The organism is Streptomyces sp. NPDC033966, from assembly GCF_055575955.1.
Window position 1 is genome coordinate 202,521 of sequence record NZ_JBVIRQ010000006.1, and the last position, 113,831, is coordinate 316,351.

94 protein-coding genes, 3 tRNA genes and 1 pseudogene (1 of these 98 only partly in view) are annotated in these 113,831 nt (G+C 72.7%); 44 read left to right on the top strand and 54 right to left on the bottom strand.

Annotated features, from left to right (window positions below):
• From ACZ518_RS19130 to folC, 13 genes and pseudogenes are all read right to left on the bottom strand, one after another.
• Nucleotides 1-553, bottom strand: a pseudogene (locus tag ACZ518_RS19130) (hypothetical protein); the annotation flags it as partial.
• 235 nt (nt 554-788) lie between these two features.
• Nucleotides 789-1,568, bottom strand: coding sequence for a TIGR03936 family radical SAM-associated protein (locus ACZ518_RS19135; RefSeq protein ID WP_469114165.1), 780 nt, complete (start codon nt 1,566-1,568; stop codon nt 789-791).
• 109 nt (nt 1,569-1,677) lie between these two features.
• Complete coding sequence (locus tag ACZ518_RS19140; RefSeq protein ID WP_469114166.1) at nt 1,678-2,730, bottom strand: hypothetical protein; 1,053 nt, start codon at nt 2,728-2,730, stop codon at nt 1,678-1,680.
• Between the two features lie 157 nt (nt 2,731-2,887).
• Nucleotides 2,888-4,813, bottom strand: coding sequence for a TIGR03960 family B12-binding radical SAM protein (locus tag ACZ518_RS19145; RefSeq protein WP_469114167.1), 1,926 nt, complete (start codon nt 4,811-4,813; stop codon nt 2,888-2,890).
• 127 nt (nt 4,814-4,940) lie between these two features.
• Nucleotides 4,941-6,467 carry a CYTH and CHAD domain-containing protein gene (locus ACZ518_RS19150; RefSeq protein WP_469114168.1) on the bottom strand — a complete coding sequence of 509 codons (1,527 nt, stop codon included), beginning with the start codon at nt 6,465-6,467 and terminating at the stop codon, nt 4,941-4,943.
• Between the two features lie 113 nt (nt 6,468-6,580).
• Nucleotides 6,581-7,780: a rod shape-determining protein RodA gene (gene rodA / locus ACZ518_RS19155; protein WP_469114448.1), complete on the bottom strand. Its 1,200-nt coding sequence runs from the start codon at nt 7,778-7,780 to the stop codon at nt 6,581-6,583.
• A gap of 9 nt (nt 7,781-7,789) precedes the next feature.
• A complete protein-coding gene (gene mrdA / locus ACZ518_RS19160; RefSeq protein ID WP_469114169.1) occupies nt 7,790-9,952 on the bottom strand; it encodes a penicillin-binding protein 2 in 2,163 nt (720 codons plus the stop codon).
• Between the two features lie 16 nt (nt 9,953-9,968).
• Nucleotides 9,969-10,664, bottom strand: coding sequence for a rod shape-determining protein MreD (gene mreD / locus ACZ518_RS19165; RefSeq protein WP_469114170.1), 696 nt, complete (start codon nt 10,662-10,664; stop codon nt 9,969-9,971).
• A 3-nt stretch (nt 10,665-10,667) separates the two neighbouring features.
• Nucleotides 10,668-11,618, bottom strand: coding sequence for a rod shape-determining protein MreC (mreC, locus tag ACZ518_RS19170; protein ID WP_469114171.1), 951 nt, complete (start codon nt 11,616-11,618; stop codon nt 10,668-10,670).
• 167 nt (nt 11,619-11,785) lie between these two features.
• The gene (locus tag ACZ518_RS19175; protein WP_030008578.1) at nt 11,786-12,805 is read right to left on the bottom strand and encodes a rod shape-determining protein; all 1,020 of its coding nucleotides are present in this window, start codon (nt 12,803-12,805) and stop codon (nt 11,786-11,788) included.
• Nucleotides 12,806-13,121: 316 nt separating this feature from the next.
• A complete protein-coding gene (gene ndk, locus ACZ518_RS19180) occupies nt 13,122-13,532 on the bottom strand; it encodes a nucleoside-diphosphate kinase (protein WP_405980701.1) in 411 nt (136 codons plus the stop codon).
• 64 nt (nt 13,533-13,596) lie between these two features.
• Entirely contained in the window at nt 13,597-13,956 is a 360-nt protein-coding gene (locus ACZ518_RS19185) for a DUF4233 domain-containing protein (RefSeq protein WP_469114172.1), read from the bottom strand.
• A gap of 7 nt (nt 13,957-13,963) precedes the next feature.
• Nucleotides 13,964-15,490, bottom strand: a complete 1,527-nt coding sequence (gene folC, locus ACZ518_RS19190; protein WP_469114173.1) for a bifunctional tetrahydrofolate synthase/dihydrofolate synthase — start codon at nt 15,488-15,490, stop codon at nt 13,964-13,966.
• Nucleotides 15,491-15,607: 117 nt separating this feature from the next.
• Here folC and ACZ518_RS19195 point away from each other — a divergent pair, with 117 nt between their 5' ends.
• Nucleotides 15,608-16,657, top strand: coding sequence for a rod shape-determining protein (locus ACZ518_RS19195; RefSeq protein WP_469114174.1), 1,050 nt, complete (start codon nt 15,608-15,610; stop codon nt 16,655-16,657).
• Between the two features lie 21 nt (nt 16,658-16,678).
• On the opposite strand, the gene ACZ518_RS19200 is transcribed toward ACZ518_RS19195, so the two are convergent.
• Nucleotides 16,679-17,827 (bottom strand): sensor histidine kinase, encoded by a 1,149-nt coding sequence (locus ACZ518_RS19200; protein ID WP_469114175.1) that lies wholly within the window; start codon nt 17,825-17,827, stop codon nt 16,679-16,681.
• Nucleotides 17,828-18,040: 213 nt separating this feature from the next.
• A complete protein-coding gene (locus ACZ518_RS19205; RefSeq protein WP_469114176.1) occupies nt 18,041-20,662 on the bottom strand; it encodes a valine--tRNA ligase in 2,622 nt (873 codons plus the stop codon).
• Between the two features lie 299 nt (nt 20,663-20,961).
• On the opposite strand from ACZ518_RS19205, the gene ACZ518_RS19210 reads away from it, so the two are divergent.
• A complete protein-coding gene (locus ACZ518_RS19210) occupies nt 20,962-21,969 on the top strand; it encodes a hypothetical protein (RefSeq protein WP_469114177.1) in 1,008 nt (335 codons plus the stop codon).
• Between the two features lie 81 nt (nt 21,970-22,050).
• Here ACZ518_RS19210 and clpX read toward each other — a convergent pair whose 3' ends face one another.
• The 5 genes from clpX to ACZ518_RS19235 all read right to left on the bottom strand — a co-directional run bounded on the left by clpX (nt 22,051) and on the right by ACZ518_RS19235 (nt 26,794).
• Nucleotides 22,051-23,337: an ATP-dependent Clp protease ATP-binding subunit ClpX gene (gene clpX, locus ACZ518_RS19215; RefSeq protein WP_007264060.1), complete on the bottom strand. Its 1,287-nt coding sequence runs from the start codon at nt 23,335-23,337 to the stop codon at nt 22,051-22,053.
• A 154-nt stretch (nt 23,338-23,491) separates the two neighbouring features.
• A complete protein-coding gene (locus ACZ518_RS19220; RefSeq protein ID WP_469114449.1) occupies nt 23,492-24,145 on the bottom strand; it encodes an ATP-dependent Clp protease proteolytic subunit in 654 nt (217 codons plus the stop codon).
• A 101-nt stretch (nt 24,146-24,246) separates the two neighbouring features.
• A complete protein-coding gene (locus ACZ518_RS19225; protein WP_361601682.1) occupies nt 24,247-24,864 on the bottom strand; it encodes an ATP-dependent Clp protease proteolytic subunit in 618 nt (205 codons plus the stop codon).
• Nucleotides 24,865-25,149: 285 nt separating this feature from the next.
• Nucleotides 25,150-26,529, bottom strand: coding sequence for a trigger factor (gene tig, locus ACZ518_RS19230; protein WP_469114178.1), 1,380 nt, complete (start codon nt 26,527-26,529; stop codon nt 25,150-25,152).
• Nucleotides 26,530-26,717: 188 nt separating this feature from the next.
• A tRNA-Pro gene (locus tag ACZ518_RS19235) sits at nt 26,718-26,794 on the bottom strand.
• 177 nt (nt 26,795-26,971) lie between these two features.
• Between ACZ518_RS19235 and ACZ518_RS19240 the strand changes: the two genes are divergently transcribed.
• A tRNA-Gly gene (locus ACZ518_RS19240) sits at nt 26,972-27,042 on the top strand.
• 96 nt (nt 27,043-27,138) lie between these two features.
• On the opposite strand, the gene ACZ518_RS19245 is transcribed toward ACZ518_RS19240, so the two are convergent.
• The 5 genes from ACZ518_RS19245 to ACZ518_RS19265 form a co-directional block, all read right to left on the bottom strand.
• The gene (locus ACZ518_RS19245; protein WP_385761390.1) at nt 27,139-27,333 is read right to left on the bottom strand and encodes a hypothetical protein; all 195 of its coding nucleotides are present in this window, start codon (nt 27,331-27,333) and stop codon (nt 27,139-27,141) included.
• A gap of 164 nt (nt 27,334-27,497) precedes the next feature.
• Nucleotides 27,498-27,953 carry an HD domain-containing protein gene (locus tag ACZ518_RS19250; RefSeq protein ID WP_469114179.1) on the bottom strand — a complete coding sequence of 152 codons (456 nt, stop codon included), beginning with the start codon at nt 27,951-27,953 and terminating at the stop codon, nt 27,498-27,500.
• Nucleotides 27,950-29,335, bottom strand: a complete 1,386-nt coding sequence (locus ACZ518_RS19255) for a pyridoxal phosphate-dependent decarboxylase family protein (RefSeq protein WP_469114180.1) — start codon at nt 29,333-29,335, stop codon at nt 27,950-27,952. Before ACZ518_RS19255 ends, ACZ518_RS19250 begins: the two co-directional genes overlap by 4 nt.
• A 76-nt stretch (nt 29,336-29,411) precedes the next feature.
• A complete protein-coding gene (locus ACZ518_RS19260) occupies nt 29,412-30,200 on the bottom strand; it encodes an ABC transporter ATP-binding protein (RefSeq protein ID WP_469114181.1) in 789 nt (262 codons plus the stop codon).
• A gap of 117 nt (nt 30,201-30,317) precedes the next feature.
• On the bottom strand, nt 30,318-31,460 hold the full coding sequence (locus tag ACZ518_RS19265) for a SpoIIE family protein phosphatase (RefSeq protein WP_469114182.1): 1,143 nt from the start codon (nt 31,458-31,460) through the stop codon (nt 30,318-30,320).
• Between the two features lie 117 nt (nt 31,461-31,577).
• Here ACZ518_RS19265 and ACZ518_RS19270 point away from each other — a divergent pair, with 117 nt between their 5' ends.
• Entirely contained in the window at nt 31,578-32,813 is a 1,236-nt protein-coding gene (locus ACZ518_RS19270; protein WP_469114183.1) for a GNAT family N-acetyltransferase, read from the top strand.
• Between the two features lie 239 nt (nt 32,814-33,052).
• Here ACZ518_RS19270 and ACZ518_RS19275 read toward each other — a convergent pair whose 3' ends face one another.
• Both ACZ518_RS19275 and ACZ518_RS19280 read right to left on the bottom strand, forming a co-directional pair.
• Nucleotides 33,053-33,859, bottom strand: a complete 807-nt coding sequence (locus ACZ518_RS19275) for an Fpg/Nei family DNA glycosylase (RefSeq protein ID WP_469114184.1) — start codon at nt 33,857-33,859, stop codon at nt 33,053-33,055.
• Nucleotides 33,860-33,920: 61 nt separating this feature from the next.
• Entirely contained in the window at nt 33,921-34,409 is a 489-nt protein-coding gene (locus ACZ518_RS19280) for a ribose-5-phosphate isomerase (protein ID WP_007264071.1), read from the bottom strand.
• Nucleotides 34,410-34,628: 219 nt separating this feature from the next.
• Between ACZ518_RS19280 and ACZ518_RS19285 the strand changes: the two genes are divergently transcribed.
• Complete coding sequence (locus tag ACZ518_RS19285) at nt 34,629-36,095, top strand: amino acid permease (RefSeq protein ID WP_469114185.1); 1,467 nt, start codon at nt 34,629-34,631, stop codon at nt 36,093-36,095.
• A gap of 86 nt (nt 36,096-36,181) precedes the next feature.
• Here the strand turns inward: ACZ518_RS19285 and ACZ518_RS19290 are convergent, their stop codons facing one another.
• Nucleotides 36,182-36,766: a biotin transporter BioY gene (locus ACZ518_RS19290; RefSeq protein ID WP_469114186.1), complete on the bottom strand. Its 585-nt coding sequence runs from the start codon at nt 36,764-36,766 to the stop codon at nt 36,182-36,184.
• 283 nt (nt 36,767-37,049) lie between these two features.
• Between ACZ518_RS19290 and ACZ518_RS19295 the strand changes: the two genes are divergently transcribed.
• The 3 genes from ACZ518_RS19295 (at nt 37,050) to ACZ518_RS19305 (ending at nt 40,829) form a co-directional block, all read left to right on the top strand.
• On the top strand, nt 37,050-38,438 hold the full coding sequence (locus tag ACZ518_RS19295; RefSeq protein WP_469114187.1) for an amino acid permease: 1,389 nt from the start codon (nt 37,050-37,052) through the stop codon (nt 38,436-38,438).
• A gap of 145 nt (nt 38,439-38,583) precedes the next feature.
• On the top strand, nt 38,584-40,002 hold the full coding sequence (locus ACZ518_RS19300) for an amino acid permease (RefSeq protein ID WP_469114188.1): 1,419 nt from the start codon (nt 38,584-38,586) through the stop codon (nt 40,000-40,002).
• A gap of 170 nt (nt 40,003-40,172) precedes the next feature.
• On the top strand, nt 40,173-40,829 hold the full coding sequence (locus ACZ518_RS19305; protein WP_469114189.1) for a superoxide dismutase: 657 nt from the start codon (nt 40,173-40,175) through the stop codon (nt 40,827-40,829).
• Nucleotides 40,830-40,964: 135 nt separating this feature from the next.
• Here ACZ518_RS19305 and ACZ518_RS19310 read toward each other — a convergent pair whose 3' ends face one another.
• Nucleotides 40,965-41,612, bottom strand: coding sequence for a mycothiol-dependent nitroreductase Rv2466c family protein (locus ACZ518_RS19310; RefSeq protein ID WP_469114190.1), 648 nt, complete (start codon nt 41,610-41,612; stop codon nt 40,965-40,967).
• 125 nt (nt 41,613-41,737) lie between these two features.
• Here ACZ518_RS19310 and pepN (ACZ518_RS19315) point away from each other — a divergent pair, with 125 nt between their 5' ends.
• Together pepN (ACZ518_RS19315) and ACZ518_RS19320 are read left to right on the top strand one after the other, a co-directional pair.
• Nucleotides 41,738-44,323 carry an aminopeptidase N gene (gene pepN / locus ACZ518_RS19315; RefSeq protein WP_469114191.1) on the top strand — a complete coding sequence of 862 codons (2,586 nt, stop codon included), beginning with the start codon at nt 41,738-41,740 and terminating at the stop codon, nt 44,321-44,323.
• A gap of 298 nt (nt 44,324-44,621) precedes the next feature.
• On the top strand, nt 44,622-45,584 hold the full coding sequence (locus ACZ518_RS19320) for a hypothetical protein (protein WP_469114192.1): 963 nt from the start codon (nt 44,622-44,624) through the stop codon (nt 45,582-45,584).
• Here ACZ518_RS19320 and ACZ518_RS19325 read toward each other — a convergent pair.
• Together ACZ518_RS19325 and ACZ518_RS19330 are read right to left on the bottom strand one after the other, a co-directional pair.
• Nucleotides 45,560-46,456 (bottom strand): pyridoxamine 5'-phosphate oxidase family protein, encoded by an 897-nt coding sequence (locus ACZ518_RS19325; protein WP_469114193.1) that lies wholly within the window; start codon nt 46,454-46,456, stop codon nt 45,560-45,562. The genes ACZ518_RS19320 and ACZ518_RS19325 overlap by 25 nt on opposite strands.
• A 23-nt stretch (nt 46,457-46,479) precedes the next feature.
• Nucleotides 46,480-46,938, bottom strand: a complete 459-nt coding sequence (locus tag ACZ518_RS19330; RefSeq protein ID WP_469114194.1) for a VOC family protein — start codon at nt 46,936-46,938, stop codon at nt 46,480-46,482.
• Nucleotides 46,939-47,049: 111 nt separating this feature from the next.
• Between ACZ518_RS19330 and ACZ518_RS19335 the strand changes: the two genes are divergently transcribed.
• Nucleotides 47,050-47,616 (top strand): CGNR zinc finger domain-containing protein, encoded by a 567-nt coding sequence (locus tag ACZ518_RS19335; protein WP_469114195.1) that lies wholly within the window; start codon nt 47,050-47,052, stop codon nt 47,614-47,616.
• A 274-nt stretch (nt 47,617-47,890) separates the two neighbouring features.
• The gene (locus ACZ518_RS19340; RefSeq protein ID WP_469114196.1) at nt 47,891-51,229 is read left to right on the top strand and encodes a S8 family serine peptidase; all 3,339 of its coding nucleotides are present in this window, start codon (nt 47,891-47,893) and stop codon (nt 51,227-51,229) included.
• A 79-nt stretch (nt 51,230-51,308) separates the two neighbouring features.
• On the opposite strand, the gene ACZ518_RS19345 is transcribed toward ACZ518_RS19340, so the two are convergent.
• On the bottom strand, nt 51,309-52,790 hold the full coding sequence (locus ACZ518_RS19345) for a M28 family metallopeptidase (protein WP_469114197.1): 1,482 nt from the start codon (nt 52,788-52,790) through the stop codon (nt 51,309-51,311).
• A gap of 263 nt (nt 52,791-53,053) precedes the next feature.
• On the opposite strand from ACZ518_RS19345, the gene ACZ518_RS19350 reads away from it, so the two are divergent.
• Nucleotides 53,054-54,082, top strand: a complete 1,029-nt coding sequence (locus ACZ518_RS19350; protein ID WP_469114198.1) for an aspartate-semialdehyde dehydrogenase — start codon at nt 53,054-53,056, stop codon at nt 54,080-54,082.
• Nucleotides 54,083-54,137: 55 nt separating this feature from the next.
• Here the strand turns inward: ACZ518_RS19350 and ACZ518_RS19355 are convergent, their stop codons facing one another.
• Nucleotides 54,138-54,641, bottom strand: a complete 504-nt coding sequence (locus tag ACZ518_RS19355) for a DUF1203 domain-containing protein (protein WP_469114199.1) — start codon at nt 54,639-54,641, stop codon at nt 54,138-54,140.
• A 138-nt stretch (nt 54,642-54,779) separates the two neighbouring features.
• On the opposite strand from ACZ518_RS19355, the gene pepN (ACZ518_RS19360) reads away from it, so the two are divergent.
• Nucleotides 54,780-57,353, top strand: coding sequence for an aminopeptidase N (gene pepN / locus ACZ518_RS19360; protein ID WP_469114200.1), 2,574 nt, complete (start codon nt 54,780-54,782; stop codon nt 57,351-57,353).
• 620 nt (nt 57,354-57,973) lie between these two features.
• On the opposite strand, the gene ACZ518_RS19365 is transcribed toward pepN (ACZ518_RS19360), so the two are convergent.
• Nucleotides 57,974-58,228 (bottom strand): hypothetical protein, encoded by a 255-nt coding sequence (locus tag ACZ518_RS19365; RefSeq protein WP_469114201.1) that lies wholly within the window; start codon nt 58,226-58,228, stop codon nt 57,974-57,976.
• The gene (locus ACZ518_RS19370; protein WP_469114202.1) at nt 58,221-58,394 is read right to left on the bottom strand and encodes a hypothetical protein; all 174 of its coding nucleotides are present in this window, start codon (nt 58,392-58,394) and stop codon (nt 58,221-58,223) included. Before ACZ518_RS19370 ends, ACZ518_RS19365 begins: the two co-directional genes overlap by 8 nt.
• Nucleotides 58,395-58,538: 144 nt before the next feature.
• Here ACZ518_RS19370 and ACZ518_RS19375 point away from each other — a divergent pair, with 144 nt between their 5' ends.
• Both ACZ518_RS19375 and ACZ518_RS19380 read left to right on the top strand, forming a co-directional pair.
• Nucleotides 58,539-59,882 (top strand): hypothetical protein, encoded by a 1,344-nt coding sequence (locus ACZ518_RS19375; protein ID WP_469114203.1) that lies wholly within the window; start codon nt 58,539-58,541, stop codon nt 59,880-59,882.
• A gap of 54 nt (nt 59,883-59,936) precedes the next feature.
• Nucleotides 59,937-60,404, top strand: coding sequence for an NUDIX hydrolase (locus ACZ518_RS19380; protein WP_469114204.1), 468 nt, complete (start codon nt 59,937-59,939; stop codon nt 60,402-60,404).
• 453 nt (nt 60,405-60,857) lie between these two features.
• Here ACZ518_RS19380 and ACZ518_RS19385 read toward each other — a convergent pair whose 3' ends face one another.
• The 3 genes from ACZ518_RS19385 to ACZ518_RS19395 are packed head-to-tail and all read right to left on the bottom strand — an operon-like array spanning nt 60,858 to nt 63,717.
• Nucleotides 60,858-61,760, bottom strand: coding sequence for a LysR family transcriptional regulator (locus ACZ518_RS19385; RefSeq protein ID WP_469114205.1), 903 nt, complete (start codon nt 61,758-61,760; stop codon nt 60,858-60,860).
• Between the two features lie 10 nt (nt 61,761-61,770).
• Nucleotides 61,771-62,730 (bottom strand): DMT family transporter, encoded by a 960-nt coding sequence (locus tag ACZ518_RS19390; protein ID WP_469114206.1) that lies wholly within the window; start codon nt 62,728-62,730, stop codon nt 61,771-61,773.
• 45 nt (nt 62,731-62,775) lie between these two features.
• On the bottom strand, nt 62,776-63,717 hold the full coding sequence (locus tag ACZ518_RS19395) for an EamA family transporter (protein WP_469114207.1): 942 nt from the start codon (nt 63,715-63,717) through the stop codon (nt 62,776-62,778).
• Between the two features lie 169 nt (nt 63,718-63,886).
• On the opposite strand from ACZ518_RS19395, the gene ACZ518_RS19400 reads away from it, so the two are divergent.
• Nucleotides 63,887-64,396 (top strand): MarR family winged helix-turn-helix transcriptional regulator, encoded by a 510-nt coding sequence (locus ACZ518_RS19400; RefSeq protein ID WP_469114208.1) that lies wholly within the window; start codon nt 63,887-63,889, stop codon nt 64,394-64,396.
• Nucleotides 64,397-64,543: 147 nt separating this feature from the next.
• Here ACZ518_RS19400 and ACZ518_RS19405 read toward each other — a convergent pair whose 3' ends face one another.
• The 3 genes from ACZ518_RS19405 to ACZ518_RS19415 are packed head-to-tail and all read right to left on the bottom strand — an operon-like array spanning nt 64,544 to nt 67,027.
• Entirely contained in the window at nt 64,544-64,777 is a 234-nt protein-coding gene (locus ACZ518_RS19405; RefSeq protein ID WP_469114209.1) for a hypothetical protein, read from the bottom strand.
• Nucleotides 64,778-64,797: 20 nt separating this feature from the next.
• Nucleotides 64,798-66,798: a 4-alpha-glucanotransferase gene (locus tag ACZ518_RS19410; RefSeq protein WP_469114210.1), complete on the bottom strand. Its 2,001-nt coding sequence runs from the start codon at nt 66,796-66,798 to the stop codon at nt 64,798-64,800.
• A gap of 19 nt (nt 66,799-66,817) precedes the next feature.
• The gene (locus ACZ518_RS19415) at nt 66,818-67,027 is read right to left on the bottom strand and encodes a hypothetical protein (RefSeq protein ID WP_469114211.1); all 210 of its coding nucleotides are present in this window, start codon (nt 67,025-67,027) and stop codon (nt 66,818-66,820) included.
• A 238-nt stretch (nt 67,028-67,265) separates the two neighbouring features.
• Between ACZ518_RS19415 and ACZ518_RS19420 the strand changes: the two genes are divergently transcribed.
• A complete protein-coding gene (locus ACZ518_RS19420; RefSeq protein ID WP_469114212.1) occupies nt 67,266-70,259 on the top strand; it encodes a beta-N-acetylglucosaminidase domain-containing protein in 2,994 nt (997 codons plus the stop codon).
• A 60-nt stretch (nt 70,260-70,319) separates the two neighbouring features.
• On the opposite strand, the gene ACZ518_RS19425 is transcribed toward ACZ518_RS19420, so the two are convergent.
• A complete protein-coding gene (locus ACZ518_RS19425) occupies nt 70,320-70,868 on the bottom strand; it encodes an HNH endonuclease (RefSeq protein WP_469114213.1) in 549 nt (182 codons plus the stop codon).
• A gap of 277 nt (nt 70,869-71,145) precedes the next feature.
• On the opposite strand from ACZ518_RS19425, the gene ACZ518_RS19430 reads away from it, so the two are divergent.
• The 14 genes from ACZ518_RS19430 to ACZ518_RS19495 all read left to right on the top strand — a co-directional run bounded on the left by ACZ518_RS19430 (nt 71,146) and on the right by ACZ518_RS19495 (nt 89,883).
• The gene (locus ACZ518_RS19430; protein ID WP_469114214.1) at nt 71,146-72,228 is read left to right on the top strand and encodes a mechanosensitive ion channel family protein; all 1,083 of its coding nucleotides are present in this window, start codon (nt 71,146-71,148) and stop codon (nt 72,226-72,228) included.
• 143 nt (nt 72,229-72,371) lie between these two features.
• Nucleotides 72,372-73,592 carry an ROK family transcriptional regulator gene (locus tag ACZ518_RS19435; RefSeq protein ID WP_469114215.1) on the top strand — a complete coding sequence of 407 codons (1,221 nt, stop codon included), beginning with the start codon at nt 72,372-72,374 and terminating at the stop codon, nt 73,590-73,592.
• A 78-nt stretch (nt 73,593-73,670) separates the two neighbouring features.
• Nucleotides 73,671-75,005, top strand: a complete 1,335-nt coding sequence (locus ACZ518_RS19440) for an ABC transporter substrate-binding protein (RefSeq protein ID WP_469114216.1) — start codon at nt 73,671-73,673, stop codon at nt 75,003-75,005.
• 6 nt (nt 75,006-75,011) lie between these two features.
• Nucleotides 75,012-75,977 carry a carbohydrate ABC transporter permease gene (locus ACZ518_RS19445; protein ID WP_469114217.1) on the top strand — a complete coding sequence of 322 codons (966 nt, stop codon included), beginning with the start codon at nt 75,012-75,014 and terminating at the stop codon, nt 75,975-75,977.
• A complete protein-coding gene (locus ACZ518_RS19450; RefSeq protein WP_469114218.1) occupies nt 75,974-76,822 on the top strand; it encodes a carbohydrate ABC transporter permease in 849 nt (282 codons plus the stop codon). Before ACZ518_RS19445 ends, ACZ518_RS19450 begins: the two co-directional genes overlap by 4 nt.
• 5 nt (nt 76,823-76,827) lie before the next feature.
• A complete protein-coding gene (locus ACZ518_RS19455; protein WP_469114219.1) occupies nt 76,828-78,093 on the top strand; it encodes a 6-phospho-beta-glucosidase in 1,266 nt (421 codons plus the stop codon).
• Complete coding sequence (locus ACZ518_RS19460) at nt 78,084-79,073, top strand: N-acetylglucosamine kinase (RefSeq protein ID WP_469114220.1); 990 nt, start codon at nt 78,084-78,086, stop codon at nt 79,071-79,073. The genes ACZ518_RS19455 and ACZ518_RS19460 overlap by 10 nt, the downstream gene beginning before the upstream one ends.
• A gap of 214 nt (nt 79,074-79,287) precedes the next feature.
• Entirely contained in the window at nt 79,288-80,694 is a 1,407-nt protein-coding gene (locus ACZ518_RS19465) for a hypothetical protein (RefSeq protein WP_469114221.1), read from the top strand.
• A gap of 155 nt (nt 80,695-80,849) precedes the next feature.
• A complete protein-coding gene (locus tag ACZ518_RS19470) occupies nt 80,850-81,782 on the top strand; it encodes a glutamate ABC transporter substrate-binding protein (RefSeq protein WP_469114450.1) in 933 nt (310 codons plus the stop codon).
• A gap of 110 nt (nt 81,783-81,892) precedes the next feature.
• Nucleotides 81,893-83,152 carry a hypothetical protein gene (locus tag ACZ518_RS19475; protein WP_469114451.1) on the top strand — a complete coding sequence of 420 codons (1,260 nt, stop codon included), beginning with the start codon at nt 81,893-81,895 and terminating at the stop codon, nt 83,150-83,152.
• Nucleotides 83,153-83,157: 5 nt separating this feature from the next.
• Entirely contained in the window at nt 83,158-85,971 is a 2,814-nt protein-coding gene (locus ACZ518_RS19480) for a serine/threonine-protein kinase (RefSeq protein ID WP_469114452.1), read from the top strand.
• A 3-nt stretch (nt 85,972-85,974) separates the two neighbouring features.
• Entirely contained in the window at nt 85,975-87,495 is a 1,521-nt protein-coding gene (locus tag ACZ518_RS19485) for a protein phosphatase 2C domain-containing protein (protein ID WP_469114222.1), read from the top strand.
• A gap of 41 nt (nt 87,496-87,536) precedes the next feature.
• Nucleotides 87,537-88,865, top strand: coding sequence for a VWA domain-containing protein (locus ACZ518_RS19490; protein WP_469114223.1), 1,329 nt, complete (start codon nt 87,537-87,539; stop codon nt 88,863-88,865).
• 16 nt (nt 88,866-88,881) lie between these two features.
• Nucleotides 88,882-89,883 (top strand): FHA domain-containing protein, encoded by a 1,002-nt coding sequence (locus ACZ518_RS19495; RefSeq protein ID WP_469114224.1) that lies wholly within the window; start codon nt 88,882-88,884, stop codon nt 89,881-89,883.
• On the opposite strand, the gene ACZ518_RS19500 is transcribed toward ACZ518_RS19495, so the two are convergent.
• Nucleotides 89,880-90,890, bottom strand: a complete 1,011-nt coding sequence (locus ACZ518_RS19500) for a methyltransferase domain-containing protein (RefSeq protein WP_469114225.1) — start codon at nt 90,888-90,890, stop codon at nt 89,880-89,882. The genes ACZ518_RS19495 and ACZ518_RS19500 overlap by 4 nt on opposite strands.
• Nucleotides 90,891-91,002: 112 nt before the next feature.
• On the opposite strand from ACZ518_RS19500, the gene ACZ518_RS19505 reads away from it, so the two are divergent.
• From ACZ518_RS19505 to ACZ518_RS19515, 3 genes are all read left to right on the top strand, one after another.
• Nucleotides 91,003-91,407 (top strand): globin, encoded by a 405-nt coding sequence (locus ACZ518_RS19505; protein ID WP_469114226.1) that lies wholly within the window; start codon nt 91,003-91,005, stop codon nt 91,405-91,407.
• A 159-nt stretch (nt 91,408-91,566) separates the two neighbouring features.
• The gene (locus ACZ518_RS19510) at nt 91,567-91,770 is read left to right on the top strand and encodes a hypothetical protein (RefSeq protein WP_469114227.1); all 204 of its coding nucleotides are present in this window, start codon (nt 91,567-91,569) and stop codon (nt 91,768-91,770) included.
• A 10-nt stretch (nt 91,771-91,780) separates the two neighbouring features.
• Nucleotides 91,781-92,128: a DUF1036 domain-containing protein gene (locus ACZ518_RS19515; RefSeq protein WP_469114228.1), complete on the top strand. Its 348-nt coding sequence runs from the start codon at nt 91,781-91,783 to the stop codon at nt 92,126-92,128.
• A gap of 89 nt (nt 92,129-92,217) precedes the next feature.
• On the opposite strand, the gene ACZ518_RS19520 is transcribed toward ACZ518_RS19515, so the two are convergent.
• Genes ACZ518_RS19520 through ettA form a run of 3 tightly spaced genes read right to left on the bottom strand, consistent with a single transcriptional unit; the run spans nt 92,218 to nt 95,114 of the window.
• Entirely contained in the window at nt 92,218-92,976 is a 759-nt protein-coding gene (locus tag ACZ518_RS19520) for a DUF8010 domain-containing protein (protein ID WP_469114229.1), read from the bottom strand.
• Nucleotides 92,973-93,440, bottom strand: a complete 468-nt coding sequence (locus tag ACZ518_RS19525; protein ID WP_469114230.1) for an acyl-CoA thioesterase — start codon at nt 93,438-93,440, stop codon at nt 92,973-92,975. Before ACZ518_RS19525 ends, ACZ518_RS19520 begins: the two co-directional genes overlap by 4 nt.
• Before the next feature lie 9 nt (nt 93,441-93,449).
• Nucleotides 93,450-95,114, bottom strand: coding sequence for an energy-dependent translational throttle protein EttA (ettA, locus tag ACZ518_RS19530; RefSeq protein ID WP_469114231.1), 1,665 nt, complete (start codon nt 95,112-95,114; stop codon nt 93,450-93,452).
• 199 nt (nt 95,115-95,313) lie between these two features.
• Here ettA and ACZ518_RS19535 point away from each other — a divergent pair, with 199 nt between their 5' ends.
• Nucleotides 95,314-95,895, top strand: a complete 582-nt coding sequence (locus ACZ518_RS19535) for a hypothetical protein (RefSeq protein WP_469114232.1) — start codon at nt 95,314-95,316, stop codon at nt 95,893-95,895.
• Here the strand turns inward: ACZ518_RS19535 and ACZ518_RS19540 are convergent.
• From ACZ518_RS19540 to ACZ518_RS19560, 5 genes are all read right to left on the bottom strand, one after another.
• Nucleotides 95,880-97,364, bottom strand: a complete 1,485-nt coding sequence (locus tag ACZ518_RS19540) for a phosphatase PAP2 family protein (protein WP_469114233.1) — start codon at nt 97,362-97,364, stop codon at nt 95,880-95,882. The two genes, ACZ518_RS19535 and ACZ518_RS19540, sit on opposite strands and share 16 nt — an antisense overlap.
• Nucleotides 97,365-97,396: 32 nt before the next feature.
• Nucleotides 97,397-98,770 carry a TQXA domain-containing protein gene (locus ACZ518_RS19545; RefSeq protein ID WP_469114234.1) on the bottom strand — a complete coding sequence of 458 codons (1,374 nt, stop codon included), beginning with the start codon at nt 98,768-98,770 and terminating at the stop codon, nt 97,397-97,399.
• 68 nt (nt 98,771-98,838) lie between these two features.
• A complete protein-coding gene (locus ACZ518_RS19550) occupies nt 98,839-99,246 on the bottom strand; it encodes a single-stranded DNA-binding protein (protein ID WP_469114235.1) in 408 nt (135 codons plus the stop codon).
• 99 nt (nt 99,247-99,345) lie between these two features.
• Nucleotides 99,346-101,310, bottom strand: coding sequence for a GTPase (locus tag ACZ518_RS19555; protein WP_469114236.1), 1,965 nt, complete (start codon nt 101,308-101,310; stop codon nt 99,346-99,348).
• Between the two features lie 4 nt (nt 101,311-101,314).
• Nucleotides 101,315-102,937, bottom strand: a complete 1,623-nt coding sequence (locus tag ACZ518_RS19560; protein ID WP_469114237.1) for a dynamin family protein — start codon at nt 102,935-102,937, stop codon at nt 101,315-101,317.
• A gap of 323 nt (nt 102,938-103,260) precedes the next feature.
• On the opposite strand from ACZ518_RS19560, the gene ACZ518_RS19565 reads away from it, so the two are divergent.
• Nucleotides 103,261-103,333 (top strand) — tRNA-Arg (locus ACZ518_RS19565).
• 268 nt (nt 103,334-103,601) lie between these two features.
• On the opposite strand, the gene ACZ518_RS19570 is transcribed toward ACZ518_RS19565, so the two are convergent.
• Nucleotides 103,602-104,111: a phospholipase gene (locus ACZ518_RS19570; RefSeq protein WP_469114238.1), complete on the bottom strand. Its 510-nt coding sequence runs from the start codon at nt 104,109-104,111 to the stop codon at nt 103,602-103,604.
• Nucleotides 104,112-104,378: 267 nt separating this feature from the next.
• On the opposite strand from ACZ518_RS19570, the gene ACZ518_RS19575 reads away from it, so the two are divergent.
• Nucleotides 104,379-104,933: a hypothetical protein gene (locus ACZ518_RS19575; protein WP_469114239.1), complete on the top strand. Its 555-nt coding sequence runs from the start codon at nt 104,379-104,381 to the stop codon at nt 104,931-104,933.
• Between the two features lie 10 nt (nt 104,934-104,943).
• On the opposite strand, the gene ACZ518_RS19580 is transcribed toward ACZ518_RS19575, so the two are convergent.
• Nucleotides 104,944-105,720, bottom strand: a complete 777-nt coding sequence (locus ACZ518_RS19580; RefSeq protein WP_469114240.1) for an alpha/beta fold hydrolase — start codon at nt 105,718-105,720, stop codon at nt 104,944-104,946.
• Nucleotides 105,721-105,802: 82 nt separating this feature from the next.
• On the opposite strand from ACZ518_RS19580, the gene ACZ518_RS19585 reads away from it, so the two are divergent.
• The 6 genes from ACZ518_RS19585 (at nt 105,803) to ACZ518_RS19610 (ending at nt 112,644) form a co-directional block, all read left to right on the top strand.
• Nucleotides 105,803-106,504 carry a 4'-phosphopantetheinyl transferase family protein gene (locus tag ACZ518_RS19585; RefSeq protein ID WP_469114241.1) on the top strand — a complete coding sequence of 234 codons (702 nt, stop codon included), beginning with the start codon at nt 105,803-105,805 and terminating at the stop codon, nt 106,502-106,504.
• 203 nt (nt 106,505-106,707) lie between these two features.
• On the top strand, nt 106,708-107,124 hold the full coding sequence (locus ACZ518_RS19590; RefSeq protein WP_469114242.1) for a GNAT family N-acetyltransferase: 417 nt from the start codon (nt 106,708-106,710) through the stop codon (nt 107,122-107,124).
• Nucleotides 107,125-107,383: 259 nt separating this feature from the next.
• Nucleotides 107,384-108,712: a S8 family peptidase gene (locus ACZ518_RS19595; RefSeq protein WP_469114243.1), complete on the top strand. Its 1,329-nt coding sequence runs from the start codon at nt 107,384-107,386 to the stop codon at nt 108,710-108,712.
• A gap of 202 nt (nt 108,713-108,914) precedes the next feature.
• Nucleotides 108,915-110,210 (top strand): hypothetical protein, encoded by a 1,296-nt coding sequence (locus ACZ518_RS19600; protein WP_469114244.1) that lies wholly within the window; start codon nt 108,915-108,917, stop codon nt 110,208-110,210.
• Nucleotides 110,211-110,359: 149 nt separating this feature from the next.
• The gene (locus ACZ518_RS19605; protein WP_469114245.1) at nt 110,360-111,388 is read left to right on the top strand and encodes a WxL protein peptidoglycan domain-containing protein; all 1,029 of its coding nucleotides are present in this window, start codon (nt 110,360-110,362) and stop codon (nt 111,386-111,388) included.
• 65 nt (nt 111,389-111,453) lie between these two features.
• Nucleotides 111,454-112,644, top strand: coding sequence for a hypothetical protein (locus ACZ518_RS19610; protein WP_469114246.1), 1,191 nt, complete (start codon nt 111,454-111,456; stop codon nt 112,642-112,644).
• A gap of 170 nt (nt 112,645-112,814) precedes the next feature.
• On the opposite strand, the gene ACZ518_RS19615 is transcribed toward ACZ518_RS19610, so the two are convergent.
• A protein-coding gene (locus ACZ518_RS19615) for a CoA-acylating methylmalonate-semialdehyde dehydrogenase (RefSeq protein ID WP_469114247.1) crosses the window boundary here: on the bottom strand, nt 112,815-113,831 show its 3' portion. The gene runs 483 nt beyond the window's last position; only the last 1,017 of its 1,500 coding nucleotides appear in the window; the start codon falls outside the window, past its right edge; it ends in the stop codon at nt 112,815-112,817.

Genomic DNA, 113,831 nt, shown 5'->3' on the forward strand with positions numbered 1-113,831 from the left:
CCGGAGCCTCCTCCACGGCCGGCGCCGGAGCGGGCGCGGCCTCCACCACGACCTCGGCGGCCTCGGCCACAGCGGCCGGAGCGGCGACGGCACGGGTCGCGCGACGACGGGCACGCGGCGCGGAAGCGGCCGGAGCCTCCTCCTCCACCACGGGAGCCGGAGCGGCCTCGACAGCGGCCTCGGCGGCCGGCGCGGCAACGGCACGGGTGGCACGGCGACGGGCACGCGGCGCCGGAGCGGCCGGAGCCTCCTCCACGGCCGGCGCCGGAGCGGGCGCGGCCTCCACCACGACCTCGGCGGCCTCGGCCACAGCGGCCGGAGCGGCGACGGCACGGGTGGCGCGACGACGGGCACGCGGCGCCGGAGCGCCCGGAGCCTCCTCCACGGCCGGCGCCGGAGCGGGCGCGGCCTCTACGGGCGCCTCGGCGGCGGCGACGCCGCCGGGCGGGCCGGCCGGCCGGGAAGCCGCGCGGCGACGCCTGCGCGGAGGCAGGTTGTCGCTGGGGCTGCCACTGTCGGCGGCGGGGGTGTTCTCGTTTTCGTTGTTGAGCATGCGGGCGGTTCTCCCGTCACGCTCCCGGGCGCCGCGGCTGACATCCGGTCCGGCACGGCTCCGCGCGATGGGGCGCGGAACCGGCCTCCGGGGCGCGTTCGCCACACGGGAGCTGTAGTCCATGGCCGCCGGTTCCGTACGTCTTGTCCGTACGGCCTGGCGGAAGTCTTCAGGTCAGTGCGCTGCCCGACCCAGGTGGCTCCCGAGTTCCAGGGCGGCGCGACGACGACGGTCCTTACGCGGCGGGACCTTCCGGCGCCTTCGCGTCGGCGTTCACGGCGGCCGTGGGTGGGGCGGCCGTGACAGCCTCGCGGTCGGGCGCGAGCGGGTCGGTCACCGTGCCGGACTCCTCGTCGAAGAGCCCCTGCGCCAGCCTGGTCACCGCTGCGGGGACCGGCGGCGCCAGGTCGGCCACAGCTTGGAGACCGGACAGGACGTCGTCGGGTCGCACGGCAGGTGTCAAATGCCGAACAACCAGCCGCAGTATCGCACAGGCATTGTCCAGCGGCCTATCAGCCTGGGCAGGAAGGGCTTCGAGACTGACGACGGCGCCGCGGGTGTCGAAGGTCCGCATGCCGTTCTTGGTCCGGCGCTGCACCTCGACCGCCTCGGCGGCGAGGAAGACCTCCACCGCCCGCGCGGCGTCGGCGGGCTCCACGCCCTCCAGGCGCAGCTCCCAGACGGAGGCCGTCAGACGGTCCGCGAGCCCGGAGGTCCGGGCCTCGACGGCATCGATGATGTCGAGGCCGACCGGCATGGACTCGTCGAGCAGCTCGCGGAGCTTCTCGGGGTCACGGGTCTGGGCGAGGCCGATCTCCAGGTACTCGGCCTCGCTGCCGGTCCCGGTGGGAGCGGCGTTCGCGTACGAGACGCGGGGGTGCGGTGTGAAGCCCGCCGAGTACGCCATGGGCACCTCGGCGCGGCGCAGGGCGCGCTCGAACGCGCGCTGGAAGTCTCGGTGGCTGGTGAACCGGAGGCGGCCACGCTTGGTGTAGCGCAGTCGGATGCGCTGCACCACCGGTGCGGGAGGCGGGCCTTCGGGCTGTCGCTTGCCCAGTGGTTCTTCTCCTTGTGCGGGGCGGCGCGGCTCGCGCGCCGCCCAGAGGTCTGTCGACCCGTCCGGCTCACCCCCGCCGTTCGGGTGGGGAGATCTCGGGAGCGGGTGCCGCGTCGGCGGCTGTCGTACTACCCAGAGTACGCGCCCGTGACCTCGACGGTTCCCCCGGCGGCCCTCCGAACAGCGCGCGACGCACCTCGGCCCGCGCCTCGCGCACCGCGGCGCGGGAGGTACGCCACACCTCGCGCACGGCGTGCCCGACGGGTGTGGCCACCTGCCGGTACACCCACGCGGCGGGCCGGGCGACGCAGGCGAGCCACAGCAGGCGCAGCCCGCGGCCGAGGGCGCGGGTGATGCGGCCGGCGATGTGCCAGGCCCCGACGAGGAGCGCCCCGAGCGGCAGGAGCAGGTACCGCCACAGCAGGGAGAGCGGCAGCAGCACCACGTACCGCCCCACCCAGACGAGCCCGTACCCGACCGGCACCACCGTGTGCCGCCACACCCAGACCAGCCCGTACCCGACCGGCACCACCGTGTGCCGCCACACCCAGACGAGACCCTGCCCGACCGGCACGACCACGTACCGCCACAGGCCGACCCAGGGCCACACGAACACGAGCATGCACAGCCCGCGCACCAGCCACCGCAGCCCGTGCCCGACGGGCGTCAGCACCTCCCGGTACAGCCACCCCGTCGGCACCACCACCAGGTGCCGCAGCACCCGGGCGGTCCCGGTCCAGAGGGGCACCAGCACGTACCGCCCGAAGGCCACGCACAGCCAGGCCGTGCCCAGCCCGAGGGGCCGCAGTACATACCTGTAGCCCACTCCGCCGACGGGCACGACGACGTAGCGCCACAGCCCGGCCCAGGGCCAATAGAAGACCCCGAGCAGCAGCGGCCGGAGCAGGTACCGCCACAACCGCTCCAGAACCCACCCGGCGGCGTTCCCGAGCGGCGCCAGCACGTGCCGCCGCGCGGCCCGCGCCGCCACCACGAGCAGGTCCCACAGGGCCCGCACCGGCAGCACCACCAGCACGGCGACGACCTTCACGGGCACCCGGACCACCCCGGTCAGACACCCTTCCCCACCAGGCGCGGCCTGTGCCTTCTCCATCTGCATGCCGCTAAGGACACCAGAACCCCGGTTTCCGTTGCGCCGGGGCCCAGGCCGGTCAGTGCGTACTGAGCGGCCGATCGAGCGCACCGCCCGAACGAATGTGCCCCCACCGTCAGAGACGGTGGGGGCACATCACGCAAGGCTCAGCCGGTGGCCGAGGTCACTTCACGACGGACAGCGGCAGCAGCTTCTGGCCCGTCGGTCCGATCTGAATGCTGGTCTGCATCTGAGGACACACGCCGCAGTCGAAGCACGGGGTCCAGCGGCAGTCCTCGACCTCGGTCTCGTCGAGGGCGTCCTGCCAGTCCTCCCAGAGCCAGTCCTTGTCCAGGCCCGAGTCCAGGTGGTCCCAGGGCAGGACCTCCTCGTACGTGCGCTCGCGGGTCGTGTACCAGGCCACGTCCACGCCGTACGCCGGCAGGGTCTTCTCCGCCGCCTGCATCCAGCGGTCGTACGAGAAGTGCTCGCGCCAGCCGTCGAAGCGGCCGCCGGACTCGTAGACCGCGCGGATGACGTCGCCGATGCGGCGGTCACCGCGCGAGAGCAGGCCCTCGACGATGCCCGGCTTGCCGTCGTGGTAGCGGAAGCCGATGGAGCGGCCGTACTTCTTGTCGCCGCGGATCTTGTCGCGGAGCTTGCCGAGGCGGGCGTCCGTCTCCTCGGCCGAGAGCTGCGGGGCCCACTGGAAGGGGGTGTGCGGCTTCGGGACGAACCCGCCGATCGACACCGTGCAGCGGATGTCGTTCTGGCCGGAGACCTCGCGACCCTTGGCGATGACGTTGACCGCCATGTCGCCGATCTGGAGGACGTCCTCGTCGGTCTCGGTCGGCAGGCCGCACATGAAGTACAGCTTCACCTGGCGCCAGCCGTTGCCGTACGCGGTGGCGACGGTACGGATCAGGTCCTCTTCCGAGACCATCTTGTTGATGACCTTGCGCATGCGCTCGGAGCCGCCCTCGGGGGCGAAGGTCAGACCGGAACGGCGGCCGTTGCGGGTCAGCTCGTTCGCCAGGTCCACGTTGAACGCGTCCACGCGGGTGGAGGGCAGCGACAGGCCGACCTTGTCGTCGCTGTAGCGGTCCGCGAGGCCCTTGGCGATGTCGGCGATCTCCGTGTGGTCCGCGGAGGACAGGGAGAGAAGGCCGACCTCCTCGAAGCCCGTCGCCTTGAGGCCCTTCTCGACCATTTCGCCGATGCCGGTGATGCTTCGCTCCCGCACGGGGCGCGTGATCATGCCGGCCTGGCAGAAACGGCATCCGCGGGTGCAGCCGCGGAAGATCTCCACGGACATGCGCTCGTGGACGGTCTCGGCGAGCGGGACCAGGGGCTGCTTGGGGTAGGGCCACTCGTCGAGGTCCATGACGGTGTGCTTGGAGACGCGCCACGGAACGCCGGAGCGGTTCGGGACGACGCGGCCGATGCGGCCGTCCTCCAGGTACTCCACGTCGTAGAAGCCCGGCACGTAGACGTTGCCGGTCTTCGCGAGGCGCAGCAGGACCTCTTCGCGTCCGCCCGGGCGGCCCTCGGCCTTCCAGGTGCGGATGATCTCGGTCATGTCGAGGACGGCCTGCTCGCCGTCGCCGATGACCGCGCAGTCGATGAACTCCGCGATCGGCTCGGGGTTGAAGGCCGCGTGGCCGCCCGCGAGGACGATGGGGTGGTCGACCGTACGGTTCTTCGCCTCCAGCGGGATGCCCGCGAGGTCCAGCGCCGTGAGCATGTTGGTGTAGCCCAGCTCGGTGGAGAAGGACAGGCCGAACACGTCGAAGGCGGAGACGGGGCGGTGGCTGTCGACGGTGAACTGGGGCACCTGGTGCTCGCGCATCAGGGCTTCCAGGTCCGGCCACACCGAGTACGTGCGCTCGGCGAGGACGCCCTCGCGCTCGTTGAGCACCTCGTAGAGGATCATGACGCCCTGGTTGGGCAGGCCCACCTCGTAGGCGTCCGGGTACATGAGCGCCCAGCGGACGTCGCACGCGTCCCAGTCCTTGACGGTGGAGTTCAGCTCACCGCCGACGTACTGGATCGGCTTCTGAACGTGCGGAAGCAGGGCCTCGAGCTGAGGAAAGACTGACTCGGCGGGCATAGCAACCTTCGTGAGCAGGCAGGGGGGCGACTATCAAGCGTAACCCGCTCGGAGCCGCCCCCCGAATCCCCGCGGTCCGCGGGGGATCCGAGGCGCTCGGCCGTACAACGATGCGGCTGTCCCGCGGTCACACCTTCAGGGCGGCCCGCAGCCCGGGGTCGGCGGCCTTCGCCCAGGTGGCCGGGAGGTCGCGTTCGCTGCGTTCCGCCCGCGCCTCCTCGCGGCCGTGGAGCAGGCCCCAGGTGAAGGAGGGTTCGCCGGCGCCGTGGGCCTGGTGGGCCAGGTCGCGCAGGGCGGTGCGGGCGACCACGCTGTCCTGGTGCTCGCCGAGCAGGTTCTGGACGGCCTTCATGGCCTTGGCGAACTTCCTGGCGGGTTTCCCGAGGGCGGCTTCGGCGGCCTCTCCGGCGTAGCGGGCTCGTTTGGCGGCCTTGCGGGCCTGGTGCAGCGCGTGGTCGGTCTGCTCCCCCGGGTCCAGGGAGAGGGCGTGGTCCACGCGGGAGGCGAGCCTGCCGTAGTCGCGGAGCAGGGCCTTCGGGAGGGCCTTGCCGGCGGGTTTCCCGGCGCCGGGCAGCAGCGGCGGGTCGGTGAGCAGGCCTTCCAGGGTGTCGAGGAGGGCGAGGTGGCGCGGGCTGTCGAGGGCGCCGAGGGCGCGGCGGCGCGACGCGGAGCGGCGGGTGGTGTTCCAGGTGCGCAGGCGTTTGCGGACGGGTCCGGCGAGGAGGGGGCGGGGGAGGTCGGCGACGGCGGTCCGGAAGTGTTCGTGGAGGACTTCCCGGTCTCGGTCGACGCCGAGTTCCGTGCCGAGCCAGCGCAGTTCTTCGCCGATGGGGTCGGTGACCTGCCGGTCGAGGACCTTGCGGTAGGTCTTGAAGGCGCTGCGCAGGCGGCGGGAGGCCACGCGCATCTGGTGGACGGAGTCGGGCTGGTCGCGCCGCACGGCGGGGTCGTAGGTGATCAGGGCGTCGACCTGCTCGCGCAGGTACGCCAGGACGTGCGCGCCGGCGGTTCCCTCGGCGGCCGGGTCGGGCCCGGGGCGGGCAGGGGGTTCGTTGCCGGTCTCGGCGAGGGCGCGGGCGAGTTTGGAGGGGGCGTCGGAGACCTTGAGTCCGGCCTTCTTGAAGACCTTCTCCACGGCGTCGAGGAGGCCGGGGTCGGTGCCGTCGGCGAGTTCGACCTCGACCTCGGTCCAGGTGGCGGTGGCGTCCTCGTGTTCGGCGGTGACCGCGTCGGTGCTGAGTTCGGCGAGGAGGGCGCCGTCGGCGTCGAGGAGGTGGCTGATCCGGCGGGAGGAGAGCAGCCGGACCTGGGGCTGGAGGCGGGCGTCGCGGACGCGGGAGCGGACGAGGGCGGCGAGCGGGCCGGGCACGGTGTCCCCGAGGGCGGCGGTGACCTCGTCGCGGACGCCGGGGGCGACGGGGAGTTTGAGGTGCCAGCCGGCGTCGTGGCCGCCGGTGCGGCGGCGCAGGGTGAGGCCGTCGGCGGCGAGCCGCTGGTCGGGGGTGTCGTAGTAGACGGCGTCGAGGTCGGCGACGCCCCGGTCGACCACGGCGGCGATGCCTGCCGTGCCGGTGAGGTCGGGGACTCCGCGTCGCTCCGCCTTGGGCTTCGTGAACTCGAATTTCCGCTCGATTTCACGCTTCGTGTCCGCCATGGATCGAATCTAGTCCTGAACGCTGCACGGCGTACGGGTCGGCCGCGGATTCGGCCGGGTTCGGTCCGGCTCCGGCCCCCGGTGCCGCCGCCTCGGCGGCACCGGGGCCGGGGTTACGCCGACAGGGGACGTTGGACCTTGATCGACTGGAGTAGTCCGATGGCCACCCAGACGGCGAACATCGACGATCCTCCGTAGGAGACGAAGGGCAGGGGCAGGCCGGCCACGGGCATGATGCCGAGGTTCATCCCGATGTTCTCGAAGGCCTGGAAGGCGAACCAGGCGATGATTCCGGCGGCCACGATGGTGCCGTACAGCTCGGTGGTGGCGCGGGCGATCATGCAGGCGCGCCACAGGACGACGCCGAGGAGGCCGAGGATCAGGATGCCGCCGACGAAGCCGAGCTCCTCGCCCGCGACGGTGAAGACGAAGTCGGTCTGCTGTTCGGGGACGAACTGTCCGGTGGTCTGCGGGCCCTTGAACAGGCCGGAGCCGGTCAGGCCGCCGCCGCCGATGGCGATGCGGGCCTGGTTGGTGTTGTAGCCGGCGCCGGAGGGGTCGAGCTCGGGGTTGGCGAAGGCGGCGAAGCGGTTGATCTGGTACTGGTCGAGGACGCCCAGCTGCCAGATGAGGATGGCTCCGGCCGTGCCGGTGCCGATCAGGCCGAGCACCCATCGGTTGGAGGCGCCGGAGGCCAGCAGCACGCCGAGCACGATGACGACCATCACCATGACGGATCCGAGGTCGGGCATCAGCATGACGATGCCCATGGGCGCGGCGGCCAGGCACAGGGCCTTGACCACGGTGCGGTGTTCGGGATGTTCGAGGTCGCCGGCGTCGACCCGGGCCGCCAGCAGCATCGCGGTCACCAGGATGATCGTGACCTTCACGAACTCCGAGGGCTGGAGCGAGAAGCCGCCGCCGATGACGATCCAGGCGTGGGCGCCGTTGATGGTGGCGCCGAGCGGGGTGAGCACGGCCGTGACGAGGACGAGCGAGAGGCCGTAGAGGACCGGGACGGCGCCGCGCAGGTTGCGGTGGCCGAGGAGGACCGTCCCGATCATCAGTACGAGGCCGATGCCGGTGTTGAGCAGGTGGCGCCAGAGGAAGTACTGCGGGTCGCCCTGGTTGAGGGTGTCCCGGTGGCGGGTCGCGGACCAGACGAGCAGGGCGCCGATGAGGGACAGGGCGAGCGCCGACAGCAGTATCGGCCAGTCGAGCCGGCGCAGGACCGAGTCGCGGGCCGTCAGCCGGGCGAGCGTGCCCTTCTGGGGTGCGTACCGGGATACGGAGAAGTTGTTGGCGGTCTGCATCATCACGTCTCAGTCATGCCGCAGGGGCGGTGGGCCGGCGAGCGCGGGCGGCGCCAGCTCCTCCGGGGACGGGGGCACGTACGGCTTGATCTCGGGGGAGTCGATGGTGCCGTCGGGGTGGACGGTGGGCAGCTGCGCCTGCGGCTTGGGCAGGAGGGCCTTGCCGGTCTCCTTGCCGTCCATGGTGAGCCCGTACATCGCGTTGTAGATGTTGCGGACGGCGGGGCCGGAGGCGCCGGAGCCGGTGCCGCCCTGGGAGATCGTCATCACGATGGTGAAGTCGTCGGTGTAGGTGGCGAGCCACGAGGTGGTCTGCTTGCCGTAGACCTGGGCGGTGCCGGTCTTGGCGCGCAGCGGGATCTTGTCCAGGGGCCAGCCGATGAACCGCCAGGCGGCGGTGCCGCCGGGTTCGACGACCATGCGCAGGCCCTTGTCGAGGTCGGCGATGGTCTTGGCGTCGATGGGGAGCTTGCCGTGGGCCTGGGGCTTGATCTCCTCGGCCTTGCCCTGGGGGCTGATCACGGCCTTGCCGACGGTGGGGTTGTAGAGGGTGCCGCCGTTGCTGATGGCGGCGTAGGCGGTGGCCATCTGGATGGGGGTGACGAGGACGTCGCCCTGGCCGATGGCGAAGTTGATGCTGTCGTAGGCCTTGAGCTGGTTGCCTTCGAGGCAGCTCTCGTAGGCGATCTGCTCGACGTAAGTGCCGCCCTTCTTGCCCTGCTTGCACCAGGAGTCCTTGTTGGCCTCCCAGAAGCTCTGCTTCCAGTGGCGGTCGGGGATGCGGCCGGTGACCTCGTTGGGCAGGTCGATGTGGGTCTCGGAGCCGAGTCCGAACTCGCGGGCGGTCTTGTAGAACCAGTCGTGGGGGCTCTTGGGTTCGAGGCCGCCGTCGCGCTGCCATTCCTTGTGGCCGAGCGCGTAGAAGACGGTGTTGCAGGAGAACTTGAGGGCTTCGCCGAGGGTGATGGGGCCGTGGCCCTTGGACTCGAAGTTCGCGAAGCTGCGGCCGCCCATGTTGTAGGAGGCGCTGCAGTTGTACTTGTCGTCGAAGGCGTAGCCGGCGCGGACGGCGGCGCTGGCGGAGACCACCTTGAAGATGGAGCCGGCGGGGGCCTGGCCCTGGATGGCGCGGTTGAGCAGGGGGTAGTTGGAGTCCTTGCTGGTGAACTTCGCGTAGTCCTGGCCGGAGATCCCGCCGACCCAGACGTTGGGGTCGTAGTCGGGCTGGGAGGCCATGGCGACGACGCGGCCGGTCTTGGTCTCCATGACGACGACGGCCCCGGAGTCGGCCTCGTACTTGCGGCCGGTGATGTTGTCGGTCTCGTTGCGGACGACCTTCATCGCCTCGGCGAGCTCGAACTCGGCGACGGCCTGGACGCGGGCGTCGATGCTGGTGACGAGGGTGGATCCGGCGATGCCGGGGTCGGACTTGGTCTCGCCCATGACCCGGCCGAGGTTGTCGACCTCGTACGAGGTGACCTGGGCCTTGCCGCGCAGCTCCTTGTCGTACGTGCGCTCGATGCCGGAGCGGCCGACCTGGTCGGAGCGCAGGTGCGGCGAGTCGGTGTCCTTGGCCTTCTGGATCTCGTCGTCGGTGACGGGCGAGAGGTAGCCGAGGACCTGCGCGGCGCGGCCCCCGCCGACCGCCGGGTAGCGGCGTACGGCGGTGGGTTCGGCGGTGATGCCGGGGAAGTCCTCGGGGCGTTCGCGGATCTGGAGGGCCTGCTGGGTGGTGGCCTCCATGGTGACCGGGATCGGCTGGTAGGGGGAGCCGTTCCAGCAGGGCTTGGGGGTCTGGGAGTCGCAGAGCCGGATCTTGTCCATGACGTCCTGCGGCTTCATGTCGAGCACCCCGGCGAGGCGGGTCAGGACGGCCTTGCCCCGGTCCTTTATCCGCATCAGCTCGGTGCGGGACGCGGAGACGACGAGACGGGTCTCGTTGTCGGCGAGGGGGACGCCGCGGGCGTCGAGGATGTCGCCGCGCACGGCGGGCTGCACCACGCGCTGGACGTGGTTGCTGCGGGCCTCGTCGGCGTACTCGTGGCCGTTGCGGATCTGGAGGTACCAGAGGCGGCCGCCGAGGGTGAAGAGCAGGGAGAAGACGAGGATCTGGATGATGACGAGCCGGATCTGCACCCGGGGGGTGCGGCCGGTCTCGGGAATGTTGGTCATGCCTGGTGCTCCCCCGTCACAGCTTCTTGACGTTCTTCACGCCTTTGACGCCCTTTATCCGGCCGGCCCGGTTGGCGCGGCCGCGGGCCGTGCGCAGTCTCAGGCCGCCGCGCTGGCTGCCGATCCTGAGGCCGGTGCCGCCGGCGAGCCAGCCGGTGGACACGTCGGCTCCCTGCGGCGGGCCGCCGTTGGCTTCGACGGCCATGGGGTCGTTCTCGGCGCGGCGGGCCAGGGCCATGATCCACGGCACGGTGAAGGGGGCGAGCAGGAGGTCGTAGAGGACTGCGGTGAACAGCAGGCCGCCGAGGCCCACGTGGCGTTCGGCGGTGTCGCCGACCAGGGCGCCGACCCCGACGTAGAGCATGATCGAGCCGGCGGCGGCGGCGAGGACGGTGAGCATGGGGCCCCAGGCGGAGCGGAACCGGCCGTTGTCGGGGCGGGCCAGGCCCACGAGGTAGCCGATGATGCACAGGACCAGGGCGTAGCGGCCGGCCGCGTGGTCGGCGGGCGGGGCCAGGTCGGCGAGGAGTCCGGCGCCGAAGCCGAGGAGGGCGCCGGAGGTGGACCCGTACACCAGGGACAGGGCGACGACCGTGAGCAGCATCAGGTCGGGGACGGCGCCGGGGAGCTGGAGCCTTCCCAGGATGGTGACCTGGATGACGAGGGCGACCACGACGAGGGTGACGGAGAGCAGGATCCGGTTGAAGCGCATGGCTCAGCGTTCCTCCTCGTCCGCGGGCCGGCCGGAGACGCCCGGGGTGGGCGTGACCGTGACGGTGACCGTGGGTGTGGGCTTGGGGGGTTCGGGCTTGGGGGGCAGGACGGCGTCGCGGGGGTCGTCGCGGGGCGGCATGACGACCACGCCGACGATGTCGAGGCGGGAGAAGCCGACGAAGGGGCGGACGTGGATGGTGCGGGTGAGTCCGCCGTTGGAGGGGTCGACGCGGACGACCTCGCCGAGCGGGACGCCGGGCACGAAGGGCTTGTTGGCGCGGGAGCCGAAGGTGACCAGGCGGTCGCCGGGGCTGACCCTGGCGCGGCCGTTGAGCATCTGGACGGACAGGGGGCGGTCGCCCTGTCCGGTGGCGAAGCCGAGTTCGCCGCTCTGCTCCAGTCGGGTGCCGACGGTGAAGTCGGGGTCGTTGGCGAGGAGCACGGTGGAGGTGTCGGGGCCGACGGTGGTGACGCGGCCGACGAGTCCGTCGCCGTTGAGGACGGTCATGTCGCGTTCGATGCCGTCCTTGCTGCCGGCGTCGATGGTGACGGTCCAGGAGAAGCCCTGGGCCGCTCCTATGGCGATGACCTCGGCGCCCTTGATGCCGTACTGTCCGGCGCCGGCCCGCTTGAGCATCTCGTCGAGTTCGCGGATGCGGCTCTTGGCGCGTTCGTCGCTGCCCATCCTGGTCTTCAGGAGGGTGTTCTCGCGCTCCAGCCGGGTGATGCGGTTGTGGCGCTCGTCGGAGTCGCGTACGGCCCCTATGGCGTTGGCGACCGGGTCCACGGCGGTCGCGACGCCCTTCTCGACCGGGCCGAAGACCGCTGCGGCGGCCTTGCGGGCACCGTCGACCGGTGACTCCTCGCCCGCTCTGATGTCCACCGTGATCAATGCGAACGCGATGGCGATCAGCAGCACCAGGAGCAGCCGGCTCTCTCGTGTGTCCCTCACGTGCGGCGGCCGTGCCTTCCTCGTAGAAAACCCGTGCGGCGGAGCCGCTCCGGCGGAGCCGGGGCTGCACCGGACTGTGCCTGTATATCAACGATCCGCCGCACGGGCGCGGTAGCACCCGTACGGCGGATCCTTGTGTTCCGCATGCCCCGTTGGAGGGGGTTTGATCACCGCCGGGGCTGGGCGTCCAGGACCTGCTGGAGGGCTTCGAACTCCTCGACGCACTTGCCGGAGCCGAGGGCCACGGAGTCGAGGGGGTCCTCGGCGATGTGGATCGGCATGCCCGTCTCGCGGCGCAGCCGCTCGTCGAGGCCGCGCAGGAGGGCGCCGCCGCCGGTGAGGACGATGCCGCGGTCCATGATGTCGCCGGAGAGCTCCGGCGGGCACTTGTCGAGGGTGGTCTTGACGGCGTCGACGATGGAGTTGACCGGCTCCTCGATGGCCTTGCGCACCTCGGCGGCGGAGATGACGACGGTCTTCGGGAGGCCGGAGACCAGGTCGCGGCCGCGGATCTCGGTGTGCTCGTCCTTGTCGAGGTCGTACGCCGAACCGATGGTGATCTTGATCTGCTCGGCGGTGCGCTCGCCGAGGAGGAGCGAGTACTCCTTCTTGATGTGCTGGATGATCGCGTTGTCCAGCTCGTCACCGGCCACCCGGATGGACTGTGCCGTGACGATTCCGCCGAGGGAGATGACGGCGACCTCGGTGGTGCCGCCGCCGATGTCCACGACCATGTTGCCGGTGGCCTCGTGGACGGGCAGGCCCGAGCCGATGGCGGCGGCCATGGGCTCCTCGATGATGTGCACCTGACGGGCGCCGGCCTGCGTGGACGCCTCGATGACGGCGCGCCGCTCCACTCCGGTGATGCCGGAGGGCACGCAGACCACGACGCGCGGGCGCGCCAGGTAGCGACGCTTGTGGATCTTGAGGATGAAGTACCGGAGCATGCGCTCGGTGATCTCGAAGTCGGCGATCACGCCGTCCTTGAGGGGCCGTACGGCGACGATGTTGCCGGGCGTGCGCCCGATCATCTTCTTCGCCTCCGAGCCGACCGCCAGGATTCCACCGGTGTTCGTGTTGATGGCGACCACGGACGGCTCGTTCAGGACGATTCCCCGGCCCCTCACGTACACCAGCGTGTTGGCGGTCCCGAGGTCGATCGCCATGTCACGGCCGATGAACGACATGTTGTTCCCCTTGTTCCCCATGAGGAGCGTCTGGCCTTCCAGTTGATAGCGGCTGCTGTCAGGTCGGCGAGGTGGGTGTGTGGGTGGAGGCCCCATCGTAGTGCCGCGAGTACCGGTACCGCGCGACGGGACTCCGGCGATGGCGCCGGACGGGCAACCCGCCCCCTTAGTGGTGACGTCGTGTCCTTGCCATGCGTTCCCGGATGGTTCCGGCAATACCGAAGGGCGACCGAAATTACTTCGGTCGCCCCAGGTCATGAGCGCTATTTGGCTGATGTCTCGTCAGGAAAGCGCGTTCGGAAATGCTCCGCTACGCTCAGAGAGCCGGGAAGAAGAGCTTCAGCTCGCGCTCCGCGGACTCCTCGGAATCCGAGGCGTGGATCAGGTTCTCGCGCACGATGGTGCCGAAGTCCCCCCGGATGGAGCCGGGCGCCGCGGCGATCGGGTCGGTGGGTCCGGCCAGCTGGCGGACGCCCTCGATCGCGCGTTCCCCTTCCACGACCAGGACGACGACGGGACCGCTCGCCATGAAGCCCATCAGGGGCTCGTAGAAGGGCTTGCCCTTGTGCTCACCGTAGTGCGCCTCCAGGGTCTCCGCGTCCAGCGTGCGCAGCTCCAGCGCGGGGATGGTCCAGCCGGCCTTCCGCTCGATGCGGCCGATGATCTCGCCGACCAGCCCGCGACGGACGGCGTCGGGCTTGAGGATGACGAGCGTGCGCTGGGTCATGTGATGGCTCCTTGCGGCAAACGGGTGCGGTGCGACGAATCTACAGGGCCGAAACGGTGAACCGTCACGCAGCGTCAGGAGCGGCGGCTTCCGCCTGACGGGCCGCCCAGCTGGCCTTGATCGCGTCGATCTTGCGGCCGTAGTGCACCGAGCACCACCACAGGCCCGCGAAGACCGCGCCCAGGAAGAACATCATCGGGACCACGAAGCCGCTCGCGATCAGTCCGACCTGCAGCGCCCAGCCGATCTGCACCGCGCCGGGACGCGACAGCATCCCGCACAGCAGCACCGACACCAGCATCGTCACACCGCAGACCGTCCACACCTGGGCCTGGGTCAGGTCCGGGTTCTTCATGGCCACCAGGCCCGCGAAGCCGACGATGAAGAATTCACCGATCAGCGTGCTCGCGCAGAGCGTGCGCATCGATCCCTCAGCCCTTCTTGAACAGCAGGCGGGCCTCGCCCACCGTGATCACGGAACCGGTCACCAGGACGCCGGCCCCTCCGTATTCGGCCTCTTCCTCCGCAAGGGTGACGGCCGCCTCCAGGGCGTCGTCCAGGCGGGGCTCCACCTGCACCCGGTCCGGGCCGAAGACCTCGACCGCGATCGCCGCAAGCTCGTCGGCGCCCATGGCCCGGTGGCTGGTGTTCTCGGTGACCACGACCTCCGCGAAGATCGGCTCGAAGGCCTCGAAGACGCCCTTGACGTCCTTGCCCTCGCTCGCGGCCACGACACCGATCAGCCGGCTGAACCCGAAGGCCTCGGTGACCGCCTCCGCGGTGACCCGTGCCCCCGCCGGGTTGTGCGCGGCGTCCAGGATCACCGTCGGGCTGCGGCGCACGACCTCCATGCGGCCCGGAGAGGTCACCGAGGCGAACGCCTGCCGCACCGTGTCCGCGTCCAGCTCCCGCGCGTGCTCCCCGCCGACGCCGAAGAAGGCCTCGACGGCCGCCAGCGCGACGGCCGCGTTGTGCGCCATGTGGGCGCCGTACAGCGGCAGGAAGATGCCTTCGTACTCGCCGCCCATCCCGCGCAGGGTCAGCATCTGGCCGCCGACCGCCACCTCGCGGGAGACGACGCCGAACTCCATGCCCTCGCGGGCCACCGTCGCGTCGACCTCGACGGCCTTCTTCAGCAGCACCTGCGCCGCGTCCACCGGCTGCTGCGCCAGGATCACGGTGGCGCCCTGCTTGATGACGCCGCCCTTCTCCTGGGCGATCTCGCCGGGCGTGGAGCCGAGCCGGTCCGTGTGGTCCAGGCTGATCGGGGTGATCACCGCGACCGTCCCGTCGATCACGTTGGTGGCGTCCCAGCTGCCGCCCATGCCGACCTCGACGACGGCGACGTCGACCGGCGCGTCCGCGAAGGCCGCGTACGCCATGCCGGTGAGCACCTCGAAGAACGACAGCCGGTACTCCTCGGCCGCGTCGACCATCTCCACGTACGGCTTCACGTCGTGGTAGGTCTCGACGAAGCGCTCGGCGCTGATCGGCGCCCCGTCCAGGCTGATCCGCTCGGTCACCGACTGCACGTGCGGGCTGGTGTAGCGGCCCGTGCGCAGGTCGAAGGCGTTCAGCAGGGCCTCGATCATGCGGGCCGTGCTGGTCTTGCCGTTGGTGCCGGTGACGTGGATGGACGGGTACGCGTGCTGCGGCTCGCCCAGTACGTCCATCAGCGCGGCGATCCGGCTGACGGACGGCTCCAGCTTGGTCTCGCCCCAGCGGGTGGCGAGCTCCTGCTCCACCTCCAGCAGCGCCTTCGCCACCTCCGGGTCCTCGGGGCGGGCCGGCACGGGGTCGCCCGAGGGCGGACCGGCCTGGGCGCGCAGGGTACGGCTGCCGGCCTCGATCACCGCCAGGTCGGGGTCGCGGTCGGACTGTTCCGCCACGATCTGGTCGAACTCGTCGAAGGGACGGTCGCGGTCACGGTCGTGGCTCTCGGGCTGCTGCTCACTCACGGGTCCAGTCTACGGACGGGGCCCCGCAGGACTTTCGGCCCGGCCGCTTCAGGACCTTCGGCCGCGAAAGCGACCTGATCGTTATGCAAGCCTTGCGGGCAGGAGATAGGGGAACAAATGCCGCAGGCCAGCACCACCACGACCGCTTCCAGCCGCGACATAGGGATAGACCTGGGGACCGCGAACACCCTCGTCTACGCCCGCGGCCACGGGATCGTCCTCAATGAGCCGTCCGTGGTGGCGGTCAAGGCCGGCACCACCACCGCCCTGGCCGTCGGGACCGAGGCCAAGGAGACCATCGGCCGCACCCCGGGCTCCATCACCGCCATCCGCCCCCTCAAGGACGGGGTGATCTGCGACTACGAGGCCGCCGAGGAGATGATCCGGCACTTCGTGCGCAAGGCGGTGCCCGGCCGCCGCCCCCGCACCCGGATGGTGGTCTGCGTGCCGTCCGGCGTGACCCCCGTCGAGCGGCGGGCCATCATCCACGCCTCCACCCGGGCCGGCGCCAGGACCGTCCACCTCATCGAGGAGCCGATGGCCGCCGCGATCGGCGCCGGCCTGCCGGTGTCCGAAGCGCGCGGCTCCATGGTGGTGGACATCGGCGGCGGCACCTCGGAGGTCGCCGTCATCTCCCTCGGCGGGATCGTCACCTCGCAGTCCCTGCGGGTCGGCGGGGACCGGCTGGACGCCGCCATCACGGACTACGTGCGCAAGGAGCACGCACTGCTCATCGGCGAGCGCACCGCCGAGGACGTCAAGGTCGCCATCGGCTCCGCCTGGCCCGTCCCGGACCGGCCGGAGCTGGAGACCCGGACCTTCACCGTGCGCGGCCGCGAGAAGGTCGGCGGCATGCCCAAGACCCTGGAGCTGACCGCGCCCGACGTCCGGGCCGCCCTCGACGAGCCCGTCGAGGCGATCATCGCCGCCGTCCGCACCACCCTGGAGGACTGCCCGCCCGAGCTCTCCGGCGACGTCATGGAGCACGGCATCGTCCTCACCGGCGGCGGCGCCCTGCTGCCCGGCCTGGACCTGCGCATCGCCTCGGCCACCGGCATCCCGGTCTTCGTCGCGGACGCCCCGCTGGACTGCGTGGCCCTCGGCTCCGGCCGCTGCGTCGAGGACCTCGACACCCTGAACGGCCTGCTCGCCCCCGCGAAGGCCTGACCGGGGGCACCGGCGGCCCGGTCAGCCGCGCGGCAGCACCGCCACCACCTCGTACGAGTCCGGCGTCCGCGTCGCCGTCAGGGTGCCCCCCAGGCTGCGGACCCGCTCGGCCATGCTCGCCGTGCCCGAGCCCGCCGAGACCGGGGCCCGGCCCGGGGCGCCGCCCGGCAGGCCGTTGCTGACGGCGATCCGCACGTGCGGGCCGTCCGTCCGGACCGACACCTCGATGGTCTCGCCGCGCGCGTGCTTGGCCGCGTTGGTCAGGCACTCCTGCACCACCCGGTACACCGCCGCCTGCCGCAGCGGCGACAGCGCGTGCGCCTGCTGGTCCATCGCCAGCCGGACCGGCGAACCGGCCCGCCCGCTCTCCTCCGCCAGCGCCGCCAGCCCGTCGACACCGGGCGTGGCGGCCCGCTCCCCGCGCTGCACGATGATCTCGTTGAGCACCAGGTGCGCCCTCCGGGCGGTGTCGGACAGCTCCTCGAAGTCCTTCGCGTACGGGGTGTCGCGCGCCCGCATCGACAGCACCTCCGAGCGCACCGTCAGCAGGGTCAGCTCCCGCCCCACGAAGTCGTGGACGTCCCGGGCGACGGAGGTCCGCTCCTCCTGCACGGCGTTCAGCACCGCCGACTCGGCCCGCCCGGCCTCCAGCTCGCGCACCAGGTCGTGCCGGTATGCGGCGATCCCGACGGCCGAGGCGAGCACCCCGATGGGCACCACCAGGCCGAGGAAGGCGCTGAGCGTCGCGGCCTTCGGCTCGGGCCAGCCCGGCACGCAGAACACCGAGACCGCGAAGGCCAGGTACCCGAGGGTGGCCAGGACGGCGGCGCGCCGGCCCCGGTAGCGGCCGACGGAGTACAGCGCGAACTGGATCAGGGTCAGCTCGTGCAGCCAGCCGAGGAACAGCAGGGCGGTGAGGTACGCCGCCCACGGCATCCGGCGCCGCAGCAGCAGCGTCGAGCAGCCCACGGTGAGCACGACGGCGGCCCCGGCCCCGCTGAGGGAGTTGTCGGCGGCGGCCAGCCCGGGCAGGTCCAGCGCCATCAGGGCCAGGCAGCTCAGTGCCGCGAGGACGTCCTGCGCCCGCGGGGAGGCGCCCCGGCCCTCGGCCGGCCGGAGGCCCGAGGCCACGAGCCGGTGGAACGCCGACAGGGCGGGCTTGACGTGCATCTCCCCATCATCCGTGGTCCGCGCCCGGGATCGGATCGGCGGGTGGGACATATCAAGTGATATGCGGCACTCCGCTTGTCTCGTGGCAGCGGTCGCCGCGCTCGTCGTGACCCGCTTCGGGACCGGTCTCCTCTGAGCCCGCGCGAAGGCCCCCGCACCGTCCGGAGACGGTACGGGGGCCTTCGTACGTCGTACGCGGCTACGCGGACGCGGCTACGCGGCGGGCAGACCGGCCAGCTGCGCCTGGATCCGGGCGATGTCCGTCTCGGCCTTGGCGAGACGGCCCTTGATCTTGTCCACGACGTTGTCGGGGGCCTTGGCGATGAACGCCTCGTTCCCCAGCTTCGCCTCGGCCTGCTGCTTCTCCTTCTCGGCGGCGCCCAGGTCCTTCGTCAGGCGCTTGCGCTCGGCCTCGACGTCGATGGTGCCCGACAGGTCGAGGGCGACCGTCGCGCCGGCGACCGGGAGGGTCGCGGAGGCGCTGAAGGCGTCGCCCTCCGGCTGGAGGCGCAGCACCTGGCGGATGGCCGCCTCGTGCGCGGCGAGCGCCGTACCGGACAGGTCGAGGCGGGCCGGAACCTTCTGCTTGTCGTCGAGGCCCTGCTCCTTGCGGAAGCGGCGGACCTCACGGACGAGGTTCTGGACGTTGTCGATCTCGGTCTCGGCGGCCTCGTCGCGGAAGCCACTGTCCTTGGGCCAGTCGGCGATGACGAGGGACTCGCCGCCGGTCAGCGTGGTCCACAGGGTCTCGGTGACGAACGGGACCACCGGGTGCAGCAGCCGCAGCATGACGTCGATGACCTCGCCGAGGACCCGGCTGGAGACCTTCGCCTGCTCGCCGCCCGCGAAGAAGGTCGTCTTCGACAGCTCGACGTACCAGTCGAAGACCTCGTCCCACGCGAAGTGGTAGAGCGACTCGCTGAGCTTGGAGAACTGGAAGTCCTCGTAGTAGCCGTCGACCTGCGCGACCGTCTTGTTCAGGCGGGACAGGATCCAGCGGTCGGTGGCCGACAGCTGCTCGGCCGGCGGCAGCTCGCCCTCGATCGTGGCGCCGTTCATCAGCGCGAAGCGCGTGGCGTTCCAGATCTTGTTGGCGAACTTGCTGGAGGCCTGGACCCAGTCCTCGCCGATCGGCACGTCGGTGCCGGGGTTGGCGCCCTTGGCCAGGGTGAAGCGGACGGCGTCGGAGCCGTACTTGTCCATCCAGTCGAGCGGGTCGACGACGTTGCCGAAGGACTTCGACATCTTCTTGCCGCGCTCGTCGCGGACCAGGCCGGTCAGCGCGATCGTCTTGAAGGGGACCTCGCCGTCCATGGCGTACAGGCCGAACATCATCATCCGGGCGACCCAGAAGAAGATGATGTCGTGGCCGGTGACCAGGACGTCGGTGGAGTAGAACTTCGCCAGGTCCGGGGTCTTCTCCGGCCAGCCCAGCGTGGAGAACGGCCACAGGCCGGAGGAGAACCAGGTGTCCAGGACGTCGGTGTCCTGGGTCCAGCCCTCGCCCGTGGGGGCTTCCTCGTCGGGGCCGACGCAGACGACCTCGCCGTCGGGGCCGTACCAGACCGGGATGCGGTGGCCCCACCACAGCTGGCGCGAGATGCACCAGTCGTTGAGGTTGTCGACCCAGTCGAAGTACCGCTTCTCCATCTCCTTCGGGTGGATCTTGACCCGGTCGTCGCGGACCGCGTCGCCCGCGGCCTTGGCGAGGGTCTCGACCTTGACCCACCACTGGAGGGACAGGCGGGGCTCGACGGTCGTGCTGCAGCGCGAGCAGTGTCCGACGGAGTGCAGGTAGGGGCGCTTCTCCGCGACGATCCGGCCCTGCTGGCGCAGCGCGCCGACGACCGCGGAGCGGGCCTCGAACCGGTCCAGGCCGAGGAAGGGGCCGTGGACGGTGATGACGCCGTGCTCGTCCATGATCGTCATGTTGGGCAGGTTGTGGCGCTGCCCGATGGCGAAGTCGTTCGGGTCGTGCGCCGGGGTCACCTTGACGCAGCCGGTGCCGAACTCGGGGTCGACGTGCGTGTCCGCGACGACCGGGATGGAACGGTCGGTGAGCGGCAGCTTGATGAGCTTGCCGACCAGGTGCTTGTAGCGCTCGTCGTCGGGGTGGACGGCGATGGCCGTGTCACCGAGCATCGTCTCGGCGCGGGTGGTGGCGACGACGAGGGTGTCCTCGCCCTCCCCGTACGTGATGGAGACGAGCTCGCCCGCGTCCTCCTGGTACTCCACCTCGATGTCGGAGATGGCCGTCAGACAGCGGGGGCACCAGTTGATGATGCGCTCGGCGCGGTAGATCAGCTCGTCGTCGTAGAGCTTCTTGAAGATGGTCTGGACGGCCTTCGAGAGGCCCTCGTCCATGGTGAAGCGCTCACGGCTCCAGTCGACGCCGTCGCCGAGGCGGCGCATCTGGCCGAGGATCTTGCCGCCGTACTCTTCCTTCCACTGCCAGACGCGCTCGACGAACTCCTCGCGGCCCAGGTCGTGGCGGGACTTGCCCTCCTCGGCGAGCTGCTGCTCCACCTTGTTCTGGGTGGCGATGCCGGCGTGGTCCATGCCGGGCAGCCACAGGGACTCGAAGCCCTGCATGCGCTTGCGGCGGGTCAGGGCGTCCATGAGGGTGTGCTGGAAGGCGTGGCCCAGGTGGAGCGAGCCGGTGACGTTCGGCGGCGGGATGACGATCGTGTACGCGGGCTTCTCGCTCGCGGCGTCGGCCGTGAAGTAGCCACGCTCTACCCAGCGCTCGTAGAGCTTCCCCTCTACCTCGGCCGGCGCGTACTGGGTCGGCAGTTCGGAGTTGGGGGCACTGGGTGTCTGCGTGTTCTCGGTCACGGGGCACAGGATACGGCGGGTGCCGCCCGCGTCACGAATCCATTCCACCGCGGGCACTCCCGTTGACCTCCCCGGTTCGCGGCCCTTCTCGTCCGGCCCGGGTGACGGTCACCGTCCCCGTCGAGAGCGGCCCGGCCGCGATCGAGGCCCTGGCGGAACGGACCCGTGCCCTGCGGGCCGCGAGGGAAGTACCGGCGCGGTCGTAGTTCGGTAACGGCCGGGACCCCGCCGCCCCCGGCGCCCGGGCCTTCCGCCAGGATGTGTGAAACGGATAAGCAAACCTCACAGGGGGACTCGGGATGAGTTTCAACCAGCCAGGGCCGTACGGCCAGCAGCCGCAGCAGCCCGGTCCCTACGGGCAGCAGCCCCCGCAGCAGCCCCCGAACCCGTACGGCCAGCAGCCGCAGCAGCCCGGCTACGGCTACCCCCAGCAGCCCCCGGCCCCGGCCTACCCGCAGCAGCCTGCGGCTCCCTCGTACCCCCAGCAGCCCGCGGCTCCCTCGTACCCCCAGCAGGGCGGCTACCAGAGCCCGCCGCCCCCGCCGCCGCAGCCGCAGCCGCAGCCGGCGTACGGCTACCAGCAGCCGCAGCAGGCCCCGCAGCCCGCGTACGTCCCCCCGCCGCCGGCGCCCCCGAAGAAGTCCAAGGCCGGCCCGGTCATCGCTGTGGTCGTGGCCGTCGCCGTGATCGCGGGCGGCGCCTGGTGGTTCCTGGGCTCGGGCGGATCGGTCTCCGACGAGACGAAGGGCTACAAGCTGGTCGCCCCGGAGTCGGTGGGCGAGTTCCAGAAGGACCCGAAGTACCAGCCCAAGCAGCTCAGCGACGCGGACAAGCCGCAGATCGAGGCCGCGGGGATCAAGAACCCCACCCAGGTGGGCATGGACTACTTCACCGGCGACCCGAAGAACCCGCTCACGTTGAAGGGCATCAGCTTCACCGGCTACTACGGCGACATCGCCGAGCCCGAGAAGACCGCCGACGGGTACTTCGCCATAGTCCAGCTGAAGCTCACCAAGGACGGCAAGTCGGACGCTCAGCTCGTCGGCAGCCCGAAGGAGATCACGCCCGACGGGTTCGAGGGCGCCGTCATGAAGTGCCAGGAAATCAAGGTCACTTCGAAGGACCCGAACACCAAGGGACCCAAGGAGGCGACGCTCCCGGTGTGCATCTGGGCCGACTACAGCACCCTGGCCACGGTCACCGCCAGTGACGCCGCCGCCCTCCTCGCGAGCAAGCCGGGCTACACCCTGGAGCAGGACGCGGACCTCGCCGCGAAGCTCTACAAGACCGCCCGCGTCAAGAAGTAACCGCACGCCAGGCATACGAGAAGGGGCGCTCCCGGTCGGGAGCGCCCCTTCTCGTATGCCCTTGCTCGTATGCCCTTGCCGCTACGCCGACTTCTCGTGCGGGCCCTGGTCCTTCGGGACGATGCGGGGGACCAGCGTCGGGTTGACGTTGGAGCGGACCACGTCGGCGGTGATGACCACGCGGGCCACGTCCTTGCGGGACGGGACCTCGTACATCACCGACATCAGGACCTCTTCCATGATGGCGCGCAGGCCGCGCGCGCCCGTCTGGCGGAGGATCGCCTGGTCCGCGATGGCTTCGAGGGCCTCGCGCTCGAAGTCCAGCTCGACGCCGTCCAGTTCGAACAGGCGCTGGTACTGCTTCACCAGGGCGTTGCGCGGCTCCACCAGGATCTGGAGGAGCGCCTCGCGGTCCAGGTTGTGCACCGAGGTGATGACGGGCAGGCGGCCGATGAACTCCGGGATCATCCCGAACTTCACCAGGTCCTCCGGCATGACCTCCTGGAACTGGTCGCTCGCCTCGATCTCGCGCTTCGAGCGGATCGTCGCCCCGAAGCCGATGCCCTTGGCGCCCGCACGCGACTCGATGATCTTCTCGAGGCCGGCGAAGGCGCCGCCCACGATGAAGAGCACGTTCGTCGTGTCGATCTGGATGAACTCCTGGTGCGGGTGCTTGCGGCCGCCCTGCGGGGGGACCGAGGCCGTCGTGCCCTCCAGGATCTTGAGGAGGGCCTGCTGCACGCCCTCGCCCGAGACGTCGCGCGTGATCGACGGGTTCTCGCTCTTGCGGGCGACCTTGTCGATCTCGTCGATGTAGATGATCCCGGTCTCGGCCTTCTTGACGTCGTAGTCGGCCGCCTGGATCAGCTTGAGCAGGATGTTCTCGACGTCCTCGCCCACGTACCCCGCCTCCGTCAGCGCCGTCGCGTCGGCGATGGCGAACGGGACGTTGAGCATGCGGGCCAGGGTCTGGGCCAGCAGGGTCTTGCCGGAGCCCGTGGGGCCCAGCAGGAGGATGTTGGACTTCGCGAGCTCGATCGCGTCGTCACGGCCCTGCGCGCCGCCGTTCTCGCCGGCCTGAACGCGCTTGTAGTGGTTGTAGACCGCTACCGAGAGCGCCTTCTTCGCCGGCTCCTGGCCGACGACGTAGCTCTCCAGGAACTCGTAGATCTCACGGGGCTTGGGGAGTTCTTCCCACCGGACCTCGGAGGTCTCCGCGAGTTCCTCTTCGATGATCTCGTTGCAGAGGTCGATGCACTCGTCGCAGATGTACACACCGGGTCCTGCGATGAGCTTCTTCACCTGCTTCTGGCTCTTTCCGCAGAACGAGCACTTGAGCAGGTCGCCGCCGTCACCGATGCGTGCCACGAGGTGCTTCCCCTTCGCCTGGGAGACGCTTTGGTTCAGCGCTCCTGGTGCCTCATATCCGACGGTACCTTGCCGGGGGCCCCGTTCGGGGCCCCCTTGACGCGGTTCACATCGCGGAATCCCGCGGTGCGGCCGCGCCGACTGGCGGCAAGGATCAGACCGCGTTCATCTTGCGGGTCGAGACGATCTGGTCGATCAGCCCGTACGCCAGCGCGTCCTCGGCCGTGAGGATCTTGTCGCGCTCGATGTCCTCGCGGATCTTCTCGATCGGCGTGGACGAGTGCTTGGCCAGCATGCTCTCCAGCTGGTCGCGCATGCGCAGGATCTCGTTGGCCGCGATCTCCAGGTCCGAGAGCTGCTCGCGCCCGGTGCCACCGGAGGGCTGGTGGATCAGCACGCGGGCGTTCGGGAGGGCCATGCGCTTGCCGGGGGTACCGGCGGCGAGCAGGACCGCGGCGGCGGAGGCCGCCTGGCCCATGCAGACCGTCTGGATGTCCGGCTTCACGAACTGCATCGTGTCGTAGATGGCCGTCAGCGCGGTGAAGGAGCCGCCGGGGCTGTTGATGTAGATCGAGATGTCGCGGTCCGGGTCCATCGACTCCAGGCACAGCAGCTGCGCCATGACGTCGTTGGCCGAGGCGTCGTCGATCTGCACACCGAGGAAGATCACGCGCTCCTCGAAGAGCTTCGCGTACGGGTCGTACTCGCGCACGCCCTGCGAGGTGCGCTCGACGAAGCGCGGGATGACGTAGCGGTTGTCGACCTGGGGGCCGGAGTAGAGGCCGCTCGCGGAGAAGTTGTTCTGCATCTGGGTGTTCACCGTCCTGGTGGCGTTCTGCGGGCTGTGGGTGCCTGGCACGGGCGGGCGGGCGCAGGGGCCTCGTACGGGACCCCGTGCGCCGGCCGGGGTCAGGCCCCGGTGCCGCCGCCGCCCGGGACCAGCGACGCGGCGGAGATGATCTCGTCGATGAGGCCGTACTCCTTGGCCTCCTCCGCCGTGAACCAGCGGTCGCGGTCGCCGTCGCGGATGATCGCCTCCACGGTCTGGCCCGAGTGGTGCGCGGTGATCTCGGCCATGCGCTGCTTGGTGCGCAGCAGGTACTGGGCCTGGATCTTGATGTCCGAGGCGGTGCCGCCGATGCCGGCGGAGCCCTGGTGCATCAGGATGTCGGTGTTCGGGAGCGCGAAGCGCTTGCCGGTCGCGCCGCCGGTGAGGAGGAACTGGCCCATGGAGGCCGCCATTCCCATGCCGATGGTGACGACGTCGTTCGGGATGTACTGCATGGTGTCGTAGACCGCCATGCCCGCCGTCACGGAGCCACCGGGGCTGTTGATGTACAGGTAGATGTCCTTCTCCGGCTCCGCGGCCAGGAGGAGGAGCTGCGCCGTGATCTTGTTCGCGATGTCGTCGTCGACCTGCTGCCCGAGGAAGATGATGCGTTCGCCGAGCAGCCGGTTGTAGACATGGTCGCCGAGGCCGCCACCGATGGACGGCTCACCCGCGGCGTAAGGCTTCAGATTCGTCACGTATCCACCTGCTCGTCTCCGACGGCCACATGCCGTCTCAGCGTCTCGTTCTGGGGCGCGGACCTACCGGGGGGCGATGCCGCCGGCTTCGGGTACTCCCGTGCCCTCGTATTCATGGACCCTAACGCGCAGGTAGGACAACGCCATCCCGCTTCCCGAACTGTTCGCTCGGAGCGCAAGCTCCCGAGCGGCCCGCGAGGGCACGCGGAAGGGCCCGGACGCGGCTGCGTCCGGGCCCTTCGGGGCACTTCTCAGGGGGCTCCGCGAGGGCGCCTCCCGGAGGTGTTACTTGGCCTCGGCGTCACCCTCGACGGCGGCCTCGACGACCTCGGCGGCCGTCTCGGTCTCGTCCTCGTCGTCGGAGAGGTCGACGACCTCACCGTTGGTGTCGACGACCTTGGCGGCCTCGACGACGACCGCGAGGGCCTTGCCGCGGGCGACCTCGCCGACCAGCATCGGGACCTGGCCGCCCTCGACGACGGCCTGGGCGAACTGGTCGGGGGACATGCCGGAGGACTGCGCGCGGCGCATGAGGTGCTCGGTGAGCTCCTCCTGGTTGACGCCCAGCTTCTCCTTGTTGACCAGCGCGTCGAGGACGAACTGGGTCTTGATGCCCTTGACGGCCTGCTCGGAGGTCTCGGCGTCGAACTCCTCGACCGTCTTGCCCTGGATCTCGAGGAACTTCTCGAGGTTCAGGCCCATCTGGCCGAGCTGGTGGTGCTCCAGGTTGTGCTTGCGGGTCTGGACCTCGTCCGCGAGGAGCTTCTCGGGGATCGGGACCTCGACGAGCTCCAGCAGCTTCTCCAGGACGCGCTCCTGGGCCTGCGTGGCCTGGTCGTACTGCTTCATGTTCTCGAGGCGCTTGCGGCTGTCCGCCTTGAGCTCCTCGAGGGTGTCGAACTCGCTCGCCATCTGCGCGAACTCGTCGTCCAGCTCCGGCAGCTCGCGGGCGGAGACCTTGGTGACCTTGACGGTGACCTCGGCGTCCTTGCCCTCGGCGGAGCCGCCCTTCAGCTGCGAGGTGAAGGTGGCCTCGCCACCGGCCTCCAGGCCCTTGACGGCCTCGTCGATGCCGTCGAGGAGCTCGCCCGAGCCGATGGTGTAGGAGACGTCGGTGGCGACGCCGTCCGCGAGGACCTCGCCGTCGACCTTGGCCTCGAGGTCGATGGTGACGACGTCACCCTCGGCGGCGGCGCGCTCGACGTCCTTGGTGGACGCGAAGCGGCCGCGCAGCTGCTCGACCGACTTCTCGACGTCCTCGTCCGAGACCTCGACCGCGTCGACCTCGACCTCGATGCCGGAGTAGTCCGGGATCTCGATCTCGGGGCGGACGTCCACCTCGGCGGTGAACTTCAGGAGCTCGTTGTCCTTCAGCTCGGTGATGTCGACCTCGGGCTGGCCCAGCGGGTTCAGGTCGGCCTCGTTGACGGCCTCGGTGTAGAACTTCGGGAGGGCGTCGTTGACGGCCTCCTCCAGCACCGCACCGCGGCCGAAGCGCTGGTCGATGACGCGGTTCGGGATCTTGCCCTTGCGGAAGCCCTTCACCGTGACCTGCTGGTTGATCTTCTTGTACGCCGCGTCGAGGCTGTCCTTGAGCTCCTCGAAGGGCACCTCGACAGTGAGCCGAACCCGAGTCGGATTCAGGGTCTCCACGGCGCTCTTCACGGTTCGGTCTCCTTGTGGCTGACTGCTTGGGGTTCTGCCGGATCGCTGCGATTCAGCGGCCTCGGCGGATTCGGCCCGGCATCAGACACACGGGCACGCAGCTTGCATAGTAACCGCAAGCGGCAATCAGCCCACAACGCGATCTTGGCGAACGGTGCCTGTCGGCGGGCAGTACTGAGTGGTGCTGGTGGTCGGGGTGGCCGGATTCGAACCGACGACCTTCCGCTCCCAAAGCGGACGCGCTACCAAGCTGCGCCACACCCCGTCGGTGCGACACGTAGGGTACATGCCCGGAGACCCTCCGACGCCCCCGGTTTCCCCGGCGGGCGCACGCGCGTGCGGGGCGGGCCGGGACACGGCGGGAAAAGGGGTGTGCACTCCCCCCTCGCGACCCGCTAGGATGCTGTCCGTGCCGCGGTCCCCGGACCTGCGGCGACGCGTTGCGGGTGTAGCTCAATGGTAGAGCCCTAGTCTTCCAAACTAGCTACGCGGGTTCGATTCCCGTCACCCGCTCTTCATGGCTCGGGGCCAGGCCGGAGATCTTCTCCAGGACCTGGCCCCGAGTCGTTTCCGCGAGTCGTTTCCGCGCCGTGCCCGCGCGGCTCCCGCTCAGAGCTTGATGCCCGCGATGGTGTCCGCGAGGGAGTTCAGGAAGCGGTTCACGTCCGGGGCGATGGAGCTCGACGCGAGGAAGAAGCCGAAGAGGACCGCGACGATCGCGGGGCCCGCCTTGATGTGGTTGCCGCGGATCAGGATCACCAGGATGACCGCCAACAGAACCACCACTGACAGCGAAATGGCCACTACTGATCACACCTTCGGTCGTCCCCTGGCCGGCCCGGCGCGCGCGGCGTTGCGCGCCCCACATGCACCATCCTCCCACCAACCGGCCCCGGCTATCCGCCCCGTGACGAAGAGCCATCACGTCTTTCCCGCCATGCGGGTGCGCACCGGGGACATTTCGGACGTCAGGGTGTGGTGATGCCGAGGAGCGAGCGGACGTGGGCGTACTTCGCGGTCAGCCGGTCGCGGGTGGGCGCGTCCAGTACGGACAGGCGTACGGGGTCCGCGTTGTGCGCGAGGTCGGCCTCCTTCACGAGGAGGGCGCCGGGGGTGGCGAGGATCCGGGCGGCGTACTCCCCGACCGGTTCCCCGGGGCGTTTGGTGAGGGCCAGGACCATGTCCTTGACCTCCTGCGGGAGGGCGGCGGCCGCGAGCTGCGCCGGGCTGAGCGCGTCGTCCTCCACCGAGTCGTGGAGCCAGGCCGCGGCCTGCTGGGCGGGGCTGCCGCCGCGCAGGCGGACGCCTTCGGCCACGGCCGCCAGGTGCTCGGCGTAGGGCCGTCCGGCCTTGTCGGTCTGGCCCTCGTGCGCGGAGCGGGCGAGGGCCTCCACCTCGGCGAGGGTCAGGGAGCGGTCCGTCATGCGATCTCCTTCGCTGCCGCGCGCAGGGCCTCGGCGGCCCGGTCCACGTCCGCCGGCGTGGTGCGCCAGTTGGAGAACGCGGCGCGCAGGCCGGCGGTTCCCCCGAGGACGGTGGGGGTGACGAAGACGTCGGCGGCGACGGCCTCGCGCAGGGCGGTCAGCCGCTCGGGGGTGGGGGCTTCGGCGAGGGTGAAGCAGACGACGTTGAGGCGGACCGGGGCCAGCAGCCGGAAGGCCGGGTCGCGGTCGAGGTGTTCGCCGAGTGAGCGGGCGCATGCGATGTCCCGTTCGACGATCTCCCGGTGGCCCTCGCGGCCGTAGGCGCGCAGGGTGAACCAGGCGGCGAGGGCCCGCAGCCGGTGGGAGTTCTCGGGGGTGAGGTGGACGAGGTCGGGATCGGGGCCGAGGGGGCCGAGGTAGGCGGCGGCGTTGGCGAAGACCCGGGCCTGGAGGTCGCGGCGGCGGGTGAACTGGACGGCGCTGTCGTACGGGACGTTGAGCCACTTGTGCAGGTCGACGCAGACGGAGTCGGAGGCGTCGAGGCCGGCGACGAGGTGGGCGTGCTCGGGGGTGAGCGCGGCGAAGGCGCCGAAGGCGGCGTCGGTGTGGAGCCAGAAGTCGTGGCGTTCCCAGAGGGCGGCGACGGCCCGGAGGTCGTCGAAGTCGACGGTGTTGACGGTGCCGGCGTTGGCGACGACGACCGCCGGGCCGGGTGCGTCGGCGAGGGCCCTGTCGAGGGCGGCGGGGTCGACGGCCTCCCGCCCGGGGAGGGTGGGCACGGGGACGAGGGCGGCGCGGCCGAGGCCGAGGACGGACAGGGCCTTGGCGATGGAGGAGTGCGGGGCGCCGGAGAGCACGCGGACGGGGCCGAGGGCGGCGACGCCGTCCTGCGCCGGAGACACCCCGAGGCGTTCGCCGAGCCACTCGCGGGCGATGGCGAGGCCGGCGGTGTTGGACATGGTGGCGCCGCTGACGAAGGTGCCGGTGTGGGCGCCGGAGAGGCCGAAGAGCTCGCGGAGCCAGCCGGTGGTCTCGCGTTCGAGGTGCTGGCCGGCGCCGTCCATGGCGGAGTTGGAGTTCTGGTCGTGCACGGCGGTCAGCCAGTCCCCGGCGAGGGCGGCGGGGGTGGCGCCGCCGGTGACGAAGCCGAGGTAGCGGGGGCCGGCGGAGGCGGAGAGGCGGGGCTCCCAGCGGGCCCGGAACTCGGCGAGGGCCGCTTCCGTGCCGGTGCCGCGCCCGGGGAGCGGGGCCGGCGGCGGGGGGTCCTGCGGCGGTACGACGGGGCGGTCGTCCAGGGTCGCGAGGGCCTCGGCGGCGGCGCGGCGGGTGGCGTCGAGGAGCTCGGGGAGCCGGGCGAGGTCGGCGGCGAGGGTGCGGTCCATGGGCGGCACGCTAGACGTCGGCGGGCCGGGGCGACCGGGCCAATCGGCTTCGGGTGGCCCGGGCGGGGCGGGGTGGTCAGGCCGCCGTGTACGACGGGGCCGGGCGGCTGGTCAGAGTGGTCATGCGGGCGGCGATCGTGGCGGCGGGGGTGCGGGGCAGGCGGTCCGCGATGAGGCCGTCGGCGAGGAAGAGCACCTGGTCGGCGTGGGCGGCGGCGGCCGGGTCGTGGGTGACCATGACGACGGTGGCGCCGAGGGCATCCACGGCGTCGCGGAGCAGGCCGAGCACCTCGGCGGCGGTGGTGGTGTCGAGGGCACCCGTCGGCTCGTCGGCGAAGACCACGTCGGGCCGCGTGACCAGGGCCCGGGCGATGGCGACCCGCTGCTGCTGTCCGCCGGACAGCTCGGCGGGGCGGCGCCGGCCCTTGCCGTCCAGGCCGACCCGGGCGAGCAGCTCGGCGGCCCGGGCCCGGTCCTGGCGGCCGCCGCCGAGGCTCATCGGGAGCAGGACGTTCTGCTCGACGGTGAGCGAGGGCAGCAGGTTGAAGGCCTGGAAGACGAAACCGAGGCGGCTGCGGCGCAGCTCGGTGAGCTCGTTCTCGTTCATGGTGGTGATCTCGGTGCCGCCGAGCCGGACGGAGCCCTCGGTGGGGACGTCGAGTCCGGCGGCGCACTGGAGGAAGGTCGACTTGCCGGAGCCGGAGGGGCCCATCACGGCGGTGAAGCTGCCGCGCGGCAGGGTGAGGTCGATGCCGCGCAGGGCGTGTACGGAGGCGGCGCCCCGCCCGTAGACGCGCCGTACGCCGCTCAGCTCCACGGCGGGTCCCGTCTCCGCGTCGTGTCGCCTGGTCCGCCTCAGCCCCATGGTGTGCCGCCTTCCGTACCGGTGTCCGTTGGTGTCCCCGACGCTACGGAGGGGCGTGGGGCGGCGGCCATGGAGCGGCCCGGCGGACGGCTGGTGGGGTAAACCCCACCCCGGGTGTCAGGGCGAGCGGCGGATGAGGAGCAGGGCGCGGTCGTCGTTGACGTCCTTGGCGACCTTCTCGATGAGGTGCCAGGCGGCGCCGTCCCAGCCGGCGGCGACGTAGCGGTCGGCTTCGCCGGTGAGCCGGTCGATGCCTTCGCTGATCTCGCGGTCGGCGGTCTCGACGAGGCCGTCGGTGAAGAGCATGAGGACGTCGCCGCGCCGCAGGTTGCCGCGGGCGGGTTCGAATTCGGCGCCGTCGTAGACGCCGAGCAGCGGGCCCTCGCCGGCGATCTCCTGCCAGCGGCCGGTGCCGGCCGAGAGCTGGAGGGCGGGGAGGTGTCCGGCGGACAGCAGTTCGTAGTCGCCGGTCTCCAGGTCGAGGACGAGGTGGATGGAGGTGGCGAAGCCCTCGTCCCAGTCCTGGCGGAGCAGGTAGCCGTTGGCGGCGGGGAGGAAGTCCTGGGGCGGGAGGGCGCCGAGGAGGCCGCCGAAGGCGCCGGAGAGGAGGAGGGCGCGGGAGCCGGCTTCCATGCCCTTGCCGGAGACGTCGGTGAGGACGACTTCGAGGGTGCGGCCGCCGTGGGTGCGGGCGGCGACGACGAAGTCGCCGGAGAAGGACTGGCCGCCGGCCGGGCGCAGGGCCATCTCGCGGTGCCAGCCGCGGGGCAGGGCGGGCAGCTTGCTCTGGACCCGGATGCGTTCGCGCAGGTCGAAGAGCATGGTGCCGCCGCGTCTCCAGGGCACGCCGACGCGGCTGCGGAACTGGGCGATGACCAGTCCGAAGAACCCGCAGGCGGCCACCACGAGCACGGTTCCGGGGGTGACCCGGGCGGGGCCCTGGGTGTAGGGCCCGAGGACGAGGGCCTCGACGATCAGGGCGGCCGCGGCGGCGGCGTACAGCCCGAGGAGGCTGGCGGGGCGCAGCAGGAGGCCGCCGGCGACGATGGGCAGGACCAGGGCCGACGGGGAGAACCAGACGGGCATCAGGAGGGTGCCGCAGGCTATGGCGGGGACGGTCAGGAGGAGGCCGGCGAAGGCCAGCCAGTCGGAGGCGTCCCCGCGGAAGTAGTCGACGGCGGATTTGCGCAGGGCTGTGCGTGCCCGGTGCGAAAGCATCCGCATCCGGGCCATGAACGTTTCCACGCGTGCTCCGGCCATTGCTTCGGGACCATATCCATCCTGGCTGTGACTGCGCAGGGGGACCCCCGGACCAATGACGCTTCGCGGGGCGAAAACCCTTCGCCTGCCGCGGACGGCCCGGGCAAGGATGAACGCATGGCTCTTGAGATGCGGGTTTTGAAGCAGGACGAGTGGGATGTCTGGTTCGATCATCTGGAACTCGCGTTCGGCGGGGTGACCGAAGCCGCACCGACCCGGGAGCGCTTCCGGTCCCTGACGGAGCTCGACCGCTCCCTGGGCGTCTGGGACGGCGAGGACTGTGTCGGCTCGGCGTCGGCGTTCGGCTTCCGCCTCTCGGTGCCGGGCGGGGCCCTGGTTCCGGCGTCGGGCGTGACCATGGTCGGTGTCACGCCGACCCACCGCAGGCGCGGGGTGCTCACGTCGCTGATGCGCCGCCAATTGGACGACATCCGTACGGGTGAGGAGCCGGTCGCCGTACTGACGGCCTCGGAGCCGGAGATCTACGGCCGCTTCGGCTACGGCACCGCCGCGTACTCCACGGCCGTCGACATCGACACCACACGGGTACGCCTCCACGTGCCGCCGGGGACGGACGAGGTGCGGCTGCGGCTCGTGGACCCGGAGAAGGCCCTCGCGGACTGCGAGCGGGTCTACGCCGCCCTGGTGGCGGGCCGGCCGGGCATGCTCGCGCGGCAGCCGGGCTGGGAGCGCGAGGCGCTGCTGGACCCGCCGGAGCTGCGGAACGGGGCCTCGCCGCTGAAGTGCGTGGTGGCCGAGGGCCCGGACGGCGGGGTGGCCGGGTACGCGCGGTACCGGGTCAAGCCCGACTGGGAGCTGATCGGATCGGACGGCAAGGTCGAGGTCCGCGAGGTGCACGCGCCGGACCCGGCGGTGTACGCGGCGCTGTGGCGCTACCTCTTCGAGATCGACCTGACCTGGCACGTGCGGGCGTACGGGCGGCCGGTCGACGACCCGCTGCTGCACCTGGTCAGCGACATCCGCCGGATCCGGGCGCACCAGCGGGACGCGCTGCACCTGCGGCTGGTGGACCTGCCGGCGGCGCTGGAGGCGCGGGCGTACGGGGCCGCGGTGGACGTGGTGCTGGAGGTGGAGGACGCGTTCTGTCCGTGGAACGCGGGGCGGTGGCGGCTGACCGCCGGGGGTGACGGGGCGGGGCGGTGCGTGCGTTCGCAGGACGCCGCCGACCTGGCGCTGTCGGTGCGGGAGCTGGGCTCGGCGTACCTGGGCGGGGTCACGCTGACCTCGCTGGCGGCGGCCGGGAGGGTGCGCGAGCTGCGGGCGGGGGCGCTGCGGGAGGCCTCGCGGGCCTTCGCGGGCGATGTCGCCCCTTGGCTCCCGCACAACTTCTAGGGCCTGTCCGGCCCCAACGCCGGCGGGGCTGGATTCCGCGCGGCCAGCGCCTGTCCGGCGGATCAGGGCCGGACAGGGCAGGCCGTGTCTTTTGGATCAGGCCGGATCAGCCCGGGGCGGCTGGTGCCGTGCATCGCAAGGCCGAGGAGGGAGGCGACGCGGAGCGTCGTCGACCGACGAGAACGTGGCGAGGCGCGGTGCCAGGCGTCGCGGGCCCGGCCTGATCCAAAAGACACGGCCTAGCGCTGCTGGCAGGCGGGGCACCAGAAGAGGTTGCGGGCGGCGAGGCCGGCGGTGCGGATCTCGCCGCCGCAGATGTGGCAGGGCATGTTCGCCCGTCGGTAGACGTACACCTCGCCGCCGTGGTCGTCCACCCTCGGCGGGCGGCCCATCGCCTCGGGGAGGTGTTCGTCGCGGACCGTGTCGATACGGTTCTTGCGGACGCCCTCGCGCATCAGCACCACCAGGTCGGCCCACATGGCGTCCCATTCGGTGCGGGTGAGGTCCCGGCCGAGCCGGTAGGGGTCGATGCCGTGCCGGAAGAGGACCTCGGCGCGGTAGACGTTGCCCACGCCCGCCACGATCTTCTGGTCCATCAGCAGGGCGGCGATCGTGGTCCGGCTGCGGGAGATCCGGGTCCAGGCGCGGCCGGGGTCGTCGGCGGGGCGCAGCGGGTCGGGGCCCAGGCGGTCGTGTATCGCCTTCTTCTCGCCCTCGCCGATCAGCGCGCAGGCCGTGGGCCCGCGCAGGTCGGCGTAGTGGTCCTCGTTCAGCAGGCGCAGCCGGACCGTGTCGGTGGCCGGCGGGGCCGGGGCGGGGCCGAAGCCGAGCTTGCCGAAGAGGCCCAGGTGGATGTGGATCCAGGCGTCGCCCAGCTCGAGGAAGAGGTGCTTGCCGTGTGCCTCGGCGCTCTCCAGCTCCCGGCCGTCGAGCAGGGCCGCGCTCTCGGCGAAGCGGCCCTGGGGGCTGCTCACCCGTACCGGGCGGGCGGCGAAGCGCTCGGTGTGGTCCTGGGCGAGGCGGTGGATCGTATGCCCCTCGGGCACGGCGGCGCTCCTCCATCTGGTGTGTGCCGCCGGACGGGGGCGTCCGGCGGCACACGGCGTCCTACTGGTCCTGCGGGTGGTGGGCCGGGATCGGGGGGAGCTCGCCGGTGGTCTCGTACGCGGAGAGCATGTCGATGCGGCGCGTGTGGCGCTCCTCGTCGGAGTACGGGGTCGCCAGGAAGGCCTCGATGAAGCTGGTGGCGTCTTCCTGGCTGTGCATCCGGCCGCCGACGGAGATGACGTTGGCGTTGTTGTGCTCGCGGCCGAGCTTCGCGGTCTCCACGCTCCAGGCGAGGATGGCGCGGACGCCCTTGACCTTGTTGGCGGCGATCTGCTCGCCGTTGCCGGAGCCGCCGATCACGATGCCGAGGCTGTCGGCGTCCGCGGCGGTCTTCTCCGCGGCGCGCAGGCAGAACGGCGGGTAGTCGTCGACGGCGTCGTAGATGTGGGGCCCGCAGTCGACGGGCTCGTGGCCGTTGTTCTTGAGCCAGTCCACGAGGTGGTTCTTGAGCTCAAAGCCGGCATGGTCGGATCCGAGATACACGCGCATGGGTCGAGTGTGGCATGCGCGGCCTCCGAGGACGGCAGAGGGGTGTCGCATAAATCACTTCTAAACCTCAAGTAAACCCAAAGACCCCAGTCAGGAGGGGTCGGGACCTTGGTCCCGCGTTGGGGGCCTTAGGTAACTATCGGAAGAAGGTCTTCCGTACTGGCCGGAAATCGGGTTTGAATGCCGGAACTCTCCACCCGAGAACCTAAGGATTCGTCCATGAGCACGACGACGACCCTTCAGAAGGCAGGCGACCCGACCGGCGAACCCGGTTCCGCCCAGCCCTCCGACGGTCTCAAGGCCGGTCTCAAGAACCGCCACCTTTCCATGATCGCCATCGGCGGTGTCATCGGCGCCGGCCTCTTCGTCGGCTCCGGCGGCGGCATCGCCAAGGCCGGCCCCGCCATCCTGATCTCGTACGCCCTCGTCGGCGCGATGGTCGTCTTCGTGATGCGGATGCTCGGCGAGATGGCCGCCGCGAGCCCGAACTCCGGCTCCTTCTCCGCTTACGCCGACCGCGCGCTCGGCCGCTGGGCCGGCTTCTCCATCGGCTGGCTGTACTGGTTCTTCTGGGTCGTCGTCCTGGCCGTCGAGGCCACCGCCGGCGCCGTGATCCTCGAAAGCTGGATCCCCGCCATCCCGCAGTGGGGCTGGTCCCTGATCGTCATGGCGGTGCTGACCGCCACCAACCTCGGCTCGGTCGCCTCCTACGGCGAGTTCGAGTTCTGGTTCGCGGGCATCAAGGTCGTCGCCATCGGCGCCTTCGTGGTCGTCGGCATGCTCGCCGTCTTCGGCGTCCTGCCCGGCTCGGACAACCCGGGCGCCGGCTTCGCGCACCTCACCGACGCCGGCGGGTTCATGCCCAACGGCTGGGGCTCGGTCCTCACCGGTGTGCTGATGGTCGTCTTCTCCTTCATGGGCAGCGAGATCGTCACCCTGGCCGCCGGCGAGTCCGAGGACCCGCGCCGCGCCGTCACCAAGGCCACCAACTCGGTCATCTGGCGCATCGGCGTCTTCTACCTCGGGTCGATCTTCGTCGTCCTGACCCTGCTGCCGTGGAACGACAAGTCGATCGTCGACAAGGGCTCGTACGTCGCGGCCCTCGACTCCATCGGCATCCCGGCCGCCGGCCAGATCATGAACGTGATCGTCCTGACCGCCGTGCTGTCCTGCCTGAACTCGGGCCTCTACACCGCTTCCCGCATGGCGTTCTCGCTGGGCGAGCGCGGTGACGCCCCCAAGGCCTTCGCCAAGGTCAACAAGCGGGGCGTGCCGATGGCGGCCATCCTCGGCTCCACGGTCTTCGGCTTCGTCGCCGTCATCTTCAACTACACGAACCCGGACACCGTCTTCAGCTTCCTGCTGAACTCCTCCGGTGCGATCGCGCTCTTCGTCTGGCTGGTCATCTGCCTGACCCAGCTGCGCATGCGCAAGATCCTCGTCGCCGAGGCCCCCGAGAAGCTGACGGTGAAGATGTGGCTCTTCCCGTACCTGACCTGGGCCACCGCTGCGATGATCACCTTCGTCCTCGGCTACATGGTCTACGACAAGGACAACCGCGAGACGGTGCTCTACTCGCTGCTCGTCGCGGCCGCCGTGATCGTGATCGGCGTGGTGCGCGACTCGCGCCGCAAGGGTGAGCTCGCCGCCGAGGCCGTGGCCGACGCCGCGACCGACGCCGCCTGACCGGCCCCGCACACGACAGCAGCCCCGGACCGCCCGCTCGCGGTCCGGGGCTGCTGTGCAGGCACCGGCGGGGAGGCCGTAGGCGCTCAGCCGCGGCGGCCGGCCAGCTTCCAGGCGGCCGGCAGCGCGCCCATGGCCAGCGCGGCCTTGAGGGCGTCGCCGATCAGGAACGGGACCAGGCCCTTGGCCACGGCGGTGTCCAGGGACATGCCGGTGACGGCCATCAGGTACGGCACGCCCACCGCGTAGATCACCGCGGAGCCCAGCACCATCGTGCCCGCCATCCGCAGCACCGAGCGGTCACCGCCGCGCCGGGCGAGGGCGCCGACGAGGGTGGACGCCAGCAGCATGCCGAGCACGTAGCCGAAGGTCGCGCCGCCCGCACCGGAGGCACCGCCCGCGAACCACGGCACGCCGGCCATGCCGACCAGGGTGTAGAGCGCCAGGGACAGGAAGCCGCGGCGGGCGCCGAGCGCGGTGCCGACGAGCAGCGCCGCGAAGGTCTGCCCGGTGATCGGCGCCGCCAGGCCGTCGACCTGGACGGAGATCTGCGCGGCCAGGCCGGTGAGCGCGGCTCCGCCGACGACGAGGGCGGCGTCCCTGACGCGGCTCGCGGGCAGCAGGTCGGCGAGGACGGCGCCGGGCCGGAAGGAGACGGAAGCGGTGCTCATCTAAGGCTCCGGAAGGTGGGGTGGTCGGGCAGGACACCGCGACGTTAGCCGTCGCCACACGGCCGCCCCTACCACCGACCGGGACAAAGCCATACTGTCCGGTTTGGTGGAGACCGCACAAAGGTGCAGCCTTACACCCGAGTTGAAGTGATCCCGATCACGGCCCACATTCGACGACACATACCTTTTTGCTCCCGGGGGTCCGCTCCAGCCAGACTGTAGGTTCCCGCCAATCCCCCCGGATACCCTGCGTCGCTTGTCTACCGAGAGTACGAATCTGCTCATGCGCGAAGATCTGTCCGTCACCGGGAGCGAGCTGCCCCCGGAACCCCTGAGCCACAGCCTCAAGCAGCGCCACCTGACCATGCTGGGCCTCGGCGGCGTGATCGGCGCCGGCCTGTTCGTCGGCTCCGGCGCCGGCATCGGGATCGCCGGCCCCGCGATCATCTGCTCGTACCTGCTGGCCGGCGTGCTCGCCATGCTGGTGATGCGGATGCTCGGCGAGATGTCCGCCGCGATGCCCGCCTCCGGGTCCTTCTCGGTGTACGCGGAGAAGGCCCTCGGGCGCTGGGCCGGTTTCTCGGCCGGCTGGCTGTACTGGTTCCTGCTGGTGGTGGTGCTCGCCGTGGAGGCGACCGGCGCCGCGAACATCGCCCACGGGTGGGTGCCCTCGGTCGACCAGTGGCTGTGGGTGCTGATCTTCATGGTGGTCTTCACCCTCAGCAACCTGGCCGCCGTCCGGAACTTCGGCGAGTTCGAGTTCTGGTTCGCCGCCCTCAAGGTCGGCGCGATCGTGCTGTTCCTGATCCTGGGCACCCTGGCGGTCTTCGGCCTGCTCCCCGACACCGAGCCCGTGGGAATGGCCAACCTGACCGGGCAGGGCGGCTTCTTCCCGGCCGGGGTCGGCGGGGTCATCGCCGGCATGCTCGCGGTGGTCTTCGCCTTCGGCGGCCTGGAGGTCGTCACCATCGCGGCCGCCGAGTCGGACGACCCGGCCAAGTCGGTGTCCCGTGCGGTGCGCAGCGCGGTGTGGCGCATCCTCTTCTTCTACGTCGGCTCGATGCTGGTCATCGTGACCCTGCTGCCGTGGGACTCGCTGAAGCCCGGTGAGAGCCCGTACGTCGCCGTCCTGGACTCCATCGGGATCCCGGCGGCGGGCCAGATCATGAACATCGTGGTGTTCGTGGCGCTGCTGTCGGCGCTGAACGCCAACCTGTACGGCTCCTCGCGCATGGTGTTCTCGCTGGCCGAGCGGGGCGAGGCGCCCAAGGCGCTGCTGAAGGTGTCGGGCAGCGGGGTGCCGACGCGGGCGGTGCTGGCGTCGGTGGCGTTCGGCTTCGTGTCGGTGGTGCTGAACCTGCTGTGGCCGGACACGGTGTTCCTCTACATGCTCAACGCGGTCGGCGCGGTGCTGCTGTTCGTGTGGGCGCTGATCGCGGTCTCGCAGCTGCGGCTGCGGCCCCGGCTGGAGCGGGACATGCCGGAGCGGCTGACGCTGCCGATGTGGGCCTTCCCGTACCTGACGTGGGCGGCGCTGGCGGGGATGGCGGCGGTGCTGGTGCTGATGCTGTTCGACGACTCGGCGCGGCCGCAGCTGCTGTGGTCCTCGGGCGCGGCGGCCGCCGTGCTGCTCGTGGCGTGGTACCGGGAGGTCCGGGACCGGCGGTCCTGACCGTTCGGCAGAGGTGGGGCAGGCCCGGGACGTTCGTCCCGGGCCTGTTCCGGTTTCCGGGGCGGTCCGGTCACGTCCGGTGAGAGCGATGTCCGGATAATGGACATCTGGCGTCCGATAAACGGACGATCGGCAGACTGGCCCCATGAGTCAGAGCACCACCACCGCACCTCCCGAGCAGCGGGGCACCGGCGGCCCCGCGGCCGCCAAGGCCGCTTCCCCCCTCGGCAACGGCCTCAAGCAGCGCCACCTCTCGATGATCGCCCTCGGCGGAGTGATCGGCGCCGGCCTCTTCGTCGGCTCCGGCGCCGGCATCGCGGCCGCCGGCCCCTCGATCGTGCTGGCGTACGCCGTGTCCGGGCTGCTCGTGATGTTCGTGATGCGGATGCTCGGCGAGATGTCCGCCGCCAACCCGGCCTCCGGCTCCTTCTCGGTGCACGCCGAGCGGGCCGTCGGGCCCTGGGCCGGCTTCACCGCGGGCTGGATGTTCTGGACCCTGCTGGTCGTGGGCGTGGCCATCGAGGCCATCGGCGCGGCGCACATCCTGGCCGGCTGGTTCCCCGGCACCCCGTCGTGGATGTGGGTGCTGGTGCTCATGGTGGTCTTCACCGTCGCCAACCTGGGCGCGGTCGCGCGCTTCGGCGAGTTCGAGTTCTGGTTCGCCGCCCTCAAGATCGGCGCCATCGGACTCTTCCTGGGGCTGGGCGTGCTCGCCGTCCTCGGCCTGCTGCCCGGCACCTCCTCCCCCGGCGCCGGCAACCTGCTGCACGACGGCGGCTTCCTGCCCAACGGGATCGACGGCCTGCTCGTCGGCCTGCTCGCCTCGGTGGTCGCGTACGGCGGCCTGGAGACGGTGACCATCGCGGCCGCCGAGTCCGAGGACCCGGTCAAGGGCGTGGCCAAGGCCGTGAGGACCACCATGTGGCGGATCGCGATCGTCTACGTCGGCTCGATGCTGGTGATCGTCACCCTGCTGCCCTGGAACGACCCGGCCGTCACCGAGCACGGCCCGTACGCGGCGACCCTGGACCACCTGGGCATCCCGGCCGCCGGCCAGATCATGAACGTGGTCATCCTGGTCGCCCTGCTGTCCGCGATGAACGCCAACATCTACGGCTCCTCGCGCATGGCCTACTCCCTGGTCGCCCGGGGCCAGGGCCCCAAGGCGCTGGGCAAGGTCTCCGGCGGGGTGCCACGCCGCGCGGTGCTGGCCTCCGCGGGCTTCGGGTTCGTCACCGTCCTGCTGTCCTACTGGTACCCGGACACCCTGTTCGCCTGGCTGCTGAACATGGTCGGCGGGGTCATCCTCATCGTCTGGGGCTTCATCGCCGTCTCGCAGTTCGTGCTGCGCCGCCGCCTGGAGCGCGAGGCCCCCGGGAAGCTGGTCGTGAAGATGTGGGGCTTCCCGTACCTGACCTGGGTGGCGCTGGCGGGCGTCGCCGGCGTGCTGGTGCTGATGGCCCTGGGCGAGGACACCCGGACGCAGGTGGTCTTCACCGGCGGGCTGACCGCGGCCCTGGCGGCGACCGGATACGCGATGCAGCGCCGGGCGGCGCGCGGCTGACGGCCCGACAGCCCTTCCCGCCAGGAGGCGGACCCCGTGTGCGACGCGGGGTCCGCCTCTCTTCGTACAGAGGTGACCCTTACGTGTGACTCGGAATAGATACTGCTAGCGTGCAGTTGCGCATTAGTTGCAATTAGCGATTGACACGCCGAGGGGACCGGACAACACGCATGGCCATCTACACGCTTCCTGAGCTTCCTTACGACTACGCGGCCCTGGAGCCGGTGATCAACCCGCAGATCATCGAGCTGCACCACGACAAGCACCACGCCGCCTACGTCACGGGCGCCAACACCACGCTGGAGCAGCTGGAGGAGGCGCGCGACAAGGAGAACTGGGGCGCCCTCAACGGCCTGGAGAAGAACCTCGCGTTCCACCTCTCCGGCCACATCCTGCACAGCATCTACTGGAACAACATGGCCAGCCCGAAGACCGGCGAGGGCGGCGGCGAGCCGACCGCGGCCGACGGCCTGGGCGACCTGACGGACGCGATCACCGAATCCTTCGGCTCCTTCGCCAAGTTCAAGAAGCAGCTGACCTTCGCGTCCTCCGCGACGCAGGGCTCCGGCTGGGGCGTCCTCGCGTACGAGCCCGTCAGCGGCCGGCTCGTCGTCGAGCAGGTCTACGACCACCAGGGCAACGTGGGTATCGCCAGCACGCCGATCCTGGTCTTCGACGCCTGGGAGCACGCCTTCTACCTTCAGTACAAGAACCAGAAGGTGGACTTCATCGAGGCCATGTGGAACGTCGTCAACTGGCAGGACGTGGCCAAGCGCTACGCCGACGCCAAGGCGAACACCCCGCTGCTGATCCCCGTCAAGGGTTGATCCGCAAGACACCCCCAGCCCCCCAGACCCGCCCGCCTCGTGATCGTCTTCTCAGCCTTCGCGTGCGGGCGCGTTCAGCGGAAGACCCCCGTGAGGACGTGACTCACGGGGGTCTTCCGTACGTACGGGGCCGGACTACTCGAAGGACGGGCCCTGGGTGCGGGTGCGCTTGATCTCGTAGAAGCCGGGGGTCGAGGCGACCAGCAGGGTGCCGTCCCACAGGCGGGCGGCGGCCTCGCCGCGCGGGGCGGGCGTGACCACCGGGCCGAAGAAGGCCACTTCGCCGCCGTCGGGGCCGGGCACGGAGATCACCGGGGTGCCGACCTCCTGGCCGACGCGCTCGATGCCGTCGTTGTGGGAGTCGCGCAGGACCTGGTCGTACTCGTCGGAGTCGGCGTAGGCGAGCAGCTCGGCCGGCAGGCCGACCTCCTCCAGGGCATCGGCGATGACCTCGCGGGTCGCGCCGCGGTCCTCGTTGTGGATCTTGGTGCCGAGGGCGGTGTACAGCTTGCCGGTGACCTCGTCGCCGAACTTCTGCTGGGCGGCGACCACCACGCGCACGGGGGCCCAGCCCTTGGGGCCGAGCAGCTCGCGGTAACGCTCGGGCAGCTCGTCGAGCTTGTGCTCGTTGAGCACGGCGAGGCTCATCACGTGCCAGCGGACTTCCACGTCGCGGACCTTCTCGACCTCCAGCATCCAGCGGGAGGTCATCCAGGCCCAGGGGCAGAGCGGGTCGAACCAGAAATCGACCGGCGTCTTCTCGCTCACCTGGGTGTCGGTCATGGCACTCCTCAAGTCATATAAGGCGTCACGGGTCATGTTCTTATCCGCCAACCAGGCCGGGATCGCCCGCATTCCCCGTGGGAGGATTCCAGCGAAGACCGTGATCACGCACGAAGGAGTGCAACGTGCCCGGAGAGAACCTGTCCCGCGACGAGGCCCGCGAACGGGCCGAACTGCTGTCCGTCGACGGGTACGAGGTGGTCCTCGACCTGAGGTCAGCGGTGGACGAGGCCGAGCCGGCCGAGGGCCCCCGCACCTTCCGCTCGGTGACCACCGTGCGCTTCCGGGCCGCCGTCCCGGGCGCGTCCTCCTTCGCCGACCTGATCGCCCCCTCCGTGAACTCCGTCACCCTGAACGGACGCACGCTGGACCCGGCCGCCGTCTTCGACGGCGCGCGGATCGCGCTGGAGGGGCTCGACTCCGAGAACGTCCTGGTCGTCGACGCGAACTGCGCCTACAGCCGGACCGGCGAGGGCATGCACCGCTTCGTGGACCCGGAGGACGGCGAGGTCTACCTCTACACCCAGTACGAGCCGGCGGACGCCCGCCGCGTGTACGCGAACTTCGAACAGCCCGACCTGAAGGCGCCCTACCGCTTCGAGGTGACCGCGCCCGAGGGCTGGCAGGTGTGGAGCAACGGCGCGGAGGAGTCCCGCGAGGGGCAGACCCGGCGCTTCGCCGAGACCGCGCCCATCTCCACGTACATCACCTGCGTGGTGGCGGGTCCGTACCACTACGTCACGGACACCTACACGCGCGGGGACCTGACCATCCCGCTGGGCGCGATGTGCCGCAAGGGGCTGGCGAAGCACTTCGACGCCGACGACGTGTTCCTCGTCACCAAGCAGGGCTTCGACCTCTTCCACGAGATCTTCGACTACCCGTACCCCTTCGGGAAGTACGACCAGGCCTTCGTGCCCGAGTACAACCTCGGCGCCATGGAGAACCCGGGGATGGTCACCTTCCGCGAGGAGTACATCTTCCGCGGGAAGGTCACGCAGGCCTCCTACGAGCGGCGCGCGAACGTCATCCTGCACGAGATGGCGCACATGTGGTTCGGCGACCTGGTCACCATGAAGTGGTGGGACGACCTGTGGCTGAAGGAGTCCTTCGCGGACTTCATGGGCTCCTTCGGACTCGTCGAGGCCACCCGTTTCGACCAGGCCTGGGTCACCTTCGCCAACAGCCGCAAGGCATGGGCGTACCGGGCCGACCAGCTGCCGTCCACGCACCCGATCACGGCCGACATCCGTGACCTGGAGGACGCGAAGCTGAACTTCGACGGCATCACGTACGCCAAGGGCGCCGCGGTGCTCAAGCAGCTCGTCGCCTACGTGGGCCGGGACGCGTTCCTGGACGGCGCACGGCGCTACTTCAAGGCGCACGCGTACGGGAACACCACCCTGGACGACCTGCTGTCGGTGCTCGGGGAGGTCTCCGGGCGGGACATGGGCGAGTGGTCGCGGGCCTGGCTCCAGACGGCCGGCGTGAACGCGCTGACGCCGGCGGTGACCTCCGACGCGGCCGGGCGGCTCACGGAGCTGGCGGTGGTCCAGGAGGGCGACGCAGTGCCCCATCAGTCGGCTCCGTCGACGTGGCGCCCGCACCGGGTCGCGGTGGGCCTGTACCGGCTGGAGGCGGACGGGTCGCTGGCGCGCTACGCGCGGGCCGAGGCGGACGTGGCGGGCGCCCGGACGGTGATCGCGGAGCTGGCCGGGCTGGAGCGGCCGGACCTGGTCCTGGTCAACGACGAGGACCTCACGTACTGCAAGATCCGCTTCGACGAGGCCTCGCTGGCCACGCTGCGCGGGCACCTGGGCGACCTGACGGACCCGCTGGCCCGGGCGCTGTGCTGGTCGGCGCTGTGGAACCTGACGCGGGACGCGCTCATGCCCGCGCGGGACTTCGTCTCGCTGGTCCTGGCGCACGCGGGCCGGGAGACCGACGTCGGCGTGCTCCAGCAGCTGCACGCGCAGGCGCTCAGCGCGGTGACCCACTACACGCCGGCACCCCGGCGCGAGCAGACCGGGCGGGACCTGGCGGCGGGCGCGCTGCACGAGCTGCGGCTGGCCGAGCCGGGGTCGGAGCACCAGCTGACCTGGGCCCGGTTCTTCGCGGCGAGCGCGGCGACGGAGGGCGACTTCCAGCTGCTGCTGGGCCTGCTGGACGGCACGGCACGGGTCGACGGGCTGGAGGTCGACCAGGAGCTGCGCTGGGACTTCCTGCTGCCGCTGGTGGCGCACGGGGCCCTGGGCGAGGCGGCGGTGGAGGCCGAGCTGACCCGGGACGACACCGCTTCGGGCAAGCGGCACCAGGTGCGGTGCCTGGCCGCCCGGCCGTCGGCGGCGGTCAAGGACCAGGCGTGGGCCGCGGTGGTGGAGTCGGACGCGCTGTCGAACGCGCTGGTGGAGGCCACCATCTCCGGGATGCAGCAGAGCTCGCAGCGCGAGCTGCTGGCGGGCTACACGGAGCGCTACTTCGAGGTGATCGAGCGGGTCTGGGCGCAGCGCTCGATCCAGATCGGCATCGACGTGGTGAAGGGGCTCTACCCGATGCTCCAGGACTCGCGGGCCACGGTCGAGGCCACCGACGCGTGGCTCGCCGCCCGCCCGGACGCGGCCCCCGCGCTGCGCCGGCTGGTGCTGGAGTCCCGCGACGACCTGGCCCGCGCGCTGCGCGGCCAGGCCTGCGACGCGGCCGCGGGCAGCTAGCCTGCGGCGCCGTTGTCGGGGGGGCTCTGCCCCCGACAACGGCGCCGCACCCGGGCAAATCCAGCCCCGCCTGGGGGCACCTCCCAGCGGTAGCTGGGGGAGTTTGAGGCGCGAGGTCCGGGGCGGAGCCCCAGGAGCGGCGCCGCACCTGGGCACGGGCAGGGGCCCGTAAAGCCTGCTCACCGGCGGACGCCCATCGGCACTCGAACGCCCGTACTTTAGCCCCAGCTTGTCCGGATTTGTCGACGGGCGTGTAACAGGGGTTAGCAAGGCCATGGCCTGAGGGAATCACCGTGTCATGAACCAGAACGCACCCCTCCCCCTCGCCCACCTCACCGCCAGCCGCCCCCGCGTGCTGACCCTCGCGCAGCTGCGCGAGCACGGCGTCAGCGCCTCCGAGGCAGCCGGGCGGCCCTGGCAGCAGGTGCTGCCCGGGGTGTTCCTGCTCCACTCCGGCCCCGCGACCAGCGAGGAGCGGCTGCACGCCGCCCTGCTGTACGCCGGCCGGCGCGGCAGCGGCGAGGTCATGATCACCGGGCTGGCCGCCCTCGCGCTCTACCGGTTCTCCGCCACCCCCGCCCTCCTCGCCCTCTCCCACATCGACGTGCTGGTGCCGAACACCCGCCGCCTGCGCTCCACCGGCGACGTCCGCATCGTCCGCGCCCACACCCCGCCCCGCCCCGTGGAGGTGACCGGGCTGCCGGTGGCCCCGGTGGCGCGGGCCGTCGCCGACGCCGTCGCAGAGGTCTCCGACGCCGGCACGGTGCGCCGCATCCTCAGCGAGGCCGTGCGCGGCGGCCACTGCGAACCGGCCGCCGTGGTACGGGAGCTGACGGTGGCCCGGCTGCTGAACCGGCCGCACGTGGTTGACGCCGTCGAGTCCCTCCTCGCCGAGGGCCGGGCCATCGCGGAGGACCGGCTGTACCAGCTGGTACGCGGCTTCGAGCTCCCCGAGCCCGTCTGGAACGTGGACCTGCGGCTGCCCGGCGGCCCGCACCTGGGCGGGGTCGACGCGTACTGGCCCGAGCAGGCCGTCGCCATCGAGATCGACACCCGCGCACCCCGCCAGGGCGAGGACGAGGACTGGTCGGAGGCGGTCCGCAAGCGGGAGACCCTGGAGCGCCTCGGGGTGACCGTCCTGTACCTGACGCCCCGCAAGCTGCGGGACTGGCCCGAGCAGCAGGCGGCGGTCGTCCGGACCGCCCTGACGGCGTCCGGCGACCGCGAGCCCGCCGCCTACCTGGTCGTACTGCCCCGGTGAGGCGGGTTGGCCGGGGAGTACTCCGGGGCGCTCCAGCGCAGCCGCCCCGGATGCAGGCTCTCCACCACCGCCTCCACCCGGAAGCGCACGGCGCGGCTCCCGCCGGGGCCGTACTCGGTCCGGGCCCGCCCGCTCAGCTGGAGCAGCCCGCCGCCCTCCCAGTCGGGGAAGAGCAGCCCGGCCCGCTCGTCGGCGGCCAGGTTGCCGAGGGTCAGGAACATCGCGTTGCCCGCGTAGTCCGGCCAGAGCAGCTCCGTCGGCGAGAGCACCTCCACGAAGCCCGGCATCCCGCCCCGGTGGCTGGCGTCGGCCCCGTCCGCCTCGGCGGTGGTGGCGACGAAGAAGGTGTCGGCGGCGCGGACGGCCCGCTCCTGGCCGGGGGTGAGCGCGTCACCGCGCCGCACCACCCCGGGCCCTTCGGCCACCAGCTCCAGCGGCTGCCGCTTCTGCAGGTACTTGGGGCAGTTGGAGAACACCTGCTCGGCCTCCACCGCGAAACCGCCGGGCGCCACGGCGAGGATCCCGTTGAGCCGCATCCGGCGCCGGGTGCGGGGGTCGAGGGAGATGGTCCCGACCCGGGTGCCCGCGGTGGCCAGCGCCCCGGCCAGCGGGTCGCCCTCGGGGAGGCCCCCCGAGACCCGGACGCGGTCCGGCCCGGTGGCATGTACGAAACCGGGCGCACCGGTGAGCAGCGAGGCCCACAGCCGCCCCGCGCCGTCGGCGGCGCCGACGACGAGGTGGGGCTGCTGGGCGAGGAAGGCCGCCGCGACGTCGCGGATGTCCCCGCCGATCGAGCGGCCGACGTGCTCGGCGAGCTCGCGTACGCCGACCCGTTCCTGCACGGCCAGCGAGCCCTCGTGGTACCGGCCCATGACGACCCCCAATCCTTGAGTTCCTAGAAGAAGCCGCAGGTCGGAGCATCCGCCGTGGGGGCGGGAGCGCCCTGCGCCCCGGTGGGCACGGAGATTTCCAGGCGGGTGCCGTCCGGGTCGTGGAAGAAGATCCCCCCGGAGGCGGCGCCCTCGCGGTGGGCGACGACGCCCTCGTGGGCGAAGTCCACGCCGAGGCCGCGCAGCCGCTCCTCGTACGCCCGGACCTCCTCGATCGCGCCGGCCGAGAACGCGAGGTGGTGCAGCCCGGCGGCCTGCGGCCGGTACGGGCCCTCCGCCTGCTGCCACAGGGTCAGGACGAGTTCGCCGTCCTGGCCGAGGAAGGCGAACCTGCGGCCCTCCTCCTTGCCCTCGCCCAGCAGCGCGAAGCCGAGGGCGTCGCGGTAGAAGGCGAGCGAGCGGTCCAGGTCGGTGACGTTGAGGCCGATGTGCCCGGTGCGGAGCGTGCCGGTGGTGGCGGACATGAGGGTTCCCTTCCCCGAAGTTCTAACCTTCTAAATTGAGATTAAGGGTTAGTCCGGAGCCCGTCAACCGGTCACGTACCCTTGAGGGGTTAGCGGCGCGAGGAGGCGGACATGACGGCACCGACCACGGACCCACGTCCGCTGACGGGAGAGCCGGTCTCCCTCGACCTGCTGAACACGCGCTGGATGCTGGACGGCGAGATCGCCGACCTCTTCGCGGGGGCTTCCGGACTGAGCCGGCTGGAGGGCCTGGCCCTCTGGCTGGAGGGCGCCGGCCTGGCCGGCCGCTTCCGCGCGGACAAGTCGACCCTGGTCCACCTGCTGACCGCGCGCGAGGCGATCGCCCGCGCGGTCGCGGACCCCGCCGACGAGAGCGCGCGCTCCCTGGTGGACTCCGTACTGGAGCACGGCCGGATCCGGGCCACCCTCACCGCCGAAGGCCCGGGCGAGCGCGCCGAGTTCGCCGACCCCTCCTGGGGTCCGGCCTGGACCGCGGCCCGCGACTACCTCGGCCTGCTGGCCACCGCGCCCGACCGGATCCGCAAGTGCGCCTCGGAGACCTGCGTACTGCACTTCCACGACACCTCGCGCAACGGCACCCGGCGCTGGTGCTCCATGGCCATCTGCGGCAACCGCGCCAAGGCCTCGCGGCACTACGCGCGCACGCGCGAGCGCTGAACGGTCGGAATCTGTCACACCGACTTTGAGACGGAAGGCCGATCCTTCCCCGTAAGACGGTCGGAAAGTCGATAAATCAACTCACCGGGCACCGCAAGTCGCCCCGGCTTGCCCCGGCATGTCCTCACTGGCGGACACTCCGCGCTGACGGGAACCCGCCATGTCAGGTCTCGGTCAATGACAACCCTCCCCAAACAGCTGTCACTTGCGCAAAGCTGACCGGTCATCCGGCACCGAAATCCGGACCGTATCTTTCACTTAGCCAGGGATGCTGATGACCCTCGACTCCCCCAGCTCCACCACCGGGGCCATACCCGGCACCAGGCGCGCGGCCCGCGTCGCGGCGGCCGCGGGCCTGGTGGCCGCCCTCTGCGCCACCGGCGCGGTACCCGCCTTCGCGGCGGGCTCCGGTGACGACCCGTGGGTGACCTCTCCGGTCAAGTCCGCGGACCAGAAGCTCGGTTCGGCCGACGCCGAACTGCTCCAGGAGGCCAAGACCAAGGGTGACGCGACCGTCACCGTCATGGTCGCGACCGCCCCCGGCCAGACCAAGCAGGTCGCCGACCAGCTCGACGCCGTCCAGGGCGCCTCGATCGGCCAGACGTACGACAAGCTCGGCTACGTACGCGCCACCCTGCCGACCGACAAGGCGGAGGCCGCACTGAAGGCGGCCGCCAAGCTGGAGTCCGTGCACGGCATGGACCTGCGGCACGAGATCCGGCTGCCGGACCCGCGCCCCGAGGCGAGCAAGGACGGTTCGGCCAGGAAGACCGCCGCCGAGTCCTACCCGGCGCCGGACAAGAACACCCCGGCCAAGAACCCGTACAACCCCTCGTTCGAGACCGGCTCGGTGGACTTCGTCAAGAAGAACCCGCAGGCCGACGGCCGTGGCGTGACCATCGGCATCATGGACTCGGGCGTCGACGTCAGCCACCCCGCGCTGCAGAAGACCACCACCGGCGAGCGCAAGATCGTCGACTGGGTGACCGCGACCGACCCGATCACGGACAACGACGGGACCTGGCGCGCCCAGATCACCCCGGTCACCTCCACGGGCGGCGCCTTCACCGCCGGCGGCCAGAGCTGGAAGGCCCCCGAGGGCAGCTTCCAGTGGAGCCGCTTCAGCGAGTCGATCACCGCCACCGGCGACATGAAGGGCGACGTCAACCGGGACGGGGACACCACCGACCGGTTCGGCATGCTCTACGACGCGGCCGCCGGCACCGTCCGCGTCGACACCGACCAGGACGGCGACTTCACCAACAACGAGCCGATGAAGCCGTACAAGGACGGCTACCAGATCGGCTGGTTCGGTACGGACAACCCGGCCACCGAGGTCGCGGAGCGGATCCCGTTCACCATCGAGATCCGCAAGGACGTCCCGATGGACCCGCTCGGCGGCGACTGGGTCGGCAAGAAGGCCGACTTCGTCAACATCGGCATCATCGAGTCCGAGCACGGCACGCACGTCGCCGGCATCACCTCCGCCAACGGCCTGTTCGGCGGCCAGATGAACGGCCAGGCGCCGGGCGCCAAGCTCGTCTCCTCCCGCGCCTGCTCCTGGTCCGGCGGCTGCACCAACGTCGCACTGACCGAGGGCATGATCGACCTCGTCGTCAACCGCGGCGTCGACATCGTCAACATGTCGATCGGCGGCCTGCCGGCGCTGAACGACGGCAACAACGCCCGCTCCGAGCTCTACAAGAACCTCATCGACACCTACGGTGTCCAGCTCGTCATCTCGGCGGGCAACGAGGGCCCGGGCGTCAACACCATCGGCGACCCCGGCCTCGCGGACAAGGTCATCTCCGTGGGCGCCGCGGTCTCCAAGGAGACCTGGGCCGCCAACTACGGCTCCGGCGTGGCCAAGAAGTACAACATGTTCCCCTTCTCCTCGCGCGGTCCGCGTGAGGACGGCGGGTTCACGCCGACCATCACCGCCCCCGGCGCGGCCATCAACACCATCCAGACCTGGCTGCCCGGCGCGCCCGTGAAGGAGGCCGGCTACAACCTCCCGGCCGGCTACGGCATGCTGCAGGGCACCTCGATGTCCTCGCCGCAGGCCGCGGGCGCCAGCGCCCTGCTGATCTCGGCCGCCAAGCAGGCGAAGATCGCCCTGCCCCCGGCCAACCTGCGCGTGGCGCTGACCAGCACCGCCAAGAAGATCGACGACGTTCCGGCCCACGCACAGGGTGCCGGTCTGATCGACATCCCCAAGGCGTGGGAGTCCATCCAGCGCGGCGCCAAGGCCAACGAGTTCACGGTCAAGGCCCCCGTCGACACCGCGCTCGACCAGTTCCTGAAGACCCCGGGCTTCGGCACCGGCCTCTACGACCGCGAGGGCGGCCTGAAGGTCGGCCAGAAGAAGGTCTACGACGTCGTCGTCACCCGCACCACCGGCGTCAAGTACGGCACGCGGCACAACATCGGCTGGCGCACCAACGACGGCACCTTCAAGGTCGTCGGCGGTGGCGGGTACGACTACGTCACCCTGCCGCTGAACAAGCCCGTGACCATCAAGGTCGAGGCCAACGTCAAGTCGGCCGGCGTCCACAGCGGCATCCTGCAGCTCGACGACCCCACCACCGAGGGCGTCGACAAGCAGATCCTGTCCACGGTCGTCGCCGCCACCCCGCTGGCGAAGCCGTCCTTCACGCTGTCGGACACCTCCACCGTGCAGCGCAACAGCCACAAGTCGTACTTCGTGACCGTCCCGCAGGGCGCCAAGACCCTCGAGGTCGCCCTCGGCGGGCTCGCGGCGGGCAGCCAGACGCGCTTCATCTCGATCCACCCGTACGGCACGGGCGTCGAGGACAGTGCGACCACCCAGTGCTACCCGAACTACGACAACCCGGCCAACCAGTGCCGCCCCGACCTGCGCTCGTACGAGAACCCGCAGCCGGGCGTCTGGGAGATCGAGGTCGAGTCGCGCCGTACGTCGCCGCTGCTCGACAACCCGTTCAAGCTGGACGTCTCCGTCCTCGGCGCGGGCTTCGACCCGGCCGTCAAGGTCCTGCCCGAGGTCAAGCAGGGCACCCCGGCGCCGGTCCAGTGGACCGTGAAGAACGACGCCGCCGCCATCTCCGGCGGCAAGCTGCGGGGCGGCCCGCTCGGCTCCGCGAAGGTCGACAAGCCGACCATCGCGGCCGGCGAGACCAAGACCACCGAGGTCACCGTCGGTGAGGGCGCCGCCCGCCTGGACGTGGCGATCAACAAGCCCTCGGACACCGGCGCCGACCTCGACCTCGAGGTCTACAAGGACGGCGTCAAGGTCGGCTCCTCCGCCGACGGCGACTCCGACGAGTCCGTCAGCCTGGTCAAGCCCGCCGCCGGTACCTACACCATCAAGGTGATCGGCTACGCGGTCCCGGCCGGCACCACCACGTACGACTACCGCGACGTGTTCTTCTCGGCCGCCCTGGGCTCCGTCCAGGTCGACGAGGCCGCCGCGGTCAACCTCGCCACCGGCGCCTCCGCGCAGGTCTCGGCGAACGTCCTGGTGACGGGCGCGGCCCCCGAGGGCCGTCAGTTCTTCGGCCAGGTCCAGCTGCTCAACGCCCGCGGCACCGCCGCCGGCACCGGCAGCGTGCAGATCGACAAGGTCCTCCCGTAACGGCGTGACCTGCTGAACGCATGACGGAGGGGCGGTGCTCGACCGAGCACCGCCCCTCCCGTTTCCCCCGTCGCGCCGCTTACCTGCCCAGCGAGCGCAGGGACTCCGCGTACGTGCCGACCGCGTGGGCGATGACGTCCAGGTTGGTGTCGAACGCCTTGAGGTCGACGTTCTTCAGGTCGTCGCCCGCCCCGTGGTAGTTCGGGTCGTACGCCGCCCCGGCCGTGCCGCCGTAGCGCTTGGCCTGCTCGGCGGTCTTGATGCCTTCGGCGCCGGTGAAGGTACCGCCCGCCGGGATGCCGTTGTCGATGAACGGGCCGTAGTCGGACCGGCCGTCGAAGTCACTGCCCTCGTGCGGCTTGCCCTTCGTGTCCAGGAAGCCGTTGATCAGCGCCTCGATCTGCGCCGAGCCGGCCGGTCCGGCCCCCGCGCCGGTCTTGTCCGAGTCGTCGCCGTCGTAGACGAACTGCGCCGGGTTTGGCGAGGCGATCATGTCGAAGTTCAGGTAGAGCGCGATGTCCTTCTTCTGCTTGTCGGACAGCTGCGCGACGTAGTGCTCGGAACCCAGAAGGCCCAGCTCCTCCGCCGACCACCAGGCGAAGCGCACCTTGTTGGCGGGCCCCTTGTTCTTCTTGTTGGCGCCCTCGCCGGCGAGCTTGAGGGCGACTTCGAGGAGGCCGGCCGAGCCGGAGCCGTTGTCGTTGATGCCGGGGCCCTCGGGGACGGAGTCCAGGTGGGAGCCGACCGTGACGACGCGGTCGGCCCGGCCGCCCCTGGTCTCGGCGATCACGTTGCGGGTGGTCTTCTTGACGTGCTCCTGGTCCAGGTCCAGGCGCACCTTCACCTCCCCCTTCGCGGCGGCCGCGGCCAGCGCCTCACCGTCGGCCAGGGTGATCCCCGCGCTGGGGATGATCCCCTCGGCCGGGGAGGAGAACCCGCCGCGGACCGGGGTGGTGCCGCTGTGGTTGTAGACGATCACACCGATCGCACCCGCCGCCGCGGCGGCACGCTGCTTCTCCACGAAGGTGCACGCACCCCGCTTGACCAGGGCGATCTTCCCCGTGAAGGTGCCGGAGGCGTAGTCGTCGGCGGTGCAGCCCGGGGTCTCGTCGACCCGGGCGGGGGCGAGCGGGGCGGCCAGGCCGCCGGCCGGGGTGGACTTGGTGAAGGTGAAGGCCGCGGTGGCCAGCTCGCGCGGCTGGTCACCGAGGACGGTGGTCTTCTCCGTCCTCGTGTGCGCCTCGTAGATGTCGAAGTCCTGGTACGAGACGTCGTACCCGGCCTTCTTCAAGGTGTCGTGGACATAGGCGGCCGAGGCGGCGTGGCCCGGGGTGCCCGCGGCCCGGTTGCCGCCGTTGGCGTCGGCGATCTGCTGGAACTTCGCCAGGTGGCGGTAGGCCCCGCGCGCGGTGACCTCCTCCACCAGCTCCTGGGCCAGCCTGCCCTCGCGCGGATGGGCGCCGGCCGGAGTGGCGGCCAGCAGCACGGGCGCGGCGACGGCGGCCGCCACGAGGGCGGCGAGGGCCGGTATGGACCGGCGGTGGCGGTGGATGTTCGGCATGGTGCTGTCCCCCCGGGGTACGGGTGTCTCGGTCTCTGGTGCGCCGCGTCCGGATAACGATCACGGCTGAACAGACGCTAACCGGCCCTGACCAGGCAAAACGGACCTTCGGGGGCGCTGAAACACGGCCGTCACGGACTCGTCACCGGGGTTCACGGCTCCGACACTGTCCGCACCTCGGACAATGGATTGGACAAGCCTCGTGGGGTCGAACGCATGATGGCTTCACGCGCGCCCGCGTCCACGTATTTGAAGGAGTCACCGTGAGGGTCGGAATCGTCGGAGCCACCGGACAGGTCGGCGGAGTCATGCGCGGCATCCTCGCCGAGCGGAAGTTCCCGGTGGACGAGCTGCGGCTCTTCGCCTCGGCCCGCTCCGCCGGCTCCACCCTGGAGTGGCAGGGCCAGGAGATCACCATCGAGGACGCCTCCACGGCCGACTACTCCGGCCTGGACATCGTGCTCTTCTCCGCGGGCGGCGCCACCTCCCGGGCCCTCGCCGAGAAGGCCGCCTCCCAGGGCGCCGTCGTGATCGACAACTCCTCCGCCTGGCGCAGCCACCCGGAGGTCCCCCTCGTGGTCTCCGAGGTCAACCCGCACGCGATCAAGAACCGCCCCAAGGGCATCATCGCCAACCCGAACTGCACCACCATGGCCGCCATGCCCGTGCTGCGCCCGCTGCACGAGGAGGCGGGGCTCACCGCCCTCATCGCCACCACCTACCAGGCCGTCTCCGGCTCCGGCCTGGCCGGCGTCGCCGAGCTCAAGGGCCAGGCCTGCGCGGTCTCCGAGGCCGCCGACCAGCTCACCTTCGACGGCGACGCGGTGGAGTTCCCCGAGCCGGCCGTCTACAAGCGCCCCATCGCGTACAACGTGGTCCCGCTCGCGGGCAACCTGGTCGACGACGGCTCCTTCGAGACCGACGAGGAGCAGAAGCTCCGCAACGAGTCCCGCAAGATCCTGGAGATCCCCGGTCTCAAGGTCTCCGGCACCTGCGTGCGCGTCCCCGTCTTCTCCGGCCACTCGCTCCAGGTCAACGCCCGCTTCGAGCGTCCGATCAGCGTCGAGCGCGCCTACGAGCTGCTGAAGGACGCCCCGGGCGTCGAGCTGTCCGAGATCCCCACCCCGCTCCAGGCCGCCGGCAAGGACGCCTCGTACGTGGGCCGCATCCGCGTGGACGAGACGGTCGACAACGGCCTCGCGCTGTTCCTCTCCAACGACAACCTCCGCAAGGGCGCCGCGCTGAACGCCGTCCAGATCGCGGAGCTCGTCGCCGAGGAGCTGCGCGGCTGACACCCGTGTCGTGACCGGAGGGGCGGTGCCGTCACGGCACCGCCCCTCCGGCGTGTCAGGGCCTGCGGACCTCGAAGAGGAAGCAGCCGTACTCGGCCGCGCGGACGTGGACGAGGGCGGTGCGCGGGTCGGCGAAGGCCTCCGACAGAGCCTGCTCCACCGCGTCGTCGGCGGTTTCCGGGAGCGTGAGGACGCGGCCGCCCAGGATGCGGCCGCCCGCGTCGTAGCGGCGGACCGTGCGCAGGGCACCCGCGTTCGCGAAGGGGTGGCCGGCCGCGTCCTCGGCGGACGGACCCGCGCAGTCGGCGCCGTGGACGAACACCGGGCCCTGTTCGTCGTACGCGCCCGGGTCGACGCCCTCCCCGGCGGCCCAGCGCCGCAGCGGGGCGTAGGAGACGAGGGCGATCCGCTCGCCCGGCCGGCTCCGGCGCAGGCAGCAGCGCAGCGGGGCGCCGCCCTCGGGGTCCTCGTACGGCAGGCAGGGCCGCCCGGCGTCGTCGCGGGCCCGCAGGGCGGTGAGGGCGGCCGGCGGGATGGGAAGGGCCGTGTGCGTGGTCATGGGTCCAGGGTCCGCGGGCGGCCCGGCCGGGTCTGGCGGAAATCGGACCTCGTGTTCGCCTCTGGATTACTCCCGCACGGCGGCCCGGCCCGCGTGGAAGGATGGCCGGGCAACGTCACCATCAAAGGAGATGAACGCGTGCCTGGCACGAATCTCACCCGTGAAGAGGCTCAGCAGCGGGCGAAGCTGCTCACCGTCGACTCGTACGAGATCGAACTCGATCTCAGCGGCGCGCAGGAGGGCGGTACCTACCCGTCCGTGACCACCGTGCGCTTCCAGTCGGCCGAGGCAGGCGCCGGGACCTTCATCGACCTGGTCGCGCCGTCCGTGCACGAGGTCGTCCTGAACGGCAAGTCGCTGGACGTGGCCGCCGTCTTCCGCGACTCGCGGATCGCGCTGGACCACCTCGCCGCCGGGGCCAACGAGCTCCGTGTCGTCGCGGACTGCGCCTACACCAACACCGGCGAGGGCCTGCACCGCTTCGTCGACCCGGTCGACCAGCAGGCGTACCTGTACACCCAGTTCGAGGTGCCGGACGCGCGGCGGGTCTTCGCCAGCTTCGAGCAGCCCGACCTGAAGGCGACGTTCCAGTTCACCGTCACGGCCCCCGAGGGCTGGACGGTCATCTCGAACTCCCCGACGCCAGAGCCCAAGGACCGGGTGTGGGTCTTCGAGCCGACCCCGCGCATCTCCTCGTACATCACCGCGCTGATCGTGGGCCCGTACCACGCGGTGCACAGCTCGTACGAGGGCCCGGAGGGGCAGTCCGTCCCGCTCGGCATCTACTGCCGCCCCTCGCTCGCCGAGTTCCTCGACGCCGACGCGATCTTCGACGTGACGCGGCAGGGCTTCGACTGGTTCCAGGAGAAGTTCGCGTACGACTACCCCTTCGCGAAGTACGACCAGCTCTTCGTGCCGGAGTTCAACGCGGGCGCGATGGAGAACGCCGGCGCGGTCACCATCCGCGACCAGTACGTCTTCCGGTCGAAGGTGACCGACGCGGCGTACGAGGTGCGCGCCGAGACCATCCTGCACGAGCTCGCCCACATGTGGTTCGGCGACCTCGTCACCATGGAGTGGTGGAACGACCTGTGGCTGAACGAGTCGTTCGCCACCTACACCTCGATCGCCTGCCAGGCCTACGCCGAGGGCTCGAAGTGGCCGCACGCGTGGACGACGTTCGCGAACTCCATGAAGACCTGGGCGTACCGGCAGGACCAGCTGCCGTCCACGCACCCGATCATGGCCGACATCCGCGACCTGGACGACGTCCTGGTCAACTTCGACGGCATCACGTACGCCAAGGGCGCCTCGGTGCTCAAGCAGCTCGTCGCGTACGTGGGCATGGACGCCTTCTTCAAGGGCGTGCAGGCCTACTTCAAGGCGCACGCCTTCGGGAACACGCGCCTGTCGGACCTGCTGGGCGCGCTGGAGGAGACCTCCGGCCGCGACCTGACCGCCTGGTCGAAGGCGTGGCTGGAGACCGCCGGCATCAACGTGCTGCGGCCCGAGATCGAGACGGACGGGGACGGGGCCATCACCTCGTTCGCCGTGCGCCAGGAGGCCCCGGCCCTGCCGGCCGGCGCCAAGGGCGAGCCGGTGCTGCGGCCGCACCGCATCGCGGTCGGCCTGTACGACCTGCAGGACGGCAAGCTGGTCCGCACCGACCGGATCGAGCTGGACATCGACGGCGAGCTGACGGCCGTGCCGGAGCTGGCGGGACGCGCCCGCCCGGCGGTCGTGCTGCTCAACGACGACGACCTGTCGTACGCCAAGGTCCGCCTGGACGAGGTCTCGCTGGCCAACGTCACCGCGCACCTGGGCGACTTCACCGAATCGCTGCCGCGCGCGCTGTGCTGGGCCTCGGCGTGGGACATGACGCGTGACGGCGAGCTGGCCACGCGCGACTACCTGGCGCTGGTCCTGTCGGGCATCGGCAAGGAGTCGGACATCGGTGTGGTGCAGTCCCTGCACCGCCAGGTGAAGCTGGCCGTCGACCTGTACGCCGACCCGGCGTGGCGGGACCAGGGCCTGGCCGTCTGGACCGAGGCCACGCTGGAGCACCTGCGCGGCGCCCGGCCCGGCAGTGACCACCAGCTGGCGTGGGCGCGCGCCTTCGCGGCGACGGCCCGTACCGAGGGGCAGCTGACCTACCTGGCGGCGCTGCTCGACGGTTCGGCCGAGGTCGAGGGCCTGGTCGTCGACACCGAGCTGCGGTGGGCGTTCCTGGAGCGCCTGGCCGCCACGGGCATCGCCGACGAGGCGGCGATCGCCGCCGAGCTGGAGCGGGACGCGACCGCCGCGGGCGAGCGCCACGCGGCGACGGCGCGGGCCGCGCGCCCGACGGCCGGGGCCAAGGCGGAGGCCTGGGCCTCGGTGGTGGAGTCGTCCGACCTGCCGAACGCGGTGCAGGAGGCCGTGATCGGCGGCTTCGTCCAGACCGACCAGCGGGAGCTGCTCGCGCCGTACACGGCGAAGTACTTCGCGGTGGTCAAGGACATCTGGGAGAGCCGCAGCCACGAGATCGCGCAGCAGATCGCGGTGGGCCTGTACCCGTCGCTGCAGGTCTCGCAGGAGACCCTGGACGCGACGGACGCGTGGCTGGCCTCGGCCGAGCCGAACGCCGCCCTGCGCCGCCTGGTCTCGGAGTCCCGCTCGGGCGTCGAACGCGCCCTGAAGGCCCAGGCCGCCGACGCGGCGGCCGGGGCCTGACAGGTCCTGCCGGCACGGCCCCTGCCTCCCCTGCCGGGGGGGGCGGGGGCCGTCCCGTTTCGGGTCACGGCGCGGGCCCCCTATCTCCCCCTCGGCCCCCCCGGGGCCGGGCGGTGGTTGCCCACCCGCCTCCCCGGGTGCGGGCCGGTGGGTGGGGGCGGTAGCCCCTTGGGCGGCCTCAGGGCCGGTTTGGGGGGTTCCCGTCAGTCCCATCGTCCTTCCGTGTCGTGCCGGCCTGTCAAGGGCGCTCCCTTCGGTCGCGTCACTTCGTGATCGCCTTCGGCGACCCCTGACAGGCCGTCCCGCCCCGGAAAGCCGAAAGACTGACGGGAAACCCCCAAAAGAACGGTCACGGGGCAGGAGAGGAGGAGCGGGTCCGTCAGCGATGAGGCGAGGGGACGGGCCTCGGCCGGCCGGGCATCCGGCCCCGTGATCCCTGATCCCGGGCCGGGGGCGCGCCTAGGCGCACGAGAGGTTGATCAGAGCGACCTGCGGAGCACCCAGGCGCGACAGATCGCTACGCGCTCCTCTCGTCTCAGCGTCCGGCGACCGCCTGTGGCTGATACCCGCACCAGAGGTTGATCAGGGCAGCGTGGAAAGCACATGGGCGCGACGGATCGCTACGCGCTTCTCTGATCTCGGCGGCCGGCGGCCGTCTGGGGCTGGTCGTGGGCGGGTTCGACGTTGGCGGCGGCGGTGGTGAATTCACGGCCGGAGGCACCCCGGATGTAGGCAAGCTCCATCCAGCGCTCGATGCCGGTGTCCGAGACGTTCTCGTTGATCACGGCCATAAGGACGCCCTCGACGCCCGATGCGATGTCGCGAACGCGCTGGCGGAGGAGGCGGTGGGGGACGTACTCATAGGAGTCAGTCATCGCAGGGCTCCTCGAACGAGGCGGCGAAGCGCTGCCAGCCCGCTCGGGCGCGGTCCAGGAGGTCCTGGCTGGAGGCGAAGGAGGCCTCCAGCCCGCGCCAAGGGTCGCCTGTGGTGTCGATGCCCAACACTCCACGGGCACAGCTGTGGATGATCCGGCTGGCCATGGGCCGCTCCTTGCCTCAGCGCGGGAGAGTCAACTCCCGCGCGGTCACTGCTCGGTGTGAAGAGGTAACCGCGCGGAGCCCTTGCACGAGTACCGTTGGAGGGTCGGAGAAGCATGCAAGTCATGCACCTGTGGGGAGTTGCTCATGGCGCGACGCTCACGCACACCCAACACCGGCCTGTCGACGCTCCTTGAGCAGGCCGGATGGTCCAGAAGCCAGTTCGCCTCGATCGTGAATCGCATAGGCGCGGAGGCCGGGCTGCTGCTCAAGTACGGCCAGCCCGCCGTGTCGCAATGGGTGGCGGGACACCAGCCGAGGCCGCAGGTCAGAGCGCTGATCATCGAAGCGTTCGAACGGAAGCTGGCACGGCCGGTCAGCTACGCCGAGGCCGGTCTCACACCCCCCGCCGGGGCGGGGGAGGCGGACACTGTGCGGGAACTCGTAGAACTCGGAAGGACAGACATGGATCCGTCCCGACGCCGCGTGATCGCGGCCGGCGTCTTCTCCGCAGCGCTCAGCATCCCTCTGTTCCCGACCCTCGCGCGGGCCGACGGCCCGGACCCGATAGGGCCGGGCAAGGCGACGACGAGGGTGGGACAGGCGCAGGTCGATGCGGTCGGGGCGATGACGGACCGGATCGCCGGCATCCTCGACGAGCTCGGCGCGGGCCATGCCCGGCCGATGGCTGCGGCATTCCTCGTGAACACGGTGGGGCCGTGGCTGAAGGCCGAGGCGGCGGCCCCGGTGCGGCGCAGCCTGCTCGCCGCCGCCTCGGACCTGGTCTACCTGACCGGGTGGATGGCGATGTACGAACGCCAGCACCGGCTGGGCCAGGACTACTACGTGTCCGCGCTGAAGCTCGCCGGGGAGGCGGAGGAGCACATCACCTACTGCCGGACCCTGCGCGGCATGGCGCTCCAGGCGTCCAATCTGGGCTACGGCCGGCGCGCCCTCGAACTCGCCGACTCGGCTGCGGAAGCGGCCCCTGTGGCCGGGCCGAGGCTGGTCGCGTTCCTGCGTGGGCAGCAGGCACACGGTGCGGCCATGGTCGGAGACAAGCGGCAGGCCTTCGTCCGGCTGCGGGAGGCGGAGGAAGCGCTCGCGCGGGCGGACGATCGGCGGGAGGCGATCGGCGGCTACGACCGGACCGCCTACCTGTTCCACGTAGCGCACGTCCTGAACGAGACGAAGGACGTTCCGGGCTCGGTACGGACCCTGCGCGAATCGATCCGGCTTCAGCCCGTCAACGAGCGCCAGGGCCGCCTGCACGCGTACGGGGTCCTCGCGCAGCGGCAGCTGTCCATCGGCCACGTCGAGGCCGCGTGCGAATCGTGGGGGCGCTTCCTGGACGAGTACGAGGCCCTCTCCTCAGCCCGGGGCGACGAACACTTCGAGGTGATGAACCTCAGGCTGCGCCCGCACGGCACCGTCCGGGCGGTAAGAGAACTCCGCGAGCGCGCCCGACTCGTCGGCGCGCTCAAGGGCTGACCGATCCGCAGGCTCCCCACCCGAGCCGGGGAGCCTGCCCCATCAGGGAGAGCAATGCCCAGGCGTGACTACGAAGACGACCCCAGCGCCCCGCCGGCGAACAGCCTCGTCCCCGCCGCATCCGCCGTCGTGGTCGACGACGGGGGCCGAGTGCTGCTCCAGCGCCGCACCGACAACGGCATGTGGGCCCTTCCCGGCGGCAAGATGGATCTTGGCGAGTCCATCGGCGACTGCGCGGTCCGGGAAACCCATGAAGAAACCGGCATCTCCATCGAGATCACCGGCATCGTCGGCACCTATACCAATCCAGGGCACGTCTTCGCCTACGACGACGGCGAGGTCCGCCAGGAGTTCTCCATCTGCCTTCTCGCCCGCCCCACCGGGGGCATCCTCCGCACCTCCGACGAATCCTTCGAAGTCGCCTGGTTCGCGCCCCACGAAACCGACGAACTCCCCATGGTCCCCAGCATCCGCAAACGCCTGGACGACTGGCGAGCCGGCAACGGCCCCGTCATCCGATGAGTCGACCGGGCACCGCTCCGGTCAACCTCTGGTGCGGGTATCAGCCCAAGGCGGTCGTCGGACGCTGAGACGAGAGGAGCGCGTAGCGATCTGTCGCGCCTGGGTGCTCCGCAGGTCGCTCTGGTCAGCCTCTCGTGCGCACAGTCGCGCCCCCGGCCCCGAATCCGGCATCCACGGGCCCGGATGCCCGGCGGGCCGACGCCCGGCCCCGTCGCCTCATCGCTAACACGGCCGCCCCTCCAACCATGGACCGTGCCGTTCTTTTGGGGGTTTCCCGGCAGTCTTTCGGCTTTCCGGGGCGGGTCGGTCGGTCAAGGGTCGCCGAAGGCGATCGCGTAGCGACGCGACCGAAGGGAGCGCTCTTGAGGGACCGGCACGACACGGAAGGACGATGGGACTGACGGGAAACCCCCAAACCGGCCCTGACACCGCCCGAGGGGATACCGCTCCCCCTCACGCGAGCCCCGCCGCCGCCCCCTGGAGGGCCCGCAGGACTCGGGAGACCGCCGGGGCGGCTTCCGTGCCTCGGCGGAGGGCTGCGATGACGTGGCGGGTGGGGCGGTCGTGGGTGAGGGTGCGGACCGTTACGCCCGAGGCGCGGGCCGAGACCATGCGGGGGACCAGGGCCACGCCCATGCCCGCCTCGACCATCGCCAGGATCGCGGTCCATCCCGAGGCCGAGTGGGCCTGTTCCGGGACGAAGCCCGCCGTTTCGCACGCCGAGCGGGTGATCTCCGACCAGGGGCCGCTCCCGCCGTAGATCCACCGGTCCGCCGAGAGGTCCGCCAGGCGGAGCACGGGGGCGGCTGCCAGGGGGTGGTCCTGGGGGAGGGCCACGTCCAGGGGGTCTTCCAGGAGGGTGATCCGGGTGAAGCGGGCGTCCCGGGCGGTCGGGGCGTGCGCGGCGAGGGAGAGAGCCAGGTCGACGGTGCCGGCGGAGAGGAGTTCGTAGGACTCGGCCGCTTCGGTCTCCTGGACCTTCACCTCGATCCCCGGGTGGGTGCGCTTGAGCGCGGCGACCGCCGGGACCACGAGGACCGGGACCGCCGTGGAGAACGCGCCTACGCGGACTTCGCCCGACTCCCCCGACAGGTAGCCGGTGAGTTCGGCGTCGGCGCGTTCGAGCTGGGCGAAGACGGCTTCGGTGTGGCGCAGGACCAGGTGGGCGGCGTCGGTGAGGCGGACCCGGCGGCCCTGGGGTTCGAGGAGCGGTACCCCCAGCTGGCGGGCGAGGTTGGTCAGCTGCTGCGAGACGGCCGAGGGCGTCATGTGCAGCGCCTCGGCCGTCGCGGTCACGGTTCCCTGGTCGGCCAGGGTCCGCAGGATGCGGAGCTTCTTGATGTCCCAGTCGGTCACGGGAAGGAAATTACCGGCGGGCGGTGCTGCTCAGGCCGACTCCGCCCAGGATCAGGGCCATGCACAGGAGCTGGGCCGGGCCGGTGCGCTCGCCGAGGAGGAGCAGGCCGAGGACCGCGACGCAGACCGGCTGGAGGTAGTAGACGACTCCCGCGCGGGCCGCGCCGATGAGGGAGATCGCCTTGTTCCAGGCGAAGAAGGCGACGGCGGAGGAGAAGACGCCGACGTAGAGGAGGGGGCCGATGGTGTGGGGGGCCGCTTCGAAGCCGCCCTGGACGGTGAGGGAGACGGCGTACGCGGGGGCCAGCATCAGGGCGCCGAGGACGAAGGTGGTGAGGAGGAAGGCCAGGCCGCCGATTTCGGCCGGCTTGCGCTTCAGGAGGGCGCTGTAGGTGGCGAAGGAGAGGGCGGCGCCGAACATCCACAGGTCGCCGGCGCCGAAGTCGAAGCCGAGGGAGCCGTCGCCCACCAGCAGCAGCACGCCGAAGGCCGCGAGCAGCATCCCGAAGGAGCGGCGGGCGCCGAGCCGTTCGCCGCCGAGGCGGGCGTACAGGGCCATGATGACCGGCGAGGCCGCCATGATCATGCCCATGTTGGAGGCGGAGGTGGTCAGTCCGGCCTGGTGGACCAGGGTGTTGTAGAGGGTGACGCCGAAGAGGGTGGCGAGGCTGATGTAGCCGAGGTGCTTGCGGAGCAGGGCCCGCTGCTGCCAGGCCTGGCGGGCGGCGAAGGGGGTGACCGCGACGGCGGCGATGATCCACCGCCAGAAGACGGCCTGGACGGGCGGGACGGTGTCGGCCATGCCGCGGGTGGCGACGAAGCTGCCGGACCAGACGACCGTCGCGACCAGGGCGAGGAGTACGCCGAGTCCGGCGGCTCCCTTCCTCGCCTTGTCTCCGGCAACGGCGCCGCCGCCGGCGAGGGTGCCGGCGGCGGTGGGTGCGGTGCGGATGCGGTCCATGACGGTCACTGGTGGTTTCCCCCTGAGAGTGTGGTGTGGGTCGTGGACCCACTCTCACACCTTGGCTTTGCCCAGGTCCATCGAAAGATTTCGATCGGTTTCTTCAGCCTTGCTGAACGATTCCGGCTTGGCCTTCGCCGCCCGGCCCGGGAGCTGGCCGAAGACCGTGGCACCGAAGGCGAGGCCCATGCCCATCAGCTGTACGGGCGACAGGGCCTGGCCGAGCGCGGCCCAGCCGATGACGGCGGCGGTGAGCGGGGACAGCGGGCCGAGCAGGGTGACGGAGGTGGCGGTGAGCTGGCCGATGCCGCGGAACCAGAGGAAGTACGCGGCCCCGGTGTTGATCAGCATCATGTAGCCGTAGCCGAGGAAGGCCTTGCCGTCGAGCGCGGGCGGCGCCCCCTCGACCAGTGCGGCGATCGGGATGATGACCAGGCCGCCCGCCGTGAGCTGCCAGCCGGTCACGGCCAGCGGGCCGACGCCCTCGGGGCGGCCCCAGCGCTTGGTCATCACGGTGCCCGCGCCCATGGAGGCGGAGGAGACCACGCCGGCTATGACTCCGATGAGGTCGAGCTTCGCCTCGGCGGTCAGCACCACCATGCTCACGCCGAACGCGGCGACCACGGCGGCGAGCACGGTCCGCAGCCTGGCCCGCTCCCCCAGGAGGAGGGCGGCGAGCCCGACGACGAAGAGCGGTCCGGCCGAGCCCAGCACGGCGGCGACACCGCCGGGGAGCCGGTAGGCGGAGAGGAAGAGCAGCGGGAAGAAGGCGCCGATGTTGAGGGTGCCGAGGACCGCGGACTTCCACCACCAGGCGCCCTTGGGCAGGACGCGGGAGAGGGCGACCAGGAGCAGGCCGGCCGGCAGGGCGCGCATGGCCCCGGTGAAGAGGGGCCGGTCGGCGGGCAGCAGCTCGCTCGCGACGAAGTAGGTCGAGCCCCAGGAGATGGGGGCGAGCGCGGTCAGGATGGTGGTGGTGACGCGGTTCACGGTCACTCCTCGAGCGGATGAGGATGGGCTGGCGGGGTGCGGATTAGTCGCGACCTACCCGGGGGCCCGTCCCCGGACCTCCCCGAGTAGGTCGCTGATAAGTAGCTTACTCCTAAGCTACTTTTCCGCAAGCTACTTTCTTGCGAACGAGTGAACGGAATCGGATACTTCAGTTATGACCGACGTGAAGAAGGACGCCCAGCCGGACGCCGTCGACGCGATCACCACGCAGTGGGCCGCCGTACGACCGGACCTGGACACCGCCCCGATGGCCGTCTTCGGCCGGATCTACCGGATCTCCAAAGCCGTCGGCGACGCGGTGGAACGCGCCTACAACGGCTACGGCATCAGCCGCGGGGAGTTCGACGTCGTCGCCACGCTGCGCCGCTCCGGGGCCCCGTACACCCTCTCGCCGCGCCAGCTGTCGGCCACGCTGATGCTCACCACCGGCGGGATGACCGGCCGCCTCGACAAGCTGGAGAAGGCCGGACTGCTCACCCGCAGCCCCGACCCGCACGACCGGCGCGGGCTCCAGGTGACCCTCACCGACCGGGGGTTCGCCCTCGCCGACGAGGCGGTCTCCGCCGGCCTGGCGGTGCACCGCAGGGCCCTGGCGGGCTTCGACCCCGAAGAGGTCGAGCAGCTCACCGGAATGCTGCGCAAGCTGCTCGCCGACGTGTCCTAAGGGCCTGTCCGGCGGATCAGGGCCGGACGGGCCCCAGGGGGTGTCCGGGTACGCCAAGGCGCCGGAGGCCGCGTCGGGACCGGCTCACACCGGTTCCGCGGACCTCCGGCGCCCGGAAGCCTTGATGAAGGGACCTGCCCGGTCGGGTCAGGCCTGGTTCTTGCGCGACTTGTCGCCGACCATCACGAGACCCGCGATGACCAGGAACAGCACGATCGGCGCGGCCACGTACAGGCCGAGCGTCTCGCCAATGCTCAGGCCCGGGCCCGGGTCGTCGCCGTCGTCGCGGGTCACCGCGAGGGCGGGAGACGTCATCAGCAGCATCATCAGCGTCGATCCGGCCGTGACGGCGCCGGCGCGCAGAGCGTTCTTCTTGTCCACGGTGCAAACGTAGCGAACACCTAAACGGGGCGCGCGCCCGGGGGTGCCGTACGGGTCTGCGCGCCCTCCCGCACCGCGCTCAGCAGGGCGTTCGCCCGGGGTGAGGCGGTCAGCGCCTCCAGGGTCAGCGGGCGCCCGTCCGCGTCGGCGACCGGCAGCCGCCAGTTGGGGTACTGGTCCCAGGTGCCCGGCAGGTTCTGCGGCCGCCGGTCCCCCACCGCGTCGGGCAGCCATACGCCGACCAGCCGGGCGGGCGTGCTCAGCAGGAAGGCGTACAGGGCCCGTACGGCGGCCTCCTCGCCCTTGGTCTCCAGCCCCAGCAGGTCCAGTGCCGCCAGCCACTCGGCGGTGTCGGCGGCGTCCTCGGCGCGTTCCAGGTCCAGAGGGCGGGTCAGCAGGCCCAGCCGGTCGCGCAGTTCGACGTGGGAGCCGGCCAGCTTCGCGGCGGTGGGCGGCAGGTCGTGGGTGGTGACGGTGGCCAGGCACTGGGACCGCCAGGCCCCGGCCGGCAGCGGTGCGCCGTCGCCCGCCCAGTCCCGCTCGAACCACAGCACCGAGGTGCCGAGGATCCCGCGCCGGGCCAGCGCCCGCCGCACCTCCGGCTCCACCGTCCCGAGGTCCTCGCCGACCACCGGTGCCCCGGCCCGGTGCGCCTCCAGGACCAGTACGGCCAGCATCGCCTCACCGTCGTAGGAGACGTACGTACCCTGCGCGGGCGGGGTCCCCCGCGGGATCCACCAGAGCCGGAACAGGCCCATCACGTGGTCCAGGCGCACCGCTCCCGCGTACCGGAACACCCCGCGCAGCAGGGCCCGGAAGGGAGCGTACGCGTGGGCCTCCAGGACGTCGGGACGCCAGGGCGGCAGCCCCCAGTCCTGGCCGCGCGCGTTGAAGGCGTCCGGCGGCGCCCCGACGGACATCTCCCGGTGGTGCCAGGGGCCGAGGCGGGCGTCCGAGCCGTCCGGGTGCACCCCGACGGCCAGGTCGTGCACGATGCCGACCTCCATCCCGGCCTCCCGCGCGGCCCGCTGGGCGGCGGTCAGCTGGGTGTCCGTCAGCCAGACCAGCCAGCAGTGGAAGTCGGCGCGCTCCTGCGGGTCCTCCCCGGCGGCGGCCGCGCACCAGGCGGCGTGCGCGGCGAGCCCCTCCCCCTGAGCGGCGCGGAACGCCCGGTAGGCGGCCTCCCGCGCGGGGGTGCGGGGGACGGCGTAGAGCAGTTCCAGGGCGGCGCGCTTGAGGGCCCACACGGCGTCCCGGTCGATCAGCGCCCCCTTCTCCAGCACCTCGCGGCGCAGCTCCCCGCCGCGGGCGGCGAGTTCGGCGAGGGCGTCCCGGTCGGGGCAGGCCTCCCACTCGGGGAGGTCCTCGACGCGCAGGTGCACCGGGTCCGGGAAGCGGCGGGAGGAGGGCCGGTAGGGGGACGGGTCGCTCGGGGTGCCGGGGAAGGCCGCGTGCAGCGGGTTGACCTGGACGAACCCGGCGCCGTGGGTGCGGGCCGCCCAGCGGGCCAGCTCCGCGAGGTCGCCGAGGTCGCCCATGCCCCAGGAGCGCTCCGAGAGCAGGGAGTAGAGCTGGACGAGCAGCCCGTGGGCGCGGTCGGGTGCCGCCGGGGCCCGGTCCGGGGCCACGATCAGGGTGGCGGAGGCGGTGCGGCCGTCCGGCGTCCCGGCGGTCAGCCGGTGCACCCCGAGCGGCAGGCCGGGGTGCCAGTCGGCCTCCCCGGCCCCGTCCTCCAGGGTCACCCGCACCCGGGTCCCGGCCGGCAGCGCGGCCAGGGCCCCGGGGGCGGGTTCGCCCCGCCAGTGCACCAGCGTCGGCGGGAGCAGCCGCCCGGCCCGCTCCCGTTCCTCCCGGACCGCCCGCTCCCGTACCTCCTCGGGGGTGCCGACGGGGACGCCGATCAGGCCCAGCACGGCCCGGACCGTGGCCTCGGGCACCTGGACGGTGACGTCCTCGGCGGGCTGGTAGGAGGTGGCGACGCCGTAGAGGGCCGCGAGCCGGGCGAGGTCGTCCATCGTCATCCTTGGTGAGGGGTAGGGCCTAGGTGAGCGGCTCGCTCGTGAGGGGGGCCTCGGCGACGAGCGGGGACTCACTGGTCAGGGGTGCGTACGCGGCACCGGCCAGCGGGGGTTCGCTGGTCAGCGGCGGGTGCGCGGCGGCGGCCGGCTCGTCGGCGGGGCCGGACGGGACGGGCAGGTGGGCGAGCGGGGCGGGTTTCCTGCGGCTGCCGGACGCGGTGCGGGCGTTCATGAGGTCCTCCCTCTACGGTGCTTCGGACCGCCGTGCGGTTCTCGGGACCGTGCTGCGGTTCTTCGGACCGCCCATGCAACACCCGCGGCGAACACCGCAGCCATACCCAGTCAGGGGCATCGCATTCCTGGCGGATCCAGGTCAGATCACCCCACCCGCATTGACACCCCGGCCGCACGGGTGGTGGGCTCGGGCTCGTTCACACGGTCGGGGGACGACTCGGGACTGGGGAGGCTCCGTGCAGCTCAGGGGCAGGAAGCGGACCACGGCCGCAGCCGTCGCAGTCATCGGGAGCCTCCTCGGCGGGGCCGTCGCGTCGGCTCCGCCGCGGATCGTCGCGGCCCCGGGGACCTCGGGCTCCCCGCGCCCCGACAGCGGCTCCGCTCCCGTCTACACGTCGGGACTCGGGCCCGTCGTCGACCCGGGCTCCGACGTTCCCCGAGCCGCTTCCGAGGGCCCGGCCGTGTGGCCCCGGCCGCAGTCGGCCACCGCCGACCCGGGGCGGGAGCTGCCGGTGGCGGCGGAGGCCGTGCTGGTGGCCCCGGAGGACGTGGACCCGTACGCCGTCGAGGTCGTACGCACCTCCCTGCGCGCGGCCGGGGTACGGACCCTGCACGTGCGCCCCCCGGGCGCGGCGCTGCCCGAACGGGCCCTCGTCGTACGGCTCCAGGGCACGGACGCCGAGGAGGCCCTGCTGTCGCTGGGCGCGGCCCCGGCCGGGGACCTGCCGGCCGGCGGCTACCGGCTGGCGGTGGGCAGGGCCGGCGGGCGGGACACGGTCGCGCTGGCCGGGGTGGGCGAGGACGGGCTGTTCCACGCCGCGCAGACGCTGCGCCAGCTGCTGGCGGCCGGGCACGGCAAGGTGCCCGGGATGCTGGTGCGTGACTGGCCCATCGCACCCGTGCGCGGGATCACCGAGGGCTTCTACGGGCAGCCCTGGACCCGGGAACAGCGCCTCGCGCAGCTGGACTTCCTGGGCCGCACCAAGCAGAACCGGATGCTGCTGGCGCCCGGCGACGACCAGTACCGCACGACGGCCTGGCGCGAGGAGTACCCGCGCGAACGGCAGGAGGAGTTCCGGGCGCTGGCCGAACGGGCCCGCGCCAACCGGGTGGTGCTGGGCTGGGCGGTGTCGCCGGGGCAGTCGATGTGCCTGGCGTCGGCCGACGACCGGGCGGCGCTGCTGCGCAAGGTCGACGCCATGTGGGAGCTGGGCTTCCGGGCGTTCCAGGTGCAGTTCCAGGACGTCAGCTACACCGAATGGGGCTGCCGGGCCGACCGGGTGCGGTACGGGACGGGCCCCGCCGCGGCGGCGAAGGCGCACGCGGAGGTGGCGGGCGAGCTGGCCGCGCACCTGGCGGCGCGGCATCCGGGGGCGGCCCCGCTGTCGCTGCTGCCGACGGAGTACTTCCAGGACGGCGCCACGACCTACCGGACGGCGCTGGCCGGGGCGCTGGACCCGCGCGTGGAGGTGGCCTGGACGGGCGTGGGCGTGGTGCCGCGCACCATCACCGGCAAGGAGCTGGCGGGGGCGCGGGCGGCGCTCGCGCACCCGCTGGTCACCATGGACAACTACCCGGTCAACGACTGGGACCCGGGCCGGATCTTCCTGGGCCCGTACGCCGGGCGCGATCCGGCGGTGGCGGGCGGCTCGGCGGGGGTGCTGGCCAACGCGATGGCGCAGGGCACCCTTTCGCGGATCCCGCTGTTCACGGCGGCGGACTACGCGTGGAACCCGCGCGGCTACCGGGCCGGGGAGTCCTGGGCGGCGGCGGTGCGCGACCTGTCCGGCCCGGACCCCAAGACCCGGGCCGCGCTGGCGGCGCTGGCCGGGAACACCGCTTCCTCGGGCCTGAAGGTGGAGGAGTCGGCCTATCTGAAGCCGCTGGTGGAGGAGTTCTGGCGGGCCCGCGCCGCCGGGGACAAGGCCGCCGGCGAGCGGCTGCGCGCGGCGTTCACCGTGCTCCGGGAGGCCCCGGAGCGCCTCGGCGCGCCGGTGGCGGCGGAGGCCGGGCCGTGGCTGGAGCGGCTGTCCCGGTACGGGGCCGCGGGCGAGCTGGCGGTCGACCTGATGCGGGCCGAGGCCCGGGGCGACGGGGCGGCGGCCTGGCAGGCCTCGCGGGACCTCGCCGAGGCGCGGGAGGCGCTGGCGGAACCGGGCGGGGTGCGGGTGGACACCTCCGTGCTGGACCCCTTCCTGGCGAAGGCGGCGGCCGAGTCGGACGCCTGGACGGGCGCGGCCCGCGAGGACGGCACCGTGCGGGAGGAGCCCGGCTCCTACACCGTCCGGCTGGATGCCGCGCGGCCGCTCGCCGCGGTCACGGTGATGACGGACCCGCTGGCGCGGGGCGCCCGGGGTGCGGCGGTGGAGGTGCACGTGCCCGGCGAGGGCTGGCGCCGGCTGGCCGACGCGGCGGTGTCCGGCTGGACGCAGGCCGACGCGGGGGGCGTACGGGCGGACGCGGTCCGGCTGTCGTGGGCGGGCCCGGCCCCCGTGGTGCACAAGGTGGTCCCGTGGTTCGCGGACGGCCCGCGGGCCCGCTTCGAACTGGCCGACGGGGGCCGGGCCGACGTGGAGGCCGGGGGCGCCGCGCGCACGGTGACCGCGCAGTTGTCCGGGCTGCGGCCCGGGGAGTTCCGGGGCCCGCTGACGGCGGCCCCGCCGGCCGGGGTCCAGGTCCGGCTGCCGCAGGACGTGGTGGTGCCCCGGGGTGCGACGGTCGCCGTCCCGGTGGAGGTCACCGTCGCGGCGGGCACCCCGTCCGGGGAGTACGCGGTCCCGCTCTCCTTCGACGGGGAGGTGCGGGTGCTCACCGTCCGGGCGGTGCCGCGCACCGGCGGCCCGGACCTGCTGCGCGGGGCCCGTGCCACCTCCTCGGGCAACGAGGCCCCGCAGTTCCCGGCTTCGGCGGCGGTGGACGGCTCCGCCGCGACCCGCTGGTCGTCCCCGGCGGTGGACGGCGCCTGGTGGCAGGCCGAACTGGCCGCCCCGGCCAGGGTGGGCCTGGTGACCCTGCACTGGCAGGAGGCGTACCCCTCGAAGTTCCGGGTGGAGACGTCCCCCGACGGCGTCACGTGGCGTCCGGGCGCGGTGGTGTCCTCCCGGGGCGGGGTGGACGCGGTCCGGCTGGACGCGCCGGACACGCGCTACCTCCGCGTGACGTGCGACCGCCGCGCGACGCGCTTCGGCTGCAGCCTCTGGTCGGCGACGGCCCAGGCGGTGCTGCCGTAGCCCTGCCGGGGGTGTGCCTGCGCGGAGCCGGTCACCTGGCCGGCTCCGCGCAGCGGTGCGTCAGGAGGCGGCGGCGGCCGCCGGTATCCCGATGCGCTCCAGCGCGTCCTGCGCCCCGTACGGCTGGAGGTACGGCATCCAGCACGGGTCCCGGTGTCCCGTGCCGATGATCCGCCAGGCCAGTCCCGACGGCGGGGCCGGCTGGTGGCGCAGGCGCCAGCCGAGTTCCAGCAGGTGCCGGTCCGCCTTCACGTGGTTGCACCGCCGGCACGCGGCGACCACGTTGTCCCAGGCGTGCTGGCCCCCGCGGCTGCGCGGGATGACGTGGTCCACGCTCGTGGCGACGGCCCCGCAGTACATGCAGCGGCCGCCGTCGCGGGCGAACAGCGCGCGGCGGGTGAGCGGAACGGGCCCCCGGTAGGGGACCCGCACGAAGCGCTTGAGCCTGACCACGCTGGGCGCGGGGACGGCTCGTGTCGCGCTGTGCAGGAAGGCGCCCGACTCCTCCAGGGAGATTGCCTTGTTCTCCAGGACGAGGACGAGCGCGCGGCGGAGCGGTACGACGCCGAGGGGCTCGTACGACGCGTTGAGGACCAGGACGTGCGGCACGGACTGCCTCCTTGTACGCCGGCGGCGCGTGGCTCGCGCCGGGACGATCTGCTCTCAGTCTCCCCTTACGGCTGGTCGAAGCGCCACCACGCGCCGGTAACGGGCCCGGGGTGTTTTCAACCACACTCCCTTTCATCCCCAGGTGAGTCCGGTCTCTCCCTCGAACAACGCAACGAGGTCGGTCCCGTGCCCCGTTAGTGTGGATGGCCTGCCCGCACAGCCAGCACGACCGTACGACCGTTCCGCGGGCGGACCGCTATGCCTGGAGGTTCCCGCCGTGCCCTCGCCCGCCACCCTGCTACCGCATGCAGCGTCCACCACCGACGACGCCGCCGAGAGCGTGACGAACGCCGCGAGCTTCGTCGAGGAGAACTGGGCCACCTGGCTGAGCATCGGCCTGCGGATCCTGCTGATCATCGTGATCGCGGTGGCGCTCCGCACCGTGGTCCGCAAGGCCCTGACCAAGCTGATAAGCCGGATGAACTCCAGCGCGGAGGCCGTCGAGGGCACCGCGCTGGGCGGGCTGCTGGTCAATGCGGAGCGGCGCCGCCAGCGCTCGGAGGCGATCGGCTCCGTGCTGCGTTCGGTGTCCTCGTTCCTGATCCTCGGCACGGCCGCGCTGATGGTACTGGCGGCGCTGAAGATCGACCTGGGGCCGCTGCTGGCGAGTGCCGGTGTGGCCGGTGTGGCGATCGGTTTCGGTGCCCGCAACCTGGTGACGGACTTCCTCTCCGGCGTGTTCATGATCATGGAGGACCAGTACGGCGTGGGCGACAAGATCGACGCCGGGGTGGCCTCCGGCGAGGTGATCGAGGTCGGTCTGCGCGTGACCAAGCTGCGCGGCGACAACGGCGAGATCTGGTACGTCCGCAACGGCGAGATCAAGCGCATCGGGAACCTCAGCCAGGGCTGGGCGACCGCGGGCGTGGCCGTGCAGGTCAAGCCGACGGAGAAGCTGGCGCACATCCGCGAGGTGGTCCAGGAGGTCGCGGACACCCTGGCGAAGGAGACCCCGTGGGACGAGCGCCTGTGGGGCCCGGTGGAGGTGCTGGGCCTGGACGAGGTGCTGCTGGCCTCGATGACGGTGAAGGTGTCGGCGAAGACCATGCCGGGCCAGCAGTTCGCGGTGGAGCGCGAGCTGCGCTGGCGGATCAAGGACGCCTTCGACGCGGCCGGCATCCGGATCATCGGCGGCGCCCCGGCCCCCGACGAGGACGAGGCCGCCCCGGCCGACCCTGCGGCGGCCGTCGCGGCGCCCTCGGCGCTGGGCAACCCGGCCTCCCCGCAGTCCCTGGCCACCGCCCCGATACCGGCGGCACCCGTGCCCGCACCCGCGCCGGGGGTCCGGCTGCCCAAGTAGGGCCCGCCCCGCGGGGCCCCGCCCCCTGTCACGCCATCCGCTGCCCCGCCGGTCCGTTCCGGCGGGGCAGCGGCATTGACACACCTCCGAAGCCAATAGGAAACTTACCTAACAGTTCTCCTCGGTGAGGGAGGGACCCCGCCATGCCCGCCGCCACTCCAGGAACGCCCAGCCTGCTGCGCGCCATGAACGACCGCGCCGCCCTGGAACTGCTGCTGACGCACGGCCCCCTGTCCCGGACCCGGATCGGGCACCTCACCGGGCTGTCGAAGCCCACCGCCTCCCAGCTGCTGGCCCGGCTGGAGGCCGCCGGGCTCGTCGTCGCCACCGGCACGGACGGCGGCCGCCCCGGCCCGAACGCCCAGCTGTACGCGCTCAACGCCCGCGCCGCCCACGTCGGCGGCCTCGACGTGACCCCCGAGCGGGTGCTCGCCGCCGTCGCCGACCTGACCGGCACCGCGGTCGGACGCTTCGAGCTGCCCTACACCGAGGGCGCCGACGCCGTCGGCCAGGTCACCCGGGCCCTCGGCGGGGCCCTGGAGGACGCCGGACTGGCCCTGCCCGACCTGCACCGCGTGGTCATCGCCACCCCCGGCGCCTTCGACCCCCGCACCGGGCGGCTGCGCTACGCCAGCCACCTCCCCGGCTGGCACTCCCCCACCCTCCTCGACGAGCTGGCCGCGGCCCTGCCCCTGCCGGTCGGGTACGAGAACGACGTGAACCTCGCCGCGGTCGCCGAGCAGCGTCTGGGCGCGGCCCGCGGCCACGAGGACTTCGTCCTGCTGTGGAACGAGGAGGGCCTCGGCGCCGCCCTCGTCCTCGGCGGGCGGCTGCACCGCGGCTGGACCGGCGGCGCGGGCGAGGTGGGCTTCCTGCCCGTGCCCGGCCATCCCCTGGTCCGCCAGGTCACCCGGGCCAACACCGGCGGATACCAGGAGCTGGCCGGCGCGCAGGTGCTGCCCTCGCTGGCCGCCGCGGCCGGCCTCGCCCCGGGCTCCGCCCCGGACGCCCCGCACACCGCGCACGCCTCGCAGGTGGCCGTCGGGGCCGAGCTGCTGCGGCGGGCCGCCGCCGAGCCGGAGGGAGCCCGCCTGGGCTTCCTCCGGTCGTACGCCACCGCGCTCGCGACCGGCCTGGCCTCGCTGGTCGCCGTACTGGACCCGGAGATCGTGGTCCTGTCCGGCGCCCTGATCACCGCGGGCGGCGACCCGCTGCGCGCCCTGCTGGAGGACGAGCTCGCCGAACTGGCCCCCTCCCGGCCGCGGCTGGTCACCGGCGAGGTGCGCGAGCGGCCCGTGCTGCGCGGCGCCCTGGAGAGCGCCCTGGCCGCCACCCGCGAGGAAGTCTTCGACACCTCCCGCTGACACCCGCAGCCCGCAGCCGTAGCCCCCAGCCCGTACCACCCCTCATCCGGAGTTCTCCCCCAGAGAGCGAGCACCGCCATGCCCCGAGCCGCACGCCTGACCACCACCGCGGCCGCCCTTGCCGCCATGTCCGTACTGGCCGCCGCCTGCACCGGCCAGAACGGCGCCACCGCCGCCGACGACCCGAAGGCCGACGTCACCATCAGCTTCTGGCACGGCTGGTCCGCCCCCTCCGAGGTCAAGGCGATCCAGGACAGCATCGACCGCTTCGAGAAGGCGCACCCGAACATCAAGGTCAAGGCCACCGGCAACATGACCGACGCCAAGATCAACCAGGCGCTGCGGGCGGGCGGGGACAAGGCCCCCGACGTGGTCTCCTCCTTCGCCACCGACAGCGTCGGAAAGTTCTGCAACTCCGGCGCCTTCGCCGACCTGGGCCCCTTCATGGAGAAGTCCGGGATCGACACGGCGAAGGTCTTCCCCGCGACCCTGCTGGAGTACACGCGGTACGACGGAAACCAGTGCACCCTGCCGCTGCTGCACGACGCCTACGGCCTCGTCTACAACAAGACCGCGTTCGCCGCCGCCGGGATCACCAAACCGCCCATGACCTGGAGCGAGTTCGCCGAGGTGGCGCAGAAGCTCACCAAGCCCAAGGGGGATTCGTACGAGCAGCTGGGCCTGATGCCCACCTTCCACGGCTACGAGACCACCCCGATGCGGCTCGCCGCCCAGTGGAGCCCCTCCTACTTCACCTCCGAGGGCAAGTCGAACCTGGCCGGCGACCCGGCCTTCGCGAAGATGCTGACCTTCCAGAAGGACCTGGTGTCCAAGCTCGGCGGCTACGAGAAGCTGGAACGTTTCCGCTCCGGTTTCGGCGACGAGTGGAGCGCCGAGCACCCCTTCCACAAGGGGATCGTCGCCATGCAGATCGACGGCGAGTGGCGCCCGGCCATGGCCAAGGCCGCCGGCGTCCCCTTCGAGATCGGCACCGCCCCGCTGCCCGTGCCCGACGACCAGCGGGCGGACTACGGCAAGGGCTACCTCTCCGGCACCATCATGGGCATCTCCTCCGCGAGCCGGAAGCAGAACGCCGCCTGGGAGCTGGTGCGGTACATGACCACCGACACCGATGCCGTCGTCGCCTTCGCCAACGCCATCCACAACGTGCCCTCCACGCTGGCCGCACTCCGCTCCCCGCAGCTCCAGGTGACCCCGGAGTCCAAGACGTTCCTCGACATCGCACGGCACCCGAAGTCGAACACCACCCCCGCCCGGGCCGACGGCGGCGCCTACCAGCTGACCTTCCAGGACTTCGCGTACGCCGTCGAGAAGGGCGACGTCCCCGACCTCGCCGCCGGGCTCGCCAGGACCGACCGGCAGATCGACACGGACATAGCGAAGGCCGAGTAGCCCCCGATGACCCCGGCCACGAAAACCCCGGACTCCCCCGCCCTGCGGGCCAGGCACCGGCGCTCCGCCCTGCGGACCCTCGCCTTCCTGTCGCCCTGGCTGATCGGCTTCGCCGTCTTCTTCGCCTACCCGCTGCTGTCCACCGTCTACTTCTCCTTCACCCGCTACGACGGCTTCCGGCCCCCGGTCTTCAACGGCCTGGACAACTGGAGCTACGTCTTCACCGACTATCCGCTCTTCTGGCCGGCCATGCGCAACACCCTGTGGCTCGTCGTGGTCATGGTGAGCTGCCGGGTCGTCTTCGGCCTCGGCGTCGGACTGCTCGTCACCAAGGTCAAGACCGGCGCCGGCCTCTTCCGCACCCTGTTCTACCTGCCCTACCTGGCCCCGCCGGTGGCCGCCACCCTCGCCTTCGTCTTCCTCCTCAACCCCGGCACGGGCCCGGTCAACACCCTGCTGGACGCCGCCGGGCTGCCCGCACCGGGCTGGTTCACCGACGCCGGCTGGTCCAAGCCCGCGCTCACCGCCCTGGCGCTGTGGGGGGCCGGCGACCTGATGGTGATCTTCATGGCCGCCCTGCTCGACGTACCGAAGGAGCAGTACGAGGCCGCCGAACTCGACGGGGCCGGGGCCTGGGCACGCTTCCGGCACATCACCCTGCCGAACATCTCCCCGGTGGTCCTGTTCGCCGTGGTCACCGGGGTCATCCAGGCCATGCAGTACTACACGCAGCCGACGGTCGCCTCGAAGGCCGCCGCCGGGATCATCGGCGGCTCCGGCCAGCAGACCGAGCCGGGCTACCCCGACAAGTCCACGCTGACCCTCCCCCAGACCGTCTACCACCTCGGCTTCCAGCGCTTCGACTACGGCTCCGCCTGCGTCCTGGCCCTGGTGCTGTTCGCCCTCTCCATGGCTTTCACCGCGCTCCTGATGCGCCGGCGGGGCGGACTGATCGGAGCCGGTGACCGATGACCGACGTACGCCGCCACCGCCGCAGGGCCGTGCTGCACTGGATCGGGGTGCACTCCCTGGCCGTCGCCGCCGCCCTGTTCTTCGTCCTCCCCTTCGTCTTCCTCCTCCTCACCTCCCTGATGAGCGACCAGCAGGCACTCACCCGCGAGCTGTGGCCGCGCACCTGGGAATGGGGCAACTACGCGCAGGTCTGGCACACCCCCGGCTTCCCGGCCTGGTGGCGCAACACCCTGCTGTACGCGGGGCTGGGGACCGTACTGACCGTGGTGTCCTCACTGCCCGTCGCCTACGCCCTCGCCAAGTTCCGCTTCCGCGGACGACGGCTCGCGCTGCTCCTGGTGATCGCCATGATGATGCTGCCGCCGCAGGTGGCCGTCATCCCCATGTACCTCTTCTGGGCGAAGCAGCTCGACCTGTCCGGCACCCTGTGGCCGCTGATCGTCCCGCTGGCCTTCGGCGACGCCTTCGCCGTCTTCCTGCTGCGGCAGTTCCTGCTGACCATCCCCGACGAGTACCTCGACGCGGCCCGCGTCGACGGCTGCGGCGAGGTCCGCACCCTGCTGCGCGTCGTCCTGCCCATGGCGAAGCCCGGGATCGCGGCCGTCGCCCTGTTCCAGTTCTTCTACGCCTGGAACGACTACTTCGGCCCGCAGATCTACGCCTCGGACAACCCGGCCGCCTGGACCCTCAGCTACGGCCTGGAGTCCTTCAAGGGGGCGCACCACACCAACTGGAACCTGACCATGGCGGCAACGGTGCTCGTCATGGCCCCGGTGATCGTCCTCTTCTTCTTCGCCCAGAAGGCGTTCGTCGAGGGAGTCACCCTGACAGGAGTGAAAGGCTGATCCCGATGAAACTCGCAGTGGTGGGCGGCGGTTCCACTTACACGCCCGAACTGGTCGACGGCTTCGCACGGCTGCGCGACACCCTGCCCGTCAGCGAACTCGTACTGGTCGACCCGGCCGCCGAACGGCTGGAGCTGGTCGGCGGCCTGGCCCGGCGGATCTTCGCCCGCCAGGGCCACCCGGGGCGCGTCACCACCACGTCCGACCTGGACGCGGGCGTGGCCGGCGCCGACGCGGTGCTGCTGCAGCTGCGCGTCGGCGGGCAGGCGGCCCGGCTGCGGGACGAGACGTGGCCGCTGGAATGCGGCTGCGTCGGCCAGGAGACCACCGGCGCGGGCGGCCTCGCCAAGGCCCTGCGGACCGTGCCGGTCGTCCTCGACATCGCCGAACGGGTCCGCCGGGCCGCCCCCGACGCCTGGATCATCGACTTCACCAACCCCGTCGGGATCGTCACCCGGGCCCTGCTCCAGGCCGGGCACAAGGCCGTCGGGCTGTGCAACGTCGCCATCGGCTTCCAGCGCAAGTTCGCGAGACTGCTGGACGTGGCGCCCGCCGAGGTCCACCTCGACCACGTCGGCCTCAACCACCTGACCTGGGAGCTCGGGGTCCGGCTCGGCGGCCCGGACGGCGCCGACGTGCTGCCGCGGCTGCTGGCCGAGCACGGCGACGCCGTCGCCGCCGACCTGCACCTGCCGCGCCCGCTGCTGGACCGGCTCGGCGTGGTGCCCTCGTACTACCTGCGCTACTTCTACGCCCACGACGAGGTGGTCCGGGAGCTCGGCGAGAAGCCCTCGCGGGCCGCCGAGGTCGCCTCGATGGAGCGGGAACTCCTCGCCCTGTACGGGGACCCCGCGCTCGACGAGAAGCCGGCACTGCTGGCCAAGCGGGGCGGGGCCTTCTACTCCGAGGCCGCCGTGGACCTCGCGGCGGCCCTGCTCGGCGGCGGCGGACCGTCCGTCCAGGTGGTCAACGCCCGCAACGGCGGCACCCTGCCGTTCCTGGCGGACGACGCCGTGATCGAGGTGCAGGCGCGGGTCGACGGCGACGGCCCGGTACCGCTGCCCGCGCCCCGGCTCGACCCCCTGTACGCGGGGCTGGTCGCGCACGTCAGCGCGTACGAGGACCTCGCGCTGGACGCGGCCCTGCGCGGCGGGCGCGAGCGGGTCTTCAAGGCCCTCCTGGCCCATCCGCTGGTCGGGCAGTACGACCTGGCCGAGGGGCTGGCCGACCGGCTGCTCGCGCACAACAAGGAGCACCTGCCGTGGGCGTAGCCGTTCCGCCCGCCTGCGCCGTCGTCGCGATCGACGCGGGCAACAGCAAGACCGACGCCGCGTTGGTCGCCGCCGACGGCACGGTCCTCGGCACCGGGCGTGCCGGGGGCTTCCAGCCGCCCGTGTCCGGTGTGGAGGCGGCCGTGGACGTCCTCGCGGAGGCCGTCGCCGGGGCGGCGGCGGCCGCCGGACTGCCCGGGGTGCCGCGGGCGGCCCGGGTCTCGGCCTGTCTGGCCAACGCCGACCTGCCGGCGGAGGAGCGCCGGCTCACCGAGGCGGTGGCGGCGCGGGGCTGGGGCGCGGCCACCGAGGTGCGCAACGACACCTTCGCCATCCTGCGGGCGGGCGCGGACGGCCCGCTCGGGGTCGCCGTGGTCTGCGGGGCGGGCATCAACTGCGTGGGCATGCTGCCCGACGGGCGGACCGCCCGCTTCGCCGCGCTGGGGCAGATCTCCGGGGACTGGGGCGGCGGGGGCGGCCTGGCCCAGGAGGCCCTGTGGTGGGCGGCGCGCGCCGAGGACGGGCGCGGCGGGCCGACGGCCCTGGCGGCGGCGCTGCCCGGGCACTTCGGGCTGGCTTCGATGGCGGCGCTGATCGAGGCGCTGCACCTGGGCGGGCTGGGCCGGGGGCGGCTGCACGAGCTGGTGCCGGTGCTGTTCGCGGTGGCGGCGGCGGGCGACGCGGTGGCGGCGGCGCTGGTGGAGCGGCAGGCCGAGGAGGTGGTGGCGCTGGCCTCGGTGGCGCTGGAGCGGCTCGGGCTGCTGGAGCGGGAGGTGCCGGTGCTGCTGGGCGGCGGTGTGCTCACGGCCCGGCACCCGCGCTTGAACGGCCGGATCGAGGAACTGCTGGCCGCCCGCGCCCCCCTGGCCCGGGTCTCGGTGGTCACCGCCCCGCCGGTGCTGGGGGCGGCCCTGCTGGGCCTGGACGCGCTGGGCGCGCCGCCGGGGGCGTTGGCGAGGCTGCGTGCCCGGTTCGAGTGAACCCGTGCCGCCGGCGCGTACGTCTGGAACCACGGGGGCCGCTGCGGCGTATTCACGTTGAAGGGTGACGGGGGGAAACCGCGGGGGTAGGAGCCGGGAGCGGTGGCCGGCCGGTCCGGGAGGGGGATCGTCCAAGATCGGGCACCGGGTGCTGTGGTCGGGCGCCGCTGGGGCCATACTGCTGCGGAGCAGAGGGACCGAGGGGGAGGTCACGGTGGCCATCACGACACGCGCGTCCGCGCCCGGGGGCGGTACCTCCGGGGCGCCCGCCGGACCGGACGGGAGACCGTCCGCGCCGCCGGGGCGCAGTACGGCGTGGGCCGAGGGCGTGGAGCGGGTGCGCGTCGCGGCGACGACCGAGCCGGGCCGGCTGCGGATCATCGGCGCGGTGCTGGCCGCCCTGGTCGTGCTGTTCGGCACGGTCGCGGTGTGGGAGGTGTCCGGCCGGGTCACCGCCGCGGAGGACGTGGTGGGCCGCAGTCAGCCGCTGAGCGCGGACGCCGCGAGCATCTACCGCTCCCTCGCCGACGCCGACACGGCCTCCTCCAGCGGTTTCCTCGCGGGTGCCCAGGAGCCCCGGGAGGTCCGCCAGCGCTACGAGAAGGACATCGCGAACGCCTCCCGGCTGCTGGTGAGCGCGGCCGCCAACACCGGGGCCGGCGGGGAGTCCCGCAAGGAGATCGCGCTGCTCGGCGAGCAGCTGCCCCGGTACACCGGTCTGATCGAGCAGGCCCGCGCCACGAACCGGCAGGGCCTGCCGCTGGGCGGCGCCTACCTGCGCTACGCCAACGAGCAGATGAGCACGGTGCTGCTGCCCGCCGCGCAGCGGCTGTACGAGGCGGAGACGGGCCGGCTGTACACGGACTACGACGAGGCCCGGTCCTGGCCGGTGGCGGCGACGGGCGCGGGCGTGCTCGCGCTGGGCGCCCTGGTGTGGGCGCAGCGGCGCAACTACCGTCGTACCAACCGGGTCTTCAACCACGGGCTGCTGGCGGCGACGGCCGCGGCGGCGGTGGTGCTGCTGTGGCTGGCGGTGGGTCAGTCGGTCGCGCGGGCGGGGCTGGGCGAGGCCAGGGCGGACGGCCAGGAGTCGTTGAAGGTGCTCAACGACGCGCGGATCGCCTCGCTCCAGGCGCGGGCGAACGAGAACCTGACGCTGATCGCGCGGGGTGCCGTACTGGCCGAGGACAAGAAGTCCGACAAGTACGACGTGGACTACGAGAAGAACATGAAGCAGCTCGACGCCGGGTTGGCGCGGGCGCTGCGGCTGGCCGACGACGGGACGGGCCGGGAGCCGGTCTCGAAGGCCGTCGAGGGTGTGGCGCAGTGGAAGCAGCGGCACGCGGCGGCCCGGGACGCCGACATGAAGGGCGACTACGAGCAGGCCCTGCCCCTGGTCATCGGGGACGAGAAGCACAAGGACAGCAGCGGGGCCTCGTTCGACACGGTGGACGCTTCCCTGGAGCGGGCCGTGGCCCATGAGCAGAAGCAGTTCACCCTGGCCGCCCGGGACGGGCTCGGCGCGCTGGGCGGGCTGGTGACCGGCTCGGCGGTGCTGGCGGTCGCCGGCGCGGCGGCGGCCCTCCTCGGCATCGGCCGCAGGCTTTCGGAGTACAGGTGAGATCGATGCGGATACGAGGGACACGGCCGGAGCGGCAGGAGCCGTACGGGACGGGTACGCCGGAGCGGGCCGGGAGCGGCGCGCCGCTCCCGTCCGGCGCGGCCGGGTTCCGGCGCGCGGCGGGCCGGCTGCGCGGCTGGGGCGGGGTCAGCGCGATGGCCGCGGCCTGCGCGGTGACGGCGGCCGCGGTCCTGCTGCCGCTGGCCGGGTCCTCGCCCGCCGGCGGGTCCGGGGTGGTCCACGAGCCCGCTTCGGTGGCGGTGGTCCCGTACGCGCCGGCCGACACCTGCCAGGACCCGGAGGCCAGTCTGCGCCCGGCGGGGCTGGACGGCCCGGCGATCGAGCGGATCCGCAAGGCGGGCAAGCTGGTGGCGGGCGTGGACCAGAACAGCTTCAAGTGGGGCTACCGCAATCCCGACGGCCACCTGGACGGTTTCGACATCGACCTGGTCAAGGCCATAGCGAAGGACATCCTGGGCAACGAGGACCTGGTCATCTACCGGGCGATCCCGACCAGTCAGCGGGTCCCCGCGCTCCAGGAGGGCCGGGTCGACATCGTGGTGCGGACCATGACGATCAACTGCAAGCGCCTGGAGGACGTCGCGTTCTCGACGGCCTACTTCGAGGCGGGCCAGCAGGTGCTGGCCCCCAAGGGTTCGCCGATCACCGGGTACGACGCCTCGCTGAAGGGCCGCCGGATCTGCACGGCGGCCGGTTCCACGGCGGAGGCGGCCCTGAGGTCCCAGTCGTACGGGGCGGTCGGGGTGTCGGTGGCCAACCAGCTGGACTGCCTGGTGCGGCTCCAGCTGGGCGAGGTGGACGGGATCATCACGGACAACGCGCTGGCCGCCGGGCAGGCGGCGCAGGACCCGTCGGTGCAGCTGGTCGGGGCGCCGTTCACCCGCGAGTTCTACGGGGTGGCGATGAACAAGGACGCCTCCGACCTGGTGCGCAGGGTGAACAAGGTGCTGGAGAACTACCGGTCGGGCGGTGACCAGAGCCCGTGGGCGACCTCGTACAAGAAGCACTTCGAGGACGTCCTGCCGAAGGCGAGCGTGCCGCCGGCGCCCAAGTACCGGGACGGCTGAGGCCCATGGCGGATTCGGAGCGGTACGTGAGCGAGCGGAACGGGCTTCATGCGGGCGGGGTCCATGCGGGCGGGTTCCGTGCGGGCCTGCCGGGGGCGGGGTCCGCGGTGATGGACCGGGACGACGTGGACCGTGCGCTGGCGCGCCTGGGCGCGGAGCACGAGGCCGTCGAGACCTCCCTGCTCGCGCTCCAGGACCACGCGGGCCGGCGGCTGCTGGAGGGGGCCGCGCTGAGCGGGGTCACCAAGGAGCGGTGGGCCGCCGCGGACGCGTCGGTGACCCGGCTGTGGACGTACTTCGACGCGTACAGCGGGGCGCTCGCCGCGGCCCGGGAGATCCGTGAGCGGCGCCGCTGGCCGAGCCGGGAGGACCTGGCCGAGCTGACGGAGCGGCTGCGCGGGCCGGGGGTGACGATCGCCGGGGCCGGGGTGGAGGGCGTGGCGCTGGCGGAGCGCTTCTCGCTGGCCGAGCTGGTGTCCCGGATGAACGAGCTGTACGCGGCCTCCCTGGACGTGGTGGTCGCCGCCGACGCGGTGTGGTCGGCGCTGCCCGCGCGGATCGACCTGCTCGCCGCCGAGCTGCACCGGACGCGTTCGCTGGCGCACTCGGTGGGGGTCCGGCCGGGCGAGCACCCCTCGGGGGACGACCTGGAGGAGATCACGGCCGAGCTGGCCGAGCTGCGGCGGGCGGTGATCGCGGACCCGCTGGCCTTCTGGGTGGCGGCGCCGGGGAGTTCCGCCCCCGGCGGGGGCCGTCCGGACACCGCCCGCTACGACCGGGCGGCGCGCGCGCTGGACGACGTACGGCGTGAGGTCGAGGCGGTCCTGACCGTACGGCAGGACGCGGAGCAGCGGCTGATCGCGGTGCGGGACCTGCTGTCGCGGGCCGACCGGACCCTGTCGGAGGCGCGGACGGCGCGCGGCGAGGTGCTGGCGAAGATCGCGGCGTCGGAGGTGCCGGCGGTCAGCGGTCCGCCGACGGCCCTGCAGGAGCAGCTGGCGGCTGCGGCCGAGTACCGGCGGCAGTCGCAGTGGCACCGGCTGTCCCCGCTGCTCGACGCGCTGGAGGACCGGGCCGAGGAGGAACTGCGGCGGGCCCGTGAATCGTTGACCGCGGTGACGGCGCCGCTGGCGGTCCGGGCGGAGCTGCGCGGGCGGCTCGACGCGTACAAGGCGAAGGCGGCCCGGCACGGTCTGGCGGCGGACCCGCTGCTGATCGAGCGGTACGACGCGGCCCGGCGGATGCTGTGGAGCGCGCCCTGCGACCTGCGGGCCGCCGAGCAGGCGGTGTGGCGCTACCAGCAGGCGACGGCGGAGGCGCTGGCGCCGCAGGACCACCGGCCCGAGCGGCCGGGGGAGGAGGAGGCATGAGCCTGATCGGATCGCCCTGCCTTCGTCCCGGCTGCCCGGGGGCGTACGAGGACATGGGCGGCGGCGAGGTGTACTGCGACACCTGCGGGCTCGCTCCGGTGGGTGCGGTCGCGGCGGGCGCGGAGGAGCTGGTGTCGCCGCCGACGGGGATGACGAGCGCCGCCCGGCAGGGCGACTCCCGGGGTTCGGCGGGCTCGCGCGGTTCCGGCCGTTCCTCGGCGTCGGCCCGCTCGTCACGGTCCTCGCGGTCCTCGTCCTCGCGGCGTTCGGTGTCGGGGCGGCTGTCGCGTTCGCTGCCCGGGGCCGCGTCCACCCGGTCGGTGTCGGTGCGCAGTTCGGGCTCGTCGGCGTCCTCGTCGGGGCGCAGCCGGCTGGGCGCGGGGCTGGTCAGCGTCCCGGAGGTGCCGCGTCCGGATCCTGCGGCGGCGGTGCTGGAGAACCCGGAGGTGCCGGAGCGCAAGCGGTTCTGCTCGCGCTCGGACTGCGGGGCGCCGGTGGGCCGGGCGCGCGGGGACCGGCCGGGGCGTACGGAGGGCTTCTGCACCAAGTGCGGGCACCCGTACTCCTTCGTGCCCAAGCTGCGCGCCGGTGACGTGGTGCACGGCCAGTACGAGGTGGCGGGCTGCCTCGCGCACGGCGGGCTCGGCTGGGTCTACCTGGCGGTGGACCGGGCGGTGTCGGACCGGTGGGTGGTGCTCAAGGGCCTGCTCGACACCGGGGACCAGGACGCGATGGAGGCGGCGATCTCCGAGCGGCGCTTCCTCGCGGAGATCGAGCACTCGAACATCGTGCGGATCTACAACTTCGTGGAGCACCTGGACCAGCGGACGGGTTCGCTGGACGGGTACATCGTCATGGAGTACGTGGGCGGCAAGTCGCTGAAGGAGATCGCCAACGAGCGGCGTCGGCCGGACGGGCGGCGCGATCCGCTGCCGGTGGAGCAGGCGTGCGCGTACGGCATCGAGGCCCTGGAGGCGCTCGGGCACCTGCACAGCCGCAACCTGCTGTACTGCGACTTCAAGGTCGACAACGCGATCCAGCAGCAGGACCAGCTGAAGCTCATCGACATGGGCGCGGTGCGGCGGATGGACGACGAGGAGTCGGCCATCTACGGCACGGTGGGCTACCAGGCGCCGGAGGTGGCGGAGCTGGGGCCCTCGGTGGCCTCGGACCTGTACACGGTGGCGCGCACCCTGGCGGTGCTGACGTTCGACTTCCAGGGCTACACGAACGTGTTCGTGGACTCGCTGCCGGATCCGGAGCACATCGAGGTGTTCCAGCGGTACGAGTCCTTCTACCGGCTGCTGGTACGGGCGACGGATCCGGATCCGGGGCGGCGGTTCGCGTCGGCCCAGGAGATGGCGGACCAGCTGACGGGGGTGCTGCGGGAGGTCGTCGCGCTGCAGACGGGCCGGCCGCGGCCGTGGCTGTCGACCCTCTTCGGTCCGGAACTGCGAGTTCCGGACACCGAGTTGTACGAGGACGCACCGGGGACGGAGGTGTCCCGGCTGGGCGTGCGGTCCGTGGCCCCCCGGCGGGGCGGGTCCCTCTTCGGCCGGCGCTCCGCCGGCGCGGGTACGCCGGGTACGCCGGGTGCCGGGCCGGCGGGTGCCGGGCCGGCGGCGGGGCCGGCGGCGGGGTCGGTGCCCGCGGTGGCGGCGGCCGCCCCGGCGGGTGTGCGGGGCGGGGCGGGGCAGGGCCCGGGGGTGGGGCCGGCCGGCGTCGTCCCCGCGCCGGTTCCGCCCGCCGGCGGCGGCGCGCTGCCCCCGCTGGGGACCACCGCCACCCACGTGTCCGGGACCCCGGTGCCCGGGCCCCGGCCGGCGCCGGCGGTCCACGGGCAGGCGTTCGCACCGCTCCCGGCGCCCCGTACGCCCGCGCCGGCGACGGCGGGGCTCGCGGTGCTCGACGCCCGTGACACCGCGCTCGCCCTGCCGGTACCGCTGGTGGACCCGTCCGACCCCAATGCCGGCTTCCTCGCCGGACTCCTCGCCTCCGCGCCCGCCGACCTGCTGGGCGCCCTGGGCGCGGCCCCGGCCGACTCCGCGGAGCTGCGGCTGCGGGAGCTGCGCGCCCGGCTCGAACTGGGCGAACTGGCCGTGGCCGCCGGCGCCCTGGCCGAGCTGGAGGCCCGCCATCCGGACGACTGGCGGGTGGTGTGGGCGCGCGGGATCGCCTCCCTGGCCACCGGGGACGACGAGATAGCGGCCCTGTCCTTCGACGCCGTCTACGACGCCTTCCCGGGCGAGCCGGCGCCGAAGCTGGCGCTCGGGCTGTGCGCGGAGATCCTGGGCCAGCTGGACAACGCCGCCGAGTACTACCGGCTCGTCTGGATCACCGACCCGGGCTTCGTGAGCGCGGCCTTCGGGCTGGCCCGGGTCCAACTGGCGGCCGGAGACCGGGACGCGGCGGTGCGCACCCTGGAATCCGTTCCGGAGGCGTCGATCCACTACACCGCCGCACGGGTGGCGGCGGTACGGGCACGCCTGCGCGACCGGTCCCCGGGCGAGGAACTGCTGGCCGACCTCGCGGCGGCTTCCGACCAGGTGGAGGCGCTGCGGCGGTTCGGCCTGGATCCGGAGCGGCAGGAGCGGCTGGCGACGGAGGTTCTGGGCTCCGCCCTGGACTGGGTACTGTCGGGTAGCCGGGGTGCCGACCCCGGCCGGACCTCGCTGCTCGGCAGTCAACTGGACGAGCGGGGGCTGCGCTTCGGCCTGGAACGCTCCTACCGCGTCCTCGCCCGGCTGGCCCAGCGGGGCGAGGAGCGGATCGAACTGGTGGAACGGGCAAACCGTTTCCGTCCCCGGACGTGGGTGTGAGTGATGTCGATGCATCGGCTGTCGGGCTGCCCCAGCTGCGCGGAGCCCCTGGAGGAGGGTGACCGTTTCTGCGGCGTGTGCGGATACGCCCTCTCCGCCGCGCCCCCGGACGCGGACCCCACCCCGACCCTCCCGGTCACCCCGACCACGGGCGCGACGGTCCGGGCGGGTCACGAGCCCCCGGCCGCCCCGGCTCCGGCTCCGGCTCCGGCTCCCGCTCCGGTGACGGCGCCCGGCTGGGAGTACGGCGCCCCGGCGGGCGGGATCCCGGCCGCGTCCGGCGCCGAGCCCGCTCCCGCCCCCGTCCCGGCCGGGGCCACGTACTCCGCCCCCGGCTACGGCGGGACCCCGGCCGGGTACGGCGTGCCCGCGCCCGGCTGGGAGGGCGAGCCCGGCCCGGGCGCCCCCTGGGCCTCCGCCGCCGGCCCCGAGGAGCCGTACGCCGGCGCCCCGCAGGAGGACCCGTACGGCTCTGCCCCGCAGGGCGCCGGCGGGGTGCGCCACGACCCGCCCGGCACCGGGGGCGAGGAGCCGTACGCGCCCGCCCCGCAGGAGGACCCGTACGCGCCCGCCCCGCAGGGCGACGGCAGGACCTGCGTCGCCTGCCGCACCGGACACGTGGACACCGACGGGTACTGCGAGCACTGCGGCCACGCGCAGCCCCGCGAGCGGGACCACATGGAGGAGGAGCTCTGCAGCGTCGCCGCCGTCAGCGACCGCGGCCTGCGCCACCACCGCAACGAGGACTCCTTCGCCGTGTCGGCGACCGCCCTGCCCGACGGCTCCGCCGCGACCGTCGCGATCGTCTGTGACGGCGTCTCCTCCGCCAGCCGCCCCGACGAGGCCTCGGCCGCCGCCGCCGGTGCCGCCAACGAGGCACTGCTCGAAGCCCTTCCGCGCGGCGCCGACCCGGTGGAGGCCATGCGCGGGGCGATCCTCGCGGCGGCCACCGCGGTGAACGCGCTCGCCCCGCCGGCCCCCGGCGCGCAGAACGCCCCCGCCTGCACGCTTGTCGGAGCCGTCGTCAGCGGCGGTGTGCTGACCATCGGATGGGTCGGCGACAGCCGCGCCTACTGGGTGCCGGACGACCGCGCCGCCCTGGCCCGCCGGCTCACCGAGGACGACTCCTGGGCCGCGCAGATGGTCGCGGCGGGCCTGATGGGCGAGGCCGAGGCCTACGCAGACGTCCGGGCCCACGCCATCACCGGCTGGCTCGGCGCCGACGCGTACGACCTCGACCCGCACACCGCCAGCTTCAGACCGGACCACCCCGGCGTGGTGGTCGTCTGCACGGACGGCCTGTGGAACTACGCCGAGTCCGCGCGGGAGATGGCGCAGGTCCTGCCCGCGGACGCCGCCGACCGGCCGCTGCACAGCGCGCAGGTCCTGGTCGGACACGCCCTGGACGGGGGCGGCCACGACAACATCACCGTCGCCGTCGTGCCCTTCGCGGGCCCGGCCGAAGCCCACGCCCAGCCCGAAGCGGAACCCGAAGCGGAACCGCAGGCCCGCCCCCGGGCCTGACCACCCGCCGCCCCAGCCGGCCCGGAGGAGGAGACCGACCGATGGCGAACTTCGCCAAGCCGAGCGCACCCCGCTTCAACGTGGAGGTGTACCAGAACGAGTTCCTGCCCGCGGGCGGGCGCGACGTGCACGCCATCGTGACGGTCACCTCCACCGGCGGAGCCACGGCCACCGCCGCGCACGCGCCCGGCGGCCAGGACGCGGCCGTCGTGATCATGGTGGACTGCTCCGGTTCCATGGAGTACCCGCCGGACAAGATGCGCGGCGCCCGCGAGGCCACCGCCGCCGCGATCGACACCCTGCGCGACGGCACGGCCTTCGCCGTGATCGCCGGGACGCACGAGGCCAAGGAGGTCTACCCCGGCCAGGGCGGCCTCGCCACCGCCGGGCCCGCCACCCGCGCCCAGGCCAAGGAGGCCCTGCGCGGCCTGCGGTCGGGCGGCGGCACGGCCATCGGGACGTGGCTGCGGCTCGCCGACGGCCTGCTGCGCCGCACCCCGGCGACGATCCGGCACGGCATCCTGCTCACCGACGGCCGCAACGAGCACGAGGACCCGGCCGTGCTGCGCGCCACCCTCGACGCCTGCGCCGGCCGCTTCACCTGCGACGCCCGCGGGGTGGGCACGGACTGGGAGGTGAAGGAGGTGACCGGGATCGCGAGCGCGCTGCTCGGCTCCGCCGACATCGTCGCCGATCCGGCCCATCTCGCCGAGGACTTCACGCGCATGATGGAGCAGGTCATGGGCAAGGAGGTCGCGGACGTCGCGCTGCGCCTGTGGACCCCGGTCGGCGCCGAGGTCCAGTACGTCAAGCAGGTCTCGCCCTCCGTCCACGACCTGACCGGCCGCCGTACCGAGGCGGGCCCACGGGCTGGGGACTACCCGACCGGCTCGTGGGGCGACGAGTCCCGCGAGTACCACGTGTGCGTCCGGGTGCCGGGCGCCTCCGTGGGCCAGGAGATGCTGGCCGCCCGGGCCTCGCTGGTCCTGCCGGGGCCGGACGGCGGACCGCGGCCCCCGCTCGCGCAGGGACTGGTCCGGGCGGTGTGGACGGACGACCTGGCCGCCTCGACGGCCATCAGCCCCCAGGTGGCGCACTACACGGGACAGGCGGAGCTCGCGGAGGCTATCCAGCAGGGCCTGGAAGCCCGCAAAATGGGCGATGTCGACAGCGCGACGGCGAAGCTGGGCCGTGCCGTGCAGTTGGCGAGCGCCTCCGGGAACGCCGACACCGCCAAACTGCTCGCGAAGGTGGTGGATGTCGTGGACGCGGTGGCGGGTACTGTGCGGCTGAAGGCGAAGGTCGCCGATGCCGACGAGATGACCCTTGAAACGCGTTCGACGCAGACCGTCCGAGTGAAGAAGACCTGAGAAGAAGCCTGACGCGATGACGCAGGAAAAAGGGGGAACCGCCGCGATGCCGACCTGCCCGAACGGCCACCAGTCCGCCTCCGACGACTGGTGCGAGGTCTGCGGCCTCCGCATGACCGCCCCCGCCGCCGCCCCCGCTGCGCCTTCCTACGGCTACGGCTACCCTCCCACCGGCGGCGAGCCGACCGCCCAGGCCGAACTGTGCCCGCAGTGCCGGACCCCGCGCGAGGCGATGGCCCCCTTCTGCGAGGAGTGCCGGTACAACTTCCTCACCCGCTCGGCGACCCCGTACGCCGCCGAGCCCGCACCGGGCGGGGTCCAGGGCGCCGCCGGGCCCGGCACCGGCGCGGTGGCCACCCCGCCGCCCCCGCCGCCGGCCCCGCCCCAGCCGGTGTTCTCCCAGGACCACTTCGAGTACCAGGGCTCCCGCCCGTCGCGGGTCAACCGGCCGGCGGAGCCGCTCCAGGGCGAGGACGACTGGCTCCTCCAGCCGCCCGCGCAGGAGCAGCCCGTACCGCAGCCGGTGCAGCCGCAGCCCGTACCGCAGCCCGAGTACCAGCAGCCGGAGCCGCCGCAGTCCGAGCCCTTCGCGGCCCCGGACCGCAGCGGCAGCGCGTCCTGGTCCGCGACGATCGGACCCGACCGCTCGTACTTCATGGCGATGATGCAGCGCAGCGGTCCCGAGGCCGCCGCGCTCAACCTGCCCGCCTACTCCCCGGAGCTCCACCTCCCGCTCTCCGGCGGGCAGATCACCATCGGCCGCCGCCGCGCCTCCACGGGCGAGGCGCCGGACATCGACCTGTCGGTGCCCCCGGAGGACCCGGGCGTCTCCCACCAGCACGCGGTGCTGGTCCAGCAGCCGGACCTGACCTGGGCCGTGGTCGACCAGAACTCCACCAACGGCACCACCATCAACGGCGGCGAGGACCCCATCCAGCCGTACGTGCCCGTGCCCCTCGCCGACGGCGACCGCGTCCACCTCGGCGCCTGGACCACCATCACGGTCCGCCGGGGCTAGGGCCTGTCCGGGGTGGCCGGTCCGCCCTCCCCCAGGGGCCACACGTAGGGCCCCTGGGGATCGTCGAGCCAGGCCCACTGCCCCTCCGGGGTGACCGTGACCCCGAACCGCTCGCGCGCCGGCCGGCCCTCGCCGCGCCACAGGTCGAGCGCCTCGCGGGGGTGGAGCACGTCCGCGGTCAGGATCAGCAGGAACTGGAAGCGCTCGTTCTCCACCAGTTCGTACGGGATCCCGTGCAGCGGCCCGGTCGCCCCGGGCGGACCCGGCGCGGCCGTGGCCCCGCGCAGCGGCACGAAGTACGCGGAGGTGTGCAGGAAGCGGCCCTCCGCGAAACCGGCGTCCCGGACGGTCAGCGCGATCAGCCCGGTCGACAGCGGGGCCAGGATCCGCGCCCCCGGCCGGCACTGGCCGAGCCAGGCGGGCGGGATCAGCGGCAGGGTGCAGGTCACGAGGATCCGGTCGAAGGGCGCCCGGGCCGGGCAGCCGCGCGCCCCGTCGCCGGTGACCACGGCGGGCCGGTAGCCGAGCCGGGCCAGGTGGGAGCGCGCCGACTCGGTGATCTCCTCGTCCAGGTCCACCGTGGTGACGAGGCCGTCGCCGAGCCGGTGGCAGAGCAGGGCCGCGTTGTAGCCGGTTCCGGCGCCGATCTCCAGCACGTTGTCCCCGTCACGCACCTGGAGCGAGTCCAGCATCTTCGCCATCAGGGAGGGCTGGCTGCTGGAGGAGACGAGCTCGCCGTCGCGCAGCCGCGTCGCGAGCGGGGCGTCGGTGTACACCCCGCGCAGCCAGCGGGCCCGGCGCTCGGGGTCCGGGTCCTCGCCCCACAGCCGCTCGTACCCCGCTCCACGGCCGGTCCAGAAGTACGGCACGAACAGGTGCCGGGGCACGGCGGCGAAGGCCGCCCGCCAGGCCGGGTCCTCCAGCACGCCGGCGGCGGTGAGTTCCCGGACCTGGGCGGCGTGCGCCGTCTCCCGCAGGTCCTTCTCCGCGGCCTTCCCCGTGCCCATGTCTCCACTGTGCTGCGGGCGGGCCCCGGGTGCGACCTCTCGGCCGCCGGGCCGGGCACCGGGCGGTCCTAGGACCGGGGTCCTCCGTCCGGGCGTCTGAGACGATGGTCGGGTGAATGACGACGCGCAGAGCACGGTCCAGGAGACGACCTTCTACGAGCAGGTGGGCGGCGAGGAGACCTTCCGCCGTCTGGTCCACCGCTTCTACCAGGGGGTCGCGGGGGACCCGCTGCTGCGTCCGATGTACCCGGAGGAGGACCTCGGGCCCGCCGAGGAGCGGTTCGCACTGTTCCTGATGCAGTACTGGGGCGGCCCGACGACGTACAGCGAGCACCGCGGGCACCCGCGCCTGCGGATGCGGCACGCGCCGTTCCAGGTGGACGCGGCCGCGCACGACGCGTGGCTCGCCCACATGCGCGTGGCGGTGGACGAGCTGGGGCTCGCGCCGCACCACGAGGCGCAGCTGTGGCGCTACCTGACCTACGCGGCCGCCTCGATGATCAACACCGCGGGCTAGACCCCGCGCAGTACGGGCCCCTGCAAGCGGCCGTACGCGGGCCCCCGGACGAGCGTCCGGTCCAGGCCCGTACGGGGCACGGGCGGGCGGGCCGCGATACCCGGCGCACCCTTCCGGGAACCTCTCCGTCGCACCAGCATCGACGGAACTGGAGGTTCCATGTCACAGGACACTGCGGACGCGGTGGATCCGAAGACCGACGCGGACGCGGAGGCACTGGACCGCGCCCTCGCCACGGGTCGGCCCGCCGCGGCTCCCGGCCCGCACGAGAGTACGAGCGCGTCCCATCCCGGCCGCGGTCCGGCACCCGTGTACCAGTCCGACGGAAGTCCGGCCGCCCGCAGGCAGCCGGACTCGGAATAGGAGGCGCGTCATGTCCATGAGGTTCCAGAACAACTACCACCGGGAAATCTGGACGATGGTCGAGCGGCACCAGCCCAACTGCTCCGACGGCAGCAACTGGGTGAAGGAGGGCTGGTGGCGGATCGGCCCCGGTGAGAGCGCCGTCGTCTACGGCGGTGACGTCAGTGCCGTCAACCAGATCTGGTACTGCTACGCGTACTCGGGCGACGGCGTCGAGTGGCGGGACCGCTTCCAGGAGACGGTCCCGCACCGCGCCTTCGAGTGGTGTTCGAACACGTCGGACGGCGAATCGCGGACGATCCTCATGAACGAGTTCGTCGTGAGCCGCCCGAACCACGTGCACTCGTTCAACCCGTAACCCGGCCCAGCGCACGGTACAGGTTCGTCCGCCCCCCGTTGTCCGGTGGGCGGACGAGCCTGATCCGGAAGACGTGCCCTGGACGGTCCCTAGACGGGCCGCACCTGGATGGCGCCCAGGCCGGCGAGGGCGCCGGGACGGCGCAGGGCGACGGAGCCGTACGGGGTGCGCAGCCGCAGCCACCCCCCGGAGGCGAGCAGCTCCAACGGGTCCGGGGCGCCGGTGGCGGAGCCCCCGGAACCGGAACCGGAAGCGGAGGGGACGGCCGCGGGGCCGGCGGGTACCGCGGCGCGTACCGGGCGCAGGAAGCCCAGGGACTGGGCGGCGTGCACGGCGCGCAGCGGCAGCTCGGTGTCGCCGAGGGTCCGCGACCAGATCTCGCGGCCGATGCGGTCCCGCTCGGAGCGGGTCCGGTGCTGCGGGGGCAGGGCCTCGTCGCGGGCGCGGAACTCGGCGACGGCGGCGGCAACGGCCGCGCGTACCGCCTCGGCGGCGGGCAGGCCGGGGACCGGACGCCAGCCGCCGCGGGGCGGCAGGACCCCGGCCCAGGGCGGGCCGGTGACGGGGCCGGGCACGGTCACCGCGGCGCCGCTCTCGTCGACGGCCTCCAGCAGCTCGCCCGCGGAGACGGTGACGTCCAGCGGGGTCGCGAGGGGCTCGGCGAGGCGTGCCGTGCGGACGGCCAGGACGTCGAAGGAGGGCGGGCGTCCGAAGACGGCGAGCGCGCCGCCGCCCGCCGCCGCCTGGAGGCGTACGGCGGCGGCACGGTCGTAGTGCACCAGCCGGCCCAGGAAGGCGGCGAGGTCCGCCGCCTCCCCGGAGTCCGCGAGGCGCAGCTGTCCGCTCATGCCGCGAGGCGCCTTCCGGCGGCCGCGGGAGCGTCCTCGGGCTTGTCGAGGTACTGCTCCAGGAAGTGCCGTTCCTCGTCGGTGATGCGGCGGGGCCGCCCCTCGGCGAGGTTGTAGGGCACGACGACCGTCTCGGCACGGACGTAGACGGTCTCCGGCGCGTCCTCGGTCGCCTCGTCCTTGACCTCGTAGCGGATGGTCAGGGACGCGGCGCCTATCCGGGTCACCCAGGACTCGATGAGCACCGGCTCGTGCCGGTGCACGAGGGGCAGCTTGTAGTCGATCTCGTGACGGGCCACGACGGAACCGCCCGTGAAGGAGTCGCTGCCCTCCCCCGGCGCCAGGCGGAACATGAAGTCGATGCGCGCCTCCTCCAGGTAGCGGAGGAAGACGACGTTGTTGACGTGCCCGAAGGCATCCATGTCCGCCCAGCGGAGGGGGCACCGGTAGTGGTGTCTGGCCATGACCGCGACCTAGCCCCGGGTGAGCTTCTTGTAGGTGGCGCGGTGCGGACGGGTGGCGTCCGGGCCGAGCCGCTCGACCTTGTTCTTCTCGTAGGACTCGAAGTTGCCCTCGAACCAGAACCACTTGGACTCGCCCTCGTAGGCGAGGATGTGCGTGGCCACCCGGTCCAGGAACCAGCGGTCGTGGGAGACGACCACGGCCGCACCGGGGAACTCCAGCAGCGCGTTCTCCAGGGAGCCCAGGGTCTCGACGTCGAGGTCGTTGGTGGGCTCGTCGAGGAGCAGCAGGTTGCCGCCCTGCTTGAGGGTGAGCGCGAGGTTGAGGCGGTTGCGCTCACCGCCGGAGAGGACGCCGGCCGGCTTCTGCTGGTCCGGGCCCTTGAAGCCGAAGGCGCTGACGTACGCGCGGGACGGCATCTCGACCTGGCCGACGTTGATGTAGTCCAGCTCGTCCGACACGACCGCCCAGAGGCTCTTCTTGGGGTCGATGTTGGCGCGGCCCTGGTCGACGTACGAGATCTTGACGGTCTCGCCGACCTTGATCTCGCCGGAGTCCGGCGTCTCCAGGCCCTGGATCATCTTGAAGAGCGTGGTCTTGCCGGCGCCGTTGGGGCCGATGATGCCCACGATGCCGTTGCGCGGCAGCGTGAAGGACAGGTCGTCGATGAGGACCTTGTCACCGAACGCCTTGGAGAGGTTGTTGACCTCGACCACGATCGAACCCAGACGCGGGCCCGGCGGGATCTGGATCTCCTCGAAGTCGAGCTTTCGCATCTTGTCGGCCTCGGCCGCCATCTCCTCGTAGCGAGCGAGACGGGCCTTGGACTTCGCCTGGCGGCCCTTGGCGTTGGAGCGGACCCACTCCAGCTCTTCCTTGAGGCGCTTGGCGCGCTTCTCGTCCTTCTTGCCCTCGACCTTGAGGCGCTCGGCCTTCTTCTCCAGGTAGGTGGAGTAGTTGCCCTCGTAGGGGTGCGCGCGGCCGCGGTCGAGTTCGAGGATCCACTCGGCGACGTTGTCGAGGAAGTACCGGTCGTGGGTGACGGCCACGACGGCGCCCTTGTACTGGGCCAGGTGCTGCTCCAGCCAGTTCACGGACTCGGCGTCGAGGTGGTTGGTGGGCTCGTCGAGGAGCAGCAGGTCGGGGGCCTCCAGCAGCAGCTTGCAGAGGGCCACGCGGCGCTTCTCACCACCGGAGAGGTTGGTGACCGGCCAGTCGCCGGGCGGGCAGCCCAGCGCGTCCATGGCCTGCTCCAGCTGGGCGTCGAGGTCCCACGCGTTGGCGTGGTCCAGGTCGTCCTGGAGCTTGCCCATCTCCTCCATCAGCTCGTCGGTGTAGTTCGTCGCCATTTCCTCGGCGATCGCGTTGAACCGGTTGAGCTTGCCCTTGATCTCGGCGACGCCGTCCTCGACGTTCGCCAGGACCGTCTTGGACTCGTCGAGCTTGGGCTCCTGCATGAGGATGCCGACGGAGTAGCCGGGCGACAGGAAGGCGTCACCGTTGGACGGCTGCTCGATGCCCGCCATGATCTTCAGAACGGTGGACTTGCCAGCGCCGTTGGGGCCGACCACACCGATCTTCGCGCCGGGCAGGAAGTTCAGGAAGACGTCGTCCAGAATCACCTTGTCGCCGTGCGCCTTGCGCGTCTTGCGCATGGTGTAGATGTACTCAGCCAAGAGAAACCGTCCGGCAGATCGATGGTGGGCAGATACACCCCATCTTGCCGTACGTCCATCCCCTGGGGGAAACCAGTACGGGCCCCCCGGAGCCCCCGCGGGTCCCCGGCCAGGGAAGGGTGACCCTGAGTACCACTGGTATTACGAGTACGACAGGTGCCGCAGGCACCACGGGTACGACGCTCCGGGGGGAGACCTGATGGACGGCTGGCTGCTGCCGCTCGCGATAGCGCTCATCGGCATGACGGGCACGCTCTTCGCGCCGCTGCTGACGCAGCGGCTCGTGGGGCGGGTCCAATCCGAGCAGTTCGAGCGGCAGGAACGGATGGCCGAGGGCCAGTGGCAGCGCGAGCAGCGGGCGGCCGAGCTGGACGTCCGCCGGGCCTGCTACGTGGCGGCGATGGCCGGGTACCGGCGCTACCGGATCGAGCTCATGAACTTCCTGTGGCTCGTCCACAAGACCCGGACTGCACAGGCCGCCGGGGACAGGGCCACCGGCCGGGCCGAGCTGGAGGCGGCCCGGCAGGCGATGCACCTGGCGTTCGCGGAGGCGCAGCTGGTCGGCTCGGAGCCCGTCGTGGCCGAGCTGGACGCGACGGCCGCACGGCTCGCCGAGGCCTTCTACCGGATCCTGCGGCTGGACGAGGGCGACCCACTGCCCGACGGCGGCTTCGAGGCGGTCAAGGCGGACCTGCTCGGGCTCGGGGAGCGGTGGAAGGAGATGCGCGCCGTGATGCGGGCCGACCTGGGGACGGACGCCCGGCTTCAGCGGGGCCGGTAGACGACCAGGGCGTCGGGGAGGGTGTCGAGGACGAGCGCGGCGGGGGCCGGGGCGTACTCGCCGTCGTAGGCGAGCGGGGTGCCGGGCGGGATGTCCGCGACGCGCAGCCGGCGCAGCCGGGTGGCGACGTGGACGGGGGACCGGCTGAGCGGGCCCGCGAACGCGGCGGCCAGCAGGCGCGGGCCGGGGCGGCCGCCGCCGTGGACGACCCGCAGGTCGAGCAGGCCCTCGCCGAGGCCGGCCCGGCGGCGGGGGGCCGGGCCGGTGCCCTGGTAGGTGCCGTTGCCCGCGAAGAGGAGCCACGCGCTGCGGGGCCGCCCGGCCAGGGTCAGCCGTACGGGCCGCTCGGCCCGCAGCACCCGCCAGGCCGCCAGCACCGCGGCCGGCCCGCCCCCGATCCGCGGCGCCCACCGCAACCGGTGCCGCAGCAGCTCGGGATAGGCCCCGATGCTGAAGTTGTTCAGGAAGTACCGGACCCCCTGCCCGGCCCCGCCGGCCGGGGTGATGCGGCCCAGGGAGACCCGGACCGCCTGGCCGGTGGCGAGGGCGCGGCAGGTGTCCTCCGGGCCGGTGAGGCCGAGGTCCAGCGCGAAGTGGTTGAGGGTGCCGCCGGGGAACACCGCGAGCGGCACCCCGGCCCGCAGGGCGGCGGTCGCGGCGGCGTTGACGGTGCCGTCGCCGCCGTACACCCCGAGCACCGCGGCCCTGTCCGCGGCCGCCGCCATAGCGGCTTCCACCCCGTCCCCCGCGCACTCCACGATCTCCGCCCGCGGCAGCCGCTCGCGCAGTACGTCGAGCCCCGGGCCCCCGGCGGCCGTGCCGGACGCGGCGTTCACCACGACCGTCAGCCCGGCCCCGTCCGGCAGTGCGGGCGCGCCGGCCGCCGGGCGCTCGTCGCCGGGGACGGCCCGCGCCTGCTCGGCTCGGCGCCTGAGACCGCGTACGGCGAACCCGGCAGCGATCCCGAGGGCCGCGCCCGCCAGCACGTCGGACGGGTAGTGCACGCCGGTGTAGACCCGGGAGAAGGCCACCGACGCGGCCACCGGGGCCACCGCGGCCCCCCACCCGGGGGATTCCAGGGCGAGGCCGGCGGTGAAGGCGGCGGCCGAGGCGGAGTGCCCGGACGGGAAGGAGGTGGTCCACGGCGCCACGGCCGGCAGCCGCACGGCGGGCACCCCCTCCAGCAGCGGCCTGGGCCTGCGCACGGACCACTTGCCGACGGTGTTGATGGTGGCCGAGGCCAGCGCCAGCGAGGCGGCCGCGGTCAGCGCCCCCTTGCGGGCCCGGGGCGAGCCGAGGACGGTGATCGCCGCGGCGGTCCCGCCCCACAGCACCCCGTGGTTGGCGGCCCGCCCGAGGGCGGGCAGCACCCGTTCGGCTCCGGGCCAGTGCCGCTGGGCCACGAGGTCGAACAGCCGTCGGTCCCAGGCCGCGAGGGTGCCCCGCCAGGTCAGTCTCTGATCAGCCACCTCCCGCCCCTACCCCGGGCCGCCGCCCGGAATCACCCCTCGCCGTCCTCCCCCTCCAGCGGCCGCTTGCGCAGCAGCAGGACGACCATGCCGCCCAGCACCACCAGCCCGACCGCGAGGGAGGCGATGACCGGGGTGGCCGCGGAGCTGCCGCTGGTCGCCAGCCGCTCCTCGTCCGGGGAGTCCGACCCGGCCGTGGCGGACTCGGCGGCCGGCGCCACCTCGGACGCGGCGGCCAGCTGGCCCACGGTGCCGGCCGTGCCCGCCCGGGCGTCCGGCGGCTGCGGCCAGACGGCCGTGGCGGTGGCGGCCGCCGCGGACTCGCTGGAGCCGGCCACGATCTGCGCCTCGGCCGGGATCCCGCTGGTGAAGACCCGCCCGACGGGCACCTTCGTGGAGCCGTGCACGGTCACCGAGGCCGTCCCGTCCGGGGTGCCGGCGGGCACCTCGAAGTACAGCCGGCTGCCGTTGGCCGCGGAGGTCAGCGGCCGCCCCTCCGAGTCGACCACCCGCACCCCCATGGCGGTGGCGGCCGCGTCGGGGGTGACGGTGACGCTCTGCGCACCCGTCCGGACGGTGACCGGGCCCAGCCGGGTGCCGACGGCCCCCGTCAGCGGACCGGACACCTGGCCCGGGTCCAGCCCCAGCGACGCCGGGGGCTCCGGCATCCGGCCTGCCTCCCGCTGGAGGTAGTCGGCGAGCAGCTCCGCCGCCGGGTCGGCCGCCTCGACCTGTGCCCCGTCGGCCAGCCGCCAGATCGCCACCTGGGTCCCGGCGGCCGCGCTCTCCGCGGTCAGCGCCCCGGCCCCGGCCGCCTTCGCCAGCCCGGCCAGGTCGTTGTGCTGGGGGTAGGAGTGCTCCAGGACCCAGCGGATCCGGCCGCCCGCATCGGTGTTCCCGGCGAGCGGGCTGCCGCCCCAGCCGCTCTCCGTGTACCGGGCCTGGGGCTGCGCGTAGCCCGCGACCCCGACTCCGTACGTCTGGAGCATGCCGCCGCCGTCGACCCGCATCTCGTACAGCCCGGCGGGGATCTGCCGGACCGAGCCGTCCCCGGCGCGCAGGACCGCCTGCCCGTACGTCTTGAGGCCGTCGAGCACGGCGCTCGCGCCCCCGGCCGCCCGGCCGGCGGCGGCCGGGCCGGAGTCCGCCGCGGCGCGGGCGCCGGGCGCGGCGGTGAGGGCCGCGGCCAGCAGGGCCGCCGCCCAGGGCCGGCGTACGGAGCCGCGCGCCGCAGCCGCGGCGCCGGCGGCCGCGCCGGAACCACCACCGAATGGAAGCGGAACCTCCGGCCGGACCGGTCCGGCCTCGGGTGGGACGGTGGGCGCGGAGGCCGGCCCGCCCGCGGACGCGGTGGACGCCGCGCGGGGCTCGGAGGATGCGGAGGATGCGGGAACAGCAATCGACACAGTTCTCCCCTTCGGGCCGAAGACCAAGGTGCCCGTGAGTACCGGGGAATCCTAGCCGCCTCGAACACTCAGACCACCGCCGCCTTCTGAGGGCCCATCAGCGGGGTGTCCGTCTTGACGACCCTGCGGAAGGCCGCCGTTCCGCGGTTGAGGTCGTGTCCAACGGCGATCGCGTCGATGTCCGCCGAGAACCAGCGGACGCCCTCGCCGTCGGGCGGCCCCTCCCGGACCCGCAGACGCCCGTGCACCACCAACGGTTCCCCGACCGAGACGGAACTGGCCAGGTTGACCGCCAGCGCCCGGCGCGCCCACACCGTGTAGAAGCTGGTGGGGGCGTCCGTCCAGGTTTCCGTGCGCCGGTCGAAGTACCGGGGGGTCACCGCGAAGCGGAATCTCGCGGACGGCCCGGTCACGGCCTCCTTGAAGTCGATCTGCGTCGCCACGTGCCCCACCAGCGTCACCAGGGTGTCGTTCATCCCGGCCGCCCTCCCCCGAACTCCGTACCCGTGCGGACCATCCGCACGAGGTACGACCATGCTGGCCCCGGACCCCCGGCCCCCGCTCCGGCCTGTGGACTACTGGCGGGTTGTGGACAACTTCGTCCCCCCTGCGGCCACCGCCGCGTACTGCTCGCGCACCTCGCGGTAGCGCAGCAGCTCGGCCGCCACCGGTTCCAGCACCCGGGCCCGGCCGCAGCCGGCCGCGGCCTGCCGCAGCCGCCGTTCGGCGTCCTGGCCGTACCTGCGCGCCGGCCCCCGGGCGGCGAGCGAGCAGGCCCACTCCACCAGCGGCCCGCCGACGATGCCGGCCACCATGAACAGCACGGGCGGCAGCAGCTTCGGCTCCAGGACCCCGACGATCTGCCCGACCAGCCACAGGCCTCCGAAGATCTGCACCAGCGTCATGGCCGCCTGCGCCAGCACCGCGACCGGCCACCAGGCGGGCCGCGGCGGCTTCGCGCCGGGGACGGCGACGGCCGCGCCCAGGGTCACCGCCAGCTCGTCCAGCGCCTCCGGCAGCCGCTCGGCGCCGCGCACCGCGGTCTCCCGTACGGCCTGCGCCCAGGGGTCGGGCAGGCCGACGACCGCCTCGTCGGCGACCGTCCGCACGGCCTGCTCCACGCGCTGGCGGGCGGTCACCTCCTCCTCGGGGGGCGCGGCGGCGGACGCTCCGGAGCCGCGGCCCTTGGCGGACATGAGGGCCAGGGACGCGAGCGAGCGCGGTGCGCGCCGGCTCTCGTACCAGCGCCACAGCCGCAGCCAGGGCGTGCCGCAGGCCTTGCCGGCGTTGCGCCGCCAGGCCCGCTCGGCGGCGAGGCCGGCCGCGTACGCCCCGACCGCTTCCGCGAGCCGGTCCTCGAACTCGGCGCGCGCCGCCTCGCCGATCTCGGGTCCGGAGGGTCCGGAGTGCCCGTCGGCTACGTAGAGCGGGCGCAGGCGCACGGCGGCCCGGTCGACGTCGGCGGAGATCCGCCGGGTCGCGGCGCCCTTCTCCTGGGTGAACTGTCCGAGGAGCTCGCGGAGTTCCCCGACCCCTTCACCCGTCAGGGCGGACAGTCCGAGGACGGTGGCGCCGGGCTCGCCGTGCTCGCCGAGGGCGATCCCGTCGTCGTCCAGCAGCCGCCGCAGGTCGTCGAGTACGAGGTCGGCGGCGTCGCCGGGGAGCCGGTCGACCTGGTTCAGCACGACGAAGGTCACCTCGGCGTGCCCGGCCAGCGGCCGCAGGTACCGCTCGTGGAGGACGGCGTCCGCGTACTTCTCCGGGTCCACCACCCACACCACGGCGTCGACGAGCGCCAGCACCCGGTCCACGTGGTCCCGGTGCGCGCCGACCGCCGAGTCCAGGTCGGGCAGGTCGACGAGGACCATGCCGCGCAGCACCTCGGCCTCCTGGGTCTCGCGGGGCCGGCGCCGCAGCCGTCCGGGGATCTCCAGCCGGTCGAGCAGGCCCGCGGCGCCGTCGGACCAGCTGCAGGCGATGGGGGCGGCAGTGGTGGGGCGGCGCAGTCCGGTTTCGGAGATCTGCACTCCGGCGAGTGAATTGAAGAGGGTGGACTTGCCGCTTCCGGTGGCTCCGGCGATGGCGACGACGGTGTGCTGCGGGGACAGGCCCCGGCGCGCGGCCGCTTCGTCCAGGACCCGTCCGGCCTCGGCGAGGGTCTTGCCGTCGAGGCGGGTGCGGGACAGGCCGACCAGCTGGCGCATGGCGTCGAGGCGCGTGCGCAGGGCCTGGGCCTCGGGGCTGAGCGGGGGTGCGGGCGCCTTGCCGCCGTCGCTGCCGGCGCCGGAGACCGCCCGCACGATCGCCTCGTCGCCCTCGGCGTCCTCGGCGTCCTCTGGGTCCCGTCCGCCCTCCGCCTCCTCGTCGAGGCCGTTGGCGAGCAGGGCCGCGTCGAGGAGGGCGTCGTCGATGAGGGCGTCGCCGGTGCGCGTGCCGGTGCCGCGCGGGCCGCCCTTGCGGCCGGCCCGGTGGCGGGAGCGTGCGATGAACCCGTCGTCCCACCGGTCGCCGGCGTGGTCGCGGTCGGTCACGGCGGTCACCGCGTCACCTCTCCTTCTGCAGTACGGACAGCGCGGCGATCAGCTCGGCCTGTGGTTCGGGGGTGACTTCGAGCGCCTGGAGGGGGGCGAGCCTGCGGTCCCGTTCGGCGCGCAGGACCTCGTCGAGGTGGTCCCCGACCAGTTCGCCGCCCCGGTCGCGCAGGCGTACGGCGGCCTGTACGCCGATCCGCTCGGCGAGCTTCTCCCCCGCCGGACGGGCCCGTTTGCCACCGAGGAGGGCGGCGACGAGGAGGGCGGCCACGCCGTCGGGGTCGGGCGCGGGCTGCTTGTCGAGCTTGGAGACCTCCTCCTCGGCGAGCTCCTCCAGTACGCGCCGCCAGCGGCGTACGGCCATGCCGATACGTTCCGCCGCCTCCCGGTCGGGCCCGGGCAGCGGCACCGCCCCGGAGGCGGGCTCGCGCCGCCAGACCTCGGCGATCCGCTCGTCGGCGGCGGCGACGGCGCATTGGAGGAGCGCGGCGAGGGATTCCGCGAGGGAGTCGAGGAGTTCGTCGGCGCTGGTGTCGAGGGGGTAGCCGCGCCACCGGGTGAGGGCGTCGCCCGCGAGCACGGCGCCCTTGTCGAGGCGGTTGCGGACCCGCTTGCCCTCCTGCCGGAACGCGTCCTCGACGGCGGATGTCAGCCGGACCGCCGCGGCGTGCTGGGCGGCGACGGCGGAGGCCAGCTCGGGCATGCGGCGCTTGAGGGAGTCGAGCGCGCCGAGGGCGGTCCGGCCGACCGCGTACTGCCGGGCGGCCGGGTCGTGGACGTGGTGGGTGAGCCAGGCGAGCAGCGGCGCGACGGCGCTGGCCGGCAGCAGCCCGCCGCCGCCGGCCGACTCGGGCAGCTCGGGCACCGTGAACCGCGGTACGTCGCCCAGCCCGGCTCGGGTGAGCAGTGCCCCGTACTGGCGCGAGACCTCGGCGAGCACCTGGTGCGGGACGCGGTCGAGGACGGTGATCAGGGTGGCGTTGTACTGCTTGGCGGTGCGCAGCAGGTGCCAGGGGACGGCGTCGGCGTACCGCGAGGCGGTGGTGACCATGACCCAGACGTCGGCGGCGCAGATCAGCTCGGCGGCGAGGGTGCGGTTCTCGACGACGAGGGAGTCGATGTCGGGGGCGTCGAGGACGGCGAGGCCTCGCGGGAGGGTGGCCACGGTCTCGATCCGCAGCTCACTGGTCGCGCCCGGGTGGCCGGGCGAGCGCCCGGGGTTCCTCCTGGAGGAGGGCACGAGCTCCTCGTCCGGCTGGGGCGCCCAGACGCGCATGAGGTCGGGGAGGATCCGCATCCCGGCGAACCAGTGGTGGTCGTCCGGGTGGCAGACGAGGACCGGGGTGCGGGTGGTGGGGCGCAGTACTCCGGCTTCGCTGACCTGGCGGCCGACGAGGGAGTTGACGAGGGTGGACTTACCGGCCCCGGTGGACCCGCCGACGACGGCGAGGAGCGGCGCCTCGGGCGACTTCAGCCGGGGGACGAGGTAGTCGTCGAGCTGCGCGAGCAGCTCGGCTCTGGTCTGGCGGGCGCGTGGGGCGCCGGGCAGGGGCAGCGACAGACGCACGGACGCGACCCGGTCGCGCAGGGCGGACAGGGCATCGAGCAGCTGAGGCCGAACATCCAAGGTCACCACATGCGAAGAATGCCCAATTTGGGACCATTTTTGAAGCTTATACGCCCTCTGCGCGCCGACCGCGACTCCTGAGGGACATCATGGACACGGCGGACGAGTGGGACGCAGGCATAACGAGTGCACAACACCCAGGCCGACGCGGCGCAAAAGCGGTGCGAGAATCGCACCTGCCTGCGATTATCGGGACCGCTTCACCGAACCTCCACAACGTGGCACGCGAGTGAAGCAACCGGGACAAGGCAACCGGAGCCCTATCCTTGACCCGGCACGGACCGCAGTCCCACCCCCACCAAGGGGCTCCAGGCCACCACGGTCACCTTCCGGCCCCCGTAGCTCAGTGGATAGAGCAGGCGCCTTCTAAGCGCTTGGCCGCAGGTTCGAGTCCTGCCGGGGGCACTTCCTTCCACCTTCCCCAGGGGTATCCCCGGGGCCGTCCGGGCCGCTCGACCAGCGGTCGTCACGGCGTCCGCGATTGGCGGAAATTCACTCGACAGGACCCTTGCGGGATCCTTGCACCCGCAAAACCGGAAAGCCGAAAACCGGAAGAGCACCGTCCCGCCCGACGGGGGTTTGTTCGGGCGGGACGGCGTGCGGGGTGGTTCCGGGCGCGGGTGGGGCCGGGTCCGGGGGTGGGACCGGGTCGGGGGTGGGACCGGGTCCGGGATCAGCCGGCCGCGCCGGCCGGGGTGGACCCGGCGGGGGCCGCGTCGGCCGGGGCGTCCTGCGGGGAGACACCGAAGGCCTTGACCGCCTGGTAGTACGTCCAGGCCGTGCTGTCGCAGGAGCCCTTCTTGACGCCCGAGTACTGCGAGCAGACCCGCTTGAGGTCGGCGTAGAAGGCGTCGTCCAGCCGGGACTTGTTGGCGGGGAAGGTGCCGGCCGCCTTGTAGTTCCGGTAGCCGAAGTCGTGGCGGGCGCAGGCCGTCTGGAAGGGGAAGCCGAAGGGGTTGTCGGGGGACGAGGAGCAGTAGTCCGTCGACCAGTCGAAGGCGTACGAGGCCCAGTTGCCCTGGCTGCCGCGCGCCGCGACCCAGGCGTTGTAGCTGGAGGCGCTGGTCTGCGTCCAGCCGCTCAGCACCTGCGGCTTGTCCGCCGGGACCGCCGAAGCCGGGGTGGCGAGGGCCAGCAGGCCGGCGGACACGGACGCGAGCAGGGGGACGAGACGGCGACGCATGGCATTCCTCCGAGTGGGGGCGGCGGGCGAGCGGGCGACGGGGCCGCCCGGTCCAACTCCCGGTGCGGCGTCGGGACTCACCCTCGGAGCACGCCATATCCCCGACCCCTACCGCCCCTATAACGCGGCCCGGCCGCCTGCGTGTCGCGCCGGTGCCCCCTGGACCGCACCCCTCTCAGGTATGACCGCGTATCCGACTTCCGGCAGATTCGAGGTTGATACCGGGGAGGGACGCGCGCGTTACTCCCGGCCCGAACACTTATGGGTATGAACCGCCGTCCGCTCGTCATCGCCGCCGCCGTCGCGGGAGTCCTCGCCCTGGCCGCCTTCGCGCTGCCCAACCTGCCGCCCAACCCCGTCACGGACGCCCTTCAGAAGCAGGTCCTGCGGGAGAAGGGCACGCGGTACGCCAGTGCCGCCGACGCTCCGAAGAAGGGCGACCGGGCGTTCGTCCTGCCCAGCTGGATACCGGGGGACGCCACCGACATACGGATCCGCGCGCGCCGCGACGGCGGGGCCCGGCTGATCCGGTTCACCCTCGGCAAGACCCCGCTCGACGGTCCGCAGTGCGCCGCCGGAGCACCGAAGAAGGCGGGCGGCCCCCGCATGGGCGCCCGCTGGTGGCCCGGCGACACCCGGCGCGAGGAGCGCCCCGAGTGCCGCGACCGTTACCAGTACCAGGTCTCGGTACGCGGCCGGCAGGTCTACGCCTGGACCGACGGGACACCCTCCCCCGGAGCCCGAATACCGGCCGGCGGCGCCCCCGGCAGCGCCCCGGCCGTCGCGCCCGCCGCGGTGCCCGGCGGCACTCCCGCCAGGTGAGGGGAGACGCTCAGACGGTGTCGTGGGCGAGGACCGCCGCAGCGGCCCGGGCGAAGCCCTCCGGGTTGTCGAGCATGATGTTGTGCCCGCAGTCCGGTACGGCCAACACGGCGACTCCTGCGGCCTCCAGGGCTTCGGCGCCGGCGAGCGCTCCGTCCTGCTCCGGGAAGAGGAAGCCGCGCGGGATCTTCAGCTCCAGCAGGAGCTCCCGCATGGTGGGCGTGGTGCCCGCGGCCAGGTTCACGGCGGTGCGGTGCAGGGCGGTGCGGCCGGCCAGCCGCATGGTCGACCACCAGTGCGCGCCGACCCGGTCCCGGACCTCCTCCCAGCCTCCGGCCAGGAACTCCTCTTCCGTGTACGAGGCGAGACCGCTGCTGCCGGCCCTGCCCGGAGTGGGCGGCATCGGGTCCAGGTTGGCGTCCACCAGGACGAGGCGGGAGACCAGCCGGGGATGCCGGGCGGCCAGCACGATGGCCACCGCTCCGCCCATGCTGTGGGCGATCACCTCGGCGCCTTCGGCACCGGCCGCGGTCATGGCCTCCGCCACGGCGTCGGCGTGCGCCTCCAGGGTGTACGAGAACGTCTCGGGACGGTCGCTGTGCCCGTGCCCCAGCATGTCGAGCAGCAGCGAGCGCCGACCGGCCAGCAGCGGGTGCACGGCGCTCGCGGCGAAATAGGCGGGCGAGGTCGAGCCGAGCCCGTGCAGATAGACGCGGGGCGCTTCCGCTCCCGGGAGTTCGACCCAGCGGATCCGGTCGCCTTCCGGCGTGACGATGGCACTGTGCACGGTGTGTTCCCCCTGGAGTGATGATCGACAAGTCCGGCACGAGGGTAACCAGGGCTCCAACTGCCTCGTCTACCCTCGTCGGATGACCTTGTACGTGAACCAGCTCGACGGCGCCGCGCCCCTGACCGGACCACCCCCGGCCGGGTCCGGTGTGGCGGTGTGGTCGCTGGACACCACGCGCGAGGCGATCGGCGGCCACGAGGCCGGCGGGGCGCGGTTGCTGCTGGACGCGACCGAACGGGAGCGGGCCGACCGGCTGCTGCGCCCGGTCGACCGGCGCAGCTACCTCGCCTCGCACCTGGGGCTGCGCGTGCTGCTCGGCGGGTACCTGGGGCTGTCGCCGGAGGAGGTCGTCCTGGTCCGCGAGGACTGCCCGGGGTGCGGGGGGCCGCACGGCCGTCCCGCCGTGGCCGGGGGCTCGGTGCACTTCTCGCTGTCCCACAGCGACGACGTGGCCTACTTCGCCTTCTCGGGGGTGCCGGTGGGCGTCGACGTGGAGGGGGTGCCGAGGGCGAGCGCGGTGGCCGACGTCCTGAGCAGCCTGCATCCGGCGGAGGCGGGCGAGATCACCGCGCTCCCGGAGGCGGAGCGGCAGGCGGTGCTGGCCCGGGTGTGGGCCCGTAAGGAGGCCTGCCTGAAGGGCACCGGCGTGGGGGTCGCCTTCGGCCTGGCCGAGCCGTACGTGGGGTCGGGTCCCACCCCCGCCCCGGTCCCGGGCTGGACCCTGCGCGATCTCCCCGCCCCGGACTCCTACGCCGCCGCCGTCGCGGTCCGCGCCGCCTGAACGGATCCCGCGCCAGCGGGCCGGCCCAGGTCATGGACCTCGCTGCGGCCCGGTGCCGGCACCGCCCCCGCCGGGTCCGTGAGCACCGCCCCGGCCGCCGGTCCCCGGCGGCCGGCGCCTCGTAGGCCGGCACGCGCGCCCGCCACACCGCCCACCGCCATATCCGCATGCCCGCACGCCGCCGCGCCCCTACCCTGGCCGCCATGGACATCCGCCGTGCCCGCAGCGCCGCCGAACTCTCGGCCGCCGAGGGCCTCTTCGACGGGCCCGCCCGCCGCGAGTGGTCCGAGCGCTTCCTCGCCCAGACCGGCCACCTGATGCTCATCGCCTACGTCGACGGCGTGCCCGCCGGCATGGTCTCCGGGGTCGAGATGACGCACCCCGACAAGGGCACCGAGATGTGCCTGTACGAGCTGTCCGTGGACGAGGGATACCGCCGGCGGGGCATCGGCCGGGCCCTGACCCTGGCCCTCGCCGACGAGGCCAAGGCCCGCGGCTGCTACGGCATGTGGGTGGGGGTCGACACGGACAACGAGGAGGCGCTGGCCACGTACGCGTCGGCGGGCGCCGAGGACGAGGGCCTCTTCTCGATGCGCGGCTGGCCCCTGGGCGACGCCTAGGGGGCCCCAGGTGCGGTGCATCGCAAGGCGGAGGGACACGGCTCGTAGTGGACGTACTTGCGGCGGACCGACAACGCGGCGAGGTGCGGTGCCTGGGGGCCCCTCCCAGCGGTAGCTGGGGGAGGCGTGGGCCCGCGAAGGTCGCCCGGACAGGGCCTAGGGGGTGTCGGCCGCGGTGCCCCCCCTCCGGCGGCGTGTCGTGCGGCCAGTCGGCGCACCCTCCGCGCGGGGCCGGTCGCGCTGGCCGAGCATCGGCCGCATGACCGCCTTGACCGCGATGACCTCCCTGCTCCCGGCCGCCGCCTTGCTGGCGGCGGCCGCCGTCCTGCCCCCGAACCCCGCCTCCGCCGCCGGTGGCGACGCCCCCGCCGCCTACGTCGTCATGCTGAAGGACACCACCTCCCGCGCCCCGACCCGGGCCCTGGCCGCCGAGGCGGCGCGTTCGGGGGACGAGGTCGGAGCGGTCTACGACGCCGCCCTCAACGGTTTCGCGGTACGCACCACCGCGGCCCGCGCCGCCGTCCTGGCCGCCGATCCGCGGGTCGCCTCCGTGGAGCCGGACGCGCCGTTCCGGATCTCCGGCACGCCGTCCGCCCCCGAACCCCCGGCCGGCGTCCCGCATCCCCCGGCCGTCCCCGTCCCGGCGCCCACCACCGTCCCCGTCCCCGCGCCCGTCCCCCCGCTGCCCCTGCCGCCCGCGCCCGCGCAGGCCCCCGCCGCCGTGACCCAGCGGCCGGCCCCCTGGGCCCTCGACCGGATCGACCAGCGCGAGCTGCCGCTCGACGGTTCGTACACGTACTCCGGGAACAAGGGCCGGGGTGTCACCGTCTACGTCGTCGACACCGGGATCAACACCCTCCACCAGGAGTTCGGCGGCCGCGCCCGCAACGGCTACAACGGCTACAACGGGTTGTTCGCGGACGCCGCGCAGGACTGCAACGGCCACGGCACGCACGTCGCCGCCACCGTGGGCGGGGCGACGTACGGGGTCGCGAAGGAGGTCTCCCTGGTCGGAGTGAAGGTGGCCGACTGCCGGGGCGACGGGAGCCTGTCGGTCATCCTGCGCGGCCTCGACTGGATGCTGAAGGACCACATCAGGAACCCGGCGCGGGGCCCCGCCGTCGCCAACATGAGCATGGGCGGCACCCGCAGCCGCTCCATGGAGGCGGCGGTGATCCGCACGGTCGCCTACGGGATCACCTTCACCGTCGCCGCCGGCAACGAGGCCAGGGACGCCTGCGCCGGCTCCCCGGCCGCCGTCCCGCAGGCCCTCACGGTCGGCGCGACCGACGGCGCGGACCGGCGTCCGGCCTTCTCCAACCACGGCCGCTGCGTGGACGTCTCGGCACCCGGACAGGCCGTCACCTCGGCCTGGAAGGGCTCTCCGACCGCCCTCGCACGGGCCTCGGGGACCTCCATGGCCGCCCCGCACGTCGCCGGCGCCGCCGCGCTGCTCCTGGCGGACGGCCGGGCCAGGACCCCCGCGGAGGTGGCCCGGCTGCTCGTCCGCGACGCCGTCCCGGACAGGATCACGAACCTGCCCGCCGGGACCCCGAACCTGCTCCTGCACGTCCCGGCGGCGCAGTAGCCCCGGCGGCACCGACCAGTCGGTATCCGATGTCCCATCAGACCGGGTCTGATGGGACATCAATGTCTGTGCCCTTCGGGCGAAAGCAAGCCATTGACTTCTCAACACCGCGACGCGTCAATGACGGCCATCCGCACCGGCTCGGCCCTCCCCCACAGCGGGTGGCGGGAGGGGTTCGTCATGACGAAGGAGTCGCGACCCTGTGAGTACGAGAACCCTCAGACGAAGAGTGCTGGCCGGGGCGGGCGCCCTGTCCCTGGCCCTGACGGGCGGCGTCGTGGCCCTGACGGGACCGGCGCAGGCCGCGACCAAGACCACGCCCGTGCCGGTGAAGTGCGTCGCCCCCGCACCCCAGCCGGGCGCCAACGGCAACCAGGACTACACGGTCACGGTGCCGGACACCGCCAAGGCGGGCGAGACCGTACCGATCACCATCGACCCCGGCGAGACGCCGGTCGTCCCGATGTTCACCATCGACACGGTCAACACCATCAAGGCGAAGCTGCTCGTCGGCGGGGTCGCGCAGACGGTCACCAGCCCGCCCGTCAACAGCCACCAGGAAGCCGGCAAGAAGGCCGACCCGCCCGCCTTCAACGGCACGGTCAAGATCCCGGACGGTACCGAGGGCACGACGGTGCAGATCACCATCGACCAGGTCGTCACGGACGCCGACCTCGGCGGCACGGTCTACACGACGACCTGTACGCCGGACCCGCGCCCCAGCGCCCCGGTCGCCTCGATCGCCGTCGAGGCCCTGCCGAAGGACCCGGTCACCACCAAGCTGACGCCGAACAGCGGCAAGGCCGGCACCGCCGTCACCGTCACCGGCGCCAACTTCCCGGCCGGACCGGTCACCTGTTCCGCCCAGCTCGCGGGCGCGGCGACCGGTGACGCCGGCACCGGCACGGCGGACGCGTCCGGCGCCGCCACCTGCAACATCACCATCACCAAGAAGGCCGACACGATCAAGATCGACGGATCGGTCGCCCCCGCCAAGCCCTTCGTGTTCATCGAGGAGCAGGCGGGCGTGCAGAACCCGGTGGACATCGAGGTGCTGCCGGGGCCGCTGGCCCTCGGCCCGAAGGACGGCCAGCCGGCCGTCAGCTTCGGGGCGGTGACCGTCAACGGCAAGGCCCAGTCGGTGGTCGGCGCGTTCAACGCCGCGACCGTCCAGGACTTCCGCGGCGGCAGCCTCGGCTGGGACGTGACGGCGACCCGTACGCCGTTCCTGAACCAGGCGACGGGCCACTCGATGGCCAAGGCGCAGCTCGGCATCCAGCCGTCCTGCACCGTGACCAACCCGGACAGCCCGAGCACCTGCACGGCAGGTGCCCCGGGGGCGATATCCGGCACGCCGATGAAGGTCGCCTCCCAGGCGGCCGGCGGTGAGGAGCTGACCGGCGGCGAGTTCGCCGTGGGCGGCGCGGCGATGATCCAGCTGCCGCCGTTCATGTTCGCCGACACCTACCAGTCGGTCGTGACCTTCTCCATCGCCTGACGGGCTTCCTGACGGACGCCCCGAACCGGGTGGTGCGGCGCTCCGGCGCCCCACCACCCTCCCGCGTTCCACCACCACGCTCCACCACCACGCTCCACCGCCGCGTTCCACCGCCGCATTTCCCGCCGCGACACTGGAGACCAACGCCCATGCGCATCCGCACCGTTGTCCGGTCCCTCCTCCCAGCCCTGTGCGGCGCGCTGGTGCTGCTGCTCCCCGCCGCCCCCGCGACGGCCGCGGACAACGGCACGTGGGGGGTCTTCCCCACGCCGCCGGCCGGCGCGTCGGTGACCGACCGGGCGTACTTCTTCCACCAGGGCGCCGCCGGGACGACCGTCAGCGACAGCGCGACGATCCTGAACTCCTCCGACAAGGAGCTGACCTTCCGGGTCTTCGCCACCGACGCGGTGAACACCCCCTCGGGCGGCGCCTTCGCCCTGCTGCCCGTGCAGACGAAGCCGAAGGACGTCGGCGCCTGGGTCGCGCTGGCGCCCGGGGCGGCGGCCACCGTCACCGTCCCGCCCCGGGGCCGCAAGGACATCCCCTTCACCCTCAAGGTCCCCCAGGACGCCGTGCCGGGCGACCACGTCGGGGGGATCGTCGCGCTGAACACGCAGGTCGAGGGGGTGCAGAAGGAGGGCAAGGTGCAGGTCGGGGTCCAGCGGCAGGTGGGCGCCCGGCTGTACTTCCGGGTGCCCGGCCCGCTGACCCCGGGGCTGAGCGTGGAGGACGTACGGGTCGACCGGGGCGCCCCGCTGCTGCCGTGGGTCAAGGACGCCCGGGCCACCGTCACGTACACGCTGGTCAACCGGGGCAACGTGGTCGTCGAGCCGAGGGTGGCGGTGTCCGCCGAGGGGCTGTTCGGGCGCCGGGTGCTGAACCGGCCCGCCCGGGACCTGAAGCTCGTACTGCTGCCCGGCCAGCGCATCGAGCTGACCGAACCGTGGCCGGACGCGCCGCAGTTGGACCGGGTGTCCGTCAAGGTCCGCGCGGGTGCGGCCGCCTACCCGGACCTCGACCCGGAAGCCGGTACGGACTTCGTCGCCGTCCCGTGGCCGGCGGCGGGCGCCGCCCTGGTCCTGGCGGGGGCCGGCACCGCCCTCCTGGTGCTGCGCCGGCGGCGCCGCGGCGACCCGGAAGAAGCGCTGAGCGAACCGGACTTGGCGCGGGCCCGCTGACCGGCGAGGGTGTCCCCGGGGGGTGACGGCATTCGGCCATCACCTGTGACGGGGAGGCAAGACGGATGGAACGAGAGCACAGCGAGTCCGGGTCCGCCGCGCCCGCCGCCCGGCCGGTCAGGGGCGTGGGCCTGCTGACCCGCATCGAGCGGGCGCTGGGCACCGGGACCGCCGCCTACCTGCCCGGGGACGGCTGGATACGGCTCACCCTCCCGCTCGACGACGGCGGCCCCGCGCCCGTCACGGTGGACGTGGTCGCGGACACCGTGCGGGCCCCGCGCGGGATCGCGTACCTGCTGCCCGGGGGTGGCCTGAACTTCGCGGCGGACTTCTTCACTCCGGGCCGCGACAACCTGGCCCACCACCTGCGCCGCCAGGGCCTCCTGGTGGTCGGGGTGACCCCGCGCGAGGACGCCGCCCGCCCCGAGGAGGTCACCGCGGACTTCGGGCTCGCCGCGCACCGCCGGGACCTGGCGGGGGTGGTGGCCGCGCTGGACTCCCTGCTGGGCCTGCCGTACGAGTACGCGGGCCACTCGGCCGGCGCCGCCCTGGCCCTGGACGCGGCCTCGCACGACCCCTCGGAGCGGCTGCGCCGGGTGCTGGTCCTGGACACGACCGGCCCGTACGCGGGGGCCCTGGCCGACCGGGCCGCCGAGACCCGCGAGGTGTACGAGGAGCAGCTCGCGCGGGGTGTCCACGCGGCCGACCCGGGCCTCGCGGCGCTCGTCGCCCGGGCGGTGGCGGACCCGTCGGGCGCGTCGCAGGCGCCCTGGCCGCCGGACCCGGCCCGGCGCTTCACGCACGCGGGCCTGGCCCACTTCGCGCTGGTCCGCACCGCCGACCTGCCCGGCCCGGCGAACTGGATCTACCGCCAGGGCCACGGCGCGGGCGAGTACGTCTTCGGCGCCACCCCGGCCGAGGACCGCTTCGCACTGGCCCGCACCCCGCTGGCGACCTGGCACGCGGCCACGTCGGCGCTCGGCAGCGGGCTGGTCCCGACGGCGCTGATGCGGGACCTCGCGGCGGTGTGGGCGGGCGACGGGAAGGCGTACGGGATCGCGTGGGAGCGGATCCGCTGCGAGGTGGTGTGGGTCAACACCGAGCTGGGCCGGGGCGACGAGCCGCACGGCGCGGAGCTGATCCGGGCGGCGGGCAACGACCGGGTCCGCTTCGCCGTGGTCCCGGGCTACGGGCACGGCGACGCCGTCTGGTCGGCGACGGCGGCGTCGGACGTCTGGACCCTCCTCGACGCCTGACAGGGGGCGGGCCTCCCCCGGCGGCAGGATCCGCCGGGGGAGGTTCCGTGCAGGCGTGGCACCACCGGCCGGTCGGCCGCCCCCCTCACCGGCAACGGCAGGAACCCCCGGCCGGTGAGGGTTGGCCGGGGGTTCCTGCTGCTCAGGGGTGCCGCAGGAGCGGCACGGGCTCAGTGGTTGCGGGGGAAGCCCAGGTCCACGCCGGCGGGGGCGTCGGCCGGGTCGGGCCAGCGGGTGGTGACGACCTTGCCGCGCGTGTAGAAGTGGATGCCGTCGTTGCCGTAGATGTGGTGGTCGCCGAAGAGCGAGTCCTTCCAGCCGCCGAAGGAGTGGTAGCCCACCGGCACCGGGATCGGCACGTTGACGCCGACCATGCCGGCCTGGATCTCCAGCTGGAAGCGGCGGGCGGCGCCGCCGTCGCGGGTGAAGATCGCGGTGCCGTTGCCGAACGGCGAGGCGTTGATGAGGGCCACGCCCTCCTCGTAGGTCTCGGTGCGCAGCACGCACAGGACCGGGCCGAAGATCTCGTCGCGGTAGGCGTCGGATTCGGTCTTGACGTTGTCGAGGAGCGAGAGGCCGATCCAGTGGCCGTTCTCGTTGCCCTCGACGGTGTAGCCGGTGCCGTCGAGGACCACGTCGGCGCCCTGGGCCGCCGCGCCCTTGACGTAGGAGGCGACCTTGTCGCGGTGGGCGGCGGTGATCAGCGGGCCCATCTCGGAGGTGGGGTCGTTGCCGGGGCCGATCTTGATCTTCTCGGCGCGCTCGCGGATCTTCTCGACCAGCTCGTCGGCGATGGAGCCGACCGCGACGACCGCCGAGATGGCCATGCAGCGCTCGCCCGCCGAGCCGTAGGCGGCGGAGACGGCCGCGTCGGCGGCGGCGTCCAGGTCGGCGTCCGGGAGCACCAGCATGTGGTTCTTGGCGCCGCCCAGCGCCTGGACGCGCTTGCCGTTGGCGGAGGCGGTGGTGTGGATGTGGCGGGCGATCGGGGTGGAGCCGACGAAGGAGACGGCGGAGATGCCGGGGTGGGCGAGGAGGGCGTCGACGGCGACCTTGTCGCCGTGGACGACGTTGAGGACGCCCGCCGGCAGGCCGGCCTCGGTCATCAGCTCGGCCAGCTTGTTGGAGGCCGACGGGTCCTTCTCGCTCGGCTTGAGGATGAAGGTGTTGCCGCAGGCGATGGCCAG

Excerpts from the sequence above, each read along its gene's own strand:
- ACZ518_RS19140 (WP_469114166.1), bottom strand. The coding sequence starts at position 2,730 with ATGCAGATGGAGAAGGCACAGGCCGCGCCTGGTGGGGAAGGGTGTCTG.
- ACZ518_RS19145 (WP_469114167.1), bottom strand. The coding sequence starts at position 4,813 with ATGCCCGCCGAGTCAGTCTTTCCTCAGCTCGAGGCCCTGCTTCCGCAC.
- ACZ518_RS19150 (WP_469114168.1), bottom strand. The coding sequence starts at position 6,467 with ATGGCGGACACGAAGCGTGAAATCGAGCGGAAATTCGAGTTCACGAAG.
- rodA (WP_469114448.1), bottom strand. The coding sequence starts at position 7,780 with ATGCAGACCGCCAACAACTTCTCCGTATCCCGGTACGCACCCCAGAAG.
- mrdA (WP_469114169.1), bottom strand. The coding sequence starts at position 9,952 with ATGACCAACATTCCCGAGACCGGCCGCACCCCCCGGGTGCAGATCCGG.
- mreD (WP_469114170.1), bottom strand. The coding sequence starts at position 10,664 with ATGCGCTTCAACCGGATCCTGCTCTCCGTCACCCTCGTCGTGGTCGCC.
- ACZ518_RS19175 (WP_030008578.1), bottom strand. The coding sequence starts at position 12,805 with ATGTCGTTCATCGGCCGTGACATGGCGATCGACCTCGGGACCGCCAAC.
- ndk (WP_405980701.1), bottom strand. The coding sequence starts at position 13,532 with ATGACCCAGCGCACGCTCGTCATCCTCAAGCCCGACGCCGTCCGTCGC.
- ACZ518_RS19185 (WP_469114172.1), bottom strand. The coding sequence starts at position 13,956 with ATGCGCACGCTCTGCGCGAGCACGCTGATCGGTGAATTCTTCATCGTC.
- ACZ518_RS19195 (WP_469114174.1), top strand. The coding sequence starts at position 15,608 with ATGCCGCAGGCCAGCACCACCACGACCGCTTCCAGCCGCGACATAGGG.
- ACZ518_RS19200 (WP_469114175.1), bottom strand. The coding sequence starts at position 17,827 with ATGCACGTCAAGCCCGCCCTGTCGGCGTTCCACCGGCTCGTGGCCTCG.
- ACZ518_RS19210 (WP_469114177.1), top strand. The coding sequence starts at position 20,962 with ATGAGTTTCAACCAGCCAGGGCCGTACGGCCAGCAGCCGCAGCAGCCC.
- ACZ518_RS19220 (WP_469114449.1), bottom strand. The coding sequence starts at position 24,145 with ATGCAGAACAACTTCTCCGCGAGCGGCCTCTACTCCGGCCCCCAGGTC.
- ACZ518_RS19250 (WP_469114179.1), bottom strand. The coding sequence starts at position 27,953 with ATGACGGACCGCTCCCTGACCCTCGCCGAGGTGGAGGCCCTCGCCCGC.
- ACZ518_RS19255 (WP_469114180.1), bottom strand. The coding sequence starts at position 29,335 with ATGGACCGCACCCTCGCCGCCGACCTCGCCCGGCTCCCCGAGCTCCTC.
- ACZ518_RS19260 (WP_469114181.1), bottom strand. The coding sequence starts at position 30,200 with ATGGGGCTGAGGCGGACCAGGCGACACGACGCGGAGACGGGACCCGCC.
- ACZ518_RS19265 (WP_469114182.1), bottom strand. The coding sequence starts at position 31,460 with ATGGCCGGAGCACGCGTGGAAACGTTCATGGCCCGGATGCGGATGCTT.
- ACZ518_RS19270 (WP_469114183.1), top strand. The coding sequence starts at position 31,578 with ATGGCTCTTGAGATGCGGGTTTTGAAGCAGGACGAGTGGGATGTCTGG.
- ACZ518_RS19280 (WP_007264071.1), bottom strand. The coding sequence starts at position 34,409 with ATGCGCGTGTATCTCGGATCCGACCATGCCGGCTTTGAGCTCAAGAAC.
- ACZ518_RS19285 (WP_469114185.1), top strand. The coding sequence starts at position 34,629 with ATGAGCACGACGACGACCCTTCAGAAGGCAGGCGACCCGACCGGCGAA.
- ACZ518_RS19290 (WP_469114186.1), bottom strand. The coding sequence starts at position 36,766 with ATGAGCACCGCTTCCGTCTCCTTCCGGCCCGGCGCCGTCCTCGCCGAC.
- ACZ518_RS19295 (WP_469114187.1), top strand. The coding sequence starts at position 37,050 with ATGCGCGAAGATCTGTCCGTCACCGGGAGCGAGCTGCCCCCGGAACCC.
- ACZ518_RS19300 (WP_469114188.1), top strand. The coding sequence starts at position 38,584 with ATGAGTCAGAGCACCACCACCGCACCTCCCGAGCAGCGGGGCACCGGC.
- ACZ518_RS19305 (WP_469114189.1), top strand. The coding sequence starts at position 40,173 with ATGGCCATCTACACGCTTCCTGAGCTTCCTTACGACTACGCGGCCCTG.
- ACZ518_RS19310 (WP_469114190.1), bottom strand. The coding sequence starts at position 41,612 with ATGACCGACACCCAGGTGAGCGAGAAGACGCCGGTCGATTTCTGGTTC.
- ACZ518_RS19320 (WP_469114192.1), top strand. The coding sequence starts at position 44,622 with ATGAACCAGAACGCACCCCTCCCCCTCGCCCACCTCACCGCCAGCCGC.
- ACZ518_RS19325 (WP_469114193.1), bottom strand. The coding sequence starts at position 46,456 with ATGGGCCGGTACCACGAGGGCTCGCTGGCCGTGCAGGAACGGGTCGGC.
- ACZ518_RS19330 (WP_469114194.1), bottom strand. The coding sequence starts at position 46,938 with ATGTCCGCCACCACCGGCACGCTCCGCACCGGGCACATCGGCCTCAAC.
- ACZ518_RS19335 (WP_469114195.1), top strand. The coding sequence starts at position 47,050 with ATGACGGCACCGACCACGGACCCACGTCCGCTGACGGGAGAGCCGGTC.
- ACZ518_RS19340 (WP_469114196.1), top strand. The coding sequence starts at position 47,891 with ATGACCCTCGACTCCCCCAGCTCCACCACCGGGGCCATACCCGGCACC.
- ACZ518_RS19345 (WP_469114197.1), bottom strand. The coding sequence starts at position 52,790 with ATGCCGAACATCCACCGCCACCGCCGGTCCATACCGGCCCTCGCCGCC.
- ACZ518_RS19355 (WP_469114199.1), bottom strand. The coding sequence starts at position 54,641 with ATGACCACGCACACGGCCCTTCCCATCCCGCCGGCCGCCCTCACCGCC.
- ACZ518_RS19365 (WP_469114201.1), bottom strand. The coding sequence starts at position 58,228 with ATGACTGACTCCTATGAGTACGTCCCCCACCGCCTCCTCCGCCAGCGC.
- ACZ518_RS19370 (WP_469114202.1), bottom strand. The coding sequence starts at position 58,394 with ATGGCCAGCCGGATCATCCACAGCTGTGCCCGTGGAGTGTTGGGCATC.
- ACZ518_RS19375 (WP_469114203.1), top strand. The coding sequence starts at position 58,539 with ATGGCGCGACGCTCACGCACACCCAACACCGGCCTGTCGACGCTCCTT.
- ACZ518_RS19380 (WP_469114204.1), top strand. The coding sequence starts at position 59,937 with ATGCCCAGGCGTGACTACGAAGACGACCCCAGCGCCCCGCCGGCGAAC.
- ACZ518_RS19400 (WP_469114208.1), top strand. The coding sequence starts at position 63,887 with ATGACCGACGTGAAGAAGGACGCCCAGCCGGACGCCGTCGACGCGATC.
- ACZ518_RS19410 (WP_469114210.1), bottom strand. The coding sequence starts at position 66,798 with ATGACGATGGACGACCTCGCCCGGCTCGCGGCCCTCTACGGCGTCGCC.
- ACZ518_RS19415 (WP_469114211.1), bottom strand. The coding sequence starts at position 67,027 with ATGAACGCCCGCACCGCGTCCGGCAGCCGCAGGAAACCCGCCCCGCTC.
- ACZ518_RS19435 (WP_469114215.1), top strand. The coding sequence starts at position 72,372 with ATGCCCGCCGCCACTCCAGGAACGCCCAGCCTGCTGCGCGCCATGAAC.
- ACZ518_RS19440 (WP_469114216.1), top strand. The coding sequence starts at position 73,671 with ATGCCCCGAGCCGCACGCCTGACCACCACCGCGGCCGCCCTTGCCGCC.
- ACZ518_RS19445 (WP_469114217.1), top strand. The coding sequence starts at position 75,012 with ATGACCCCGGCCACGAAAACCCCGGACTCCCCCGCCCTGCGGGCCAGG.
- ACZ518_RS19450 (WP_469114218.1), top strand. The coding sequence starts at position 75,974 with ATGACCGACGTACGCCGCCACCGCCGCAGGGCCGTGCTGCACTGGATC.
- ACZ518_RS19455 (WP_469114219.1), top strand. The coding sequence starts at position 76,828 with ATGAAACTCGCAGTGGTGGGCGGCGGTTCCACTTACACGCCCGAACTG.
- ACZ518_RS19470 (WP_469114450.1), top strand. The coding sequence starts at position 80,850 with ATGGCCGCGGCCTGCGCGGTGACGGCGGCCGCGGTCCTGCTGCCGCTG.
- ACZ518_RS19475 (WP_469114451.1), top strand. The coding sequence starts at position 81,893 with ATGGACCGGGACGACGTGGACCGTGCGCTGGCGCGCCTGGGCGCGGAG.
- ACZ518_RS19485 (WP_469114222.1), top strand. The coding sequence starts at position 85,975 with ATGTCGATGCATCGGCTGTCGGGCTGCCCCAGCTGCGCGGAGCCCCTG.
- ACZ518_RS19490 (WP_469114223.1), top strand. The coding sequence starts at position 87,537 with ATGGCGAACTTCGCCAAGCCGAGCGCACCCCGCTTCAACGTGGAGGTG.
- ACZ518_RS19495 (WP_469114224.1), top strand. The coding sequence starts at position 88,882 with ATGACGCAGGAAAAAGGGGGAACCGCCGCGATGCCGACCTGCCCGAAC.
- ACZ518_RS19500 (WP_469114225.1), bottom strand. The coding sequence starts at position 90,890 with ATGGGCACGGGGAAGGCCGCGGAGAAGGACCTGCGGGAGACGGCGCAC.
- ACZ518_RS19510 (WP_469114227.1), top strand. The coding sequence starts at position 91,567 with ATGTCACAGGACACTGCGGACGCGGTGGATCCGAAGACCGACGCGGAC.
- ACZ518_RS19515 (WP_469114228.1), top strand. The coding sequence starts at position 91,781 with ATGTCCATGAGGTTCCAGAACAACTACCACCGGGAAATCTGGACGATG.
- ACZ518_RS19520 (WP_469114229.1), bottom strand. The coding sequence starts at position 92,976 with ATGAGCGGACAGCTGCGCCTCGCGGACTCCGGGGAGGCGGCGGACCTC.
- ACZ518_RS19525 (WP_469114230.1), bottom strand. The coding sequence starts at position 93,440 with ATGGCCAGACACCACTACCGGTGCCCCCTCCGCTGGGCGGACATGGAT.
- ACZ518_RS19535 (WP_469114232.1), top strand. The coding sequence starts at position 95,314 with ATGGACGGCTGGCTGCTGCCGCTCGCGATAGCGCTCATCGGCATGACG.
- ACZ518_RS19550 (WP_469114235.1), bottom strand. The coding sequence starts at position 99,246 with ATGAACGACACCCTGGTGACGCTGGTGGGGCACGTGGCGACGCAGATC.
- ACZ518_RS19570 (WP_469114238.1), bottom strand. The coding sequence starts at position 104,111 with ATGCGTCGCCGTCTCGTCCCCCTGCTCGCGTCCGTGTCCGCCGGCCTG.
- ACZ518_RS19575 (WP_469114239.1), top strand. The coding sequence starts at position 104,379 with ATGAACCGCCGTCCGCTCGTCATCGCCGCCGCCGTCGCGGGAGTCCTC.
- ACZ518_RS19585 (WP_469114241.1), top strand. The coding sequence starts at position 105,803 with ATGACCTTGTACGTGAACCAGCTCGACGGCGCCGCGCCCCTGACCGGA.
- ACZ518_RS19590 (WP_469114242.1), top strand. The coding sequence starts at position 106,708 with ATGGACATCCGCCGTGCCCGCAGCGCCGCCGAACTCTCGGCCGCCGAG.
- ACZ518_RS19595 (WP_469114243.1), top strand. The coding sequence starts at position 107,384 with ATGACCGCCTTGACCGCGATGACCTCCCTGCTCCCGGCCGCCGCCTTG.
- ACZ518_RS19605 (WP_469114245.1), top strand. The coding sequence starts at position 110,360 with ATGCGCATCCGCACCGTTGTCCGGTCCCTCCTCCCAGCCCTGTGCGGC.
- ACZ518_RS19610 (WP_469114246.1), top strand. The coding sequence starts at position 111,454 with ATGGAACGAGAGCACAGCGAGTCCGGGTCCGCCGCGCCCGCCGCCCGG.